Below are 110,757 nucleotides of genomic sequence, written 5' to 3'. Positions count from 1 at the left end.
TCTATGAACAACACATGACCTGTAAATGAAGGTGGTGCAGTGAGCCCTTTTTGCATCAGAAGTACCTCTGCCCCGCAGTCTTCCAGCATGTAGGCAATACGCTGCGCTGGATAGTCTGCATCAATTGGAACGAATGCCGCACCTGCCTTGAGAACGCCAAGAACAGCTGCCGTCATATCAAGGGACGGACGAGTGAGAATGCCGACGCGGTCGCCTGGTTTTGTGCCGTTTGTGATGAGTCTTGAAGCGACTACATTCGCCCGATGGTTCAGCTCATCATACGTCCAGCTCGTTCCGCAGAAGACCGCTGCTTTTTGGTGCGGTGCTTCAAGCGCCTTAGCCTTAATCAGGGCATGAACGGTTTGATCTGACGGGACGTCTAGAACAGGACCTGACCATTCGTTCAGCTGTTTTTGCTGCTGCTGTGGTGACAATAATTGCATTTGATCTAACGATTGATCTGGTGCTGACACCATTTGTTCCAGCAAATGAAGGAAATATTCTTTCCACTTTTCAATTGACGTCTTTTGAAAGATAGAACAATTAAAATCAAACACGAGCTCAATTTGATCTGCGGATTCGTTTCCAGTTAAGGTCAAATCAAATTTGGCGATCTTCTCTTCGAATGGCTGTGGAACAATGTGAAGCCCATCCATTGATAAATCACGAATATCCGCATTTTCCATTGAGAATACAACGTCAAAAATTGGATGGCGGCTTGTATCTCGAACCGTTTGCACCTGATCTACCAATTCTTCAAATGGGTACAGCTGATGCTCGTTTGCCTCTAACACAAGCTGATGAACATTTGACGCAAATTCAGCAGCTGTCTGATGTCCTGCTGGTCTTGTTCTAAGTGCCAGCGTGTTCACAAACATGCCGATCACAGATTGAATATCAGGATGGGTTCTGCCAATAACCGGAGAACCAATGATGATATCCTCTTGTCTTGAAAGCTTGCTTAAAAGAATACTGTAGCCAGCAAGCAGGACTGTATAAGTCGTACTGTTGAGCGCTCTAACGAGTTCGTCCAATTTCGCTTTAAGCGAACCTTCGATTGTAAATGAGACACGATCTCCTGCGAATGTTTGCACTTTTGGCCTTGGCAGGTCTTCCGGCAGTGCCAGTACAGGCAGTTCCCCTTCTAATTGATCCAGCCAGAATGCCTCTTCAGCTGCTTTTTGAGCAGCAGATGCCTCACTTTTTGACCAAACTGCATAATCCTTATATTGAACAGGTAATTCCTCTAGTTTGTCTCCCCGATACAAGGCTGATAGCTCCTCAATTAAAATGCCAACAGACGCACCATCTGAAATGATATGATGCATATCAATCAGTAAATAATGGACATTTACGGAAACGGAAACTAGCCCTATTCTGAGTAAAGGCGCTTTTTCTACATCAAATGGCCTGATAAAGTCATTCATTAATTCCTGTATGTCTCGGCCGTTCTGTTCAATTTTTTCAATGTCTATAGAGACATTTGTTTCAATCCGTTGAACAGGTTCATTCTCAACAAAATCAAAGCTCGTTCGGAAAGCTTCATGACGTTGGACTAGCTGATCAATTGCCTTTTCAAATCGTTTTTCATCAAAGACGCCTTCTAGCTTTAAGGCAGCCGGCATATGATAGCTTTGCTCCGCATCAGTCATTTTCTCCAAAACAAACAGTCTTTTCTGAGCAGATGTCACTGGATAATAGGCCGCCTCTTTGGCAACTTCTACTCGCTTGATCTCCGTTTGATCCGCTTGATCAACTGCAAGGGCGAACGCTTCTAATGTTGGGGATTCAAATAAAGACTTCAAAGAGAGCTCCACCTGCATCTCTTCATACAGCCTATTCAGCATTTTCATGCCGCGCAGCGAATGGCCCCCGCATTCAAAGAAATGATCGTGCCTGCCGATTCGCGGCACTTCAAGAACTTCCTCCCAAATGTTCGCCAGCAGACGCTCTGTTTCTGTTTGAGGAGAGGTGTATTCATTTGCCCCCTGCTCACTGAGATCAGGTGCCGGCAGCGCCCGCCTATCGACCTTGCCATTATTCGTCAAAGGAAGCTCGTCTAATTGCATGAAAAATGCCGGCATCATATATACAGGCAGTTCACGTCCTGCTTGCTCGCGCAAATCAGTTAATGAGACAGATCCTTCCGCTGTGAAATACGCACATAAGGTGTCATTCGAAGCAGCAATGACGACAGCTTCCTTCACCTGAGGATGCTGCAGCAGCTGGTGTTCAATTTCCCCAAGCTCGATACGCTGTCCGCGAATCTTCACTTGATGATCGATCCGTCCAATGAATTCAATATCTCCATTCGGCAGCCAGCGCGCAAGATCGCCCGTTTTATACATGGTCTCTCCAGGGCGGAAAGGATTGTTGACAAACTTTTCGCTTGTTAGTTCTGGCTGCTTATAATATCCTTTCACCAGTCCATCACCAGCGACACATAGCTCTCCCGCCACGCCCGGCGGCTGAACTTGTCCAAACTCATCTACAATATAAACAGCCGTTTGACTCACTGGCTTTCCGATTGGGATGGATAACGCCTGCTTCTCAATATGATTCACAGGATAATATGTGGTGAAAATTGTGCTCTCAGAAGGTCCGTACATATGAACAAGCTTGTCTTTCCCAACTGTCTCAAGTGCAGTCACTACATGAGGCACAGAAGCACGTTCTCCGCCAAACAGCACTTTTCTTACGTTTTTCAGGCTGTCTTTTTTCATATCGATGAGTAAGTGAAAAAGAGCTGTCGTGATCATTAAAATACTGACTTTTTCCTTCTCAATCGCTCCAGAAAGCTCATTCATGTTTAAAATATGATCCTTTGGCAGAACAATGAGTTTCGCTCCGTTTAATAGAGCACCAAACACATCAAACATAAAGGCGTCAAATACATAGTTTGAGAGGCTCATCACTGTGTCTTCAGGATGAATGGTGAGATAATTCGATTGCTTCACCGTTCTCAAAATGTTCCGGTGTGTCACCATATTTCCTTTAGGCTTACCGGTTGTACCAGATGTATAGGTCAAATTCGCTAAGTCCTCAGGTGAAATATGAACATCTATAGGGCTGTCTGACTGCTGAGCAATCGCTTGATCTTCTGTTTCTATGATGGTTCCCTCAAATGCAGTGAGCACCGAGCGATGGCGCAGCACTTGATGTGTCAGTAAGAATTGTGCACCGCTGTCTGTTAAAAAGTGCTTCACGCGCTCATCAGGGAAATCGGGGTCAATTGGTACATAGACACCGCCAGCCTTAAGCACAGCCAGAACAGAGAGCACCATTTCATTGGAACGTTCAAAGAATAAGGCCGCTTTCATTCCTTTTTCAAAACCATTTTCACGCAAATAATGAGCCAGCTGATTCACTCGGTCATTCAGCTCTTGATAAGAAAGAACCACATCTTCACATTGCAATGCAGGCTGATGACCATGCTGCTGCACCTGTTTTTCAAACTGCGTCACAATGGTTTCTTCTGCTGGATAAGGCGAAGGTAACGGATTCCACCTATTTAACTGAGCTTCTGCTTCTTGTTCAGACAGTAATCGATAGGATTGAATAGCTTCCTGCGGCGCTTGAACCATCTGCTCCAGCAGATAAATATAATGTTTCATCATCTGCTCTGCCGTACTTCGTTTAAATAGAGCCGTACTGTAATCAAGTACAAAGGATAAACCTTGATCGGACTCCATCGCTTGCAGTGTTAAATCAAATTTCGCAATATGGAAATTGGTTTCTTCAACCTCGACCAGCATGTCTCCAATATGCTGAGCTGCTCCATGATCCGGCGCGAGTGTAAAGACGGTGTCAAACAATGGATGACGGCTAAAATCTCTTGGCACATTCAGCTTTTCAAGCAGCCGTTCAAATGGATATTGCTGATGTTCAAATGCCTGCATTGTCTTTTCCTTTACTTGCTCAATCAGCTGAGACATGGTTCCATTCGGATCTACCTCCGACCGCAAAGCAAGTGTCTGGACAAACATACCGATCATGTCATTCAAATCTGTATGCACACGCCCTGCCGCCGGTGTTCCGACCACGAATTCCTTTTGACCTGTAAATTTGGCAAGCAATGTATAGTAAGCAGAAAGCAAGACCGTATACAGTGTCGTGTGATGGTTTGCTGCAAGCTCCTGTAATTGATTCTTTAACACTTCATCTATTTCTTTGATGACCCGATCCCCTGCGAAAGACTGGACAGCTGGACGCTGATAATCGGTCAGCAGCTGTAAAGCCGGAATATCGCCCGAAAATTCTTGCAGCCAAAATGCCTCTTCTTTTTGAAAGCCTTGGTGCTGCTGCCAAACAGCATAATCTTGATATTGAAGCTTCAATGGTGCTTTAACCAAGCCCTCGTAAGCATCTGACAACTCACGCAGCATTAAATCGATCGAAAGACCATCTGAAATCAAATGATGCATATCGAAAAAGAGCAAATGCTCCTGATCATGCAATGACTGCAAACCAATTCGAAGAAGCGGCGCACACTCAAGATCAAAAGGTCTGACAAATTGCTGCATGTTTTCTTCCATCGCACCGCCTGTCAGCTGTTCTATTTGAAAGGACACTGATGATGCTATCCGCTGACGAGGAACACCTTTTATCGTATGAAAAGAAGTACGCAGCATATCATGACGTGTGATCAGTCTGTTAAAAGCTTCAGTCAGCTTCTCAAGCTGCAGAGTTCCTTTTAACCTCACAACAGCAGGCATATGATATGCAGTGCTTTGCTCCAATTGACTCACCATGTAGACGCGCTGCTGTGGAGGCGACAATGGATAATGATCAGCAGCCGGCGCTTTTGGTATCACCGTTTCAGAAGACTTTTCTGCCTGCTCAATATAAGCAGCCAAAGCAGCAATCGTCTGCTGTTCAAATAAAACGGACAGCGGCACCTCCACTTGCAAGTCTCGCTGAACCTGTGTAAGTAAGGTCATCGCTTTGAGCGAATGCCCGCCTCGATCGAAGAAAGAATCATATACACCGATCTTCTCTTGATCAAGAATGTCTTCCCACAAATGAACAAGCTTCGTTTCTATATCGTTTCTAGGTGCCGTATAAACAGCATGAACCGCTCTATCACCTTTTAACGCAGCAAGTGCACGACGGTCGACTTTGCCGCTGACTGTGAGTGGAAAAGCATCGAGTTCTTTGAAATAAAGCGGCATCATGTAAGCTGGAAGCTGATGTTTGATAGCCGCTTGCAGCATGTCAACAGACACACCTTCATGACGAGCTTGATAGTAAGCACTTAACGCCTTTTCTCCATCCGCTTCGTCAACCACTAGCACGACAGCCTTATCAACTCCATCTACCTGCTCCATTACCGCTTCAATCTCGCCTGTTTCTATGCGGTAACCCCTTATTTTCACTTGATCGTCCATTCTGCCAAGATAATCAATCGTGCCATCTGGAAGCCATCTGACTAGATCCCCTGTTCGATACATCCGCTCATGCGGAGAAAACGGGTCTGCCGTGAATACCCTCTCCGTCAATTCAGGCTGATTCACATAGCCTCGCCCAACACCTATACCGGCAATGCACAGTTCTCCAGCAGCCCCATGCAGCTGTAATTGATCATGTTCATTTAAAATATAAACACGATGATGACCAAGCGGTTTTCCAATCGACACATAGCGCTGTTCAGTTGATTCGCTCAGCTCACTGAGATCTAGACGATGCACCGCCGCATCCACACACGTCTCAGTTGGACCATACACATTCCACAGAGTAAAATCAGGCTGACTCCTACGAACTGCTTCGATGAGTGAACATGCTGCTTTCGCAGGCAGCGCTTCTCCCCCAATCAACATGTGCGTCAATGACAGCCCGTCCAAATCCGCAGCAAGTAAAAGCTGCACATGCGCCGGTGTTCCATCTGCCGCTTCAATTTGATGTTTTCTGTAATAAGCCGCTAGCTGCATGCCATTTCTCGTCGTTTCTCGCGGGATGATATGAAGCGTATGTCCAAATAAAAGGGCAGCAAAGATTTGTTTGACCGATGCATCGAAATGGAATGGGGCTAGAAGCGCCATTTGTAGCTCATTCGTCCCTTGATACATCTCATGATGCAAAGCATGGACCAAATGATGTAGCTGAAGATGCTCAATCATGACGCCCTTCGGCTTTCCAGTCGTACCGGATGTATAAATCATGTAGGCTAAATCCTCCGGCGCCGTCTGTTCTACGAGCTCAGGCAGCTGTCCACCATCTAATAATATTTGCTGCTGCACGATTAATTTTTCCGAGAGGGCTGGGTACTCTTGAATGAAAGATTCATCTGTTAACACAATAGAAGCACCTGAATCCTCCACAATAAATTGAATGCGCTCCTCAGGTAATGCCGGATCAATTGGTACATATGCCCCGCCAGCCTTTAGTATGCCGAAGACTGCTACCATGGCATCTGTCTTCCGCTCCATCAAAACAGCAACAGGCACATCACGTGAGATACCTTTCATTTGTAAAAAACGAGCCAGCTTTTCTGCCTGTTGTTGCAGCTCTCCATAAGTAATTGTTCCATTTTCTGCTACAACGGCTGTCCGGTCTGCATATTTGTTGGCTGTCTCATCAAACAGGTGATGAACCGGTTTTGCTGCTGGCCTTTCAAACGATTCTCCTTCAGATAATTGCAGCAGCTCCTTTTGTTCTCCTGCTGAAAGTAAAGGCAGTGTCCCGATCAGCTGATCAGGCTGAGAGACGGCCGCTTCTAGTAATATCAAGAATCGATCAAACATCTTACTCATTTCTTCTTCTGTGAATACATCTGTACGGTAATCCAAATCAATGGTCAATGTATCAGTATCCCAGCGGTCTTTCACATGTATTGAAATATCATTCATTCCGCTCCCGCTAAAAATCGGTTCAGTAATGAACGACAGATTCTCTTTTTTCTGCCACTGCATCACCTGATACTCTAAAGAAATATCAAAAAGGCGTCCTGTAAACCCTTCTCTTTCCCGCAAATCATTCATGAGCAGATTGTAAGGGTACTTTTGGTGACGTAATATCTTCATTTGATCCGCCATGACCTGCTTTACGAAATCAAGAAACGATTGCGACCCTTGAACAGATGCACGCATTGGAATCGTGGATACAAACATCCCAATCATCTTTTTTTCTTTGGCATTCGTCCGGTTGCCCATAAAGGTTCCAAGAACGACATCTTCCATACCGCTAAAACGATGTAAGTAAATATAGACAGTGGACATAAACATTGAAAGCATGCTGACTTTCTGCTCTTCACAAAAGACACGAAGCTTCTCTTTTAAAGAATCTGGAACATCCCCTGAAAATCGCTCCGCATGTAAACTCATCTCGTATCCCTTATGCGGTTTTAACGATGCGAAGTCTGGAATATGAGCAAATTGCTCATTCCAAAAAGCTTGGTCTTTTTGAAAACGTTTAGAAGATTCATAGGTCTGCTCACTCATGATGTGATCAACGAAGGAAATCTCCTCAACTGGCGAGATGTCTACTCCTTGCAGCATGTCATGATATAAGTCAATAATGCGATTTCCCATTAAAATGATGGAAATACCATCCGCGACAATATGATGTGCTTTACAGAACAGCCAGCACTCTTGATCACTGATTTGAAACACCGTAAATTCAATCAAGGGGCTGTCAATCAATGGCATTGGCTCACGAATCTGCTCGTTTGCCCAAGCCCTTACCTCCTCTACACTCCAGCCCTTTTCCATGCGAATCGGCTGTTTTTCATAAGGTTTGATATATTGAACAGGCTCCTCTTCTTCATCTCGATACACGAGCCTCAGACGAAGAGAGTCAGTTTGTCGAATGTACGCTTGAAGCACATCGACGACCAAAGAAGGATCGAGACCAGATGCTGATCTCAACCTGGCGAATCCACCCAAATTAGAAATACTTGTACCTGGATAAAATCTTTCCGTGTAGAATACTCGCTTTTGCGCATGTGTTAAGGGGTAATAAACTGTATTCATTCTCATCCTCCGCCTCTTCTATGTTTTCTCCACCAATTTCACCCTGCACCCTCTATATCAAAAGAACCAAGTCTATTTCATTAAAATAGACGGTTTAACAGAAAAGGAGCCCACCCCGAATAAAACGGAGGGACTCCCATTTTCATTCGGTAGCCTGCCGACCTTAGCAAAAAAAGAATCATTTACCTTAGGACATGGCTTTGCGTCTCTATGTTTCCATAGATTTGCCTTTTTCTTCTTTTCTTTTAGATATTTTCTATTTACGTCCACTTTATATGAAAATATTGTTTTTTTCACCGAAAAATGGGTGTAAAGATTCATGCGTTATACCGAAGGGATCCTGTGAGAATTGACGATATTTACCGAAAATAACTAATAATAGTTGCGTTCAACCGAAAATAATCGACTAAATACCGCAAAAATTTCATATTTTCCCTTAAATTTTGAAAATATGACCGAAAATGTAGGATAGAGGTCTCCTTGCGTTCCCCGCAAATTCTTAAATCTTAAGAACTATATTCCCTAAAAAAATGAATTTTTTTTACTGTAAAAACAACAAAAAAAGAGCTGTCATTTCAAATGACAACTCCTTGTTTCTTCATTATATTTACATCACCTTAGACAGACCAATCGTTTTCTCAATAATGAGCAGCGCAATGATAGAAATGATAATAAATATGACAGATATCGCATTGACACTCGGATCAAAGGTCTGCTCAATGTAATTAAAGGTCCTGACGGGGATTGTAATGGTTTGAGGAGAGGAAACGAACAAACTGATCGATATTTCCCCAAATGACGTCACAGCTGAAAACACCCCGCCTGCAATGATTCCCGGCTTAATCAAAGGCAATGTGACTCGAAAAAACGTGCGAATGGGTCCTGCGCCAAGATTCATTGAAGCCAGCTCAAGCCGCGGATCTAAATTCGAAACACTCACGCCTACCGTTCGAACCACATAGGGAAAACCAATGATGACGTGACCAATGACGAGCGCCCACAAAGACCCTGTAAAGCCCATAGCCGTAAACAAGTAAAGCATCGCAATCCCTAACACCACCTGAGGAATCATGAGAGGTGACAGAATGAAAGCTTGGACAGCCTCCTTTCCCTTAAAGGAAAGCCTTGCTAAAGCATACGAAGCCATTGTCCCTAAAAGAACCGTGAGAGGCGTCACGATGAACAGCAGAATCACACTGATCCGAAGAGATTCCATCCATTCTGGATTTGACACGACCTCATGAAACCAGCGAACAGAGAACGAAGTCGGTGGAAATTCAGGAAAGGCATTTGGACTAAAAGCAGATAGGACGATCACAAGAACAGGTATGGTTAAAAAAAGATAAACCAATGACCCAGCAGTCCAAATCAGGATGGAAAGCAAGCGGTCACCTATTGACTTTTTACGCATGCATCCTCGCCTCCCAACGCTTCAATAAATAGCTTAATAGACTGACTACCACAAGCACACAAACCAATAATGTAAAGGACATAGCTGCAGCAAGAGGCAGATTATACACCTGCATGACCTGCTGATAAATTGACAGCGGCAGCAGCGGCTGCATCCGTCCGCCGACTAACAGCGGGGTGATATAACTTCCTGCTGCCAGTGAGAAGACGATGATTGCGCCAGTCACCATGCCTGGAATGGTCAGTGGTAAGGTGACATGAAAAAAGGTTCGAATCCGGCCAGCTCCAAGACTCATAGAAGCCGGTCTTAAGTGACGATCCATATCGGTTAAGCTTGTTGCGATCGGCAGTACTGCAAATGGCAGCATGACTTGGACATAGGCAATAATGACCGCATTCATATTCCACAGCATCGAGAGCGGCTTCTCAATTACATGTAAATCTAGTAACATGCCATTGATCAGACCATTTTGCGAAAGAAGAACAATCCATGCAAATGTCCGAATCACAACACTTGTCAAAAGCGGCGACACAAGTAGGATATAGAAAAATGCCCGCAGACGCGGATTAGGTGCTTTGACGAGCACGTATGCTGCGGGGTATGCCATCAATAAACAAATCACCGTTGTCTGCAAAGCCACCCACACAGTACTTCCAATCGCCTTTACATATGCATCTGTCGTGAACACATGAATATATTGAGAAAAGCTATACGTTTGTAATGTATTCATCATCGAATCGACATCGCGAAAACTGAGAACGAGCATCATCACCAGAGGAGCTAGTAAAAATACTATAAGAAACAAACAGGCTGGCAGCAGCATAAACCAATGAAATCGTTGATTCTTTTTCTTGATTCGCATCACGTATGCACCTTCGAATCTAAGAAAACGATATCTTCAGGCTGCCAATGGATATGGACGGTTTCTCCAACTTCAGGCAGCTCGGGAAATGCCGCATCAGAAGCATGGACAATAATTTCACCATGATCAAGCCCCACAACCAAACGTAATGAATGCCCAATATAACTCACATCTGACAGCATGCCTGATACATGGTTCGGCTTTACTTCCTCCCGCTCAGAAGAGATGCTGATTCTTTCAGGACGCAGCATAAGCAGTTGCTTTTCCCTCTTCTCTTGATGTGCCGCAGCCTGCAGCTGAAGGTGCTGACCGTTTGAATGGGTTACATGCGGAACTGTAAATGCCGCATCAGCTTCATTGTACACGGCCTCAAAGATGTTCACTTGTCCGATGAATTCAGCTACAAATCGATTGTTTGGCTGGCGGTACACCTCTAAAGGCGTCCCAATCTGCTGAATTCTTCCCTCTCCTAAAATTCCAACCCGATCAGAAAGGCTTAAGGCCTCCTCTTGATCATGTGTCACAAGAATGGTTGTTATCCCGACATTCCTTTGAATTTTTCGCAGCTCTGTCTGCATGTTTTTTCTTAGTTTGGCATCTAGGTTGCTGAGCGGTTCATCAAGAAGGAGAACAGACGGCTGAATCGCCAGCGCTCTTGCAATCGCTACCCGCTGCTGTTGACCACCGCTTAATTGGTGGGGCATCCGTTTCGCAAATGCCTCTAATTGAACAAGAGACAAGCTTTCCATTACCTTCTCTTTAATTTCCGCCTTCTTTTTCTTTTGAACCTTTAGCCCGTACGCCACATTATCAAATACAGTCAGATGTGGAAAAAGTGCATAGCTTTGAAAGACCATACCTGTTTTTCTTTGGTAAGGCGGCAAAGCTGTCACATCCTGATCGCCAATATAGACGACGCCTTTTGTTGGTTCTAAAAAACCGCCAATGATGTTTAATAATGTTGATTTTCCGCAGCCGCTAGGACCAAGAAGGGAGAAAAACTCTCCCTCATTCACCGTAAGACTGACATCGTTGAGAGCAATCTGCTCACCGAAGTGCTGACTGATGTGTTCTAAATGAATTCCACTCATGCGATCACCTATTTTCCTCCGCCTAATACTTCGTTCCATCGATTTGTCCAATTGCCAAGCTCAGAGGTCGCTGTTTCATAATCTACCCAAGTCAGCTTGCTGTAATAATTTTCTCCAACTTTCACTTTCCCCTTAATCTTGTCATCGTATTTCACATCAGAATTCGACATGCCATAATAAGATTTTTCCGAGAATGCCTCCTGAGCTTCTTTTCCGCTCAAGTAGTTTAATAGTTTGTACGCCGCTTCTTCGTGCTGATTTCCCTTCGTTAAAGCCCAGCTCGCAACAGCTGCAACAGCACCTTCTTTCGGATATGAGAAACCAATATCCATGCCTTCTTCTTCAAGTGCAAATACTCGCCCGTCCCAATATGGAACAGCCGCGACATCCCCACGTTCTAACAAAGTTTGAATCGATCCTGGGTTATCTGGAAAAGCAGCTACATGACCTTTTAACTGCGCGAGACTTTTAAATGCTTTATCAATATCCTTAGGATTTGATTCTGTCCCCCCTTGCGCATGAACAAGTGCAGAGAAAAATTGCAAACCGGCTGAATAAGTCGGAGATGAAATGGCTACCTTCCCTTTCAGCTGACTGCTCCATAGGTCAGTCCAGCTGTTTGGTTCCTGCTTGACGAGGTCTTTTCTATAAGCAATTCCAAGCTGTCCCATACTAAAACCTGCTGCATATTGTTTTCCATTCACAGTAAGCTTCTTTTGGACAGAACGGTAAAGTTTTTTGACGTTCGGCGCTTGATCTTCATCGATAGGCGCAAGAACGTTTGCTGCGATACCTCTTTGAATCGTATCGGGCTGTAAGATTAGTAAGTCATATGGTGGATTTTTCCCATTTGACGCTTTTAATTTTGTAAACCATTCAGAATCCGCCCCAGAGACGGTTTGCACTTTAATTCCTGTATCTTTTTCAAACTTTTCGAGGATTGGTTTGATATTCTTTTCCCAATCGCCTCCATATACGCCAACAATCACAGTCTGCTGCTGTTTGCCTTGATCCTTTCCATTTCCACCACAAGCGGCCAGCAGTACAACGATTGATAGGATGCCTGCAAAAATAGCAATTAATCTTCTATTCATGATTTATTTCCCCCTTTTTGTCCATTCAATTGACAAAGTGCTTGAGTAATATCTTCCTTTGTTAACGGCTCATTTCTATGACTGAAATGTTGATGAACTGCATGTTTAAAGTACGTACGTTCATTAGCCGGATAGGAACGAAGCTGAACGGCCAGCGCACTGCTGGCTTCGTCCGTCCATACTTTCTCATAAGCTGCTCTTTGTTCTCCGAAATCCCACACGTCAGTAGATGCAGAAACATCAACCTTTTCTCGCACCCTGCTCGTCTGCTCCTCATCAATCTTCCATTTATTTTGGTCTAAATACACTTTCACACCATATTGCTGCAGCGCTCTCTCTTCACTTAATAGACCTGCTTCCACTTCCTGAAGGACTTTTTCTTTCTTTCGGGCAAATGGATTCCCCCAGCCGCCTCCACTTGGTGAAATCAATTGAACGATATCGCCTTTTTCAAGTCGCAGAACATCTATTTTGGGCTGGTCTTGTTTCTCACCATTAGCCGTGGTCAGCTTGACCTCACCAACCGATCCTGCTCGGCCGCCCATTAATCCCCAAGGCTGAAACTTCATCCGTTCCATTCCTCGTGCTGTCACCATTGATTCAGGCTTCATCATTTCAAATTCCAAACCAATCGCATGTCCGCCTCGATTTTCACCAGCTCCACCTGTATTCGGCAGAAGTTCATATCGGTGAACATGAATATCAATATGCTGTTCCAAACTCTCAATTGGGGTATTCTTCAAAAAGCCTGACGAATGATCAATACCGTCCACTCCATCAGTACCATTTTGAGCACCGCCGCCTCCGCCTAATGGTTCGACAACGGACATTTTCCTGCCACCCGTTTGATCATCAGGTACTGAGAGAACCACAATGGCAGATTGACCTGCACCTGCTGCCGGCACCGCTTCAGGTAACAGCTTACCAATGGCGCCTAGCACGACATTGTACAGCCTCATCGTAATCGAATGACGAATCCCGACAGAAGCCGGGTATTCTGGATGCACCAGCGTTCCTTTAGGAGAGATCACGTCAATTGGATACGTTATTCCACCATTAATCGGTATAAAAGGATCCTTACTAATGATGTAATTAATCAATCCTTGATAAAGAAAGGAATGCTTCTGACCATTGGTAACGAGGTTAAAGGCTGTTTTTACTTGCGGATCACACTCAGAAAAATCGAGCGTCAGCCGTTTCCCTTTGATCGTTAGCTTGATTTTCAACCGAATAGGGACGCCTGAGATCATATCATCATCTAAATAATCAGCAAATTCACTCGTCCCATCCGGTATAGCTTCAATTACCTTTCCAGCACGATCCTCGGCTTGCTTCAGCAAGTCTATCATTCCTTGTTTCACTTCGTATTTTCCAAATTTCCCAATCATTTCTTTTAACCGAATATCTGCTGTATTAACTGCTGCAATCATCGCATTAATATCACCATCATTTAGATGACTAGCGCGGCTGTTCGCTCTTAAAAAGGTACGTACGACCTGATTCTCTTTCCCGCCTTCATAAATTTTCACTGGCGGAATTCTTAATCCTTCTTGATGAACATCCGTTGCTGTCGGTGAAATACTCGAAGGCACAAGCCCACCCACATCACTGACATGAACAAAAGACCAAGCATAGCTTACGATTTCACCATCTACAAAAATCGGCTTAATGATATGGACATCTGGAAGGTGAGTCGCCAAACCGTCTGTCGTATAAGGATCATTAGTGATGATAATGTCTCCTGGCTGCATCGGCCCGCTTTCTTCAATCGCTTTTTTTAGACTCAGCCCTAAAAAGATCGTCACACCCACTGTCTTCGGATAAACAAAGAAATCTCCAGAAGGCGTGGCTAATGCTGTCGCAAAGTCAGCAGATTCTTTGACGAAGGTCGTAAATGACGTCCGTTCAATGACATGCCCCATACCTGATGCAATCGCATTAAAATAACTGCGCATCATCTCAAGCTTTGCTGGGTCAGTTCTCATGTAAAGCCGCCTCCTTTGAAATCACTAAGTTACCTGATGGATCAATGCTGCCTGCCCAGTTTGGCAAAATTAATGTTGTTGTATCATCCTGCTCAATAACGGCTGGCCCATTTACAATAGAACCTACTGACAGAGTATCCCGGTTATAAACCGATGCTTCGTATTCTTTTTCTTCAATAAAAATCCGTCTATATTCATATGGTTTCAAAGACTGTCCGCTGCTTTCATGAACAGGTGAAAAAGGCAGCGGAGGCGTCTCGCCTATGACTCGAACGCGTAAATGAGTAAACTCGATTTTTGCCTGATCATCCCTATGACCATATTGACGCTGATGCAATTTGTGAAAGGCTTCAATGAGTTGGTGGATATTTTGTTCCTGCTTTAGCCAATCAATCGATAATGGCAGTTCAATCTCAAATGCCTGTCCCTGATAACGTGCGTCTGCTAATAATAGAATGGATGTCTGATTGATATGCTGAATGTTTTGCTGGCTGACCCAATCAGTCGCTTTTCGCGACAGCTTCTCATAATCTTGTTTTAGTTGGTTGATCGAATAGTCTTGTAAGCATATTTTCTTCGACAGCACCGCATCATGAATAAAGTCAGCAGTCAGAGCACCTAACGCACATAATGTACCCGGACTTGGAGGAACAACCACATTTTTCGCATGAATTTCTCTCGCAAGGAAATTCGCCACAACCGGCCCTGCTCCGCCAAACGCCAGCAAACTAAAATCTCTAGGGTCAAACCCTTGCTGCTCCATCACATTGCTTAATTCTGTGTACATATTGGCTACGGCTACTTGAATGAGCTGGTCAGCCGCTTCTTCAACCGTTTTGTTGAGCTGATCAGCAATTGGCTGAAAAGCCTTTTTCGCCGCAGACAACTGTAATTGCAAATGTCCTCCGGCAAAACGTTCTTGATTGAGGTAACCGCATATGAGAAACGCATCAGTTAAAGCTGCTTTTTCTCCCTTTCCATACGAAGCTGGTCCCGGGTTTGAGCCAACTGATTCTGGCCCCGCTTTTAGAAGTCCGCCCTGATCAATCCATGCTACCGAACCTCCTCCTGCTCCAATTGAATACATCGCAACAGATGGAAGAATAATTGGGAAGCCTGAAAGCTGATTCGATTGCGCCATTGTAGGTTGTCCATTTTGAATAATCGAGATATCTGCACTCGTCCCCCCAACATCAAAAGTGATCAGGTTGGGTTCACTAGATGATGCTGCAATTCTAGCCGCACCGATGACACCGGCTGCCGGACCAGAAAAGAGAGTCTTCACAGGCGAGGCTGCCGCACTTTCTGCATCCATTAAACCACCATTTGATTGTGTAATGTATGGAGAAATTGGTACACCTTCTTCCTTCAAACGACTTTTCAGTGTTTGCAAATACTGTTTCACCTTTGGTTGAATGTACAAATTAACAACAGACATCACTGTACGCTCGTATTCCCTCATTTGAGGCCATAATTCAGATGAGGTAAGGACTTCTAACTGTGGATAATGATGATTGATATAGGCTTTTGCCTGTAATTCATGAACTGGGTTTTGATAACTATGTAAAAAAGAAATGACAATACCTGCTAGCTTTTTAGATATAGCATGCTGGACTGCATCATCTAACTGCTGCAGATGGAGAGGTTTTTTGATCGTACCATCGTGTATCAACCTTTCAGAGATTGGATATACATGCTTCCGTGGTATCAATGGTTCTGGCAAACGAGAATTGAAGTCATAAGGAATGGGTAGTCGTAAACGTTGAAGTGACAATATATCTTGAAATCCTTCTGTCACAAAAAGGGCTAAATCTGCTCCTTTTCGCTGCAATAATGTATTAAGACCAATTGTCATTCCGTGAACGAGGTATTGAATGTTGGATAGATCAACACCTCTTTTTTTTAGAAGATTTAACCCATTGATAATTCCTTGGGCTGGGTCATCAGTCACTGTGGGTGTCTTGAGTTCAGTCAGCTCCCCTGTTGCTTCATTTATCAACGATAAATCAGTAAATGTTCCGCCTATGTCTATTCCGAGCCGGTATGAGACATCCGCCATTTGTACTTCCCTCCTACAATGTAATTAGAATCATATTTTGATAAATTACGACATTTTTTGATATTTGACTCCATATTATTAAAGCAGATCGGTCTAGTCAATTTTATTTTTTTGAAATTTCTGTGTGTTAAATTCTTGAAATTAGCTCAAAAAGCAGTGATAAAGCCATTTTGAATGAGCATATTCGTTTTATGATCTACAAAATTAAAATTTTTATGAATTTCTACAAAAATGAAAAGCATGAAATCTTGTAAAATCTGTTTTTTGAATTTTAAAAGGCGTTTTTTCAAAACCAGGGGAAATTGGTAAGTAATTCTGCTATACTTCTGTTTACAAAATACGCAAACAAGAAAGAGAGCCAGCATCTATGAAACTTCTTAAAATGATTCTCTTGCTCTTATTGATTGTTATTGGTGTAGCAACAGGCTATATCCAGCTGGAGCAAGGGAAACAAGAGACAGCGAATTCATCTTATGACAAAACGATTCATTTTCCATCAGACCGCTATCCCGAAACAGCCAAGCACATAGAAGAAGCCATTGATGAAGGTCATTCGTCCATTTGTACAATTGACCGTAAACATAGTGATGAGCAGAGGGATCGATCATTACATGGCGTTCCAACAAAGCGCGGGTATGATCGTGACGAATGGCCAATGGCGATGTGCAAAGAAGGAGGCACAGGAGCTTCTGTCAAATATGTACGCCCTTCTGATAATAGAGGCGCAGGCTCGTGGGTAAGTCATCAATTATCGGATGATCCAGACGGCACAAGAATCCAATTTATCATCGATTAGCAGCCTTTCCCTTTTCTATATTAAAAAAATTTTCACATGACTGCATGCAGGTATTTTAAACACTTTTTTCATGCCGATAATCCTTAAGGAGGGATACCCTACCTTATACCTAAAGGAGTTAAAAAGCATGAAGAAAAAGGGAAAACTGAGGCTCGGTGCCAAAATTTTGCTGATCTTTTTAAGTGTCCTCATCATCTTTTCCGCAGTTGTTGGTTATGTGGTGAATCGCGAGATGACAGAAAACATCAAGCAAATGGCAACTGAAAAAGCAAAAGGTGATTTAAAACTAGGCTACGCCTACCTGAATGAAAAAGTAGAAGGCTCGTGGCAGATTAAAGAGGATAAGCTATTCAAAGGAAATACGCAAATCAATGATCATGACACATTAGTTGACCAATTAGCCGAATATACCGGTGATACCATCACGATTTTTCAAGGAAATACCCGCGTTGCTACGAATGTCATGTTAAACGGGAAACGAGCTGTAGGTACAGAAGTCTCTCCTGAAGTGAAGACCACTGTTTTAGATAAAGGAGAAAACTATTACGGCACAGCAAATGTTGCCGGGAAAGACTATCAAACGGCTTATATGCCGATCAAAAATGAAGCAGGCGAAACAATTGGTATTTTTTATACTGGCGCCAATCAAAGCATGATTTCACAAATGCTTCAGTCATTCTATATACAATTTGTCATCGTCCTTTTGTTAAGTCTGATCGTTTCGGTCATCATTATTTCTATTTTCACTAAGCGGATTCAGGCACGTCTCAAGCATATGGCTTCTGCCATTAAGAGTGCAGGCGAAGGTGATTTAACCATCAATGTGACGGATACTGCTGGTGATGAATTGTCTGATCTGGCTGGCCATTTCAATAAGATGCGTGAAAAACTAAATCAAACCATTCTAAATGTCATGAACACGTCTGAATTAGTGGCCACATCCTCTGAGCAGCTGTCAGCTAGCGCAGAAGAAACGAGTGCAGCATCAGAAAAAATCACCTATACGATTCAAGAAGTGGCACAATCTTCAGAAGAACAGTCCGCTCAAATGACAGCTAGTGAGCACAAAATGATTCAAGTATCAAACGAGCTGGCAAACATCACTGAAAATGCAGGACAAATGGCTTCAAGAAGTCACTCCGCACAAGAAGTGGCCCAAAAAGGTGTACACAATATCGGTGAAGTTCATTCACAAATGACGTCTATTGCCAAATCAATTGAAGAAAATGGTACAGCGATTCAAGCATTGGAAACACGTTCAGCTGAAATCGATCATATTTCCAAAGTCATTACAGATATCGCCAGCCAGACAAACCTGCTAGCTCTTAATGCAGCAATTGAAGCAGCACGGGCAGGTGAGCACGGAAAAGGATTTGCTGTTGTCGCAGACGAAGTGAGAAAGCTCGCAGAAGAATCTCAAGCATCATCAAACATGATTTCCCATCTCATTTCTGAAATACAAAAAGAGATGACTCATTCGACGAATGCCATCAAACGAGTAAGAGAGGAAGCGGCTCAAGGGGCTGTACTTATCTCTCATACAGAGGAATCATTTCATGATATCCAGCAGTCGATGAGAGAAATGGCGAATGGCATTAAACATTTATCAAGTGCATCACAAAAAATCGCAGCTTATACAAACGATGCGAAACAGTCTTTTGCGTCTATTACAGAAGGCGTGAAACGAACGAGTGAACATTCACAGCAAGTAGCCGGTTTAACAGAAGAGCAATTTGCTGCAATGGAAGAAGTAACAGCTTCATCAGAAGCGCTTGCCCATTTAGCAGGAGATTTAAAAACAATGGTCTCGCAATTTCACATCTAGATCCCACAACAAATAGCGCAAGACGGCGACAATCGTCTTGCTGCCTAACATTCTCCTCAAGAATCACTCTTTCAACCATTCACGTTCCAACAAAAATTCTTAAATAAAGGAGTTTTTTATATGAATCACTTAAATCAAGCCTATTCCCTATCTATCTCCTACCACCAAATCACGGTATACACCGGAAGCGAAACACCACCTGTTATTGATTGGACAGATGAGGACATTCTTCAAGGATTTGCAACAGGAGATCAAGGAGTTTCCTTTGAAGGAATCAATAATGGAAAGGCGTCTATTATTGTGACATTAAATAGCGATGAGCCCCAAGTCTCGGTTGATAGAGCTATAACAGTTCCCTTTACGCTTACAAATGATCAAGTTTATATCACAAGCGTCATGGCCAGAGTGCTGTCTTTCTCCATTCCAAAAGGAGACTATCAGCTTACCTGCTACACCTCACAGCAGCCTGATCAAGACGTTTATTATGTAAATTTCCAAACAGTGTAGATTACGACTGATCGTATAGATCAAGCCACTTTTCCGCATAGTCTACCGATTCTCTCATGGGCAGTAAATATGAACTGGCAAGTCCAACTTGATTGTGCTGATGGATGCCTCCTGATTGCAGAAAATCACGGCCAATCTGTTCAAATAGTTCTTCTCTTGTGATGATATCTTGGTACTCTTTCCATACCCTCCATCCATTCTCTAAAATAGGGGCTCCTCTTGTCATGAGGTCCTGCTGAGGAATTCGGTATTCAGCTAGATGAAAAGCTGTCATGCTCTCAAATGATGCACCAAGCAGCAGCACTTGAGCATGAAGATCATACATGCGGCCAAGAGGCGAATGCTCTCCTAATCCAAAGGAAAGCGCATGGTGTTTCAGAATTTCATGTTTTCTTTTCCCCCAGGCTGTGAATGAAAAATTGGGATGATTGCTTCTCGCCACACCTGGGTATTTCCAAAATGTTTCTGCCACCTTTCCCATTGCTGATGGCGTCGTGTAAGCTGGGTCAAATGCAGGCATTGTTTCTTTGATCGATTTCCACCATGAGTAAGGAACAGGCGGATCGATCCAATCGGCGGGATCAGAAAGCTCTAACGTTTGTGCCGGCATAATCAGTGTCCCCTCTTCTGTTAAGGTTTCCATCAATGCTTGTATGACGGCTACAGCGCCTCCGTTTACCCAGCCGATTGATGATAAAGATGAGTGAACACATAAAATCATGCCCTTTTTCACACCAAGTTGAACCAAGTCTGCTTTGATTCTTTCCTTTGTCATCGGCTCAGCTTGATTTTCGATTAATTTTTGCATCGTTCCTTTTCCTCCTGCGTCTCTTCTATTACTGATGAATGAGACGTTTAACCGCAATAGACAGTTTGTAATTTGCGTAATTCGTCAGCTCCGTTAAAAACTGATCAAGTTCATCATGACTGGAGAAATGTCCTTCAGCCATATAACAGCCTTCACCACTTATTTTGTACAAATTCTTGATTTCTTCCCTTTTATAAAGAAACGACAGAAGTGGTTCATGATGATGATTACGGGTATACAGCTGCAAAAAGGTTTGAATCGTCTTTTGTGTCTGCCAATCAATTGAAATGGTATATGCTTCAATCACGCCTTCTTCTTCTAGCTTTAACACCCGATTTGCAACAGCTTGGCCGGTTAAATGAACTTTTTCACCTAGAGCTTTCATCGTTAATCGGCTGTTCTTTGATAGTTCTTTTAAAATATTCATATCTGTTTGGTCTAGCATTGGCTCACCTCTTTCAAAAATCAAGCCCTTCCGATGAAAGACTTTCATGATCCTCTGTCACATAGAACTCTTTTAATATACTGTAAACTTAATGAGAAAAAAAGGAGGCCTTTTTATGAAAATTACACTCATTCGCAATGCTACTTTATACCTTCACTATGGTCATTCAACTTTTTTAATCGATCCCTTTTTAGCAGCAAAAGGAACATATCCACCGTTCCCTCATACAGCCAATCAACATTTGAACAATCCTATTGTGGAGCTTCCTGTAAATATAGATTTAGACAGTCTGTTACACCCAGATGCTGTCTTACTCACTCATTTACATGTGGACCACTTTGACGACGAGGCCAAAAGAAAATTAGCTCAAGATGGGCCAATTTATACTCAATCGGAGAAGGATCGAAAAGAAGTTGAAGAAGCTGGATTTCAGCATGTCACATGCATTGAAGATGAAATGGACATTTGCGGCGTTCATATTAAACGTACAGGCGGACAGCATGGGACGGGAGAAACGGCGAAGCGGATGGGTCAGGTGAGCGGTTTTGTTTTCTCTCACCCTGATGAACCTACCCTTTATATTGCAGGTGATACCGTTTGGTGTGATGAACCGAAAGAGGTTGTGAATACATGCAAGCCAGACGTCATTGTGGTCAATAGCGGGGCTGCTCAATTTTTAGAAGGCGATCCGATTACAATGACCAAGGAAGAGATTCTAGACGTTCACCGTTCTCAGCCAAAAGCTCAAATTGTCGTCTGTCATCTTGAAGCTGTGAATCATTGCTTGTTGACAAGAGCTGCTTTAGAGGCTTACATTCAAGAGCATCATGCAGATCAAGCCATTTCTGTCCCTCAAGATGGGGAAAGTCTCACCTTCTGATCAACAATAAAAAACCGGCACTTCGCTGCCGGTTTCATCATTATCATGGGCGATGGTGCTGTGGTTTTTTCAGCAATGGAACAAATCCGTTCTTTTTCAAATGAGTGTAATGCTCATCCATTCGTTTCGTGATGTGCGTGCCTTGTTCCTTTGTTAACACGCCGTACTGTACATATTTCTCAATGACTTCTTTTCGCTTAGAAAGAATTTGCTGCTCAAGGATTTCAATTTGTTTTTGTTGTTCTGCTGTTAATTTCACTTGATGTGTCACCGGGCGCTTTTCCATTTGAGGTGTTTCTCCATGAGCCGTTTCTATATGAAAACCAAATAACAGCATCATCGACAAGATGATCAAACTACTTATTTTTTTCATCATTGTTGTTCCCTCCTTTATTCGCCTTTATTTTGCGCTCACTTTCCTTTTTTATACATTATATCAACACGCAAATTGCTTATAATATTCTTACTTTTTCACTTTTCTTCTGAAAACGTTGTCCTTACAGAAAAAGCGTGCTATGTTTTGTTTTGTATAAAAAATAGAGGAGGATTCTTAAATGAGTCGTTTTTATCATAAAAAACCTATATGGATCATGCTTGTTGTATCTGCTTTCATCCTTATCATGTCTGCTTGCAGTCAATCAGGCTCATCTCAATCCGGGGACACAAAGTGGGATGAGATTAAAAAGAAAGGGAAAATCGTGGTTGCAACTTCAGGCACCCTTTATCCAACTTCTTATCATGATACTTCTAATGGCAAGGATCAATTAACTGGCTATGAAGTAGAAGTCGTCAAAGAAGCGTTTAAACGTCTTGATGTGAAAGTGGAATTTAAAGAAATGGGCTATGATGGGATGCTGAGCGCCATTAATTCTGGTCAAGTGGATGCTGCTGCAAATGATATCGACATCACAGATGACAGAAAAGACAAGTTTGCCTTTTCTACCCCTTATAAATATTCCTACGGAACGGCTATCGTACGGAAAAATGATTTATCTGGCATTAAAACTTTAAAAGATTTAAAAGGAAAGAAAGCAGCAGGGGCTGCCACAACGATTTACATGGATGTCGCTCGTAAGTACGGTGCAAAGGAAGTCATTTATGATAATGCGACAAACGAGCAATACTTAAAGGATGTTGCAAACGGCCGTACTGATGTCATTCTAAATGATTATTACTTGCAGACACTGGCTCTTGCTGCATTTCCTAAATTAAATATTACGATTCACCCTGACTTGAAGTACATGCCGAATGAACAAGGTTTTGTTATGAAGAAGGACAACAAAGAGCTTCAAAAAGAATTGAATCGTGTATTAGGCGACATGAAAAAAGACGGAACAATGAAAAAGATTTCTGAGAAATTCTTTAATCATGCAGACGTCTCTAAGAAAATTGATGCTGATGTCGAAGATGTCGACATTTCCAAATAAGGAGCCGCAATCGTGGGAGATATTCATTTAGAATATATATTTAATCCTGCACTGGCAAAGGCGTCATTTCCATTTGTTATGAAAGGCATCTGGCTGACGCTGCTCATTTCCTTTGTGAGCATGTTTTTTGGTACCATTCTTGGCTTTTTTATCGCTCTTGCCAGAATGGCGAATTCTTGGATTCTTCGGCTGCCTGCACGGCTGTATATCTCATTCATGCGAGGCGTGCCCATTCTGGTGATTTTGTTTATTCTCTATTTTGGATTCCCCTATATCGGCATTGAGTTCACAGCGGTCACTGCCGCCATTATTGGGTTCAGCTTTAATAGTGCTGCCTATATTGCAGAAATTAACCGGGCAGCCCTCTCCTCTGTTCCAAGTGGACAGGTGGAAGCCGCTAAATCATTAGGTCTCAGCTATTGGCAAACGATGCGTGGTGTCATTTTGCCTCAATCCGTCCGCATCGCCCTGCCGCCATTGACCAATGTCATGCTCGATTTGATCAAAGCTTCCTCACTGGCAGCGATGATTACTGTACCAGAGCTCTTCCAGCAAGCAAAAATTGTAGGCGGACGAGAATTCGATTATATGACCATGTATATTTTGGTCGCACTCATTTACTGGGGCATTTGCAGTGTCGTCTCATTGCTTCAGGACTTTTTAGAAAAACGCTATGCGAAATATCTGTAGCAAAAAAAGAGCAGATCTCATGGATCTGCTCTTTTTTCTTTTTAATGAATGAGCCATAACCATACATATAACCCGAGTAAAGTGAGAATCAAGGTTGGGATGGTCAGGATGATTCCGGCTTTCATGTACGCCCCCCAAGAGATATGGACGCCTTTTTTCTTTAAGACATGAAGCCACAGCAATGTCGCCAATGAGCCGATTGGGGTCATTTTCGGTCCAAGGTTGGAGCCGATGACATTGGCATAAATCAGTCCGTCTCTCATGACACCTGCTGTATCTGTATGTCCAATGGCAATCGCATCAATTAAAACGGTCGGCAGATTGTTCATCACAGAGGACAGCACTGCGGCAAGCACGCCCATAAACATCGTTCCTGCAAGCAAGCCATGTGAAGCCCCTTGCTGGATCCATGCCGCCAATATTTCTGTAAGACCGACATTTTTCAGTCCATATACGACGACATACATGCCGATCGAGAAAAACACAATGGACCACGGCGCTTCTTTGATCACCCGCTTTGTCGCCACTTGCGGACTTCTTCTCGCCAGCCACAAGAAAGCAAGAGCAATTCCGCCTACGATGATGGACACTGGAATACCGATCAGCTCCCCCGCAAAATAACCCACAAGCAGACAGCCGAGCACATACCAAGACAAACGGAACATACGGATATCTCGAATAGCTGATGCCGGTTCCTTTGCCTGAGACAGATCGTAGGTTTTTGGAATAAGCTTTCGGTAAAACACATACAGAACCAGCATGCTCGCTCCAAGCGACACAAGGTTTGGCACGAACATATTCGCTGTATATTCTAGAAAACCAATATGAAAATAGTCGGCTGATACGATATTGACCAGGTTACTAATGACAAATGGCAAAGAAGTTGTATCTGCAATAAAGCCGCTTGCCATCACAAAAGGAAGCACCATGCGCTCATCCAGCTTCAACGCTCTCACCACAGATAAAACGATTGGGGTCAAAATCAGTGCCGCTCCATCGTTGGCAAAAAAAGCAGCCACAACAGCGCCTAACAATGTTAAATAAATAAACATGCGGACACCGTTGCCTCTTGCGGCTTTTGCCATATGCAGTGCAGCCCATTCAAAAAAGCCGATCTCATCTAAAATTAACGATATGATAATTATGCCAATAAAGGCAAATGTGGCGTTCCATACAATTTGCGTGACTTCCCACACATCGCCCAGATGAACGACGCCAAAGGCAAGTGCAAGAATGGCGCCTCCACACGCTGACCATCCTATGGTGACACGTCCTGGCTGCCAAATGACAAGGACGAGGGTCATGATGAAAATCAAAATGGCTAAGGTGACTGATCCCAAAGGTGGCCCCCCTTTCACTTTTCTCATAAAATCTTTATCTATCATACAACGAAATGCACCCGTTGTATGCCATTTTCGCATTTCACATGAAAATCCGCAGGTGATCCCGTGCACCTGCGGATTCCATCATCATTATTGATCTTTTTTCATCAGCATCAATTCAATAAATAACTCACACCGCTGGCTAAAATGACTTAAGTCGATCGAGGTCATGTCAAAAATTTGTTTCATTCGATAGTTTAATGTATTTTGATGAATAAACAACTGCTCCGCTGCTGGCTTTAGCTTGCAGTTATTCAATAAGTAGACTTCCAGCGTTTTTAAAAATGAAGTTTGACTCTCGCGGTCTTTTTCCTTCAAGCGTAACAAATCTGGATTGAAGTCGTTTTTCTTTTTTTGATGGCTGTAAATGGAATCTAAAAACCGGAAGACCCCTAAATTCTCGTAATCATATGGAATCAGTTCTTGTCCTCCGACAATTTTTACTGCCTTGACGACCTCTATCGCTTCAAATCGGCTTGTACTCATTTTCATGACATCACGATACTCTCTTCCCATCCCAATATACAAAGGGGAAGGATGTGCATGCGTTTTTGATTGCAGATGTGCGATGACATCAGCGGCAGTCGCTTTCGGTGAGTGCCGGTCTGACAGGCTGCCTAATATAACGACAATATCTGCTTGAACCGAATAGACGTGATTCACTTTATCCTCTAGCTGCAAATACGTTCGAATGACATCCTTCACATCTTCTGCCGTCTCACTTTTGTTATCGGCAGCGTGCACGACCATGACGGTAAATACGGCTGGCAGTGGAATGCTTAAGTTCTCAGCCTCCCATTTCAGCTCTTCTTCTGTATAAAAATGATCATCCATGACCTTTTTGAAAAACTCTTCAATCTTGCCTTCCTTTTTCTCAAGCTGTTTCTTATTCTTATAAATCACTTTTCCAACCTGAAAGGAAGCTTCGTGTAAAAATTGCAGCTCCTCCTGAGAGAGGGAGTCCTCAATGTCCTGCACCCAAATAAAGCCTACTACCTCTTGTTTATGCTTGGCGCTCACAGCCACCCGCCGATTAAATCCGAGCTCGTCATGGCCGCTCACATAAAAAGGCTTTGACTCCTTGTGAAGCCGCTCAATTACCCCTGTTTTCTTTAACCAATCGACCACAGACCCCGGACATTCCTTGGAGAAAATCGTTTGCTGATTGACTGGGTCAAACTGCTGAATGCTGTAAGAATTATAAGCAAGGAGCTGACACTCTGTGCTTTCTAAAATGACTGGTTTTTTTAAATATCCGCTAATAAATGCAATTAATTTATCGACATCAAAAAATGTATGAAGCTTTTCTAATATCTCTTCCATCCCGATTGCTCCCTGATTAAGTGATACATTTATCATACTTCTTTCCAGTCAGATTTGTATAGAAACAAGTCGCAAGCAGGCAAAAAAAGCATGAACCCGTCAGTGCAGGTTCATGCTTTTTCCATATTAAAACATTTCACTAATCGTTTTTGCCTGCATGTGCAGAGCTAGGTAATCTGGACCGCCTGCTTTTGAATCCGTTCCTGACATTTTGAAGCCGCCGAATGGGTGGTAACCAACGATGGCACCTGTGCAGTTACGGTTAAAGTAAAGGTTCCCTACATGGAACTCCTGCTTCGCACGGTTGATGTGATCACGATTATTCGTAATGACAGCACCTGTTAAACCGTATTCTGTGTTGTTGGCTACCTCAAGTGCCTCATCAAAGCTAGACACTTTCGAGAAAGCCAAGACTGGTCCAAAGATTTCTTCTTGCATTAAGCGGGAAGTTGGCTCAAGATCTGCAAAAATGGTCGGGTGGATGAAGTATCCTTCCGAATCATCACTCCTTCCGCCAGTGACTAAGCGGCCTTCCTGTTTGCCAACCTCGATATAATCCGTAATCTTGTCAAAGGACGCTTGATCAATGACAGGTCCCATGTAGACATCCGCAGAGAGTGGATTGGCTGTTGTTTTCGTTTCTGTGATTTCCTTCACTCGCTCAACCACTTGGTCATACAGCCTCTCGTGAACGACAGCCCGAGATCCAGCTGAACATTTCTGACCTGAAAACCCGAAGGCTGATGTGAAAATGGCATTAGCTGCTAATTCAACATCTGCATCCTCATCGACAACCACTGTATCCTTACCGCCCATTTCAGCAATGACACGTTTTAAATGCTGCTGGCCTGGCTGCACTTTTGCCGCGCGTTCAAAGATACGTGTCCCTACTTCTCTTGATCCAGTGAATGTAATCAGGCTTGTTTTCGGATGATCTACTAAGTAATCCCCGACCTCTGCTCCGCTTCCTGGTACAAAGTTGACAACACCCTTTGGAAGACCGGCTTGCTCAAGCTCCTCCACAAAACGGGCTGCAATGACAGGGGTCGCACTCGCTGGTTTTAAAACAACTGTATTCCCAGTGACGATTGGGGCTACTGTTGTTCCTGCCATGATCGCAAACAAGAAGTTCCACGGCGGAATCACGAGCGTCACGCCAGTTGGTGTGTATACATATTGATTGCGTTCGCCTTCGCGGCTGTTCACTGGTTTGCCTTTCGCCAGCTCCAGCATTTGACGGGCATAATATTCTAGGAAGTCAATCGCTTCTGCTGTATCTGCATCCGCTTCATTCCAAGGCTTACCTGCTTCTTTGACAAGAAGGGCTGAATACTCATGCTTTTTACGGCGAATGCTTGCCGCAGCTCTGAATAATACGCCAGCTCTTTCTTCTGGAGATGTGTAGCGCCATGTTTCGAATGCTTTCGCTGCTGCTTGAACCGCTTGTTCTGCCTCTTCCTTGCCAGCCTTTGATACGGTTCCAACCACTTCATCCTTTTTCGCTGGATTGATCGAAACAATCTTGTCTTTCGTTTCGATTCTTTCTCCATTAATCACGAGCGGATAGGTTTGACCAAGTGATTCTGTTACTTTAGCTAATGCTTGTTCAAACGCTTTGCGGTTTTCTTCCTGGCTAAAATCCGTGAATGGTTCATGTTTGTAAGGTGTTGTCATTTTTGTCACGCTCCCGTTTCAAATTATTTTCTCGTCATCCCTTTTAGAGCAAAGGCAATGTTTGCCGGCCGTTCTGCAAGACGTCTCATGTAGTAGCCATACCACTCTCGTCCATACGGAGTATAGACCCTCATTTGATAGCCTTCTTTCACAAGTGCCTGCTGCGTTTCTGTTCTCATGCCGTACAGCATTTGAAATTCGAACTGACTTGTCTGTATATTGTGTTTTTTCACAATATTTTTCGTGAACTCAATCATCTGATCGTCATGTGTCGCAATGGCTGTATAGTTCCCTGAGAGCAATTGCTTTTCGATCAGCTTTTGATAATTCTGATCGACGTCTTTTTTGTTTGGATACGCCACTTCGGCAGATTCCTTATAGGCACCCTTTACAAGTCTTAAAAATGGCTTCAGCTTATTTAGGTCATCAAGATCCTTTTCTGTTCTGTACAAATACGCCTGCAAGACCGTACTGACATACTCATATTGAGATTTCATCTCTTTAAAAATGTCCAGCGTTTTTTGACAGCGCTGTTCATCCTCCATATCGATTGTCACCATGATACGGTGCTTCTCTGCCGTATCTAAAATACGTTTCATATTGCGATACACAAGGTCGTCGTCAATATCCAGGCCAAGTGATGTCATTTTGAGTGACACGTGGGAATTGAGTCCCGCCTCTGCAATCCGCTGAATGGTTTGAATACACTCAGTCGTCCGTTCATTGGCAATCTCTGCCTTTGTGACAAACTCACCAAGGTGATCAACTGTCACAGCCATTCCTTGGTCATTTAATCGTTTGATAACAGGGATGGCACTCTCAAAATCCTTCCCTCCGATGATTTTCTTAGATGCAACAGCACTTCCCCAATTACGAGCAATATGGTTCAAGAGACTGCTCTTTGACAAAAACAAGAAGAAATTTCTTGTGACCGACTCCATAAAGGGCACCTCCCACTCTTTGTAAGCTATGTCTTTATTGTAAAGCTCATAAGCTGTCCGCTACAATATTTGAAGATGACAAAAATTCTGACTTTTTTTGTGGTTTTATCACAATAAGAGATAAAAAAGAGCCTGCCGCGATCCGGCTGGCTCTTCCCTGCTTACGCCCACACCTCATCAAGGGTAGACTGCAGCAGCTCATTTAATTCTTGCATCAGGTTGTCTTTCGGCTGATTGTAGCTTTTCACCAATTCATCAAATCGCGCGATCTCTTTGTCGATAAATGGATGGACATAAGCGAGGCGGTTCTCTACATCCATTTCTTCGCCGTCCATTTTACGTTTGAGCAGCTCATGGATTTCCGCTAAAAGCGGACCTTCCTCCACTAGTTCCTCGAGCAGTTCATGAAAGTCCATCGGCGGAACCGTCCGGTTGCGTTCAATCCACTGACAGGCAAGCAGCGGACGAAGCACATAAAAATACTTCTTGATTCGCACCTGCTCTCCTCGTAAATGCCGGCTTTCATTCCGCTTCGCCATATTGAGGTAATGATACATCAATGCGGCAGGATAAAACGCTCGATCCTTTAATTCTCTTAGCTGCTTTGCCAAAGAGAAGGATTCAGCATAGATGATGTCAGACGACAGCCATTCCATGATGGACGGATTCGATTTATTGAATAAGCGAAGTGCCTTTCTAAGCTCCCAGCCGCTGATATCAAGCATGTCATCAATCGGGCGTTCAATGACATCTCGGTGCTCTTCCATCGCCCAATACCATTCTTTTCGAGGAACATATAAAAAACGAACATCATAATCACTATCAGTCGAGGGGAATCCCCATGCTCTGCTGCCTGATTCGACCGCGAGGCAAATCTTTACATCATACGTTTCTTCAATGATTTTCAGCTCTTCCTTGATTCTCTCTCTCATCATCCATCAACTCTTTCTATAGAATCCTGCATGACTTCTTCACGTTTTGGGAAAATACGAATAAGACATATATGAAAAAGGAGTTGGATCTCATGTCTATATCTCGCATTATGAAATGGATCACCGGGATTTTTGAAGCCTGTCTTGCCATCCCTGTCATTGGAGGACTATTTGTGATCAGCAATGGCTATACACCGCTCATGGTCATGCTTATTCTGCATATTATCACACTCGTCTTATCGAAGCGAGACCAAGGACCAGTGATTGGAAGCATCATTGGGATTATCACATCGTGCCTTGCCTGGATTCCGATACTTGGATTCATCCTGCATATCATCACAGCTCTTGCCCTTATTATCACCGCGTTAGTACCTGATGAAAAAACGAGACAAAATACGAGTTATTAAAAAAGAGGCCCTCATAGAGCGGCCTCTTTGTTCTTTTATTTGAGCAAGTGCTTTTGTAAGAAGGAGAGCTTCTCTGTTTGAAAAGCCGGGATAAACTCGTGTCCAAAATAGCGGTATACCTTAAGGTCTTTATCTGTTTCTAAATGGTTGTATGCCGCAAACACAGTAGATGGCGGGGTAATTTTGTCAATCAGACCGATCGCCATCAATGTTGGCTGTTTGACCCATCCAGCTAAATTGATTAAGTCAAAATAGCTTAATGTCTCAAATGCCTTTTCTTCCACTTCCGGGTCACTATTTCTCCGAAAGTACGAATTGATTTCTAAATAAGGCTGCTCCAATGCCGCATCCACTGCACGCTCAAAGTTTGATAAATAAGGGTAATCTGCCGCGACGACCTTCGGAATATCTGAAAGGGCTGCAGCTGCTACCGCTAATGCGCCTCCCTGGCTCCCGCCAATTACGCCGATCCGGTGTTTATCCACTTCAGGGAAGGACTGAATGACTTCGAGTGCACGAACCCCATCTAAATAAACACCGCGATAATAGTAGGTCTCTTTTGATAAAATGCCTTTTGTCATCCACCCCAAAGCGTGACCGCCTGGTGTCACTGTCTGATCTTCACTGCCGCCTTGACCGCGGACGAGCATACCAAATGTGGCATAGCCGTGGAGCGCCCAGTTGACGATGTCGTGAATGCCGCCGTCATAGCTGGCATTATAGCCATGAAAACGAACGAGCGCTGGATGCGGGCCAGTTTGATCAGGTACAGCATAAAAGCCTTCAATTTTAGAATGTCCAAAGCTTTGATACGTCAGGCGGTACACCTTGACGCCTTTCACTGGATAGTCATAAGGTTCAAGTATTGGCTTTGCCTCCACTTGGCGCAGTTCTTCGAGTGATTTCTTCCAAAAATCTGAGAAATCAGGACGTGCTGTTTTCTTTGGTTTATATTTTTTTAGCTCTTCAAGTGGCAAATCGAACAATTGCATATCCGAGTATCCCCCTTTGTTTTATTCATTATATGTATCATAACACCGATTTCTTGAGTGAGAAAGCCATTTAACAAAACCTTCTGACATTTCTATTGGCAAAGATGATGGAAACCTTTATGATAAAGAAACTGGCCTTGAAGACTAAAATAAACCATTACATACATTCTTGATTTTCACATGACATATAGCAAATAAAGGAGGAACTCGTATGAAAATCGCCCTTGTCCAAATGGACGTACAAATTGGAGAACCAGAAGTGAATTTTAAAAAAGCAGCAGCGTTTTTAGAAGAAGCGGTCCGCGAGCAGCCTGATTTGATCATTTTACCCGAAATGTGGAATACCGGCTACGCCCTTGAACAAGCCGATCAGCTTGCGGATGTAAACGGTGAACGCACAAAACAGCTCTTTTCCTCCTTTGCTCGCAAGCATCAAGTGTATCTCATCGCAGGCAGTGTATTAAATAAACGGACAGAAGATGAACACATTACCAACACAATGTATGTTTTTAACCGCCAAGGTGAGCTTTTGTTAGATTATGATAAAATTCATTTATTCCGCTTAATGGATGAGCACAACTATTTAACCGCTGGTGATCAGCTTGGTTTATTTGACTATGGTGAAGATGTAACGATTGGTGCGATGATTTGCTATGATCTCCGCTTCCCGCAGCTTTCCAGAACACTTGTGAACAAAGGAGCGAAGGTGCTCGTCAATACGGCGCAATGGCCGTCAGCAAGAGTGGACCATTGGCGCAGCCTGCTCATCGCAAGAGCGATTGAAAACCAGTCATTTATGATTGCTGTTAACAGAACAGGCACAAGCAGAGACACGGAATTCCCTGGACACTCTATGGTGATTGATCCACTCGGCCGCATCCTGCTTGAAACAAACGATGACGAAGATATTTATTATGCGGAAATTGATCTTCAGCTAGTGGATGAAGTCAGACAGCAAATTCCGGTTATGACGGATCAGCGTCTGGACTTATATTAAAAAGCAGGGTGCTCCCCTGCTTTCAGCGTGTAGACAAACCCTCGCATTCGGTGTCAGGTCTGCGCTCCGGTGCTCACGAATGTCAAATTCGCTCCGCTCCGGTGCTCGCCCTTCCTAGACTTCAAAGGTTTTCTATCACGCTGAAAATAAGACAAAGGGCTAAAATCAAGATCATTTTAGCCCTTTGTCACCAATCTTAAAGCAGGGTGCTCCCCTGCTTTTTGCGTTTAATTAAACGTTTGTTTAAGCCTTCCCTTGATTCTGATAAAGGGCCATGAAGGCTTGAGCGGCTTTCGTTAAATACCTTTCTTCCACATATGCAAACACAAGTGTGCGGGTGGGGCATGAATCAATGTGTAAATAAATGACCCCGTTCCTATCCTCTTGTGCCACCATTTTCGGCACAACGGTCACCCCTAGTTCGTTTTTGACCAATGCCTGTGCTGTTTGAATATGACTTGTTTCAAAAGCCGCTTTTGGCTGGAAACCGTGATGACGGCACAGCTCCATGACCACTTGCCGAAAACCGTATCCCTCTTTCAGCATAATAAATGGGGTACCTTCAAGAAGGTGAAAGGGAACGATTTCGTGACCGGACTCTTTTTGCCCTGCTTGCTTGATAATCTCGTTCAATTCCTCTGATAACCATGACTGAGCAGCTTGCGGAACTGCAAGAAGGAGCGGCTCTGTCAGCATTTGTTTCGTTTTCAATGATTCATGCTCGACAGGCATAGATAAAATAGCCAAATCCAGTTTTCCAGCCAATAGACGTTTTTCGAGCTCACGAGGAGACTCTTCTATCAGTTGAACGTGAACATGAGGATACGTTTGACAAAAGGTTTTTAATAAACCGGGCAAGACATAGCCCCCAGTCACTGCTGGCGCTCCAATGTTCAGCTCTTTCCCGATTTCATAAGCTGCCTCTCCCATTTCACGCAGCAAATCATCTCTTTCCTTCAAAATATTCTCAGCCCTTTTAATGAATCGTCTCCCTTGAGGTGTGGGCGTTACTTGTCCATACTTTCGAATAAATAGCGGTGTGTCTAATTCCTCTTCCAGCTTCTTCATTTGCTGGCTTAAAGAAGGCTGTGCAATATGCAGTTGATCCGCTGCTTTTGTAAAGCTTTGCTGCCGGTACACTTCCATGACATATTCCATCATTCGTATATCCACTTTCATCACCTCATAGGTTTTAACTATCCATTTCATATCTTTTATGTCTTAGACAAATAACAGAAGGAATTCTACGATAAAGAGACCACAAAGGGGGAAAAGAAATGAATCCATATGCTAAAACCGAGAACCAATTTTCACAAAATGCCGAGAACTATCGAGATTCACCTATATTTGCGGCCGGAGAAGAGCTGGAATGGATGAAAACAACTGCAAATGCGAAGGGACATGAGCATTTACTTGATATTGGCTGCGCGGCAGGACATACCGTTTTTTCCTTTTCAGACGTTATCTCTAAAGGGGTCGGCATTGATGTCACGCAAAAAATGATCGAGATTGCAGCAGCACTTGCGGAAGAACGCCACCTGAACCACATTACTTTTGAGCAGGCAGCCGCAGAAGCATTGCCCTTCTCTGATGAATCATTTGAATTCGTGACGTGCCGATTTGCTGCTCACCACTTTCCAAACCTTCCGGCAGCCATGTCTGAAATCAGCCGAGTCTTAAAAAAAGGCGGCCAATTTCTGCTCGTCGATCATTATGCACCTGAAAACCCTGCACAGGATTCATTTATTAATCACTTAAATAGACTGAGAGACCCTTCTCATGTGCGGGAAAGCTCGTTATCAGAATGGAAAGAGCTTTTCGATGACAACCAATTGACTCAGAAAGAGATTCGTTACTGGGACCTGCATATTGATTATCAGGACTGGATTATACGTGGACGCACGCCAGAGAATATTCAAAAGGAGATCGTTTCCCACCTTCAAGCCGCAGACCCTGACACAAAGCAGCTGTTTCAGCTTCAATTCGATGCACAGCATCAGCCCATTTCTTTCTGTTTAAAAGCTTCACTGATTCAGGGAATCAAGAATTGACCTTATAGAAAAAGTCTACCATTGTCGGTAGACTTTTTTAATCTTCACTGTCTCACAGGTATTGCTTTTCATGTTCGTGACACGTCTCTCCTTACGACAAGGAGTGCTAGTCATGTTTGTATTATATGATAAATGAACGAAGATAGGTGAGGCATTTTAGATCCTCTGAATAAAAAAAGAACCTACCCTCTTTGGAATAAGTTCTTCACTGCACGCGTAACTTACGGCGCAATATCCTCTAATACTTTCTCGCGCGTTTCTATCATTTTAAAAGCAAGAATTGCTCCCACTACCGTCACACTTGCAAAAAGAATAAAAATAGTTGAAACACCGCTTACCTCTAAAATAAAACCTGTCATAATAGGAGCGATCGCTGAGGCCAGCCTAAGCCACGCTGTAGCAAATGCCGTTCCAATCACCCTCATACGTGTCGGATAAATTTCAGGTGTATATAGATAAAGAAGAACTGTAATTGTCCCCATCATTCCGTAAGCAGCAGACCCTAAATAGATGACGCTTTCTGGTGAAGTCGCTCCGCTGATCCATAAAGCCGTTAATAAAACACCTGTTAATACAAATGCAATGGTTGCCCAGCGCTTTCGTCCTACTTTATCAATTAAAAACGCACAAGCGAATACCCCTATGGTCTGTAAAATATTTGTGAGAGATGCTGCCCTTAATGAATCTCCGACTGGCAAATGGTAAACAGTATTATAAAGACTTGGTAACCAGTTATTTAAACCATTCGATACAAAGTAGGCAGAAAACCATAGTCCCCATACGACCAATGTTCTTTTACGGTAAAAAGTTGAAAATAGCTCTTTCCAGTCGCCTTTTTCAGTACTGCTGGATACTTGATTTGCGACAGGCATTCGTTTGTCAGTACTAGCTTCAATTTCTTCAATAATTCTTTCGGCTTCATCTAACCTGCCTTTCGAAATAAGCCACCTTGGCGATTCACGCAGCATGAAAAAGAATACAAAGACGATTAAACCTCCAATGCCTCCAATCAAGAACATCCATTTCCACCCAAAGCTAGGTACAACGAATGCGCCAATTTGTGCTGAAATCATTAATCCTAATGGAAAAATCATCTCATAAAGCATAAAAAATCGACCTCTTCCTTGGGCTCGGGACAACTCATTAATATATGAGGCTGCTACCGGCACCTCTCCTCCGACTCCAATCCCTTGTATAAAACGGAAAATAAAAAGGGCCATAAAATTACCTGAAAATACACATGCGATACTCATAATAGACATGAGGAACACCGTCCACTTTGCACTAAATACACGGCCGCGCCTTTCTGCTAACCACCCAAAGAAAATAGCACCAATCGCTTGTCCTATATAACCAGACCCAATAAGAAGGCCAATTTGAGCAGGTGATAAATTCCACATGCCGATGAGAACCGGGAGAACAAACGCTAAAGATAGCGCATCAAAAGCATCAAAAAAGGTAGCAGATCCCATAATGATCCGAGGTTTTAAATGCCACCTCGAAAAAGGTACACTTTCCATCCTGGTCAATAGCTGTGAAGCTCTATCAACAACTTGCCCACCTTGAGAATTTGAATTTCCGCTGAGTTCTAACGTCATGGTATCTCCTCCTTATTGGAGGAAATGATGCAAAAGTACATGCCGAAGAGCGCTGAAGAAATCGCTTACATTTTAAATCAAGCTGAAATTCTGTAGCGTTCATACGAGTTTTCAGCATCTATCAAATCTTTTTTGGCGTTCCCGTGGTGCCACGATCTATATAATACATAGGGAAGATATGCTCCATCGCCTCTAACTGTTCTCCTTCTAATAACTGTGTTAGTAAAGAAACAGCTTTTCTTCCCATTCCAACTAAATCAACATGAACAGAAGATAAAGAAGGGGTTAGGAAACTTGCAATGGGCACATCATCGGCACCAACGACAGACAAATCATGAGGTATTGACACATTTGCGTTTTCTGCCGCTTTCATGACCCCTATCGCCAAAAAATCTGAAGAGCAAACAACTCCAGTCATGTGCTGGTTTCCTTGGAGAAATTGAGAAACCACTTCTACTACTTTTCCCCCATCAAATTCATCTAACTCAAACACAAGCTCTTTGTTCATTGTTAATCCTAAACGTTTCAGTGTGCGTTCATACCCCTTGTAATACCTCACACTATGCATCGAACTCATTGGACCATTCACCAGCCCAATGGTTCGATGACCTTTATCAAATAAGGCCGTTACAGATTGACAAACACCTTCTTCATCATCTGGCCTGACACATGGAAATGGTGAATCCTCTAAGTAACTTCCGACAACGATAATGGGAATAGCCAAACTTTTTAGCCAATCCATGCTCAATTCTCCATTTCTTGGAGAAAATAAAATGGCACCATCTACAGCCTGCGTCTCAAGTAACCGCTGCTGCTGAACAGATGTAAATGACATCAGCATATTGAATTCGGTCTCATCTAATTCCTTCGCTATTCCATCTAAAATCGTTGAAAAAAATGGATTATTCAAAATATATGAACCGCGGGGAACCACTACAGCGATATTCCCAGTCTTTCTTTTCACGAGCCCTCTCGCTCCTAAATTAGGGCGGTAGCCTAACTCATCAATCACTTGTTTGATTCTTTCAGCCGTTTGAGCACCTACTCCTGGTTTACCACTTAATACTCGGGAAACAGAGGCTATAGACACTCCTGCTTTCAATGCTACATCTTTAATACTTACTGACACATTTCATACCTCCGGGAGTCTGTTGTTTTATACCCTATTATAACCTGACTCACCTTCATCATGAAATCAATGGTCTGTTATCTACTGACGTTTTCCTTAAGCAAACCAACACTTTGAAGGCCCTGGCGAATCTCTTCTTTTTCCTTTTGAGTTAAAGGTAATACCGGCTTTCTAGCAAGCGAACTGCTGATCAAGCCTCTCTGGAACATCGCTTCCTTCATTCGCAGATGAGAGGTAGAGGAAGGTTCATCCATTTTATATACAGCATGCTTTAATTCAAAGATTCTATCGTACACTTTATTAGCTGCTGCAAGGTCTTGTTCTTCCACACATTTCACAAGTTCAGCGATCAAATCTGGCACAAAACAGCCGAAACCGACAAGCGCCCCATCAATCCCTTGAACTAATGTTGGCAATAAATATTCATCGTGACATGTGAGCAGCGATACATCTGGTGCATGCTTTTTCAGTGCGCGCACATCGACTTCATATTGTGCCATGTCTCTTTGACCAATTTTGAATGAGACAACATTTTCAATTTCCGACATTTCTAGTATTTGATTCGTTGTATATGAGGTTTTTGTCCACGTTGGATATTGATGGACGATGATTGAAATGTCAATCGCTTCTGCAACATCTTTAAAGAATTGGACAGGTGATTCAGGCTGCATACCGAATCTCAGCCATGAATGCGGCGGCATGAGAAGGATACCTTCTCCGCCAGCTTCTTGAACTGCTTTTGCATGCTGGATTGCTTCAATTGTCCCTTCAGCTGAAACCCCTGAAATGACAGGTACTTCCCCTTTTAATTCGTCGGCTGCAATACGCACAGCTTCAGCTCGTTCATGTGGCAGCAGGGTCATAATCTCGCCCGTATGTCCATTGACAACGATCCCGTTAATCCCTTTGTGCTCCGCCACCCAGCGAACAAGCTTGCGAAATGCAGGTTCATCAATTGAATAGTCATCTTTAAAAGGAATTAAGACAGCCGGGAATACACCGCTCCATTTTTCTTTATTTTTCATCAACAAATTCCTCCCCATTCGATTATAGTAAACGTTTACCGTAAGCGTTTACGTAAACAATCATAGAATGTCCTCACGGAAGTTGTCAACATTATTTTTTAAAGATTATAATAATTCAAAAAACTCTTATTGAAATTTAGATACTATTTTATTTTTCCGAAAAAGAAAATGATCTATATCAAAAACCTCATCATCATGAACTGATTGAAGGAGGATCACCGCTTTTTCCAAACGGCTGCACACCAAAAAAAGGATAAATACATTTTGGTTGTCAAAACATCATCATATGTACGAAGGAAAAGAATTCAATAGAAAAAAAGTCTATCCTAAACGGTAGACTTTTTTTATTTCGAATATAAATCCCAGCCAAGCTTGAGTGTGTCCACAATATAATTGGCGACTTCCTCAGCCTCTAAATGATCTGTTTCCACTCTTGAATTATGAAGAGAATAAATCTCCCGGCGCTCCTCAAACAGCTCTTTCATCTCATCAAGCGTCCGGTTGTGAAGAACAGGGCGGTTTTCAATTAAAATATCAAGCCGCTGCTTCCAATTCTCCCAAGACAAGTCAAGGAAAAGAACGGTACAATGCTTCAAGCAGGCGCGTTTGATTTCTTCCTGTTTGAATGCCCCCCCTCCAAGGGAAACGATCTTGAGCTGTGTATGTTCACATAAATCGACGATATAATCCTTTTCAGCCTGCCTGAAGAATGCTTCTCCTTTTTGCTGAAACATCTCTGGAATCGTCATGTTGTACTTTTTCTCAATCTCCTGATCGACATCAATAAAATCTCTATATAGCTTTTTGGCAACCAGCTGCCCAATGGTTGTTTTCCCAACACCCATAAAGCCAATGAGGACAATATTCCGCTGTCTTACAGGAATTTCTCTATTGATTTTCATGGTCGTGACACGTCCTCCCTACGACAAGGAATGCTACATAATGTTTCTATTATATGATAAATGGAGCGCGAAAAGATAGGCAATCTTAAAAATTGTGTTTGACGACGTAGCCGAGCTGTTCAGAAAGCCTCTGTGCCTGTTCTTTCACTTTTTGCTGCAGCTTAGGAATGACTTCTTCAGTAAACCGATGGGTTGGACCAGATATGGATAAACAAGCCTTCACTTCTCCATGAATGTTAAAGACTGGTGCCGCTACTGCCGCAGATCCTACCTCTCGTTCATCGATACTGCAAGAAGTATACGTGTCAAGAATATGTTTACGTTCCTCTTGCCAGTCATCTCTCTTCACATGATCAGCCTCAGACGCTAATACTTTTTGTTGAAATTCTTCACTTTGAAATGCCAATAATACCTTTCCGCCTGCACCTGCGTACAATGGCAGCTTCTCACCAATCTTGACAAGATGGCGAATCGATTGCAGCCCTTCCGCTTGTTCGATACAAACCCTGCTTGTTGAATCCAGTACATACAGGTTGACGGTTTCCTTTGTTTCATCACGAAGTGAGTACATGAGTGGCTTAGCCAGTTCCCTCAATTTAATGGACTTTCCTGCAATGTATCCAAGGAGATAAAGCCTTTGACCCAATCGGTATTTCATTGTTTCTTGATTCTTCTCCACAAAATGATTCATTTCAAGCGCCTTGAGCAGTCTCGTTGTCGTAGACATTGCTAAATTCATCTCTTTTGAAATATCCGTTAGCGTCAGCTCTTGACGTTCTTCACTAAAACAATAAAGAATATCCAAAGCACGCTGAACTGTACGCAGTCCTGATTCTTCTTTTGACTTTTTATCAGCCATGTTCATTTTCTCCTTTTCCCCTTTGATTTCTTATCGACATCAACGATCGATTTTGCTATAATCCATTTTAAACGTTCCACTAAAAGAAAACAAATTCCACCAGTCAGAATAAAATCACTTGAAGATATTTGATGGAGGAGATATTTGAATGTACCTGCTCGTTTTTACACTTCTTATCAGTCTATATATTGTTCATCAACTATTTCCTGCTCCTATACTCTCCTATTTTGTTGGTCTGCTGGCCGCTGCCTCGCTCACCATTTCTTTTAAGAAAGCAAATGGGCTTTATTTGAAAACAGGTGCTGTATTTCTCATCATTGGGTTGTTCTTATTCTTCTTATCCGGCCAGCCATTGCACACGTTTTTTCTTCACTTTCATTCCATGCTGGGCTTGCTTTCTCTCTTTTTCATGCTGCCTTTTATTCATTCTCTCATACATGTTGGACATTTCGATACACAATTAAATAAACTGCTCACACTGCATACAACGAGCTCAAACCAGCTTTATCGCAAGAGTTCATTTGTCACGCATATTCTCGGCATGTTTTTAAATATCGCGACGATTCCTTTACTATATACATCGCTCAAACCGTCGCTCGAATCTCTAAAAGAACAAGTGAAACAACATCTTTATACACGCAACCTCTTGAGGTCATATGCATTATGTTTAAGCTGGAGTCCTGTTGAAGTGCTGGTAAGCGTCACCATTGATGCAACCAAACTAAAATATTATCAAATTGCACCTATTACTTTTGGTTTAATGGTCGTCGTGCTGGCGATAGATTGGATGCTTTTTTCTCGTCAAAGCAAACGATTACCAAACATCATTCAGTCTTCAGAAACAAACGCCAATCCTCATCGAATTAAGCGAAAAACCCTTCAGCTCGCTTTCATGCTGCTAGGTTTTATGACAGTCGTCTCACTTGTCGATGCATGGATTGGGAAAGGCTATTTATTCGCTGTAGTACTGACGATTATTCCATTTGCTCTATTATTCTCTTCTATTATCAAAAAAAGAAAACAATATATCGCTGCCTCTGTGCCTCATTGGAAAGAAAGAACCCGTCAGCTCTCCAACTATATGTGTCTATTTTTAAGTGCAGGCTTCTTTGTCGATATGCTCCTTGCGACAAACAGTATGCAGCCGATTCAAGCATTTATTGTCAGTATATCAGACCATGCCATTTGGGTTTATTGTGTCATTGGGTTGTATTTTCTGATCACCGCCCTTTGCGGTTTTCACCCGCTTGTCTCGCTTGCTTTGTTAGTCAGCATGATGGCACCAGTCATCCATGAACTGCCTGCTCTTCCGATCGCAATCATGCTGATCGTTGCTGGCACATCAACTGTTATGTTTAGCCCTTTTAATGTTTCTGTCTCCTTATTGGCTGATTTGATGAAGGTCAACCCTTACCGTATCACTCGCTGGAATATATGGTTTGCCAGCCTTTATATCAGCATGGGCATCGCATGTGCAGCGATCATCACCGTTATCTTTTATACATAAAAAAGAGAACTCACCCTTGAGTTCTCTTTTGCTTTCTCACTATGGTTTTAATTGAATACGTTCAATTTTACCTACGATAAAGATGTACGACAATGCCCCGCCTAAAGCGACTAAACTGACGAATAAAATTCCTCCATTGTAGGAGCCTGTCGCCGACACGATGAATCCGATAATCAGCGGAGTGATGATCCCAGCTAAATTAGCAAAAAAGTTAAATACGCCGCCAGCCAGCCCAACCATTTCCCGCGGTGCCACCTCAGACAGCATCGTCCAAGAGATATTAGACAGTCCTTGCGCAAATGAAGCGATGGATAAAATGGTCAGCACAAGCGGGATATTTGTTGTAAAGTTTGCTAAAACAATGGTACTCGTCATCAGCAAGCCCACCACTACTGGCAGCTTTCTGGCTACATTCACTGATACGCCCTTTTTGAGCAGCCAATCAGACACATAACCTCCAAACAAGACCCCAAAGAATGCAGCAATATAAGGAAGAGAAGCAGCAAAACCTACCTTGAGAAACGCCATATTTTTCGCCTCTGCCAAATAGGTCGGAAACCACGTTAAAAAGAAAAAAAGGGTAGACGCAACAGAGAATTGCCCAATATAAAGCCCGATCAATTTACGATATTTTAGAAGGGCGGCAAAGTCCGCCCATTTCAGCTTCTCCTGTGATGCGACTGTCAGCCCATCGCCTTGCCGGATTAATTCTAACTCATCTTCATTTATCTTCGGATGCTCTTTCGGTTCGTGATAATACTTGTACCAAAAGAAAGCAAATATGATACCGAGCGCACCTGCCGTAATAAAGACGGTTCTCCAATCGAAAGTCGTCATGATCCAAAATAGAAGAGGTGTCGCAAAGGCAAGACCCACATACTCTCCAGCAGTATAAACACCTGTTGCAAAAGCCCGTTCCCGCCTTGGAAACCATGTGGTGACAATACGGTTATTTGCAGGAAAAGCGGGAGATTCTGTAATCCCAATAAACAAACGGCAGCCGAATAAAAAGGCAAAGCTGTTCGCAAACGCCTGTAAGCCTGTGAAAATAGACCAAGTAACGAGTGATATCCCATACGTTACCTTTGAGCCAAATTTATCGAGAATAAAACCGCCTGGTATTTGCATCGCTGTATATGTCCAGCTAAATGCCGAAAAAATCAAGCCTAATAAGGCAGGATTTAATTGCAATGAAGATTGAATCGCAGGAGCAACAATGGATACACTGGCTCGATCAATATAATTAATAGCGGTAATAAAAAACAACAGAATCAATATGCCAAAACGGGCTTTCGTTGGTTTCACATATGCGGGCTGCAATTCATTCCCCTTCAGTTCTGAATGCACTTTCATAACCATCCTCCTTTGTTTCCGCAGCGTGCGGTTCGGTTGAGCGTATTAAATTACCCCTTTTTCTTCTAACTGCTTACACTCTTCTTCTGTTAAGCCAAGCATATTTGTTAAAATCTCATAATTATGTTCGCCTAAATCAGGTGCAATGTGACGGATACTTCCAGGTGTTTTTTCAAACTTCGGAATGATCCCAGGCACCTTCACTTTTCCAAGACGAGGGTGATGCACCTCGACGATATTCTCTCGTGCTTTAAATTGTGGATGCTCAAAAATATCTCGAATACTTAAGATTGGGCTCACAGGTACGCCATGTGTATCTAAAATTTCTAATACGTCATCCCTTGTTTTCGACGCGATCCATTGCGAAACGATCGCATCCATTTCTTTGTTATGCTTCAGCCTGGATGCATTGACCGCGAATTTTTCATTCTCTAGTAAATCTAATCGATTCATCGCCTCTGCCAATCGATTGAAGGTCGAATCTGTACTCGTCACAAGAACCAAATAATGACCATCCTTTGTCTCATAGGTACCGGCAGGGCTTGAATGTCCGCTCAGCCCCGGTGAACGCTCACGCACCTTCCCAAGCTTGTCATATTCTGCAACCAAAAACTCTAACATACGAAACACAGATTCATAGAGGGCCAAATCCACCATTTGCCCAGTTCCTTCTGGATGTGTATCCCTGTAATACATCGCTGTCACAGTAGCAAACGCCACATAGATGCCAGCAATATAATCAGTGAGAGAAAAGGAAGGGCTGACTGGATGCCGGTCTGGAAACCCTTGAATATATGTAAAGCCGCTAAACGCCGTCGCTGGTGTTCCAAATCCGGCTTTGTCCTTAAACGGGCCCGTTTGACCATAACCCGATACACGAATCATAATTAAACGAGGGTTGATTTCTTTTAACACATCGTACCCAACGCCCCATTTTTCCAGTGTTCCAGGGCGGAAATTTTCAATCAGCACATCGACCTGACCAGCAAGTTTTTTAAAAATGTCCTTTGCTTCGTCTTTGTGCAGATCCAGTGTAAGGGATTTCTTATTCCGCGAGAGACCTGACCATCTAAGTGGTTCTCCATCTGCAAAAGGGCCGACATGCCGCAGCGTATCGCCTTTGCCAGGAATTTCGACTTTGATGACCTCTGCACCAAAATCCCCTAGAAGCACCGCGCCATAGGGTGCAGCAATCATCGTAGAGACGTCTAATATTTTTATTCCTTCGAGCGGTGTATTCATATTCATTGCTTGACTCCCTTTCATTCAAGTGATGAAGGGCTAAAATCATTCCTAATTTTAGCCCTTTTCATCTTTCTGATTGACCCGGAAAGCCCTGATGATCCAAAAGGAGGACTTACCGGTGCAGGTTTTTAATCCTTTGGAAGCTGCCCTTGCGGTGTGTAGAGCCAAATGAGCCATAAAGGTTCATCTCCTGTATTGACATGCTGGTGCGGGACACCGTCTGGAATGAACATGAAATCATTTTGTTTAAAGGACTGCCTTTCTCCATCACAAATGACTTCGCCAGATCCTTTAATCACAAAATCAAATTCCTCTGAACCCGGGTGATTGTGCACTGAACTTGCTTCCCCTGGTTCAAAAATGGTGAGACCCGCCATCATATGCTCTGATCCAACAGTATCTGGTGTAATGGTTTGAAATACCTTTCGAATCATTTGCTCCTCTGGACGATCTAAGCCTAACCATAATGGGTTCCCATCTTGAAACGGATTCAATACTTTAATTTTCATTGTTAATTCCTCCCTCGTTCTGTTTAATTCACGCTGACATGTGAGCGCTTTGAATTTGGTGAATAAATGTCATTAATATTCCAATGTCCATCCGTAGGAACAGGATCATTTTTCATCGCTACATCAATAACGCAAGGCTCCTGAGAAGCAATGGCTTCAGCTAAAGCTTCTTTGAATTCAGAAGCAGAGGTGATTTTAATCCCCTTCATCCCATAACCTCTCGCAACGGCAGCAAAATCCGGTGAATAGCTTTCTCCACCTTTTCTGAAAACAGTGCCGTACGTCGTTTCATAGTGCGCCATTTGCAAACCGGCTATTGTTCCAAATGCACTGTTATTCATCACAATCCACACAACAGGAATGTTCTCTTCAACTGCTGTTGCAAGAACGGATGGATTTTGACCGAAGCCGCCGTCTCCAACGAGTGACACAACAACACGGTCAGGCTGGGCAATCTTTGCCCCAAGTGCGGCAGGTGCTCCAAATCCCATCGTTGCAAAGCCGCCTGGCGTTAAAATGGTACCTGGCGTGAGCACAGGAAATTGCTGTCCGACCCCATTTTTGTTCCAGCCAACATCCGTTGTAATAAAGGCATCTGGCGGCAATACTTCCCGTACTTCCTGCAAAATACGCTGCGGCTTCATTGGGAAGGATTCATCTTGAACATTCGTCAGATTGCTAGCCTGAAAATCCTTACGATATAACGCAATTTCCTTTTTCAATTCAGGACGATCCAGCCCTTTTGGCAGTCTCTCTCTCGCCACTCGATTGAGTACAGTCAAGGCTTGCTTAAGATCGGCTACTGCTCCAATTTCAACAGGATAGTTACGTCCAATTTCATTCGGGTCAATGTCAATATGAATGAGCTTGGTTGATGGGAAACGGAATGTATAATCTGATTCCCACGAGCTCGCATCAGCTTCAGCAAAACGGGTGCCTAAAGCCAATATATAATCTGCTTCTTTGCACTGATCATTGATAAATTTTGTCCCCCAAAACCCTGTCATTCCAAGAGTCATTGGATGATCATCCGGCATGGCTCCTTTCCCCATCAAAGAATGGGCGACAGGGATACTCAGATGATCAGAAAATGCCTTTAATTCTTCAGCTGCATCAGCTAAAATAATGCCTCCCCCTACATATAAGAGCGGTCTTTCTGCCTGCAGCAATCGATCCAATATCCGATTGGCCGTTTGATCATCAATAGAAGGTTTTTCAATGGTGTGTGTATGATGGTTGATTTGTTCAAACAAGGACACATCTAGGTCCTTTGAGAACACATCCATTGGAACAGAAATAAGCACCGGGCCAGGACGGCCGCTTTCAGCTAACTGAAATGCTTTTGATAAAATCTCTGGAAATAATTCTGGAATATCGACTCGCCATGCTCTTTTCACAAACGGCCGGTAAATTTCGTATTGAGAGGCATCGGAATGAAGATTGATCTCTTGATGTGGGTGCTTTCCGTAATAATGACTTGGGACATCTCCTGCAATGACAACCATTGGAATGGAATCAAGTGCTGCATTCGCTACCCCTGTTGCCGCATTGGTGAGTCCGGGTCCTAGATGACTGAGAACAACAGCCGTCTGTTTCTTTGCCCGCGCATAACCATCAGCTGCATGTGCCGCTATCTGTTCATGCCTGACATTGACAAATTGAATCGAGCTTTTTTCAAGCGCTGATAAAAAAGCAATATTCGTATGACCGCAGAGACCGAAAATATGCTCGACTCCCCGATTTTCTAAGTACTGAATAACCTGTGTAGAAATATTCTTCTTCATGTTTCTCTCCTCTCACGGTGCAGCTATGAATCTGCTACTCACTTATTCTTTGAAAACACAATAGATAGAACATTGTTCAAATCCTGTATCGCCACTTGCCCGGGAGCTGAGCTTTCTTTCCCTACAGCAAAGGTCATGACAGATCCAAAAAGTCCGCCAATCATTCTTGTAAAAGCCCCGTATTCCCCCATTGCCATTGAAATAACGGGAATTGACAGCTGCTTTTTCGCATGGCTGGTCGCCGAGAGCAGTGTTAATGCATCGTCATAGGAATACGGCATCACTGCGATCTTTGCAATGTCGGCGCCGACTGATTCTGCATTGACGAATAGCTGCACGAGACGATCTACCTCAGGGGTACGCTGGAAATCGTGATACGACACAATCAAGGTGATCCCATTTCTTTTAGCCGCCTGACTGACTTGCTGTATATGTGTCACATCATGCATCAATTCATAATCAACGGCGTCCACAAGCTGAGTGGAACAAAGCTCGGCAAGCAGAGAAACCTTCTCAGATTCTGAGAGTGATATACTTTCGCCGCCCTCCTTTTCAGAGCGAATCGTGAATAAAAATGGGATACCCTTTGCCTTTTCTACCATTCCCTTAAGGGTTTCTATCACTTGTTCCTTGTCATGAAGGTGATGAAAAAAATCCGCCCGCCACTCTATCACATCAGGATTTTTCTCAGTTAACACCTCGACCTCATGAAATAATTCTTCCTTTGTTTGTCCGATGAGCGGCGTACAAATCATTGGCTGACCGCCTGCCTGCACACTTTTTACCTTTTGCTGAAATGCATTCACATCCAAACGCCCCTTTCACAGACCCTGTGGAAGCACGACCATTTTGGTTTCGGTCATCTCCTCAATGGCGAAACGCGGACCTTCTCTTCCAAGGCCACTTCGCTTAATCCCGCCATAAGGCCAATGATCCAGTCTAAAATTCGATGTCCCATTGATGACAACCCCGCCAGTTTCAAGCTCTTTTGCTGCGTGTAATGCCACATCCAGCTGATTCGTAAAGATCCCTGCCTGCAAACCATATCGGCTATCATTTGCTTCTTTAATTGCCTCCTCCAGCTCCTCATAAGGGAGAATGCTGACAACTGGGCCGAACACTTCCTCACAGACGACCTTGGCCTGTTTCGGAGGGTTTAGCAAAATAGCCGGTGTGATGCTCGCTCCATTTCTTTTCCCCCCGCATAAAAGGTGGGCACCCATGCTCTCTGCCTCTTGTATCCATGCCTCAACACGCTGCGCGGCCTGTACATCGACCATACAGCCGATATCACTCTCGCTGGACAGCGGATCTCCAACGACAAGCTGCTCTACTTTTTGTTTTAATACCTCAGTAAACGACGGCATCATTTCCTGATGGACATAAATTCTTTGAACAGAAATACAGCTTTGACCGGAATTACTAAAGCCTGTTTTGGCACACATGGATGCGGCTTGTTCAATATCTGCATCGTGATGAACAATCGTCGCGCCATTCCCTCCGAGTTCGAGCAGGACCTTTTTCAATCCCGCAGAGGTTGTAATGTGTTCGCCTCCGGCAGCCCCGCCGGTAAAAGAGATGAGATTCGTTCTTTCATCAGTGACTAACTGTTTCCCGGCCTCGACCCCGCCAATCACAAGCTGCAAACCAGCCTCAGGAAATCCTGCTTCGAGAAGGAGTTTGGCAAACGCTGTGGCAACAGCTGATGTTTGCGGTGCGGGCTTCAAAATGATGACATTCCCTCCCGCAAAGGCCGGACCGACTTTGTGGCAAATTAAGTTGAGCGGTGCATTAAAAGGGGTAATCGCCAGCACAACTCCGACTGGCACTTTAAATGTCATGGCCATTGCTCCCTGTCCGCGTGATGATACATTGCCAGGAATGGTCTCACCTATTAATCGATTCGCTTCTTCCGCCGATTGCGCCAGCGTCTCGATTGATCGCGAGACTTCATCTCTTGTATTTTTAAGCGGTTTGCCTAATTCTAGCGAAATCAGTTTTGCAAAATGGTCTTTTTGTTCTTCAAGCAAGGTGGCTGCTTTTGTTAGAAGCTTTGAGCGTTCGATTGCCGATATTTCCGCTATTTGTTTTTTAGCCTGCTGCGCACTAGAAAGTGCCTGTTCTATGTCTTCTGATGAGGCGAGATAGGATGTTCCGATCCTTTCTCCTGAGTAAGGATTGATGATATCTGTTTTGACACGACTTGTATCCAGCCACTCGCCGTTTATATATGACAACGCTTTTAAACCACTCAAATTTTTTCTCCCTCCTTCAAGTGCCGCGTTCCATGTCCTGCATAACGAACCAATCTTTCTTCATTCGGACAAGGTCCTTTCACGAGGGCTCCCTTTGTGAGCTCCTCATATGCATGCGCCACGATGCCCATTCCTCTGGATAAGGAAAAAATGCCTTTTGCTGCTTCTGCTGGAATGTTTAATTCACATTGGATGGCAGCAGATACACCATCTATATTCATCGTGATTTTCTTCCCTTTCAGTTGTTCAAGCTCATGTCTAATCGCTTCGGCCAACCGTAAATATGTGCCGCTGATAAGACCTTGCTGGACATATGTGTGACTCAGCTCATATAGACGTCTCACCCTCGGATCATCATCATGAAGCTGATGGCCGATTCCCGGGATTTTTTCCTTGCGATTTAACCATGTTTGACACACTTGCTTTGCCGCAGCCTGTATATCCTTTTGATCATCGTAGACCGCTTTGGCCTCGTATAACATACGCATGGCCTTCTCTCCGGCTCCGCCATGAATGTCACCTAATAGATTCACCCCTGTTGCAACAGAGGAATTAAACGAAATGCCGCAAGTCACCGCCATTCTAGCTGCTGCAATAGATGGCGCTCTTGGTCCATGGTCCGCACCTGCGACAAGAACACTTTCAAAAAGAGCTGCTTTTGAATCATCCAATAATTCACCAACAAGCAGTAAATAGAGCATTTGTGGATACGACAATTCACCAATCAGTTCTTCAATCGGATACCCTCGTAGTTCAATTGAATTTTTTTGAATATGACTAATCTCAGTCTCCCACCATGCGCCTCCCTCTTTGTAAATTTCCAGTGCACTTCGATTTTTCATTGTGTGAATCATTCCTTTAGCTTCTTATTTGGAGGTGAATCACCCCTTTATTCCATTCAGTGGAATCTAATTTCACTTTTCGGAATGTGGTTTCATTGTAAGCGCATTCTTTTTGTTCGTCAATTATTTTTTCTGAAAATACTGTCAATAGAAGTGAAATTAAGTGAATCGAACTAATTATGTCTGCTTTTTTTGATCAAAAAAATCGATATTTAGTTAAATGGACTTAAGTATATCGTTCTACTAATTTAATGAATTTTTGGTTATTTTGTCAAATCCACTTGAAATTCGACATAAAAAAAACCTCTCCATCATCGGAGAGGTTTCTTTTTATTTCCACCAGTCATCAAACATGGAAGCGGGTACTTGGCGTTTATGCTCTGATTGAACATAACGCTTTTCAATCGCTTCTGCTGCTTGATCTGAGACTGGTTTTCCTTCTAAGTAATCATCAATTTCATTGTACGTAATGCCGAGTTCTGTTTCATCCGTTTGCTGAGGTTTATCATCCAGCAGATCGGCTGTTGGTTTCTTTAAATACAGGCGTTCCGGTGCTTCTAGCGCTTCTAAAAGCGCCCGTCCTTGGCGTTTTGTCAAACCTGTGAGCGGGAGAACATCTGCACCGCCATCACCATACTTCGTGAAGAAGCCGGTTACTGCTTCAGCTGCATGATCTGTACCGATGACAAGCAATCCTTCCTCACCACCGACAGCATATTGCGCGATCATTCTCATGCGAGCTTTGACATTTCCTTTATTAAAGTCAGACAATGGGCCGTTCGTTTCCTTTTGATATTGATCACTGAATGCTGACACGGCAGGTGCAATATCATATTTCCACGACTTGTCTGGCTGAATAAATGATAGGGCGAGCTGTGCATCATCTTCATCCTGCTGCACACCATGCGGAAGGCGTACCGCAATAAAGACCGCATCCTCTTTTCCTTCTTGACGAAGCTCACTGACAGCAAGCTGTGCAAGACGTCCGGCAAGCGTTGAATCCTGCCCGCCGCTAATACCGAGAACAAATCCTTTTGCCCCAGTTTTTTTCAAGTACTCTTTTAGAAATCCAACCCGTTTTTCGATCTCCTGCTTTGGGTCAATTGAGGGCTGCACATGCAACTCTTGGCTGATCTTTTTCTGCAAACTCATACACTTTTCCTCCTAAGCATCCTCTACATGAAGAGAACAGGTTTTACTCACAATTCATTGATTTAATAACGTTTTTTGAATCTTCATTATACCATGTTTTCATCAAGAACATTTTGTTAGACGTTCCCCTATTTCTTAGATAATCAAACATTCACAAGTGAAAAAGACCATGTCTTTTTTGACTGGTCCTTTTCTTTTTTAATCGATTTCTACCCGTATGGATGTACAGCTTGATCCATTACACTTCCCAATATCAGCAGGACATGCAGACACGGCCACAATGAGGTCCATTTCAGCCCGCAGGCGAATGTAGTCACCGGGCAGTGATTTTGGCAGCTCGACAGACAGCTTTCCTTTTTCATCAATGACTGTATTCATAAAGGCATTAAAAGGATAGTACATATCCTCCTTTGGAATCCCAAAGGGCTCAAAGGCAGTCCGCAAATTGTCGTAGCATGTATGCATGACCTCTAAGTGCGTCCGGCCGTATAAAAGCTGATACATCTCTTGCCGGCAGGCGGGCATGTATAAATCATGGCATTCTACTGTATCTTCAATGATCGTAAACATCGGTTTATATAAATTAGAATAAAGCTTATCGCCTTTTTTCACTTTAGACGAGAACAAACTGTCCATCGTCGCACCTTGGTCAAATTTTTCATAAAAATCTTTTTCATGATAGGCCATCACATCTGCTACTTGCTGGCCTTCGACATCAACCACTCGCATACATTGGCCTTTTCCTAAACGAAAGCCGAGTCTACCCTTTGGTAAAATGACGTGTTCTCCGTTCATCACATGCACTCCTTTCCATGACAGTATGCCCAAAATGTCCCCTTGATCATGTATAAAAAAAAGAGGCGGTCACAAGCTAATGTCATTGAAATAGAAAGGTGTTGCACTTGCATTGAAAGAAGAACAATCTTTATCTTGGTGGCAGCTTTCTCTCATCGGAGTCGGCTGTACAATTGGCACTGGGTTCTTCCTTGGTTCCAGCATCGCCATTACAAAATCCGGTTATTCCGTCTGCATCTCTTTTTTGCTTGCTGCAGTCGGAACATATCTCGTCTTTAAACATTTAGCTGCGATGACAGCTGATAATCCTGATAAAGGGTCATTTTGTTCCTATGCTCGTAAAGCATACGGACGCTGGGCAGGGTTTAGCAATGGCTGGGTGTATTGGTTTGCAGAAATGCTGATTACAGGAAGTCAGTTAACCGCCATTTCTCTGTTTACCCGCCACTGGTTTCCTTCTGTTCCGCTTTGGGTGTTTTCTGCGATTTATTCCGCTCTTGCCCTGCTCGTGATTATCATTGGGCTTTCTTCTTTTCAAAAGACAGAAAATGTTCTTGCGGTACTGAAAACAGCGGCGATTTTTCTATTTATGATTCTTGCGGTGCTTGTATTATTCGGCATTTTGACAGAACATAAACCGACCCTTCATCTGCCTAACAAGGATCACGAATGGATGCCTCTTGGTCCACTTGGTCTTTGGAATGGATTGATTTACGCATTTTATGCATTTGGGGGAATTGAAGTCATGGGGCTGATGGCGGTTCATTTAAAGGACCCGAAGGATGCGGCAAAAGCTGGACGTGTCATGCTGATCATTCTAGCAGTCATCTATATCGTCTCAATCGGACTTGCTCTCTTGCTTGTCCCAGTGACAGCCTTTAATGAGAACAGCAGTCCATTTATTACTTCATTAGAGCCGTTTCATTTATCGATCTTTCTTCATATCTTTAATGGCATTTTCATTATTGCTGGTTTTTCGACATTGGTTGCCTCTCTCTATGCGGTCACAACGCTGCTCGGCACAATGTCAGAGCATCAGGATGCACCTGCTTGTTTTAAACAAAAAGATCCATCGCATGTGAGATGGTCTTCGATTATCTTAACTGCTGCTGGCTTAATTGTCTCAATTTTGCTTGCACTCTTTTTGTCCAAACACATCTACGAGCATCTCACAACAGCAGCCGGTCTTACCCTGCTGTACACATGGATTTTTATTCTGTTCTCAAGTAAAAAGCTATCCAAGCCATCCACCCGCCAAACGTGCGAAATGATTCTTGCGCTGCTCTTAATTGGAGCCGCTGTATCAGGCACATTAACGGAGGCAAGCGGACGACCTGGCTTTTTTATCAGCCTTGGGATCATTGCAGTGATTGCCATCATGGTGCTATTTATGAGGAAAAAGTGGAAGCAGGATCAGACCGCATCATAATTTCATCATGTTTTTTAATGCAGTAAATGGACATTTGGCGGAGGCTGGTTTCTCCGCCTCTTCATCTGGGAGAAAGTATTGCTTCCATTCATGATTGGTCGGATCCCCGTACCATTTTAATGATGGATGAACACTGACCTCATCATATGCTTTGAGCCGCTTGCGAACGAGCTGGCTCATTTTTTGTCCAAACTTGGTCGATCCATTCATTTTCTCAAACACCCACCTAGGCTGAAATGCCATCAAGAGATAAGGGAAGTGGCGGCTTTTTCTGAGCTTATGAGCAGGTGTGGAACACAAAATAAAATACGCCTCACCATGGAAGCAATACTCCCACTCATGATGATGAGTATCTAATGGGATCTCCTCAGGCCACGGTTCTTCATCTTTATGATGCAGCCGCTGAAGCAGCGACCAAAACTGCTGCTCAAACTCTTCAAGCGAACTTTCCTGTAAGTCCTGCGGTGTTTCAAAAAAACAGATAAATGAAGCATATTGACCGGTTTCTTTCGCACAGCCTTGATATTCTCTCAGCAGCTGGGCTAATTCATCAACCGCTTCCTCTTTCCTAGGGTCGCCGACAAACCCATAGCGTAAATGATCGAGAAAAAATCCCTGTCTTCCGGGTACACATGGGAATGTATCGGCTTCATCTCCTACCATCTTGCCAAATCGTGTGAAAGCATCCTGCTTCCATTCTTCTAGTGATCGTAGATTTTGATCAAGGCAACTTTTTGCATACAGCTGGGCCATTTCTTTACACCTCGTTTTAGCGTCTTCTCCATAGCCTATGAGGTGCAAATGGCTGTGGTGACTGTCCTTCCACGACTTTCCTAGCGCATGACAAAATGGGGTTTCTATTCAAATTGAGCAGGTATTTGTTTCTTTAATTCTATTATGTATGATCAGACTAGTGTAAGTTAATAGAGAGCCTTTCGCCATACCTACGATCGATTATTCATCAAAAAAACGGAATCCAGCACCCAATAAATAAGGGCTGCGCAGAAGCTAAACAGATAGACTTTATAGCTCATGAACACAACAAGCCCATAATCAATCCATAAAGCCAAAGCCGAACAAACCAGCCATGCCGCAATAAAATAAATCAGTAAGTCACGGCTTCGAAACCTCTTAGGATGCCGGTGTAAAACAAACTGAATCGGTGCAGCAAAAATGACATAAGCTGACAAAATGAACAGGCTGGTCATCTCCACATAACTAAAGCCCACTTCAGGCGGCATGAATAAAAACGTATAAACGAATGTTGCTGTGATGACTGATAAAATCAGCATACACACATAGTTGAATACTGGCAAAAACATACGCATAGCAGAAGCTCCTTCAAACCATTTAATATTCCACCATTATTCAAGAATGTGTTATGTCTGTCAATCCTTACAAAAAAACAGACTGAATGTGTCAGTCTGCTTCAGATTATTGACAAAGGACTAAAATGATCTTTATTTTAGCCCTTTGTCTTCTATTCAGCGTGATAGAAAACCTTTGCAGTCTAGGAAGAGCGAGCATCGGAGCAGAGCGAATTTGACATTCGTGAGCACCGGAGCGCAGACCTGACAAAGAATGCGAGGGTTTGTCTACACGCTGAAACAGACTGAATGTGTCAGTCTGTTTTCTACCCAATCAACGCCATGATCCCCTGATACCCAAAATAGGCGCCGAAACCAAGTAAAGATAGACCTGCAAGAACGGATAAGCCATGTAAAACACGTTCACTTAAATAACGCCTAAACGAACTAGCAAGCAGCGCCATACTGAAATCCCAGATCAGCATGCCGATAAAAATAGCCATACTGTACATGAGCATTTGGGAAGCTCCATACTTTTCGATCGTATTGGCTAAGATGCTGCCATAGATGCCAAGCCAAAACAAAATACTGAGCGGATTAGAAAGAGAAATGAAAAATCCGGTCATAAACGATTTGCCAATTGATGTGTTTTCGCTGTCTTTTTTCGGACTCTCCTGCAAATTGATTTTACGCAGACTTTCAATGCCGGTATAGGTCAAAACGAAAAAGCCGAACAGCCACAAAAAGGTTTTTACAAGAGGTGCAGTCAAAAGCTGGGCGACACCAAAATAGATGAGAAGCATATAGACAATATCCGCAGCCATAGCCCCTACACCAAAAATCCACGCATGCCAAAATCCACTTTTAATCCCTCTGTCGATTTGGGCTGCATTGACTGGCCCAACAGGCGCTGAAAGTGACAACCCTAAAAATATATAACCAAAAAACACCGCCACATAGACGTCCTCCTTTTGATGCTGACTTGTACATGTTATTCAAACTTTCTGCGTTTTAGTACAAGTCCTTTGTCATCATTTCAGGCGGATGCTTAGCGGTCTGCTTTCAGTGCCGACTGCTGCGCGTGTATTGTTTCTTTTTTCTTAGAACGATTCATTTGAATCGCAGCTGCAAACAGAAGAACAGCTAAGAAGGCAAATACAAAGACGGCACTTGCCGCTCCTGCCCATTCCAGACTAAATCCAATCAAAAAGGACAAGCAGGCTCCGCCTAAGCTTGCGGCTGCAATAAAATAACTCGTCGCCTCATCGATGGCATTTTCAATCATTAAGGCAGATGCTGTCAGTGCGATTGGGAACATGCCCGCTGCGCAAAGGCCGATGAAAAAGATGAGAATCAGCTGCGCGGTGATGTGGGTTGTCAGAGCGAATATCACAAGCAGCAGAATCATCAGAGATGCGCTTAGCTTTAAAAAACGCAGCGGATGCAGCTGATCGGCTTTTCTCGCAATTACGGTTCTGCCAATGACGATCGCTGTCCAGAAAGTAGAGACCGCAAAGAGGCCCCAATTTTCTCCCCCTTTTTCCAGCATGATCGACGGCAAAAAATTCGCAAAGTTCGTTTCAATCCCTGCGTAGAAAAAGGCAAAGCAAATCATGATCACCACAATCATTCGATTATTTCGATCAACAAGCAAGGACGGTTTCCTCGTCCCTTCTGTGGAAGGAGCATCCATCTGTCCGTGAGGCAGTTTGTTCATAAAAACAAGCCAAAGCATAAGGAAAAATGTCAGCGCACCCACCTGAAATAAAAACACATACTGCCATGTCTGTTCTGTGACAGTCAGCAGAATCACTAGCGGGAATAACAGCGCACCTAATCCAAAAAAGACCTCCATGATACTGATTCGCTTTGCACTATTTGCCATCGAAATGACATATGCACCAGCTGTTGTCTCAAGACTGCCTGCGCCGCTCCCAAGAAAAAAACCTGCCAGCACAAGCGTTGTCCAGCCCGGCACCAATAGCCCCAGCAGAAGTGAGCCGATCATCAGCAAAAGACCCATGGTCAGCACAGCGCCATAGCCTTTTTTTCTCACTAGAATGGGGGATAACAGAACGCCTGTCAAAAAACCAATAAACTGAAAAAAAATTAAAGATGATAATTCCCCGGGGCCTTTATCGTAACTCGACAGCAAATAAGGCGTTAAGCTGCCAAAAAACACATGAATGGTCCCAATAAAAAAATAAAAGACACAGCCAAAATAAAATACCTTTTTCATCTTTTCACTTCCTCTAAAAAGGAGCGGAGTCATCACATCCTCCGCTCCACCTCTTTAATATGCCTGGGCAGAGACGACTGCCTCTTCCCTCTCAAAGCATGTATTGAGCGCAGCCTGCGCGCGATAACCATCTTCAAAATCAGCGACCTTCATATGAGATGGGTATGGATCAGTATTCACCCAATGCATCAGCTGATCGCGGAATGTATCGGACCATCCGTAAAATTCATTTGGCGGATCTGTCAGCAAAGTTTGCGGCATTTGATGACGCTCCACACACAATCCATCACTGATCTCATATTCGTTTTTCATGTTCGTATGGTATTTGAATACCTTGTCATGTCCAACGACTTCTACACTAAATCCACATTCCTCAGGCTGCGTGCTTTTGGATGTCACCAAATGAAAGAACACTTGATTCTCCATCTGCCCGAAAATTTCGGTATGATCATCCACCTGAACCTTTTTCTCTTCTTTTTCCTTTACATGTGTCAGCATCTTGGTGTTAAGTGATTCTTTCTTCATTTCACTGCCAAATAAGTACCACAGCATATCAATCAAATGAATGCCAAGATCCCCTAGTGCACCGCTCGTACGCAGACTTTCGCCGCTGTCTCTCCATGAAAATGTCTTTCTTCTAAGGGCACTGTTTTTCTTAAAATGAGTTCTAACAGTTAAAATGCGGCCTAATTCACCGTTAGCAATCAAGTTTTTCAATATATTCACAAAGGATAAATAACGATAGTTAAAGCCCATACTGGCTTGAACTTGGAACTGTTTGGCTGTCTCCACCATTTCCTTCGCTTCCTTCAGCGACACAGCCATCGGTTTTTCACATAAAATCGGCTGTCCTGCTCTTAGCGACTGAAGGGCATGGTCCTTGTGACAAAAATTAGGAGAAGCAATGATCAACCCATCAGATGCATCTGCCAGTGTCTCGATACTTGAATACACACGTCCGCCGTACTGTTTAATGAATCCCTGTGCGACCGACTCATGCAAATCATAGACACCGGATAATTCTGCACCTTTGATCGTTGATAATGCTCTTGCATGTGCTTTTGCAATATTCCCTGCTCCAACAATTCCAATTTTCTTCATGAATGTGCCTCCTCATGTTTATACATCACTGTTTTCAGTGTTTCATAGATTCCTTTTGCATACCCATGATGACAAATTTGGTGATGGTGCCGTTTGGCTTCGGCTGTCGCATTTTGGACAAGGAAACCGTGTGTGACGGATTGAAGCATCCGCAAATCGTTCCCACTATCACCAAAGGCAAATCCTTGATCTTTCGATAAATCATATTGGTTCAGCATAAAACGTACAATTTCATCCTTCCCTGTTCCGACTGGTAAAAAATCGACATCATAGCAATCCTCAGGATCTCCTGCAAGCGGGTTGCATTTGTTGATGTTGACCGCCACGCCTCGCTCTTTAGCCAGTGTTTGGATAAATGATAGATGATGAAGATCCGTCCGCTCATCCTGCTCCTGATAATAGAAATTCTTCTTATACCCTGAGCTGCCCAGCTGCGTTTGCGGCCTAAGGGAAATTCCCTTTTCTCGGATAGTTTTCAGGATGTCTTCGATTTTTTCATCTGAAAAGCCCTGCGCATCCAGCCGCTTCATCCACTCTTCATCCGGCTGTCCAAAATGAGCATCCGACGTATATACAATCTCAGTCCCTAAGTTCGACGCAATGAAATGCGGGAATTGATGAAAACCGCCTTTTTCCATTTTGCTCGTGACAGAATCGAGACTGCTTCCCGTCACCCAGCCCAGCAAGAGCTGTCCCGTTTCACTCTTTTCTGCTACAAAGGCTTCCAGCCGCTTGATATCCTCTCTCTGCTCCTCTGTCATTCCGTGAGAATAATACGTTTCATCAAAGTCACAGAAGACGATCCACTGCGGATTCTTCGGCTGATTCAGCAGTTTTTTATTGAATGGAAGACTTGATAACATGTTGAACCCCCTCGATGACCTTCTCCTGATCTTGCAGCGGCATTCCTGGATAAAGCGGCAAATGAAGTAATTGCTGTGCTGCTTTTTCCGTGTGTGGAAGTGTCGTTTGTCTATATTTTTGAGAAACAAGATTTGTTTGATGCTGATGCGATAGAACCGGGTAATAGACATCTGTCTCTATGCCCATTTCCAGCAATTTCGCTGCCAGTTCATCACGGTCTCCCTTCAGCACTCTGATCGGGAATAGATGCCAGACATGATCATCCGTCAGCTTCGGAAGCTTCATGTATCCTTCATCCTCAAGCGGTTGCAGCTGGTCAATGTAGCGCTTGGCTAAATAAAAACGTTTAAAGTTTTGCAATCCTAAATACTTCATTCGTTCAAGTCCGATCGCTGCCTGCAAATTATCAATTTTGGAATTAAAGCCGTAGTCACTGCGTTTGACATTTTTCTTTCCAGCTTCAAAGCCGTGATAGCTGATCTCCATGCATTTTTCCGCTAGGGCCTCATCATTTGTAGCGATGGCTCCTGCCTTTCCGCAGACCCCAAGGTTTTTGTATGGATTAAAGCTGAGAACAAGTCCATCTCCATAAGCGCCAAGGCCGCTGCTGCCAATCGCTTGACAGCCGTCTTCAATGATTTTCAGCCCATGCTGTTTCGCAATCGCCGAAATCTCCTTCATATCCGCTTGCTTTCCATATAAATGAACCGGTAGAATGCATACCGTTTTATCTGTGATATGCTTCTCTATTTCACTCGGTGAGAGGCAGTAGGTTTCAGGATCAATATCGGCATAAACCGGAACAGCCCCAATGGCGAGCACTGCATTTTCTGTTGCAGCAAAGCTGTTGGCCGGCAAAATCACCTCGTCTCCTGGATGGACGCCTGCTGATATGAGACTGATCATCAATGCATCTGTTCCACTTGACGTGGCAATGACATATTTTTTCCCTAAGTACTCAGCAATCGCCTTTTCAAACGTCGGAATATATGGCCCTGAAGTAAAACGGCCAGAGCTCAATACTTCCTTCAGCACCAGCATAATATCATCGATTTCATCTTCTGAAATCAGTTTGTCAACTGGCAGAAACGGTATCTTTTTTTCCTTATTTTGTTTATAATGGAAGAGAATTTTTTCCAAACCTGTGCGCTCTATATCTTGCTCAAGGAACGTCACCAGCTTTTCATTTGCTAGATGCTTTTCAACTGAATCGGCCTTTACTTGAACACCTTGATTGATCATATCCAGCAAAGGAAGATAATCCTTGCTTTTACCTGATATCTTCGTCAATATTTGCATTCCATTCCCTCCAATTAATCAATTCCTTTTGTTAATATTTAACTTGTTTCACATTGTAAATGATGTTATCGATTTCAGAACAATAACTTTGTGTAAAGGATTTGTTAATATGTGTACAATTTATGAAATTGCCAAACGCTGCGGGGTTTCAACCACCACCGTTTCCAGAGTGCTAAACCATCACCCATATGTGTCAGAAGAAAAGCGGCAGCTCATTTTACAGGTGATGAAAGAAATGGAATATACACCGAGTTCAGCAGCCCGCACACTAAGGTCACATCAGACAAAAACCATTGCTGTGTCTGTTCCAGCTGTGGATCATCCTTTTTTTGCACAATTGATTAAAGGCATTTCAAAAGAAGCCCTTGATCAAGGATATAAAGCCATTGTGCTTCAGACGTTTTATCAAGAAGCATTGGAGCTTGAAGGGCTTCAATTATTAAAAAGAAAAGAAGTAGATGGGGTCATATTAGGGGCATTAGAAAATCAGTGGGAAAAGATCGAGCCATTTTTAACAAACGGCCCCATTGTCATGGCAAATGAATATCATCAAACAGCAAACATCCCGATTATTGGATACGATGAACGGGAAGCCGCCTATAAAGCGGTGGACTATTTGATTCGGTCGGGGCGAAAATCGATTGGGTTTTGTTTTGATACAGAAAGCAGTGAAGCGCAGAAGCAAAGGAAACAGGGCTATCTTGATGCACTCTCTGCTCACGGTTTGCCGCTGCAAGACGATTGGCTGTTTGGAGAGGCTTTTACCATTGAAGACGGCTTTCGCTTAATGGAGGTCATCCATCACATGAAGGAAGCGCCTGATGCCATTTTCACCGGCAATGATCAAGTCGCAGCAGGACTCATTAAACAGGCCATTTCATATGGCTATCAAATCCCCAAGGATCTAGCGGTCATCGGCTATGACAACCAAGACATATGTGAGGTGACAGCTCCAACGATCACCACGATTGACATACCGATCGTAGAGCTTGGCCAGCGGTCTGTACAGCAAATGATCGCACTCCTGCAAGACCAAAAACCATTGCAGCGTGAACATATCCAGCTGCCTACCCGGCTCGTGACAAGAGAATCTACATAAAGAAAAAGACTGAGATTTCTCTCAGTCTTTTTTAGTCTATCAACCTATACAAATTGAGCAAGAATGAATGTCCATATACATACAATACCTAGCAGAATGAAACTGTACTTCACGGTCTTTTTGAAGAGCTCAGATTCTTTCCCTGTTTCTCCAACAGCTGCTGTAGCGATAGCGATAGATTGTGGAGAAATTAATTTCGCCATCACACCACCGGTCGTATTCGCCCCAATTAACAAACCTGCTTGTGAGCCGATTTGAGAAGCAGTGACCGCTTGAAGGTTACCGAATAAGGCGTTGTTACTCACGACAGATCCCGTAATAAACACGCCGATCCAGCCAAGCACCGGGCTGACAAGCGGGAACAAATCGCCTGTTTTGGCAAGAGCAAGTCCAATGGCTGAACTGAGTCCAGCAAAGTTTGCCAGGTTGGCAAAGCCCATGACAAAACAAATAGTAAGAACAGGAACCCAAAGCTCTTTCACCGCTGCTTTTAAGCAGACAGCGCCTTCTGTTAATGTAATATGTCTGCTAAACAGTCCTGTCAGCATGACCGCAATCAGAATGGCAGTACCCGTTGCACTGATGACATCAATTTTAAAGATCGCATCAATTGGTGTTTCCGTTTGGGCAATTGGTGGTAATTTCACAATTTGCTGATGTAAAAATGGCATTTTCACTAAAATGGTCGTCCAGTTAAGCGGTCCTCCTACAGCAAACAATGCTTTAAATGCCGGCAGACTCCATACTGTAATAACAGCAGTTAAAATATAGAACGGAGACCATGCTTTCAGTATTTCAACGCCGCGATACGTTTGTTTCTGTTCAATATCTGGCGCTCCTTCTTCACGATAAATGTGTTTTGGCTGCCATTTCCGAAGAAATAAAGCTAAAACTCCCATACTTGCCAAGGCAGAAATAATATTGGCAAGCTCAGGTCCCATCGTCACCATTGTGACAGCTTGCAAAATGGCATAGCTTCCACTCACAACAAGCAAAGCTGGCAGAGTTTCTTTGATTCCTTTGAATCCATCTACAATCAGAATGAGGAGGAACGGAATACAGAATGAAATAAACGGGATCGTATATACAAGGGTTTGAGATAACGCAAGCGGCGTCATATTGCCCATTTGCGCCCCTGTAATCACTGGAATGCCTACAGCACCAAATGCACCAGACGCAGCATTGGCAATTAAGCAGAGCATCGCAGCTTTCAGCGGTTTAAACCCAAGCTCTGTTAAGAGAGCAGCACTGATCGCAATCGGTACACCAAACCCAGCAGCTCCTTCTAAAAATGCATTAAAGCTAAAACCAATTAATAAGAGCTGAAGACGTTGATCTTGAGAGATTCCTGCAATACTAGAACGAATGACATCGAACTTACCAGATTTCACGGCAATTTTATAGAGCCATACCGCCATGATGACGATATATCCAATCGGCCACAGCCCATTAGATATACCGAGCAGCACAGCAGATAATGCTTTTTCAACTGGCATATGAAAGAAGAAAACAGCTGTTACAAAACTGACGATTAAGGTAAAACAAGCGGCTAAAACACCTTTTAGCTTAAAAACGGTTAATGCAAGAAGGAAAAACAAGATTGGGAGCATTGCCACCAATGCACTGACGAATTCATTACCAAACGGATCATATATTTGCTGCCACATAGTGATTCATCCTTTTCTGCTCAGATAGGTTGCTTTTGATTGATTAAAAATGAGGAGCCAAAATCTCTTTCAACACATTCACACTGTGTGCAAATTTTTCTTTCTCCGTGTCGTTCAATGCAAGCTCCATTACTTCTGTTGCGCCATTTCGATTCACAAGGGCAGGTACACCAATGTAGACATCTTCTGCTCCGTACTCTCCATCTAAGTAAGTGCTGACAGTTAAGATGCTGTTTTCATTGTGCAGGATCGCTCTTGTAATGCGGGCTAAACTCATTGCTACACCGTAATAAGTGGCGCCTTTTTTCTCAATGATTTGGTAAGCGGCATGACGAACATTTTCCATGATTTCATCTAAGTCTTCTTGTTTGTATTGATCATTTCTCTTCATTAATTCTGTAATCGGTACACTTCCAATATTTGCATGACTCCAAACAGCAAGCTCTGTATCTCCATGCTCGCCAATGATGTACGCATGCACGTTGTGTGCCGCTGCGTCAAAGTACTCACTGAGCATGTATCTAAATCTTGCCGTATCAAGCGTCGTACCACTGCCAATCACTCGTTCTTTTGGAAGACCACTGAATTTCCAAGTCGCATATGTCAAAATATCGACTGGGTTTGTGGCCACTAAGAAAATACCGTCGAATCCACTTTTCATCACGTTTTCTACAATGCCTTTAAATATATTTAAATTTTTCTCAACAAGGTCAAGTCTTGTTTCACCTGGCTTTTGGTTTGCACCAGCACAGATACAGACGATATCTGCATCCTTACAATCCTCATAATCTCCATACCATGTATTCACAGGATGCGGCGCAAATGCTTTTCCGTGGTTTAAATCCATCACGTCACCCATTGCTTTGTCTTGATTCAAATCGATGACAACCAATTCATCTGTGATTGCTTGATTTATTAATGTAAAGGCATAACTGCTGCCGACGAAACCTGCTCCAATAAGGGCTACTTTGTTTACTTTTTCGTTTGTCATTTATCTCATCCTCCTGAGTAAAACTAGGCTGTTTTTCTTATGTGAAGTATTTCACATTCTTATTGTGCAACATTTCACAAACTTTTGCAAGGGGCTGCTCAAAAAAAATATGTAGCGAATTTGTGAACACATTTATTGTGCTTTCAAAGCGCCCGCTCCATACATATTTCCATAAGAAAAAAGCTGCCAAACGCTCGTCGGCAGCTTCCTACATATTTAATAAGGTCCCCAGTTGATCATGACCCCGATACAAATAAACACAAGACCGATGACAAACCAAATGAGGGCAAGCGGCACCATAAAACGCAGCCACTTTACATAAGGAATACCACTTGCAGCAAGTACAGCCATCAACACACCGGAAGTCGGATTGATACAGTTGACCACCCCTTCACCAAGCATTACCGCTTCTACAGCGACCTGTCTTGTGATGCCCATTAAATCAGCGAGCGGCGCAAGAATCGGGATAAAGACAACGGCTTCTCCTGAACCTGATGAAATCAAAAAGTGAAGAAGCGCACTCGCAATATACATCCCGATCGCACCAGCGATGGGACTAAAGCCTGTCAGCATACTCGCCAAGCCATTGACCACTGTATCAAGCAGCTTCCCGTTTTCTAAAATGACCGAAATACAGCGTGCCATCCCAACAATAAGTGCGCCGTATACAAGGCTTTGGCACCCGATAATAAACGTTTTCGCAATATCATTGGCAGCTAATCCGCCGAGCAGTCCAGCGACGATAGCCATAAAAATGAACACACCCGCCATTTCCTTATCGGTCCAGCCAAGCTGAAGTGCGCCATATAAGAAACCTCCAAGTGACAATCCGCACACCGCTAAAATCAGCTTATGTCTGCCAGTAAATGCAGGCTTGTCCACAGATTCCGCATCGGCTCCGCCAAGCCCCTTAGCAGGAAACCATTGATCGCCAAGAATGCTTCCCTTTTCTTTATTCTTCAGACGTCTTGTATATAAATAGATGTACACAATACTAGAAATAAGAAAACAAAGATAAATAATGACACGCAGGCCGATGCCGGAAAAGATCGGCAGCTCTGCAATTGTTTGTGATAAACCTAATGGAGATGGAGATAAAATCGTTGCGTTAAACCCTGCATAACAGCCGATGTATATGACAGCGGCTCCTGCTACAGCATCCCATTTCAAGGATCGTGCCACAATGATGCCGATTGGAATAAACCCAATGACAGAATTCACGACAATTCCGGTCGTTCCAAGGACTGAAAATAATCCCCCAACAATACAAATAAACAATAATTGCTTCGTTTGAAACCGGCTGATGACATGGTGAATCATCCCGTTAATAGCACCTGTCTTCTCCAAAATGGCAATGGTTCCGCCCGTAAATAGAATCAGAAAAATAATAGAAGAGGACCCTACCATTCCTTCTTGTATCGCTGTGAAAAAGCCAACTGGACTCACTGGTGATTGATCAATACGGTGATAGCTGCCAGGAACGGCTGTTGTGATCTCCCCAGATGTCTTTCGGTCAAACTCACCCGCTGGTACAAAATACGTTGCTATTGTACAAATCAGTGCAATCATAAATAAGAGAACATACGCATCCGGCATTTGAAGTTTTCGTTTTTGTTTCTCTGGTGCTGATACTGTCGCTGTTTTCATGTGTCAAAACCCCTTTGTCCCGATCGGAATTTCACTTAATTTTCAGAATAATCAAATGATGTGTTATATTATAAACACTGTTGATATTTAAGATCAATATTATTTCACTAAAATAATGTTTTGACAGATTATCTGTCAGCAAGGAGGCTTCTCATGACAACTTTGACAAACGAAATGAAACAAACCGTGACAGACATCTTTGAACACTTGCATGCCCATCCAGAAATCAGCTGGGAAGAAACAGAAACGACTGCTTATATTGAAGATATATTGAAAAAATTGGGCTGCAAAACTCAAACATTTGACGACTGTACAGGGGTGATCGGTGAAATTGGAGAAGGCGCACCAGTGGTCGCTGTGAGAGCCGATATTGATGCACTTTGGCAGGAAGTAGATGGTGAGTTTCAAGCCAATCATTCATGCGGCCACGATGCACACATGACAATGGCTCTCGGCACCTTCATGGCATTAAAGGAAAAAGAACGCCCGAACGGCACGATCCGTTTCATCTTTCAGCCTGCCGAGGAAAGAGGCGGCGGTGCGCTGAAAATGATTGAAAAAGGTGTGCTCGCAGATGTCGATTACTTATATGGCGTACATGTGCGCCCAATCCAAGAAACATTAAACGGACGCTGCGCTCCTGCTATATTGCACGGATCAAGTAATCATTACGTCGGCACCATTATTGGCGAGGAAGCGCACGGTGCACGTCCACACCTTGGCGTCAACGTCATAGAAGTGGCTTCAACCCTCGTGCAGAGACTCGCGCATATCCATGTCGATCCAAGAGTCGCGCATTCTGTCAAAATGACCAATTTACATGCTGGCGGGGGCAGCTCAAACATCATCCCAGGCAAAGCCTCTTTTACATTAGATGTACGGGCACAAACAAACGACGTGATGGATGAACTAGAAAAAGAAATTGAAAGAGCGGTTCATTCTGTAGCGGATGCCTTTGGCGCTTCCATTACACTTTCAACAGACCATCGTCTGCCTGCCGCCACCTTAAATGAAGAAGCTGTCCAGATCATGTCTCATGCAATTGAACAGGTTTTAGGCAAAGAGCAGCTTGATCCCCCGATCGTCACAACAGGTGGAGAGGACTTTCACTTTTATGCAGCAAAGCTTCCGCATATCAAATCCACGATGCTCGGTTTAGGCTGTGATTTAAAGCCCGGTCTTCATCATCCGTATATGACTTTCGACCGCTCTGCTATCTTTACTGGCATTGAGATTTTGACCGAGGCTGTCTATCAAACACTCCAGCAGCATTCATCATAAATGAAAAAGCCACCCGCCTTCTCTTCAGGGCGGGTGGTCTGCTTTATATTACGCATTCAGATCTGCCATGGCTGGAACGTTGATTTCTTTCACGCAAGATACCCTTGATAAATGAATCACACATCTCGCAAGCTCCACAATATCCTGAACAGGGATTCTCGTTTCATCATAAAGAGTGATGGCCTTTTCGGCTCCATCTTCATACGGAACCTCCGCCGCCAGTTCTCCTGGATTGATACAGGTGACGGATATTTTATCTTTCCTCACATGCTCTCTCAGTGCATTCACAATTCCGCGCAGGCCAAATTTAGATGCAACAAACGAGACCTGCGGCAGGTTCGTATGATCGAGACCCGCCGTTGAGCCAATGACGATGATTTTTCCATTCTCCGATTTCCTTACGTGAGGAAGCAGTGCCTGGATGTACGTAATGGTTGAGGTGACATTCACATTGATTAAATGTGCAATATCCTCTGGCTGATCGTGATCAAAGGAATAATCGTCTTCAAAGCCTCGTTTTTCCCATAAACCGACGTTATAGATGAGTACATCAATCGTCTTGTTCTCAAGTGCTTCGAGCATATAAGGGATATGTGTTTGGCTTGATAAGTCGATTTTCAACCAAATTCTATGTACACCGTCATCTATATTCAAACTGCTTGGTTCACTTCGCGACACAATCCAAACTGTATCTCCACTTGATGGAAGACCTTTTACAAAAGCATCTCCTAACCCTTGACTTGCACCGAATATGATATAGTTTTTACTCATAGCTCCTCCTTCTAGGACACACAAACTGTAAGCGTTTTATACCTATATCATACAGATTCTAAGAGACCGGCGCCCCTTTTATGCTCGTCTTCACTTATTGATTGGCGCAGCTACTGGATTTCCTTTAATTCGACTGGTAATGCACGTGCCTCTATAAAGTTTATGACCATTTCTGTAAAAAGTTCTTTCTTTTCAAAAGTAAATGTATGCCCAATACCGGGAACAACGACGCCTGTTGCCTTCGGATGTGAATTCGTTATTTTTTTTGCTGACCGTTTCATGATGCCTTTTTCTTTTTCTCCCACTGTGACAAGAATGCGTGCCTTCGCTTGCTGAAACGTGTCTGGGAGCTTGTAATGGAGGTTTTCCTGAAACATCGTAAGAAGGGTTTTCTTTTGCAGATGTTTCGATTCCGCCGCATAATGATGCAGTACATGTTGCGGGAGCCCCATCTTTTCGGCTTGGAGCTGAATAAACCAATCTTTCTTTAATAATGGATACGTCAGTGGCAAAAGGGGCCTCACCATGAAGTGGAGCCATGGCAAAGGCATCACAAGAGCGCTATTGATAACGGCTATGTCTACGATATCCGGCTCTCTTGATAACACATCAACGGCAATCTGCGCACCTAAAGAAAATCCAATCAGAATCACTTGACGGCCATTCGCGTTTTCCTTGATCCATGAGATGACTTCACGGGTGCTTTCATTCATTGAAAATATCTGTTCTTTTGCTCTTGTCCCGTGTCCAATGAGATCAGGGGCAAAGCATTCATACGTGTTTTTCAATATTTCAACCTGCTCCTGCCACATCCAGCTGCTTACTCCTCCACCATGCAGAAAAATCATGATTGACTTATCCATCGCCCGACAACTCCATCCTTCTATATAAGAAAAAAGCAGCCGCTTTTTGAGCAGACTGCTTTTTCAACATGCTCCCTTCTATTATAAGGGAACCACTACATCATTGACTATTTTTTCAAATCCTCAATGGAGTTTACGTTCTTCATATATGTCGGGACAACTAGCCCCATTCGAAGACCTTTCATACTTGTACCAAGGTCATCATATTTTCCTTTAAACTTCGCTGCATACGTTTTATGCGTATTTGGCAGCCAAGCGGATAATGATGCATCCGCACTTCCGGTTGCAATTGCTGTCCACATCGGACCTGCTTCAACCTGAGTCAAAGTTACTTTAAACCCGAGTTCACGCAATACTTCTGCTGCAACATTGGTACTTGCAATCTCACTATCCCATGCAACGTAGGCAAGATTCACTTTTCCACCATTCGACTTTTTCACGCCTTTTGTCCATTTCGCTACTTGGTCTTTATGTTTTTTCACATATTTTAAGGCGGCATCCTTTGGTTTCACACCATCTTGGATATCAATCATGACTTCGCCCATGTCATCTTGAGACCATTTAAACTGACTAAGCATTTTAGCTGCTTCCGGCTGATCCTTCGCAAAGCCTTTACGTGAAATCGTATGAATTTCTTCCGCTTCACCGTAAGATTTTTTTGGATCATCTAAATATTTTAAATCATAGCGGGAAAACATCCAGTGTGGATTCCAGCCAGTGATAATGATTGGTTTTTTACGGTCGTATGATTTTTTGAGCGTTGCCGTCATGGCTGCACTTGATGCAGACACAACCGTCCAATCCTCTAAGCCATAATCCTTTTTGGCCTGATCGGTTAGGGCCATAATACCTGAACCCGGATCAATCCCAATAATCGTTTTATTGACCTGCTGTGCTGCACTTGCATTTGAATCCGATTGTGCACCGCAAGCGGCTAGTAAAAAGACGAGCAGGGCGGTCATCCCAATGTAGAGAGACTTTTTCCACATTAAGCATTCCCCCTGGTTTTTTTCGTTTTAATATTTTGTGTAATACGGTCGAGTGTAATCGCCACAATAACAATGGCAATACCTGCTTCAAAACCAATACCTGTTTTCAGCTGCGTTACCGCACTATATACTTCTGAACCAAGTCCTGGTGCACCTACCATTGCCGCAATAACGACCATGGATAGAGCCAGCATGATACTTTGGTTAATACCAGCTAAGATGGTTTTTGTTGCAAGTGGAAGCTGAACTTTGAATAAACGCTGGAATGTCGTTGAACCAAAAGCTTCAGTTGCTTCAATTAAATCCGCTGGTACTTGTTTAATACCGAGAATGGTCATACGAATCGTTGGCGGCATGGAGAAAATAACCGATGCCACAACCCCAGGAACAACCCCAATGTTAAAGAAAAAGATCGCTGGTAATAGATAAACGAATGCAGGCATTGTCTGCATTAAATCTAAAATAGGTGTCACAATTTTACGCACAGTTTCCTTCTGTGATGCCCAAATACCGATCGGAACCCCGATCACGATAGAAATGACCACAGCGGTCAGAACGAGCGCAAGTGTTTGAAGCATTGGATGCCAGTAGCCTAAATAGTCGATCAGTAAAAATCCAATAAGTGTGAAAAGAGCAACTCCTCTTGTACTGATCCACCAAGCAATGCCGGCAAAGATAAGGGTTAAAATAATGGATGGAATGACGCCAAGTGCAGCTACAATTCCATTTACTGTTCCAGCTAATCCATTTGTGATGCCATCAAAGAAACCACCAAACGTTAATGTTAACCAGTCAACAAATCGATCGATATAATCCGCGAACGGAATTCTAGGTAAATCACTCATACTAAACATCTTATTCTACCTCCTGTGCAGAAGGCTCTTGTGTCTTAATTTCCTCTAGCTTGTTAGAAGACATGTTGATATATTCATCATTACCTGATAATGCACCAATCAATGCACCTCTGACCACAATGCCCTTCATTCTGTTTTTCTCATCTACAACTGCAATTGGAATGTTTGCCGCATCAGACACTGCATCAAAGATTTCTGTTAAATACGTTGATTCCAATACTGTGGTAAATTCTTTATCAAGAACAGTTTCAAGCGACGCTCCCGTTTCTGCTGCTTTTTTCGCTGCTTGTGCAGAAATAACACCTAATAAATGCTTTTTCTTATCTACTGCATAGATAGACGAAATCCCAAGGTTTTTCATGAGCGTAAGCGCAACACGTGCCCCTTTATCGATCTGAACTGTTTCTGCACGTTTCATAATATGACCAGCGGTTAATACTTTAGAAAGGTCAACATCTTCAACGAAGCGTTCAACATATTCATTCGATGGGTTCATCAGAATTTCTTCTGGTGTTCCGATTTGAACGATATTTCCGTCCTTCATGAGTACAATGCGGTCACCAATACGAAGCGCTTCATCTAAATCATGGGTAATGAAAATGATCGTTTTTCCTACAGATGTATGAAGCTCAAGCAATTCATCCTGCATATCTTTACGAATTAATGGATCTAGTGCGCTGAATGCTTCATCCATTAATAAAATGTCAGGGTCATTTGCTAACGCACGTGCCAATCCAACACGCTGCTGCATACCACCACTTAATTGATTTGGGTATTGCTCTTCAAAGCCTTCAAGTCCAACAAGCTTTAAAGATTCAAGCGCTTTTGATCTGCGCTCTTCTTTATCTACACCTTGCAATTCAAGACCATACTCTGTGTTCTCAAGAATTGTACGGTGCGGGAACAATGCGAAGTTTTGGAAAACCATGCTGATCTTTTTCCGTCTGACTTCACGCAATTGATCCTTTGACATATTTGTTATCATATCCCCATCAATATATATTTCACCGGAGGTTGGTTCGATTAACCTGTTTAGCATCCGCACAAGTGTGGACTTTCCGCTCCCTGATAGCCCCATGATGACAAATATCTCGCCGTCATAAACATCAAAATTTGCTCGATTGACACCAACAGTTGCGCCGGTCTCTTTTAGGATTTCTCTTTTTGTTTTCCCTTTTTCAAGCATTTGAGATGCTTTTTTAGCATTTTTACCGAAAATTTTAGATACATTATTTATCTTGATTTTGATATTTCTCTCTTCAGAATTCATATTTTCCCTCCAAATTAGCATCTTTATAACCGTAACATAAGCGTTATGATGCGAACAATCTTTAGAATTCGCTTATTTCCCCACAATATGTATGAATTCCATATAGAGGTCTGGTCATTAGAGTTTATACGCCGTATTACTCGTAAATCCTATAGAATGCTTCATAAACTACATATTTTACGGGGTATTTCCTCTCATCAGACAATATTTTACTGGAAATTCCTAATTGTGCTAAAAAATAAGTCGAATCCTCGTTATAGCGGTTTTTTGAATCATGGGCGAACCATTCCCCTGAACAGGATTTACCCGAAAATGGTCACATAAAAACCTTTTTTCTCAAATTTTATTTAAATTCATAAAAAAACTGCCTGCAACTTTAGTTACAGACAGCTTGTTTTTTTAGGACTCCAGGGCAGCCCGCTTAATATTATCTTGAAGCTCAAGCATACGTTTTGTTCCATCTTCGCGTAATCGCTTGTTCTCTTCTTCGATCTGTTTCGTCTCTTTCATCCCTTGTACAATTGTATTAAAGGAAGATTCGATCGTTTCAATGTCGATGCTTGGACGGCCAGATAATTTGGCAATCTCCACACTTTGACTTGAAATGTTTTCAGCATTTCGTTTCAGCATTTCATTTGTTCTTCTATCCAGCTCACTCATAGAATCAGCCACAAGCTTTTGTCTCTTCGCTGTAACAGCTTGAATGATCCCATTTTTGAAAATTGGAATCGTGATGATGAAGGCAGAGTTGATCTTCCCGATTAATTTCGTATTCCCGCGCTGAAGCAAACGGATTTGCGGTGCTGTTTGAAGCGCCACCATTCTTGCCATATCAAGGTCATACACACGCTCTTCAAGCGCTTGAATGCCATTACGAAGCGTATCAAGCTCCATCTGCGCAAGCTGGTTTCCACTAGCTGCTTTTTCTTCATATGAAGGAACCAATTGCTTTAATTCTTCGATTTTCATTTGACCGGCCACGACATACTTTTCAAGCTCCATATAGTATTGAATGTTATGCTCATACATTTCTTCAAGCGTCACAGTCGATTTGGTCATTTCATCTTTATATTTACTAATTTCTACATTAATTTTTTCAATCTCTGCACCGAGGGTTTGATATTTACTAAAAATCTTTTCGATCATGCTGCCGCCGCGCTTAAAGATTTTTGACAACAAACCACCCTTCGGTTCGTCAAAATCATTTTTATCAAAGCGATCCATAATCTTGCCAAGCTGCGTCAGCATTGTTCCTGAGTCAGTGACACTTGTTGAACGCATCATTGAAAGGATACGATCAGAGAACTTAGAGATTTCAACGGCCGGCTGTTTTCCGTATTCAAGAAGTTCAAGCTGATTTTTCGCATCGATCTGTCTCGCAATATTTTGCACTTCTGGTTCGTTTCGAAGCTGAACGCGAATATCGTCTGCCTTCTCAATCGTGATTTCCTCTTTATCAATTGAAATGATGTCATTTCCGTTTGTATTTGTCATAAGCTTTGATCTCCTTATCGGTTTTTAATGGATTGAAATAACTTTCTAACGATGGACGGCTCTTTAAACTCCTGGTTCATGACCATCTCATCAAGCCAATGGGTATCAAATAATTGGTCATCGATATACCGTTCGATACACTGATATCCCGCCGGATGATATACGAAGAGATCCACACCCATTTCATTTAGGAAAATCAGGGCGGCCGCATCAGAGCGAGTCAGCTCACCATTATATTCTGTATGGTATAAAATCACTTTCGGTACGGTTTGTGCGTAATCAAAGGTTTGAATCAGTTCAATGAGATCCTGGCTTAAATGCAGAACCTGCTTGAATAAATAAATACGGACATCTAATTCGGTTTCATTGCCTTCTTTTAATAGCTTCGGATGCTGACAGATTCGAGATATCGCCTCTGCAATCGCACGCTGCGTACCCTCATATAGATGAGAAAACTGCCACACATTGCTTTTCATTAATAAGTCAGGATCAATCTCTCCAGCAGAAGAAAGTGCATGCTGATAATGAAATTGATAATTCGATGTCACTTCTTTCGTAAAAGGAAAATGGCGAATGGTCTTCGTCTCTTTCCCTTCCATTAACGTGTGAATGCGATCCCAGTATTCACGCTTGTCTCGTGTGACACCCATTATTTTCGCAAAGAGATTTGGAATCTGTATCGTGTCCCGGTCTGCTTTGAAATTGGGGCGGATAAAGGATCGTTCCTTTGCAATTAAAAACAGCTCATCATACGTTGTCTTGAGTGTAATGGAATGAGGAGTATGATCTCTGAATTGCCACGGCTTATAGAGCATTGAATCTTCCGTGTGAAGCACCTCTTCAAGCTCTCTTGTCGAGCGGTACGCCACCGTTGATTTCCTCTCAGGCTTTTCAGCAGGGAACGGCTCAAGCTTTGAAGTTCCCGGGTACTGATCAATAAAAGTCAGCTTTTCTTCTGGATCTAATTCGCGGAACGAATCCTTGCCTTCTGGATGAAATAGGACAACATCACAGCCAATCAGCATGACATAGTAAAGAAAATAAAGCTGACTTTTATTCGCCTCTCCATACCAAATAACAGCCGGCATTTTTTCTTCGATATTGACTTCCTTCAGCCATGGACCTAGATGATTATTTGAAAACTTCACGACATCCAGCAGGACCCGGCGGAAATCAGGATGCTGAAATCCACCCTCGTGCAGCTGCTTGAAATGCTCAAACACCTTGATCAATGAAAGACGGATATGCCGGTTCATCACAGGGTTTGGATGGCGTACAATCAGCTGTTCACCATCTAAAAAAGCCACAAAGCGATTTACGGACAATCCCTTTTCTTCTTGGTTAATCAAATGAATACGCTGCAGTGCTTGAAAATGCTCCGGCTCAATATGGCGATTGAGTGTTTCACTTAAAATATGCATGCCGTCTGTTTCGTATAATTCATGTAAATAAATAAAATAATCGGTTTCATCATGCGGAGTTCCAAGGACCCGGGCGGCGAGACGCGGCAAGGACAACGTATGCTCGTCCTTTACATAACCGTCTCTTTCAGGGAGCGGCTTTTTCAGCACGTTTTTCCAGGCTTCCTGCTCCGCCCGTGTATGGGTGACATTGATTTCTTTATAACTCACGCCGCTCCTTCCTTTCTCCTATATTTTCTCGAAAGCTACTACTATCATATCATTCAGCCTTCTACTTCTGCTATCGAATCGAAGGCTTTTTTACGTTCATCATATGCTTGATGACACAAGCGGTGATTTCATCTGCTGCGGCCATGCCAGATGCTGCTGTCGGCTCAAGTTCTGGATCAAAGCCGAGAACTTCTCCATGCCTTGGGGCAAAGCCCATATCTGACTGACGAATGAGCCCCGCATCTAACAGGGAATCACCCGCACCATAGACGTATTCTAGCTGCAGCCTGTCCTTTAGAAAAGCAACAGCATCCCACTTATTAAGCGGCTGGGGAATAAAATAAAGCTTCCGTCCCTGAAGAGAAACCTGCCATCCTCTCTCCTCACCCCACAGCTTCAATTCAGCAAGCGGAATGTGAGATAGATACTCCTCTTTCATAATCAAATAAAGGAATCTTCCCTCTGCTGTACGGGTACGCTTCACCCATGCCGCAACTGGAAGCTCGGAGATCGCCCTCAGCATCTCTCTGACTGGCATACACTCCCTAAGTCTCTCATCAACAATGGCCTGCCAATCCTCAAGCGGCTTGCCATGATGAAGAATACAGCCCCCGTTTGTTGTGACAGCATACTCCGGTTTAAGCTCTTGCTCAAAGAAGGTGATTCGTTCATACTGTGCAGTTGTTCTTGTCGTCACTGGAATGAACCAGCCTGATTGATGAATCGTATGCAAAGATTTTTTCGTTTCAACAGACATATAGGAAAGCGGCCTTTCGTCCAGCACCTCAACTAAATCGTACTCTCCTTCATACGCATACTGCTCAAGCACTCGATGTGAGTAAATCAGCGTCCGGTCTAAATCACTGGCAAATGCATATGTCTTCATGACGTTTGCTCCAGTGGACGAATTAATCCACAGCACGTGTAGGACATATTGGCATATTCAATGACAGGAACACCTCTGTCCTCAGCCAAAAGCAAAATATGCTTCAGCTTCTCCTGAGATCCAGGCTGAATTAAGATTTTCCACGGGATTCTTCTAAGCAGCACGCGGGTCGTCTCACCAACACCCGGCTTAATCAAATGGGTATTTTCAATTTGAAACTCCTGACCGATTGCTTCAATGGATGCCATTCCCCGCCAATCTGCCGGCGTCCCCTGCGTAAGGATGGTTTCTGCTTTCTCTTGTACATTTGGTTCAAGGCTGGAAAATGCTTCTTCAATCGTATCCACATACAGATTGGACACATCCTCATCGAGCAGCTCTTTATAATACTTTGCCCCATGGAAATCATCGGCATTGATCCAGCGGTTGTTTAGTACCGTACGACTGACAAGTCCAGACACCGTCGAATTCAGGCAGGCACTTGGAATGAGAAAGTCCTCTCTCGTTCCGTATACATGTGTACAATAGCCGGGGTCTGCCAGCACAGCCAGCTCACTCGAGAGACGTACACCATACTTTTTTTCAAAATCAAAAACAGCTTTTTGGAGCTCTTTCGAAATCGCACCTTTTCCAGTCCATCCATCGATAAAAGCAATTTCAAAACCTGGATGTTCTTTCAGCATATAATGCAGTGCATTCTCGTCTATTCCGCGGTCGCGAATAATAGAAATGCTGTAATGAGGCAGCTCGAAACCATACGTCTTTCGAATATATCGTTTGATCAGCACCCCGATCGGTGTCCCCGCACGCGCCAAACTGCAAAGCACGGTTTGGAAGCCTCGCTTCTTCACAATCTGTTCTGCTACAACAGCTACTGCTTCTGCTACCTTTTCCTTACTTTCTTCAAGAGATTGATAGAATAAAGTCATATAAGATGCCGTTGGTTTGTACTCAATTGGCAGCATTTCTGAATAATGCGCACCGCTCTGAATCGAACGCTCCCGCTCTTCTGTACTTTTCTCCATCTCAATAGAGGATAAATCTTTGAGTAAGAAGGTTACATCCTGCTCTGGATAGCTCCCCATCTTTGTATACACATTAGCCATTCACCTTCACCTCGTCTGATAATGTCACAATATGCACGTGCTTCACATGCCGCTCAGCAAATAAGTGAACAAGCGGAAGCAATGCCTCCTGAGATACCTTTTTCTCAAAAAAGAGAAATACATCATCATATTCACCTTTTGGAATGTTGTACACGTAGTGCTGAATTCGGGCATCCTCTGGATTCATAAAGGTAAACCCATTTTGGACAGCGTATCCATCCTTTTCGACTGGGTGAATAGGGCTTCTCGTTGTTGAATGAAAGAGAACGCCTTGCCCCATGTGTGCAGACAGTCTCATCGGCACATACATCAGCTCACCTGTCCCTAAGCAGAGTGTTTGTTTTCCTTTGCGTTCCTGCCGCAGCCTCAATCCCGCTTCAGCAGCTGCTTGGTCGAGCGCTTCCGTATCTGCTGCCTTTAAACCAAAACGGCCCGTTTCATGTATATATGGCGAATGACCCGCTGAATTCGCTGCATGAGAAAATGAATACGGCACTTGCTTAAAGAAAGATTGAAGAGAGTGAAAAGAGAGACTTGGCTGATTCTCTTGCTCCGCAATCTCATACGAATAAGCTGGCTCATCGAGCGTTTTGCCTCGAAAAATCATCTGCCCTTTTAATAAAGACAATGATGTGATGTGAATTCCAAGCTCCTCTTCAAGCTGGCACATGGCTTTCTCATGCTCCTCCGTCCGCCAGTCCAAAATGGAAAGAATGGTATAAGAATGCCTTGGATACTTTGCATGAAGGTCACGAATGATGTTGATATTGGTACGGCCTGTCGTGACTTCATCATCTACTAACACGATGGGGCGGTCTGTGCGAAGGAATGCTTCGTCTGCATAACAAAGCTGATCTGTTGCATGCGAATGTTCTTCTTCAAATACCAATGACGGGTCAAGACCCAGCAGCTGTTCACGTGTCGTATGAATGTATGATGCGCCTTCTATCACATCATACACACCATGTCCAAGGGCTGTTGCCGTTTCCGCAAAGCCGATGACGACAGGCTCATTGCCAGCTGAAAGCTTTTCTTTTTTGAGTGTTTCATAGGCTGCCGTTAACACCTTGTGATCATCCGTCTTGAGTGCCTCGACGATAAGATCTTGGTGCGGGGGCGTCTTTCCCGTTTGCTCTTTGGCATATGCCATCGCTAAAAGACCCGAGACAAGGAGCGGTTTTACTGGATGAACAGGAATATGCTTTCCAAGCACCTTACTAACGAATAAAAAGGCTCTTTTTTTGTTCACCCTTGCCGCCATCTCAAAAAGATGCTCTTTTTCCAGCTGGAGCGCACCTTCTTTGAGGTCAAGCTCAACCTCCATATGTTCCAAGATGTTCAGCGTATGCCGCTTCTGATTCTGTGAGTATGTCGATATAGCTTCTATTTTCATGAAACACCCCGTAAATGTCTGACTTAATTAATATGTGCTCTGCCCACCTGTAATGGGGCTTCGTTTCATTCATCTTATTAGAAAAGGCACTCTTCATCACGCCAACTGTACCGTCAGCATGTTCCAGAATGCTTAATGCATCCAAGTACTCTTCCTTTGTCACAACGTACATGCTTTGCACTGGCTTGAGATGTGTTGGATGGATCACTGTCTTTCCATGTATGCCGTTGGCTACATCGAGTCTTGTCTCTTTGAGTAAACCTTGTACGTCATCGAATTCAGATAAGGACAGCTCACCGCCCTTAGAAAGCGCACGGATGAATGGTTTTTGTTCCTTTCGCGCAGAGCCAAAATGCTCCCATACAGCACCTGATACAACAAAGGAACGGCCAAAATAATTGATAATATCTGTGATCAAATCAGCAATCAATCTGATTTCATAAATGGTGGTGTCGCGATCACGGCGAATGCCATATAGGCCGCAAAGATCCGTTGCCCCAATACGAATATTCAAAATATATTCTTCATCATTCAGCATGATCTGCTTTAACTCAGACAGCACCGTATATCTTGTTTCTTTTTCTAATAAATCGGGTGTTTCCAAAATGGGCATACCGTACAGCGTTGTCTTCGTTTGTGCGGACGCCTGTTTCAAGCTGTCCAAATAATCCTTCGCATTATGAATAGAACACTTTGGAAATACAAAACCCGTCAATAAACGAAGAGATGAACCAAGCAAAGCTGCCATTTTGAGCAGCTGCTTCGGCGAACGAACCCGAATAAATAAAAGCGGCATTTGTTCAGCCATTTCAGGTGTATGCGTTAATTTGTCCGACAGTTTGGCGAGTTGTACCACTAGATTCTGTTCAGCCATTTCCACTTCTTGATCACCGATGGCATCCTCTAAACAAAATACAACAGAGCAAAGCGCTTCATATTTCTGCGACAGCAGCATGTCTGCTATATCCTGTCTTGTCGCAGGCATATACAAAGTAGCACCTAATGCATGCGCAAGTACGTGCCTTGGCGTCATCAAATGCATCGCCCCCGGCCGTTTGAAAAAAATATCGCGCTGCCTCGCCTCTGATAAAAACTCAAAATACCGCATGCTGTGCCACCTCCTGTTGTTGAGAGAAAATCGAACAAATGACTTGATGATTCAAAAAAGGATGGAGCCGCTAATCAACTCCATTCCTTTTTGATCGTCCTATTCTTCTTTTGAAGCCGCAGCTTCGTTTGTCACTTCTTGATGTTTCTTCTTATTGATTTTATGAACAATAAACGTTCCGATAAATGCTAGGATAATAATCGCAAAGAATACAAGATGCGGGATTTCAATGTGAGCAGCACTCAAGCCCATTTTGATCGCAATGATCCCGATGAGAATAAACGCTGTATTCTCGAGCTCTGGAATACGGTCAATGAGAACAAGGAATAACTGCGCGACTGTACGCATCATGAGAATTCCAAGCATTCCGCCTAATAGTAGAATCCATACTTCCTCAGATACAGCGAATGCTGCAAGAATACTATCAACCGAGAAGGCAAGGTCCATAATTTCAACAGAAATAACGGTTGCCCAGAACACACCAAAGACACGAACCATCCAGCCTTCTTTTTTCAGTTCCTTCGCTTCATCATCGCCGTCACCTAACCAGAAGTGCTTAATAACAAGCCATGCTAAGTAAGCAGCTCCGAGGACCTTAATCCACCAGAACTTAATAAGCAGCATCCCTACGCCAATGAATAGAAAACGGAAGAAATAAGCGCCAATTAATCCGTAGGTTAATGCCTTTTTACGCTGCTTTTCTGGTAAATGTTTCACCATTACAGCTAATACAAGTGCGTTATCTGCAGATAACAATCCTTCAAGCACGACAAGCGTCCCAATAAGCCCCCAAGAGACAGGGTCTGTTAATACCTCTGCCCACATATGCCAATCAAAAAACGAGGCATATGTATCCAACATATGTTTCAAAATGTCCAACTGGTTTTCCTCCTATAAGTGTAGAAGCATCAGCAGGCTTTCGCCTGCTGCTATTCTTGATCGCTGTTTCTTTCTCACTTAGGAAAGGCCCTCATATGAGCTTTTGACAGCAACTCTTGAATTGATTTGTTTCTCTTATTTACACTTCTAACCCATAATTTTGACAAAGAGCTGCAAGTCCGCCAGAGAATCCGCTTCCGATCGCGTTAAACTTCCAATCACTTCCGTGTCGGTACAATTCACATACCACAACAGCTGTTTCAATTGAGAAGTCTTCGCCTAAATCGAAGCGAATCAATTCTTCCCCGCCCTCTTCATTTACAACACGAACAAATGCATTAGAGACTTGTCCAAAATTTTGGCTGCGCGCCTCTGCATCATGGATCGTAACTGTAATTCCGATACGATCAATGTTAGCAGGAATTTTCGAGAAATCAACGAGAATTTGCTCGTCGTCTCCATCTCCCTCACCTGTACGGTTATCACCTGTATGAGTGACACTGCCGCTCGGATGCTGAAGGTTATTATAGAACACAAAATCTGTATCTTGCTGACAACGATTATTTGCATCCACCAAGAAAGCCGAAGCGTCCAAATCAAATTCGGCTCCGCCAGAATATTTATTCGTATCCCAGCCAAGACCGATCATCACTTTCGTCAGCCCTGGGTTGGTTTTGGTTAAATCGACACGTTGTCCTTTTGAAAGCTGAATCGCCATATTCGTATCTCTCCTGTCTTTGAAAATAGGAAGTTATCGTTATCCGATATCTAAGCCAAAGTCCGTTGCAATGCGGGCAAGACCGCCTTGATAGCCTGATCCGACAGCTGAGAATTTCCATTCCCCGCCATGACGGTATAATTCACCTACAATAATGGCTGTCTCAATTGAGAAATCCTCTGCCAAATCGTAGCGAATGAGTTCTTCATTCGATGCTGCATTTAAAATACGTACATATGCGTTAGACACTTGTCCGAAATTTTGACTGCGTACTTCTGCATCATGAATCGTAATGACAAATGAAATCTTCTCAATACTTGCTGGTACAGCTGCAAGGTCAACATTGACCTGCTCGTCATCTCCGTCCCCTTCGCCAGTGCGGTTATCGCCTGTATGTACGACACTTCCGCCTCCGCCAGTTGTTTGGTTGTAAAAGACAAAGTCAGATGGAGAGCTTGCTTTACCTGCCGCATCTAAAAGGAATACACTTGCGTCTAGATCAAAATCATGTCCGCCGTCATACTTATTGACGTCCCAGCCAAGACCGACGACTACTTTTGTTAAGCCCGGATTCGTTTTTGTTAAATCAATTTTTTGACCTTTCGCTAAAGAAATTCCCACTAGGAACCTCTCCCTTCTGTTTAAATATAGTTTCTCGTAATATCGGCAAGCTTCGCATCATTTGTACCATTTCCAAGCGCCGCAAATTTCCACTCATTCTCGTGGCGATAAAGTTCTCCGACGATTAACGAAGTTTTTCCTGCATAGTCATCTTTTAAATTATATTTCACTAATTCTTGATTGTTTGAACGATCAACGATGCGAATGTAAGCATTTTGAATCATACCAAAGTGTTGGTTTCTTCTAAGGGCATCATAAATGTTGACGACAAACACCAATTTATTCACATTACCCGGCACCTTGCTCAAGTTGACGAGGACTTGTTCATCATCTCCGTCTCCTTCACCAGTCAGGTTGTCACCTGTATGCTCCACACTGCCGCATTTGCTTTTTAGGTTGCCAAAATAAATCAAATCTTTATTTTCCGTAAACTTATCATTTTTCAGCATGAGCACTGAAGCATCACAGTCAACATCAGCGCCGCCTCCGCCGCCAAACAGCTTCCCTAAAAATCCGCCGCCTTTTGATACAGGGTCCCAGCCAAGTCCAACAAGAATATTCGTTAGCCCTGTTTTCCCTTTTGTTAAATCAATACGTTGACCTTTTTCTAATGTAATCGCCAAATCAATCACTCCTCCAGCATAATAAAAATCTATTTATTAAGCGATGGACCCTATTAAAATCATCATACATGAAAATTCGACAAAATTCATGAAATGACATTGGAGCCTCTTACTCTTTTTTCTATTTACTAGTATATACGATCTATGTTCAATATAGGTTTCAAACACTTTATATTTTTTTAACGAAAGATGCACATTGGAAATCGTTCATATCGTTAATGAAGTGTTTCATGTGAAACATTGTCGAAAGTTCCCGATGAACAGCTCTTGCTGATAAGGAGTGTATTGATGTGGTTTCATATGTTGATATAGAAAAGATAAAAGCAAAGGATAAACCCTTTCGTTTCCTTCCACCTATGGATTTCTTTATACTTATATTCAGCATGTTGATGAAAGGATGTTGATGATGCCATCACTTCATATATTAGATCAAGTCGCCATTCCTAAAGGTCAGACAGCGCAGGAGACATTGATTCACACAACGCAGCTGGCTCAGCTGGCTGAAACGCTTGGATATGAGCGCTATTGGTTTGCTGAACACCACAGCACAAGAGGGCTCGCTAGTACAGCGCCTGAAATATTAATGGCTCATATTGCGGCTCATACATCAACCTTGCGTACCGGATCTGGCGGCATTTTACTTCCTCAGTACAGTCCTTTTAAAGTAGCAGAGGTCACGCGGCAGCTTGAAGCCCTTTATCCTGGACGGATTGAGATCGGAGTCGGCAAATCTCCGGGCGGGATTGAAAGGACGAGACTCGCTTTGACGGACGGCGTGCATAAAGACCTGTCTCAGTTTGACCGCCAGCTGAAGGACCTTCTTTTTTACTTATCAGACAGCCTGCCTTCTGGCCATCCGCATGCAGGCGTGAAAGCTGCTCCGCTTGTTGATGCTCATCCGCCGGTTTGGCTGCTTGGGCTGGGAGAAAATAGTGCCATGCAGGCGGCGGAGCTTGGAATCAACTATATTTTTGGCCACTTTATCCATCCTGCACGCGGCACACAAGCATTTGAGACGTATCGATCACACTTTTCTCCATCTGTCTTTTCCAGCCAGCCACAATCTATGTTTGCCATCTTTGTCATCTGCGGTGAAACAGATGAAGAAGCAGACAGGATCGCCAGCAGTACAGATTTATGGCTGCTGCGTGTTGAAAAAGGACTGGACAGCCGCGTTCCTTCTATAGAAGAAGCAAATGCCTATCACTACACCACACAGGAAAAGGAAAAAGTGCTGCAAAACCGCCAGCGGATGATTGTCGGCTCAAAGGAAACGGTGAAAGAGCAATTACAGATCTTGATGGACCGCTATCAAACGGATGACATCATGATTCTGAACAATTCCTTTGATCCGATTGAAAAACAACGTTCCTTCAAGAGAATAGCAGAATTATTTTGAAGCCAGCTTTCTAGGCTTCTTTTTTACATTGTCATAAAAAATGGGAAATGTAACATCAAGATGTCAAAATCCTTCCGTCTGTCATCTGATCGCAAATGTGTCTTCTAATCGTTAGCGAACTGTAAACGCATAAGAGGTGTACCTTTTATATAGTAGAGGTACATATTCAATGACCGGTTTACGCCGCTGAGAAAGAAGGAGATGACAGACATGAAAAAGAGACTCGATTGGGTAGATGCAGCTAAAGGAATTGGCATTCTGCTCGTGGTCATGGCGCATGTGCCCATTCCAGATTCGCTCAAGCAATTCATTTACTCTTTTCATATGCCGCTTTTCTTTTTACTATCAGGCATGATGTTTCGATCATCCTCATCCCCTGCTCTGTCATTTATTCAGAAAAAAGCCAAAAGCTTACTCTTGCCCTATCTCTATTTCTCCATCATTACGTATGTATTTTGGTTCTCCGTTACCCGCTTCTTCGCATTCAAGGGACAAACGGATATTGATCCCTTCGTTCCGTTTACAGGTATTTTCATATCCAATGCAGATGAAGCAAGACTCACACATAACCCTGCGATTTGGTTTTTAACGACGCTCTTTTTAGTGGAAATTTTATTTTTCTTTATGCATCGTCTGACAAAAGGAAAACCCGCTGCCGTGATCTTGCTGACTGTTCTTTGCGGCGGTGCTGGATATGCCTCTACCTTGCTTTTAGATCAAAGTCTTCCTTGGAACGCCAATGTCGCCTTGACGGCTGTTGTGTTTTATTCAATTGGATTTTTAGCAAAGCAATGGTTTGTGGAATTAAAAACAGATCCAACCCTTCTTTTATGTACAGGTCTGCTTGTGCTGACGGCTTACATGCAGAGCTTTAATTCACGGATCGATATGCGCGTCAACGACTACGGTGATCTCTTTATTTTCTATGCATGTGCTCTACTCGGTTCAGCTGCCGTGATTTATTTAAGCTTTAAATTGAAAACTTCCCCTATTTTGACGTATCTAGGGCGAAATTCTATTGTCATTCTTGTCTTGCAGTTTGCCGGCATCGATATCATGAAAGCATTTGTTTTTTATGGACTTGGTATCAATATTGCTGATACAGCACAGCTCTCTTGGACACTTTTTTATACGATCGGCACATTGCTGCTCATGGTGCCATGTATCTCCTTCCTGAGCAAGTATCCGATGCTTCTCGGCAAAACAGCCAAAGCGGCACAACGCTATGAACAAAAAACATCCGCCGGATGAACAGGCGGATGTTTTTTGGATTAATCATTAATTTGAGAAGGATAAAGTGTCATTCCGCCATCCACAAATAAGGTGGTGCCTGTGATATATGCCGCTTCCTTAGAAACGAGGAATGCAGCAGCGGACCCAATCTCCTTCGGTTCACCAAAGGTTCTCATCGGAATTTTCTCAAGCTGCTTTTGTTTTTTCAATTCATCCTGTAAATCATCGTTCGATTCGGTTGCCATGGTGCCCGGCGCAATCGCGTTGATTCGAATACCTGCTTCGGCATAATCAAGAGCGAGCGTCTTCGTCATCATATTCATTCCGCCCTTTGAAGTGGAATAATGAACATTGAACGGGCGCGGAATTTCCTGATGGACACTGGAAATGTTTAAAATGGACCCTTTGATGTCATGCTCCATCATATAGGCGAGCGCAGCCTTTGCGCCTAAAAATGCACCTGTGATATTCACATCGATGACGTTTTGCCATTGCTCCAGCGTCATCTCATGCGGCAGCGCTTCTTCGCCGTTGAAGCCTGAATTATTGACGAATACATCTACTGTACCGAAATGCTCCAGTGCTGTATCCATGATGGCTTGGATGCCTTCCTCTTTGGAGACATCTGCGTGTACTTTCACCGCCCCACCTCCGTGCTTCTGAATGGCTTGTACGGTCTCTTCAGCTCCATCTTCATCGCCTTTATAGTTCACAACCACATTCATTTCCTCTTGTCCAAACCGCAATGCGATCGCTTGTCCAATTCCTTTTGAAGAGCCTGTGACAATGGCTGTTTTCCCTTTTAAATCTTGATACATCTTTATTTCCTCCATTCACGTGCTTCATCTTGTTGATACACAATGGTTACCCATTTTGGAAAAAACAAAAACACAACCCTCTGTATTCGTACTCTAAGAGGATTGTGCGTTTCATCAAGCTAAAAGGTGTTATAGACATTTTCACACGTTTCGGCGGTTGGCTGATAAAAGCAATGCGACTTATACCTTGCCACAAACGGCTGATTGTACCAAGTCGCCGGACAATCGCCAGGTGGTTTAAAATACCAAAGGCTGAATTTTGCCGGCCAAAAACGTTCTCCGTTAATATTTCTCCGCGCAAGTGTTTTTTCCGTTTCTCGTGCTCGTTGATAAAAGTAACCATGCGTGACCGCTTCGAATGCATGCTCCTGATAAATCATTTGTGGAATCGTACGCAGCCCTTTAAAGTCAGAGCAGTTGGCACGCAAACGATTGATGCCCACGTTTCCTACGAGCAGCATCCCTCGCCTCCCTTCACCTTCTGCCTCTGCTCTCAGCAGTCTGGCCATTAAATCAATATCAGAGCTTGTCGCTCTTACCACTGCCATATATCCACCTCCAGTTCGTTTCTCTTTTATTTTATGTAGTGTTTCTGTGTAGATGACTGCCATTTTTACATGAAAAAGCATGTTCAGTGTCGGCAGCCTGTCTAAATTTGCTGGACATGTGTCTCGCTGCCAACAACACTCAAACCAAGTGACCATATACATAACAGGAAGAAATATTCATTACTATATACTCATTTACAAGTCATAAAAATCCTTCTAATTGCGACATCATCTTCAAAAACAGTCATTTGAACCTATTCAATAATCCGACTCAAAACCTTAAAATATAAAATGTTGAGTTTCTACAGGAGATATCAAATAATAAATTACAAGTTTCTCCTCTCAACTTAGTGTCATTTTTACTACTTGAAGCCAATCAACCTCAGAAACGCACTGAGGTATTGACAGTACTTTCGCTTCATTCTACAGTAAAAAACATACAGTATTTTTCTTTTTGTGCAAAAAGAATGATATGAACTACAGCTTTTCAATGAAATTCACCATAAACCCGAGGAGGAAAACACGCCATGTTTAAAAAGAAATTATCCCTGTTTCTTCTGATCTTGTGTGTAACTGTTGTCGCTGCTGCTTGTAGTGGTGGAAAAGACAAAACAGCTGCGAAAGAAAACGATACCAAAAAATCTCTTGATGCAGCAGAGGTAAAGGTAGAAAGTGCTGAGTACACATTACCACCTCAATACGATACATCTGTACAGGATGATCAGTATGTACTAAAAGTGAATGTATCTGTAAAAAATATCAGCAAAGAGCCTCTCAATGTTGATAAAAGCAACTTCACGCTTTACCAAGATGACGCACAGGTATCTACGATCTCTCCAGATGACTACAACGAAGTATTATCTTCAAGCTCTTTAAATGCAGACAAAGTCACAAAAGGCGGTCTTTTCTTTGTTGTTGATAAAGAAAAAGACTATCAACTTGTGTACACAGAGCCAGGCAGTGGTTCTAAAAAAGATGACAAAACACTAGAGTTCGATATTAAAGGTAAAGACTTAATGAAAAAAGCAGATACACTTCAAGCGTCTGCAAAAGCTCTTTCTTCTTATATTGATGTGATGATTTTTGGTAAGAAAAACGACGATTTCGAAAAACTAACAGGTGATAACAAATCAACTGTTGTGAACGAATTTGATAAATCATTCAAGCAAGGCTATATCACTTCTTCTGGTATTTCTTCTAGCTCAGCGAAGGACGAAAACCTTGATAAGCTTTTAAAAGCAGTGAAAGAAACATTAGCTGAAAAATCAAAAGTATCAACAAAAACAAAAGCGATCAGTGGTGATAAAGCTGTCGTGACTGTCACTCTTACACCAATCGATGCAAGTCCGCTTGTCGATCGTTTGAAAGAGAAAGCAACTGAGTTCTACAGCAAAAACCGTTCAGCTTCTTATGATGAAGCGCAAAAATACTTACTATCGATTTACCCAGATGAGTTTAAAAAATTAGGACCATCATCTTCTGAAGAAACAGTAGAAGTCAACATGAAGAAAAATGATATCGACCAATGGAAACTTGATTTGAACGATTACAAAACAAGCTCATTAGTTGAGAAATTCATCAAGAACTAAAGGAAAACCCCCGATCCCGGGGGTTTTTTTGTTATGATTTATCATCTGGTTTGGCGAACGTGAACCCCCTCTATCATAAAAAGCCAGAATATAGTCAAGTTATCTTATCCTTGACAACATTTCTTTCTATAATCAGTGTTCCTTTCTTTAGCTTGATCACTATGAGATATTCAATCCTGATTATTCTTTTTTGTACTTAAGATTTTTTTCTGCTTATTTGTGTTAAAGATGAAGTGTAAACTCGAAGTAAAAAAAGGTACCCCTCATTCTTTAGTTCATACTGGTGCGGTGATTGTTGTTGCAGGAGCTGGTTATGTAATTGCTACAGAAGCCAACAAACACAGGAATAAAAAATATAACCATTAATGAAGCTGTTATCCGGGGCGGAGTATATATTGGAAAAGGAATAAGTAAGTCACAGGCAATTGCTAGAATGAAATCAAGAAAGGATACTTGGTCTACTTCTAGAAGTCAGTCAAGAGGTGTTGCAGTTGTAGCTGCAGCTAATCCAAAAGGTGATCCAATAAATGAAGTAGATAAATATAAATCTAAGCCCAAGAAATTGGTATTATTATCACTGGCATCCCTATAAAAGAACTCCAAAAGCTCATGCTTTCTACGGAGGTCCTGTTAAATAGTTAATAGAGGTGAATAATGTATAATTACGAAAAGCTATATAAACAATATTTATATAAAAAAGATCAATTGATTTTTACTAAAGAACAAGTCGTTGAAATGATAACGTCTAAATTTAAAGCTAGAGAATTTTCAAAAACAAAGATTTTAGATTTAGTAAATGATGATCACTTTGAATATACTAAGATATATAAATGTTTTGTCATTGATGATCCGAGTATATTGATTCAATTGTTTTCGAATGAGGAAAAAAAGGATCATCGTGAACAAATACTTCATAATCGTCTTCATCCGTTAAACCCTAAAAGAGTAAAAGAATGGGAGTATAATCACTTATTGCTTGATGAACAAGAAGGTAGAAGAATTGATATCATTTTAGAAAGTAAAGATGGATTATATGTTTCAGAATTTACCGTAAGAGATAGTTGCGAAAAGCTTGATAGGTATATAAATGCTTTAATTGTAGGTGCACTTATCGAAAATGGGTTAGAAGAATATCCAGTTGATATTCATGACGAGTATTTTCAATTTTATTTAGAGAACTTGGATCAATTCGGTTTCTTAGACTGAAAAATACAGTGATCGGCATTCACCTGAAAACGCCCTCTATCAAAGAGGGCGTTTCTTTATTTTGCAAGCATCCATTTCTCTTTCATAAACAAGCTTCTGACGATGACAAACAGGATAACGACTGCCAGTGCCGAGGAACCGAGTGTCAGGGCGATTGACATTGGATCAATGATCCCAAACATCAGTTGCTTACACAGTGCATGAATATTAAGGAATGGGACCGCAAAGTAATACGTATCTAGCTGCGTTGCACCTGCTCTCATGGTAAAGAACATTGGGAGCACACCTAGTGTAATGATCATGGACATGTACGACTGCGCTTCTTTGACTGAGCCCGATATCACGCTGAGCAGCAGTTCAATCATCGATACCATGAAGGAGAAAATGATTAACGCCGCAAACATGACGGTGATAATGCTCCACATTTGATCACCAAAGTTCAGAGCTTGCTTCAGCTTTTCTGTAAAGAGCAAAGTGGATAGAAGCAGCATGCCGATCGCCACAATCCCACTTAAAATACCGAACATAGAGACAGCGAGCCATTTTCCGATGAGAATCTGGAGTCTGCTGGCCGGCGTCAGGAATAAGGCTTCAATTGATTTTCTGTCTTTTTCACCTGCTACAATATCAAGCGCAGCCGGCAAAGCTCCTGAGATGACGGAGGTTACCAAAATCATCGGAAGGAGAATCGACAACAGCATAGCGGTCACTCCATTTTCCCCTTCATCCCCTTCTTCTACATCAACGGATTGCACTTCAAATGGATGAATAACGGACGTGTCGATTTGATCGACTGCTAAACGCTTCTCGACCACTTGGTTTTGATACTGCTCCAGCAATGATTGCAGCATTTGAACCGTGATCACCGAATCATCATCTGTCGTATATCCATGAATTTTAATGGCGAATGGCTTTTGATGCTTGAGCATATCACCTGCTTCTTTCGGCATTTCCAGGTAAGCATTTGCCTCCCCATCCTTGACGGCTTGCTGCGGATCTTCAAATGTTTCAAGGTTTAGGTTTTTGACCTCTTTGATCATTTGGTTCATTTCCGCTGGAAGCTGTTCATTGATGGCGACTGTATAGGCTTTATCCCCTGGATCTGCAATCATGCTTTCATAAAAGAACACCAGTCCAAGCATCGTCAAAAGAGGAATCAGCACGGTTAAGAGTAACGTTTTTCTGTCCCTCAGCGCATCTGTCATTTCTTTCAAAAAGACGGTTTTCCACATTATGAAATCCCCCTAGCGAGCTTCGACATAAAGATATAGTTCAAGTCTTCACTTTGTTCCTGTGCATATAATTCTGGAAGTGTCCCTTTGTACACAAGCTCTCCTTGATGAATCATCATCACACTGTCGCAAAGCTGGCTGACTTCTTCCATGATGTGGCTTGAAAAGAGGATCGTTTTATTTTGCTGCTTGAGCTGATGGATAAAATCTCTGAAAATATTACTCGACGTGATATCTAAGCCTGTTGTCGGCTCATCAAATAAAATAATGTCAGGATCATGAATTAACGTTCTGGCAATCGCCACCTTTTGTTTCATTCCTCTTGAGAATCCTTTCACCTTGCGATCCATATATTGTCTCATTCCAAAACGCTTTGCCAAATCCTCTATTCTTGCTTTGATTTCATGCTGATCTAAGCCATACAATTTGCCAAAGTATTCAAGGTTTTCTCTTGCCGTCAAACGGTCGTAAAGCCCCGTCTCTCCGCCAAACAAGACACCAATTCGTTTTTTCACTTCTGTTGCTTCTTTCACTGTATCAAAGCCTGCGACAGTGACTGTTCCGTGTGTAGGCTCTAATAATGTGGCTACGGCGCGCAATAATGTCGTTTTTCCTGCACCATTTTCTCCTAAGATGCCAACGACTTCCCCTTCCTTCACGGAGAACGTCATATGTTTCATCGCTTTCACGACTTTTTTCTTATCTTTAAACCAGCAGCTGCAATCGCTGAGAGTAATCATTTGGTTCGCCCCTTTCAACTTTACTTTCTAAGTCTATGATAGAAAAAATAATGCCTGCCTGATATAAAAATGTCGCGAAACGTCCTTTTTCTGTCTTGAAATGATCTATTTCAAAAAAACAAATGGTAAAATAGACAAATAATAAGAATAGTCATAGGTGATTTTTATGATAAAAGTAGGTCTCGTCGACGATTACCGAGTAGATTTAGAAAAGCTGCACGCCATTGTAGGCAGGATGGAGGCTGTGGACATTGTCTTTGTCACGCAGTCAGCAGAGGATGCATATGAGAAGGTCAAAAAAGGAGACATTGATCTGTTGTTTGCTGACATTGAAATGCCTGGAATGTCCGGCTATGAATTAGCGGACCTCATTCACTCTCACGCACTGAATGTCGATGTGGTCTTTGTGACAGGAAATAGTGGATATGCAGTCCATGCGTTTGATTTGAATGTACATGATTATATTATGAAGCCCTACCAAGCTGATCGAATTGCGAAATGCTTAGAGCGTTATATGTCCACCAAGCAGGAGAAAAGCATTCATGGACGGCTTCTCATTAAACAGCAGTCAGATATTCATGTGCTGCAGAAAAAAGATGTCATTTTTGTTGAACGAACGGGCCGCTCAACAACTATCGTGACAACGACAGGAGATATTCAGACCTATCAGACATTAAACGAGTTAAAGGGCGATCTGGCTGAAAAGGATTTTATCCGCTCCCACCGATCGTTTATCATCAATATTCATTACATTAAGAATTTCTCGGCGTATGCTAAAAATTCGTATATCGTGTCTTTTGAAGGTACAGATAAAAAAGCCATGATGACCAAGCAGCAATTAGAATTCTTTAAGAAATACTATTTTTAAGGAGAACGAACGTGAACGCTTTCTATCTTGGATTTCGCATTTATGCCCTCATATGGTTAGGTCTTGCGTTTCATGCAGCTGCTGAAGCCTTTCTGCCGTTACCATCCATTATGTTGTGGCTTCTTACCTTTTGCGCGATGTGTGTTTATACATTTTTCATGTACAAAAGATTTTTGCCTCATACGAGTGGTGATGTGATATTAGGCGCTTTTCTACTCATCACCTGCGCAGGTCTTTTGCTGTTTGTAACGCAACCGAATGGGCTGACCTATCTTTTGGCGCTCATCATGATGGTGACAGTTGATATCCTCTCATTGAAGGTGATGCAGACAGAAAAACAGTTAAATGGACGGCTTCAAGAGCTCATAAAAGCAGAATCAAGAACCAACGAATTACTTCTTGAGATGCGCAGTAAACATCATGAAACAGCCAGACATTTAAATGCCTTTTCCTCGTCGAACGACGAGCGTGAGATCAAAGATTTGATTCAGCAATACGTCAAACATTTCCCATGGATGAAAGGCGAAAATGCTTATTTGGCCTCTACCCTACACTCCTTTTTGGAGCGGGCTGAGAAAGAGGACATTGCACTTTCACTAGACCTTCAAGCACCCTTTTCATCGCTTCCCTTTTCAAAGGCGGATCAGGTTAGTTTTACTGGCAACCTGCTTGATAATGCCCTAGATGCAGCGATTGAAGCGAAGCAAGCCGGAAAAGAGGGCAGCATCTCGGTCACGACCTCTATTCGGAGCGGATTATTTTTAATCCATTGTGAAAACAGCACAAAAGGTATGGAAAAACACGTGCTAGATCATTTATTCAAAACTTTTGGCCGTTCGACAAAAGGCGGCGATCATCAAGGCATGGGGACGTATATCATTCAACAGCTTGTTGAAAAGGCAGACGGTACACTTGATTTCACTTACCGTTCTCCAAATTTGCGGCTCGTCATCAAAATCCCTCTCACCATGTCATAAAAAAAAGGTGCATAGCTGCACCTTTTTTTAGTGTTAAGAGAAGATTTTATCAATTTGATTGATTTCCTCTTCTGTTAATTGAACATCGTTTGTTTTTAGGTTTTGCAGCACTTGGTCTGCTCGTTTTGCCCCTGGAATAATAGCATCAATGCCATCCTGCGCTAAGAGCCAAGCGAGTGCGACGTGTGCTGTTTCTGCATTCTTTGATTGGGCAATGGCTTTCAGCTTGTCTACTTTTTCGAGATTTGAAAGGAATGCATCGCCTTGGAAAAGCGGGTCCTTTGCTCGAATATCATCAAATGTCGCATCCTTTGTAAATTTCCCGGTCAACAAGCCTGATGCCAATGGGAAATAAGGAATAAAGGAGATCCCATGCTCAACGCAGTATGGAAGAAGATCCTGCTCTGCCTGACGTTTCAGCAGAGAATACTCCGATTGAAGCACGTCTAAGTAGCCATCTCGGTTAAAGGCTTGAAGCTGTTCAAAATCAAGGTTTGATGCACCGATTGCCCTGATTTTCCCTTCATCCTTCAATTCCTTTAATGTGCCTGCTACTTCTTCGAGCGGCGTGCGTCCGTCCGGGAAATGCATATAGTACAAGTCAATATAATCAGTTTGCAGCCGTTTCAGGCTATTTTCGACCTGCCCTCTTAAGAAATCACGGCTGTTATCAAGTTCAATTTGGCCGTTTACTTCCTTATGAGCCCCTTTTGTCGCAAGGACAAGCTTTTCTCTGCCGCCTCTTTTGGCAATGATCTCACCGATTAATTCCTCTGAACGGCCCAGCCCATAAATAAAAGCAGAATCTAGGAAATTGACACCTTGATCAAGAGCCGTCTCCACAAGCTCCCGTCCAGCATCCTCACTTAGATTCGGGAATAAATTATGCCCGCCTACTGCATTCGTACCAAGCCCTATCGGATTTACCTGCAAATCAGTTCGTCCAAGCGTTACCTTTTTCAAAAGCTCATCTCCCTTATCTACATAATCATCCTTATTTTCCCACGAATCATTTCCAACATTCAAGTATACCGCTCTCTAAAAATCAACCTGCAGGTGGACGCTGCGAAAATAGAAGATGCGTATGATGAAGATAGACTAAAACGAAAAGGAGATCTTCTCATGACCATTCAAATTGTCATCATTATGATTATTCTGCTTTTAAGAACGGGCAAGGAAAAAGAAATCCGCCCCATCAGGCTTCTCATAGGACCGCTCATTTTATTAGGCACACTCTCTTATTCCTTTACCCAGCATATTGAAATTACGGCGATGAGCCTGCTTGCAATGATGGTCTTTGCACTCACAGGTTTTGCAATCGGGCTATGGAGAGGTAAACTATACAAAGTAACATATGATCAACAGTCGGGGCGTATCACCGCCGCCAGCTCACTCTATGGAACACTTTTTTTCATCGGAATCATCCTTATCCGGATGACAGTAGGTTCAATTGTACAGGATGGCGGTCATTCCCTGATTATTTTCGCAAATGGCCTGACCTTCCTTCCAATCGGCAGTATGATCGGATTACGTTTTATTCTTTTAAAAAAATATATGAACATCAAGGCATCTGCTGCTATTAACTGACAGACAGGAGTTTTTGATATGAACCTTCAGCAGCCACTCAAGCTTTTAGGTCAAATAAGGCGGAAATTCGTATTAGGCCTTGTATTGATCTATATGTATATTCAAATGTATGAGCCCCTTTCAATAGGCGAATTGGTGTTTCGAACCTTCGTCTATTTGGTGTTTCTCCTTTGTCTTTTTCCAAAAAGCAAGCTGTCACCTAAAAAGCAATTTTCTATGCTCTTCTTAATGTGGATTCTGACACATCTCTTGTGGCTGGTGACAGGTCAGATTCAAGACAGTATTGGGCTGACCTTTTTTATGATTGGCTTTATCGCTTTTCGTTTTTCAGAGGCGCATCACCCCTATCTATTTGCTATCATCTTTTTCACTAGTGGGATCAGCTATTATGTAAACGATTTTTCTTGGAACATGGTGATCACTCTCCCGCTATTCCAGCTGCTTGTGTATACACTTGTTTTGATTTCTAGAATGCGGCGGCGTGAACAGGAATTAAAGGAAGAACACTTCGGAGAATTGCAATTGGTTCACAAGGAATTATCAGAAGCCCATGAACAATTGAAAAAGGCGCATATGGAGCTTGAAGAAGCGACCGTTCAATCTCTCCAATTTGCAGTGCTGGAGGAGCGAAGCAGAATTGCACGTGACCTGCATGACAGCATCGGACACCAATTAACCTCGATGATTGTCCAGCTGCAGTCTTTGCCCTACCGTTTAAAGCAGGAAGAACCAGAGCAGATGGAGCAGACGTTTCAGGAGCTGATCAATATTTCCAAAAATTGTCTCGCCGAGGTTCGTTCTGTGGTTCATCATATGGCGTCAGATGATGCAGGTCTCGGACTTGCCGGACTTCGCAGCCTCATCAAGCAAGGAGAGATATCGGGTGAGCTTGACATTCACTTTCATACAGAGCAGCTTACGTATAAAAAATGGCCGCTCTCCGTTTCTGAACTGCTTTACCGCATTTTACAAGAAGCCATCACCAATACAATTCGCCATGCCAAGGCGACCGCGATGACCATTACACTATATAACCACCAGCATGAGCTGATGATGAACATTGAAGACGATGGATATTTGACCAGCGAAAAAGATCTTTCATTTGGCTTTGGGCTGTCAGGCATGAAGGCACGGTGTGACGCAGCAGGCGGTTCCCTCAAGACGTCCATACGCGAGCCGCACGGCTTCTGTATTCATATTCAAATTCCTATCAAGGAGGACTCCAAGGCATGACAAACCCTATTAAGATTGGCATTATTGATGATCAGCCGCTGATCCGCCAAGGATTTCGTTATATTGCAAGCGCTCAAGAGGATATTAACGTCATATGGGAGGCGTCAGACGGTCAGGAGGCGGTTACGCTTTGCTCGACCAACACTCCAGACGTACTGCTGATGGATGTACAAATGCCTGGAATGGATGGCATCACAGCAACAGAGCACATTTTAAAAAAGCTTCCAGATGTAAAAGTTGTGATTCTCACGACCTTTGATACGGAAGAATACGTCTTTGACGGAATTCGTGCAGGGGCAGTCGGTTATTTGCTGAAGGATACAATGCCTGAGGAATTAATTGAGGCCATCCGCACCGCCTTTGCTGGTGAATCTGTCTTTCGAACGGCAGCCTCTGAGCACATGATGGCACGAGCTCTTCAGCAGGCAAATGATACACATCACACTCATCTGCTTCACGAATCATTCACAGAACGTGAACGCGATGTATTACAGCAAATGGCCTATGGCTTAAAGAATGAAGACATTGCTGATCAATTATTTATCAGCAAAAGTACGGTAAAAACGCATGTGCACCGTATTTTACAAAAGCTCAATGCACAAGACCGTACACAGGCTGTCGTCTTCGCCATCCGGCACCGCCTCGTGAAATAAAAACTACCTTCACTTCAAGATTTTTATACAAAAAACATTTAAAACCTAAAATAAATCTATAAATCAATACTTATTAACTAGTATATTGTGCTTATTTAATTCCTTATTTTATAGATGATTGTGTTAAAAATGATCAAAAATAGGGACTAAAACCTATTCCTCATCATGAATGAATTTCGATAGAATGAATAGTGCAAATCGTCATTAGGATATTTTCCCCTTTAACACCCGAATATACCATTCTATCTGTTTCTTTTTTCTTAGTCAGATAGCGGGAATGAAATGACGAAAGAAAAGCAAAGGAGCATCAACTGTGAATCTTAAAAAAATAAGTGCACTCCTCATGATTTCATTCGTGATGATCATCTCTGCAGCCTGCCAGAGCTCAGCCAAATCAACCGACGCTGATCAAAAGTCAACGAAAACAGCAGAGGTAAAAGTTAATAGCTACGAATATACGTTACCAGAAGACTCAACAACTACCCTGAGAGACAATGAATTGGTACTAAAAGTCAATCTGACGATCACAAATAAAGGTGACAAAGCCCTTTCATTATATAACTCTGACTTCTCCCTTTATCAGGACGATGCCAAAGTATCTGATTTAAAATTCTACGGCAGCAAAGACCGTCTTGACCTTGGTTCATTGAACAAAGGCAAGTCACTTTCAGGAGCACTTTATTTCCTAGTAGACAAAGGGAAAAAATATCAGTTTGTTTATCAGGACAGCATCAAGAAAAACAGTGATTCCATCCAAATCGACCTAGATGGAAACAAAATACTCGATTCAGCAAAAAAGCTGGATAACCCAGCAAAAGCGTTATCCGCTTATACCGATATTATTGTTTTTGATAAAAAGAACGATGAATTCGCAGATTTAACGGGTGACAACCAATCGGATGTCGTCAATAAATACCATGAGATGTTTGTAAAAGACTTCAAAAGAAGTGCAGGAATATACGGAAATGAAGTGAGTGACCGAGATATTCTGTCGATGTACAAACGCATTCAAAACACCATGAAGGATAAAGCGAAAGTAGAAACAAGTGTGAAAACCATCTCTGATGACGAAGCAAAGGTTGTCGCTCAAGTAACAGGCATTGATGCTTCTAACTTAAAAGACAAGCTAGACAAGCAAAGAGACGAGTTTTACAACGGGAAAATCCGTTCTAAAGAAGAATTGTATAAAAAAAGCTTAAACATGTACGCATCTGAATTCGAAAAACTTCCTCCCGTTTCCAGCCCAGCTGAATATGAAGTGAAAATGAAACGTAATGGGGAGGGTCAATGGAAAATTGACCTCAATGATTATAATACAGAGCAGTACATGAGTGGTTTTATTAAAACGAGATAATCTAAAAAAGACGCTGGCCTCTGAAGGTGCCGCGTCTTTTTTAGATTATACTGTCGCCTCTTGCTCTTCTTTCACCGCTTTTTCGATATCTTTAAAACGGCTCGATACAGTCGACGCACTAATACCATACTTTTTCGCTACTTGTGCTTGAGATAGCGGGGCATCGCTTGCAAGTGAATGAATGTAGTATTCGATTCCGGCAGCAAATGACGCTGCTTTACGGATCACAGGTGATTTCTGATCACAGTAGGCTTTCCAAACCGTTAAAGCACCATCTGTCAGGCTTTGGTCACCGTGCTCCTTCATTCCGTCTTCAATCAGCTTAGCAGTTTCCAGCTGGACGTCACTTGCCCAGTCCATACGATCTGCTGATAGACCTGCATCGCCTTCTGTTTGAGCAGGTGTCTCTGATTCTTCTACTTCTTGCTTCGCAAACATACACTTCAGCACATCAGGAAATGATTCTCTCATAAATGTGCTGCGCGCTCCTCCATTTGCTTCATATGCGTCAACAAGCTGGCGGACCTGAAGAAGAAGAGTATCTGTAAACTCTTTCGCAAACATCGTATATTGAATGAAAAACTCTGCCTTTTCTTCAAATTGAACAGGAAAACCGAGCACGAGACTTCCCTTTTCAGGCAGTACCGTTTGATCAGGTTTTACATCTACTTCAACCTTCTCCGCTGTTATCATATTCTCAAAGTAAAGAGACTCGTCCGTTTTTTCATTTAATAAAAGCAATGATGGCTCCATGTCTGTCCAAGACTGGACCACTTGTCTTGTTTTCGGACGGGTAATATCCTCTGCCTTCTTCGTCAGGAATTCTTGGAAAATGGTCTCTTTCTGATCAGTTAATGGACGGAAGAAGATGCCCCATACACTCAAATGGAAAACTGAGATTTGTTGCGTTTCTTTATCCATATCTGCAAGGAAAGAAAACTCATTAATGAATTGATTGATCGCTCTTTGATGCTTAGAAAAAGCATAATTCATTAAATCCTTTTGGACTTGTACAGCTTCCTTAAACACAAGCTCAGACGTTTGTTCTCCGCCTGATTTTTGACCACAGCAATGTTTATATTTTTTTCCGCTTCCGCAAGGGCAGAGCGCATTTCGTTTAATTTTTCCCAAAATAAAACCTCCGACATTCTAGTCTAACCTCACTATTTTAACAAACGATTGCACAGGAGGGTTTCATTTTCAAGAAAAAAGAAAAATCAGAATGATCAGTTAAATTATAAAAACACCTGAAGATCACGATAGATCATAGGAAAGACAGACTTCCTCTGTTTATTTTCTCCAATCATACCAACAGATTTTCCTCAGCTCATTCCTTCGAATAACTGCTTTGCCTCAAAATAAAAGATTTGTACGAATTTCTTTGTATTGACTCTGCCCGTCGATCCTGCGGGAGAAGATGTCTTCTGCATTTCTTTCATTCTTTGGCTGACATCGGTAAAATCGAAAAACTTCGACGCGTAGTGCTCAAACTTAGGATTTGAGAAATCTGTTAATCCTAGTGAGGCAAAATGATTCAAGGAATGATGAATAGCTCGTCTAATCCGCTGCTCCGCCGCTTTCACTTCCCGCATCACCTCTACATCGGTTGCATCATGAGCCAGTTTTCTTTCTGCTGTTTTGATAAACAGCTGCTTTAGCGGCGGGAAATTGACCTCATGAGAATTGGCTGACTGTGTTTCATGTAAGTAGATGAGTATCTCCAGTAAATCTTTAGAGCCGCTCTCGCCGACAATTCCCAGCTCAGATAAGAGGAACTCCCCAGCTTCTTTCATCGTCCTTCTCTTCGCCTCAGCGCCCGCACCTTGAGAAATCACAGGCTCTAATGGCAGCACGTGGCGAAGAGAGGCTTGTATATCGTAAATCGATTTTTCCAGCTTGATCCGCTCCATGACTTTTCGAATCACACTGACGATTTCAATGCGATTGACAGGCTTATGGATATAATATTCAATCCCTAGTTCATAGGCTTCTGCCATCATCTCTTTCGCCTCTACTTGGGAAATCATAATGACCTTGCCTTTGAATTCAGGGTGGATATGGCGGATGGTTTGAATGCCATCTCTAGCAGGCATTAAAAGATCAATCAAAAGGATGTCTACTTTCTTGAGGTTCAGTGAATGTGCCTCTAATCCAACTCCGTCACCCGCTTCATCTACGACCTCTCCCAAATCCTCATCCTCTATGATTTGACCTAAAATCGAGCGTATTGCACGATCATCATCTGCAATGAAGAATCGCATACACTCACCCTCTCTGTATTAAATTTTGTATAGGAAGGACAAGCAGAAATGCTGTACCTTTTGTTTCTTTTGGTTCGATTTGAATATGACCGCCAAGCTCTTGTACCAGCTCTCTCACATAGGATAAGCCAATCCCAGTAGACGGTGTTCCAAATGCATCAAATTTGGAGGTATACCCTGGATCAAACACAATCTCTCTCATTTTTTTAGGAATCCCTGGTCCATCATCTTCAATCCGAATCTCTATTTTATCATGACTTCCTTTCAATTCGAGTGAGATCATCCCGGTATCTTTTATTGCTTCGACTGCATTGGCCATTAAATTATTAATCAGCGATAAGAAAATAAACACATGATAATCATGCAGATGAATGCCCTTTATATCAGATGTAAAGGAGATGTTTTTCCCAAGAGATAGAGCATATTTCTCTTGAATGCGGATCACAATTTGAACGAGCTCTTCCGCCTTCATATAGTCTTGCATATTTTCCTTCGAAATCAGCTTTGAAAGCCCAGCATAAATACGCTGATTATCCTTTTTCACTTCATGAATTTCTCCTGCAAGCTTTAACAGCTCCTGACTCAATTTTTTCCCTGCTTCGTGTTCATGCAGCAGACGGTAAAGCCGGTATGATTCCTGTGTAATATGCTCTGTATGTTTTAACGTTTTCTTTAAATGCACCGTTTCTTCGTATAAATTCGAAATGACCATCATCATATGCTCATTTTGTTTCATGATCTGCTTTTCTCTTGATTGCGCCTCATACAGCTTCATCATATTAAAAAAACTGATCACCACAAAGCTGTGAGCAAACGCAATGAGGAACATATCGCTCAGCTTTGATAAGGTCATCGTTGTATCAAACACTAAAAATTGTACAAACAGCTCGACAAAATCAGCAACTAATTCGATCATCAAACCGATGATCCCAATGAAAATAGAGCGCTGTTTAAAGCGTCCTGTACGGACAGCAAAAAACAGGAAAGCATAAGTGAAATAGAAAAAGAAGCTTGGGAATTGCTGATAAAATGAAGAAGCTAGATCAGCATTCTGCTGAATCAAATCTAAGCCTACCCGAAAAAGTACAATAGCTGCGCCTGTTAAAAATCCCGGCAATAGCGGTCTAGATTTTCTTAAGAGTAATAAGCAAAAGAAAAACGCAGGTGCGCCAAAGCTGATGCGAAACGTCTCATTCACAGGATAAAACTTCAGCTCTCCTGCAAGCGGCACAATGACCATCATAAAAATTAAAATGAATGCGTCCTTTTTGACAAGCTGATTTAAACTCAAATGACTGACATCCCTTCCCCTGTTTACATAGCCACAGTATACAAGGAGTCTCTTTTCTCCACAATGTACAAAAAAATAATTTTCACTGCTCCTTTTATCCTCAAAACCCTTTTTTATGACTATTCTCCGGGGCAGCAAGGTGACCTTTCAGCTATTCAGTGTTTTGAGCATTGACGACAATAATCGACAGACTGATTTTTATTTGTAAGTTTTTCTGTAGATTTACGTCAGATTGTGTAGTTTCCAAGATAAATTGAATGAACAATTTTAGTGAAACTATATGTAAGCGTTTTCTGAATTTTCACTAAAAACCCTTTTTGTTTTTCCGCCGACAATGCCTTCATTTGTACATATATTTAGGTGTAAAGGAGTGGTGCAAGCAGCGCATGACAAGTTCTTTGAAGATGTGTAACATGTTTTCGTGCCTATTTGATCGCATTTTTTGTCATCCGCCAATTCAATAGGGTACTTTTTGATTTTTGATTGGAGGAATCGTATGAAAACAGCAATTTCTAAAAATACACAACACGCATGCCAGTCTTCTGTTGATCAATGGGCAGAAGAAATACGTCCGTATTACACAAACGGGCAGAATGCTGGCTACATTCCAGCACTTGGAAAAGTGAATTCCTCTCAACTTGGTATCAGCGTGATAGGCCCAGATGGATCATCTGTACGATATGGTGATTGGGACGTTCCCTTTACCCTGCAAAGTATCTCAAAAGTCATCAGCTTTATAGCTGCCTGTTTAGGAAGAGGCGTACCTTACGTCTTGGATCGGGTAGATGTAGAGCCAACTGGTGATGCATTTAATTCCATCTACCGTCTTGAGATGCACAAACCAGGGAAGCCCTTTAATCCAATGATTAATGCTGGAGCTATTACCGTATCCTCCATCCTTCCCGGAAAGACTTCTACAGAAAAGCTAGCATATATTTTCGATTTAATCGAAAACTTAATAGGTAAGCGTCCTTCTGTTAATGAAGAGGTTTATCAATCAGAATGGGCAACTGCACACCGAAATCGGGCACTTGCTTATTATTTAAAAGAAACCAATTATTTAGAATCGGATGTCGAGGACACGTTAGAAGTGTATTTAAAGCAATGTTCCATCGAGGTCACAACAGAGGACATCGCCTTGATTGGACTGATTATATCAAGTGATGGCTACCATCCCTTTAAACAAGTCCAAGTCATCCCAAAGGATATCGCCAGACTAACAAAGGCATTGATGCTGACATGCGGCATGTATAATGCGTCTGGGAATTTTGCTGCTTTCGTAGGCGTTCCAGCCAAAAGTGGCGTGTCTGGAGGCATTATGGCTTGCGTTCCGCCAAGCGCAAGAAGAGAGTTCCCGTTTCAGACAGGCTGTGGAATTGGCATTTACGGTCCCGCCATTGACGATTGCGGAAATAGTATTACCGGTGTCATGATGCTGAAAAAGCTCGCCAAAGAGTGGGATCTCAGTATTTTTTAAAAAGAACAGTGATGAATTCGAAGAGGTGATGTTATGAACGAAAAAGCTTTGCTATCTTATTTAACACATACAAATGATTTTATTTGGACTTATATTGTGATTGCTCTGTTACTTGGTGTTGGGGTGTACTTCACATATAGAACACGCTTCCTGCAAGTAAGAATGCTCAAAGAAATGTTGCGTGTCCTGAAGGAAGGAAGAAAAGAAAAAGAGGGAATATCACCGTTCCAAGCATTTGCCATCAGTATGGCAGCACGTGTAGGGACAGGGAATATCACAGGGATTGCTATCGCTATTGCCATTGGCGGCCCTGGCGCAATTTTTTGGATGTGGATCGTAGCCATTATTGGATCTGCCTCAAGTTTCGTTGAAAGTACACTAGCTCAAGTATATAAAGTAAAAGACAAAACAGGCTTCCGCGGTGGACCTGCTTATTACATGGAAAAAGGGTTAAACAAGCGCTGGATGGGGATTTTATTTGCGATCCTGATTACGATTTCTTTTGGAATCGTCTTTAATGCGGTTCAATCAAATACGATCACTGTCGCTTTTAAAAACTCCTTTGGTTTAGACCGTTTAACCGTCGGTATTGTGATGGCTGTCATTTTTGCAGCGATCATTTTCAAAGGAATCCAAGCGATCGCAAAGGCTTCTGAATACATTGTCGTTGTGCTTGCGGTTGCTTATATCGGAATTGCGTTCTTTGTCATTGTCACAAATATCACGGAACTTCCTGGTGTCATCAGCACGATTGTGAAACACGCCTTCGGTTTTGAACAGTTCGCTGGCGGTACGCTAGGCGGTGCCTTATTACAAGGAATTAAACGCGGTCTTTTCTCGAATGAAGCCGGTATGGGTAGTGCACCTAACGCAGCAGCAACAGCTGTCACCAGCCACCCTGTTAAACAAGGATTAATCCAAGCATTCGGCGTGTTAACAGATACGTTAATTATTTGTACAAGCACTGCCTTCCTTGTTCTGTTTTCTGATGCGTATAAAACAACAAACCTGCAAGGAATTGAATTAACGCAGGCTTCTCTTAGTCAGCATATTGGACCATGGGCCTCTGGCTTCCTTGCCATCATGATTTTCCTATTCGCGTTCAGTACATTGATCGGTAACTATTACTATGGGGAAACGAACATTGAATTCCTTGGAGCGAATAAAATTTGGCTGAACATCTATCGAATTGCCGTTATTGGAATGGTTCTGTTCGGTGCGGTTGCCACTGTTCCTCTCGTTTGGGGTCTAGCCGATCTCTTCATGGGACTCATGGTCATCGTCAACCTCATCGCCATTACCATGCTGTCTAAGGTCGCCTTCGCAGCACTGAAGGACTACACGAGACAGAAAAAAGAAGGCAAAGATCCTGTTTTCTATAAAAATGCCGTTCCAAACAATGAGAAAATTGAATGCTGGGACGACGAACCTGCTACATTGAAAAAGAATCAAATCGGATAAATCAAAAAAGCTCTGGTCAACTGATCAGAGCTTTTTTCTTTATGTCAAAAATTCAAGTATAAGTTTGTTGACGACCTCTGGTTTCTCATGATTGATCCAATGAGAAGCATCATCGACAAAGATCAGCTGGCCATTTGGACAGATCTTGATCGTTTCCTTCGCCAGCTTTCTGCTTAAAAATTTGTCCTCCATCCCCCAGATCATGCGAACAGGGACGAGAATTCGTTTGGAAATCGGCTTTTCAAAGCCGCCTTTTTTGATGGCTCGATACCAATTCAGCATTGAGGTCAAGGCGCCTGGCTGCGTCCAAGCGAGCTTGTAGCTTGAGACATCTTCCTTCGTGAACAAATGCGGTCTTGCCGTCAGCCCAATGGCTTCATCCAGCTTTTGAAAGTGATTTTCTTGAAGTGCTGCCTCTGGAACATTCGGAAGCTGAAAAAAAGCGATATAGGAGCTTTTCTTCCACTGCGGCGGATAAAAAGGAAGAACCTTCATCATCACCCGCGGATGCGGCATATTGACAATGATTAATTTCTCGACATATTGAGAACGGGTTGAAGCCAAATGCCAAGCAACAGCTCCGCCCCAGTCATGTCCGCCGACAATCGCCTTTTGGTTCGGGCTCAGCGTCTTGATCAAACCCACAATATCATCTCTCAGTTTATCTAATACGTAGGATTCGACTCCTTCTGGCTTGTCACTTAGATGGTAGCCTCTTTGATCAGGAACAACAACACGATAGCCTGCCTCAGCCAAGGGGATGATTTGATTTTTCCAGCCGTACCAAAACTCAGGAAACCCGTGGAGCAGCACAAGCAGCGGGCCATTTTCCGGTCCAGCCATTGCTGTATGAAGTGTTACACCATTTGTTTGGATTGATTGAAACTCAATTTGTTCCATTCCTTTGCCACCCTTCTCCTTGTCCTTATTCTTCCAACATAGCATATTTTCCATTTTTCAGAAAATAAAAACACTCACAAAAAAACCTTCACACTCGTGAAGGTACAGATTGTTGACAAAGGGCTAAAATGATCTTGAATTTAGCCCTTTGTCTTCTTTTCAGCGTGATAGAAAACCTTTGCAGTCTAGGAAGGGCGAGTACCGGAGCGAATTGGACATTCGTGAGCATCGGAGCGCAGACCTGACACCGAATGCGAGGGTTTGTCTACACGCTGAAACTTCACACTCGTGAAGGTCTTCGTCTATTTCATATAATTCAGCACCCAGATCAACCCATTTTTCCGGTCCTGTACTTGTCCGTGAAGTGCGCCAAAGAAGGTATCCTGTAATTCGACCAGTACATCTCCATCAGCTTCCAGCGCTTCATAGACAGCCTTTAGTTCTTCTTCATTGTCAAACTGCATGATCAATCTGAGATTCTCTGGCTTTGGCGTGCGTCCAAATGTATCTGAAAAATGAAGCAGTGATTCCCCAAGATGCAATTCAGCATGCAGGACACGGTCCTGGTGTTCATTTAAGATCTGAATATCCCCACCAAAAATCCCTTGATAATATTGAAGAGATTCTTTCACATCTTCTACAACAATATAAGGACTAACACTAATCATATCCCTCATCCTCCTCTTGTTCCGTCCATTATCTCTTTTATAGCTTATCCCAAATCGTATGAAAAAAGGCACAAATCGTCAACGGATTTGCACCTTTTTCTCATGAAGATTTCGCTAATTCACTGTGTTTGTTTGAATACGCTGCATACATGACGACACCGATTAACAGCCAAACCCCAAAGTAAAGCCATGTCCGGCCTGGTAAGTTGAGCATAAGGAACAAGCAGCAGCCCATTGATATAATCGGCAAAACCGGCACAAAAGGAACCCTGAAGCCCCTCTCAAGCTGCTGATGTGTCTTTCTCAAAATAAGCACAGATAAACTGACCATGGCAAACGTTAATAACGCACCGATATTCGCTAAGTTGGACAGATCCTTCAAATCAATAAAGCCTGAAATAACAGCTGTCATTCCGCCAATCATCCATATGCTAGCAACAGGCGTATCACTTTTGTTTGTTTTTGAAAACACTTTAGGCAAAAGTCCGTCTCGGCCCATCGCATAGGCAATTCGAGTTGCCGCATAATTATTGGCGAAAATCACAGCCATCAATCCAATGACCGCACCAACAGAAATAATACCAGCCACGCTATTTTGATGTACACTTTGCAGAACATATGACATAGCCTCTGTGACATTCAGCTGTGTATAGTGCACCATGCCTGTCATGACCAAACAAACGACAATGTAAATGATCGTACAAATAAGTAATGAACCTATGATCCCAATTGGCAGGTTCCGCTGCGGATTTTTCACCTCTTCTGCTGAAGCAGAAATTGCATCGAACCCTAAAAAGGCAAAAAACACAGCAGCAGCACCGGCAATGACGCCTTCTGCGCCAAACGGCATAAACGGCTGCCAATTGGATGGCTGTACATAAAAGCCGCCTACTACAATGAAAAGAACAATAATACCGAGTTTCACAAACACCATGATATTATTAAATTTTTTACTTTCCTTCGTTCCTCTAGATAAGATCCACGCAATCAGTAAAGCAATGATAATCGCCGGCAGATTCATATATCCGCCTTGCTCCGGCCCCGCTAAAAATTGATGCGGAATCGAAATTCCAAATCCCTCGAGCAGGCTGTTGAAATAACTCGACCAGCCGCTGGCAACAGCTGAAGCAGTCAGCATATAGACAGACAATAAGGTCCAGCCCATCAAATGGCCTACAAGCTCGCCCATGGTCGTATATGAATAAATGTACGCACTGCCGAATACAGGAAGCGCTGAAGCCATTTCTGCATAACAAAGTGCTGCCAAACTGCACACAATGGCTGCAATCGCAAAGGAGAAAATGACAGCCGGTCCTGCATCTTTAGCCGCTGTAATACCAGTTAACACCATAACCCCTGTACCAATCACTGCCCCTATACCAAGAAGCGTGAGATCGAGCCCGCCCAGCGTTTTCTTTACCTTTTGCTGTCTGCTCTGTTCCAACAAATCGTGAATGTGTTTCTTACGAAGAATATGTCGCAAACCCTTTCCCTCCAAAACGTTAGAAAAACAAAAAATCATTCAAATTTCATTATAGCAGAATAGGTACTAAGCATTCACAACCAATTCACGTAAATCTTTCTTCATGATTTTACCAAGCTTGTTTTTTGGCAGCTCACTGATGAAATGAATGGATGGCACTTTGTAATCTGCCAAACGTTCCTGACAATAGTTCACCACATCTTCTTCGCAGAAATCGGCGGATTCGTCTTTTACGATATATGCACTTGGCACTTCACCATACAATTCGTCCGGCACCCCGATGACAGCTGATTCAATCACACCTGGAATTTGTTCAATGACTTCTTCTACTTGATCAGGATAGATATTATCTCCACCGTATAAAATCACATCTTTGTATCTGCCTGTGATAAATAGAAACCCGTCTTTATCTAGATAGCCTGCATCTCCCATATGGAACCAGCCATCTTTGAGCACCTTCGCAGTAGCATCAGGCTGATGATAATAGCCTAAGAAGTAAAATGGGCTTCTCATGACGACTTCGCCAATTTCTCTAGCTGGCAGTGTTTCCTCAGTCTCAGGATGAACGATTTTCACTTCTACATCTGGATCCACTTTACCAGCAGAGCCCATTTTATCCTCGCCCATCGCAGGGTGCCACGCACTGACAACCCATGCTTCCGTGCTTCCGTAGCCATGCATCATCTGAATGCCTGCTTCTTTGTAGTCCTTAATCAAACGGACCGGCACCTTCGTACCGCCAGAAATCGCAATTTCAAACGATGAAAGGTCATACGAACCGCGTTTCATTTCTTCCAGCATGTACGTATAAGCTGATGGGAAAGCCATCATGAACGTTATTCTTTCTTTTTCGATCGTTTCTAAAATGCGCTTCGGTGTTGCATCATGTAAGAAAACTAGCGTATACCCCTCAATGGCAGCGGCGATCAGATGATTAATTGAACTCATATGATAGAGAGGGTGACTCGCCAAGTACCGTTTCCCTTTCAAGTCAAATCCTCGATTCCCGCGTCTTGTTAAAAATTGATAGATTCGTCCATGTCCGACCATACAGCCTTTTGGATTCCCCGTTGTCCCAGAGGTAAATAAGATCATCGCTAGATCCTCTTCTGTTACCTCTTCCGCAAGATCACTGCCATCATTTGAAGCCAATATGTCTTCAAACAGCTGCGTTGTTTTCGCATTTACACCAGATTCCACCATGAGACAGTTGTCTAAAGACACATTCACCGCAGCAATCATGTCACGGAATTCTCGGTCAAAAAATAAAGCCTTTGGCTCTGCTTTTTTCAAAATACCTTCCAGCTCAAACGAAGTAAGCTGCCAGCTAAGCGGAACTGCGACTGCACCTGCTTTAATGGCTGCCAGCATAATCGTTGAAAAGTGATGATGGTTTTGACAAATAAAGCAAACGCGGTCACCTTTTCGAATTCCTTTTTGATGTAAGTAATGAGCAAGCTGGTCGATGCGTTTTGCATATTCTTCAAATGTATAAGACACCCCTCCGCCAGTTACCGCCTCAATTTGTGAAGAGCGTTCCATTCTGTCGTTGAGTAATGCCTGTAAAGTATTCAATATCTTCATCTCCAAACGTTTGATTTCCAATAGCCAATTTCCAGCGAATTGGGTTGGCAGATTTTATCTCATTCACATTCTAAAATAAAAACAGCTGAAAGTAAAATCATTTCATTTTGGAATTGTTCTTTATATTAATTGATAATATAGGTAATTTTATAGCCGTCTTCCATTTTGGTTTAAATCATGTTGATTATTATGATAAGATAGACCTAGTAATTGATCGGAAAATGCGAATGCAATAGGAAAAGAGGTATGGAGAATGCAACATTTCGAGCTAGAGGCAAGTTTGTTAGACCATGCACTGACAAAGTATTTAAAAGCGACGAAACAAATAGATGAAGAAAATATTCCGAAAAACGTCACGAATGTTAAAGGGTTTATTTTACGTATCATCTACCGCCATCAATCATGTACTGTGAAAAATATTCTGCAGGAAGTTTCATTATCTCCCTCTGCAACAACAACCGCTCTCAATCACTTAGAAGACGAAGGGCTGATCATCCGCTCTCGAAATAATAATGACCGCCGTACTGTGTGGATTGAACTCTCTGAATCGGGTGAACAAATTGCTAAACAAATGATCGACAATCGCCAGCTACTTGTGAATCAATTGTTCAACCACCTTTCAGAGGAAGATAAAAAAACATTTTTTGAATTAATCGAAAAAATGATGGACGAGCACACATTAAAGGCTTAGGAATATTCCTAAGCCTTCTTTTTTTATGGCTTTAAAACGACCTTTATACAATCATCCTGTTTGTCATTGAAGATGTGGTACGCATGAGCAGCTTCATCTAATGGCAATTTGTGAGTAATAATCGCTCTAGGATCAATTTCACCGCTTGTCACTTTTTGATAGAGCTTTGACATGTATCCTCTCGCCGGGGCTTGGCCCATTTTCAGGGTGACGTTTCTTGCGAAAAAAGCGCCTAATGGAAACATGTTGTACAGGCCGCCGTACACACCCGTCATCTGCACTGTTCCACATTTGCGAACGGCTTTTGTGGCAATTTGAATGGGTCCGATCGTTCCGCCTTGCAGCTTGAGTTTTTGCTCAATTTTTTCAAGCGGCGACTTCTTTCCGTCCATTCCCACACAATCAATCACAACATCGGCTCCGCCCTTGGTGAGCTCCTTTAACGTTTCTCCCATGTCGGGATCTTCTGTAAAATCAAAGACCTCCACGCCGCTCATTCGTTTTGCATGCCGCAGGCGGTAATCAATGTAATCGACAGCAATCACACGTTCTGCCCCTTTTTGCCAAGCAAATTGCTGCGCCATTAACCCAACAGGACCACAGCCTAGCACGATGACCGTATCGCCTTTTTTCACACCTGCGTGCTCTACGCTCCAATAGGCGGTTGGCAGGACATCTGATAAGAAGAGCAATTGTTCATCCTCCAGCTCACAATCCTCTGGAATCTTAAACGGGGAGTAGTTGCCAAAAGGTACACGTAAATACTCTGCCTGTCCTCCGGGATAGTTCCCATATTTCTCACTATAGCCAAAAAGCCCACCCGAATCGTAGTGCGGGTTTGAGTTGTCACATTGGCTTTCTAAGTGATGATCGCAATATTGGCATTTACCACATGCAACTGTAAATGGAATGACGACACGGTCTCCCTTTTTTACGGCTGTGACATCCGGGCCAACTTCCTCCACAATCCCCATTGGTTCATGCCCAATTACATAGCCGATTGGAAGCGGGAAATTCCCCTGATACAAATGTAAATCTGATCCACAAATTGCTGTTGATGTAATACGTATGATCACATCTTCCCGATCTTGAATCGACGGTGCATTTACTTTCTTCACTGCAATGCTATTTTTCCCTTGATAAGTAACAGCTCTCACATGCACTTCCTCCTTTAGCTCAAATCATCTTTACATAGCTTCACCTTGAATGAATGGTTCATTCATCAAATGAGCAATTTATGTGGAGGTGGCAAAAAACAAAAAAAGCCTGTCGATTGTTTCGACAGACTCATGATGTTGTGTAACGCGTTACACAGTTAATCTTTTTCGACAAAAAACAAATCATATTGAGTTGAAGTCTCCCGATCGAACATGAAGTTCCCTTCTTGAATAAAATAAGGACATATACTTGGGCTTGGAGATTCTTCAAACTGTTCATACACCTGCTCAATTTCTCCTGGAAGCAGCAAAACCAACATTTTATTTGAATGAGACACAAATTCATAAGAGTGAATCGTATCCGGCGGGATATAGGCAAAGTCACCCGGCATCAAGCAAATATCCTCTCCGTTCAAATGAAGGTTCATCTTCCCTTCAACACAATAGATTGCTTCTGTATGAACTTGATGATAATGCGGCGGGAAATATTTCTCCTTCGCTCCTTCAACCACAAAATGACTGAATCCGCCTCCTGTTGTTTCTACTGTTGCAATCAGCTCATGAATCTGGCCATCAATGATGTATTGCTTCCCTTCACCAGCCTCTAATACATAAGGCTGTACCTCGTGAGGAAGCTGACTATGAAATAAAACGGAGGGCCTCGTTGTATTAGACAGTTCTCTGATTCCATGCATCAGGATGATATCGCTTTCTTT

General features: G+C 42.9%; 97 protein-coding genes and 1 riboswitch (1 of these 98 only partly in view). Of the genes, 27 read left to right on the top strand and 70 right to left on the bottom strand.

Features of this window, described 5'->3' with window-relative positions:
• The 7 genes from BA81_RS14970 to BA81_RS14935 form a co-directional block, all read right to left on the bottom strand.
• The coding region (locus BA81_RS14970) for a non-ribosomal peptide synthetase (RefSeq protein WP_051627363.1) at positions 1-7,973 on the bottom strand (7,973 nt) is incomplete at its 3' end.
• A gap of 139 nt (positions 7,974-8,112) precedes the next feature.
• Positions 8,113-8,206: riboswitch (cyclic di-GMP riboswitch) on the bottom strand.
• A 368-nt stretch (positions 8,207-8,574) separates the two neighbouring features.
• Positions 8,575-9,378 carry an ABC transporter permease gene (locus BA81_RS14960; protein WP_024424298.1) on the bottom strand — a complete coding sequence of 268 codons (804 nt, stop codon included), beginning with the start codon at positions 9,376-9,378 and terminating at the stop codon, positions 8,575-8,577.
• Positions 9,371-10,240: an ABC transporter permease gene (locus tag BA81_RS14955; protein ID WP_034283317.1), complete on the bottom strand. Its 870-nt coding sequence runs from the start codon at positions 10,238-10,240 to the stop codon at positions 9,371-9,373. Before BA81_RS14955 ends, BA81_RS14960 begins: the two co-directional genes overlap by 8 nt.
• Positions 10,240-11,331 carry an ABC transporter ATP-binding protein gene (locus tag BA81_RS14950; RefSeq protein ID WP_034283314.1) on the bottom strand — a complete coding sequence of 364 codons (1,092 nt, stop codon included), beginning with the start codon at positions 11,329-11,331 and terminating at the stop codon, positions 10,240-10,242. Before BA81_RS14950 ends, BA81_RS14955 begins: the two co-directional genes overlap by 1 nt.
• A gap of 8 nt (positions 11,332-11,339) precedes the next feature.
• The gene (locus tag BA81_RS14945) at positions 11,340-12,425 is read right to left on the bottom strand and encodes an ABC transporter substrate-binding protein (RefSeq protein WP_034283311.1); all 1,086 of its coding nucleotides are present in this window, start codon (positions 12,423-12,425) and stop codon (positions 11,340-11,342) included.
• On the bottom strand, positions 12,422-14,410 hold the full coding sequence (locus BA81_RS14940) for a hydantoinase B/oxoprolinase family protein (RefSeq protein ID WP_034283309.1): 1,989 nt from the start codon (positions 14,408-14,410) through the stop codon (positions 12,422-12,424). The genes BA81_RS14945 and BA81_RS14940 overlap by 4 nt, the downstream gene beginning before the upstream one ends.
• Positions 14,400-16,469: a hydantoinase/oxoprolinase family protein gene (locus BA81_RS14935; RefSeq protein WP_034283307.1), complete on the bottom strand. Its 2,070-nt coding sequence runs from the start codon at positions 16,467-16,469 to the stop codon at positions 14,400-14,402. The genes BA81_RS14940 and BA81_RS14935 overlap by 11 nt, the downstream gene beginning before the upstream one ends.
• A gap of 367 nt (positions 16,470-16,836) precedes the next feature.
• On the opposite strand from BA81_RS14935, the gene BA81_RS14930 reads away from it, so the two are divergent.
• The 3 genes from BA81_RS14930 (at position 16,837) to BA81_RS14920 (ending at position 19,597) form a co-directional block, all read left to right on the top strand.
• Positions 16,837-17,265, top strand: coding sequence for a NucA/NucB deoxyribonuclease domain-containing protein (locus BA81_RS14930; RefSeq protein WP_024424305.1), 429 nt, complete (start codon positions 16,837-16,839; stop codon positions 17,263-17,265).
• Positions 17,266-17,392: 127 nt separating this feature from the next.
• Complete coding sequence (locus tag BA81_RS14925) at positions 17,393-19,090, top strand: methyl-accepting chemotaxis protein (RefSeq protein ID WP_034283304.1); 1,698 nt, start codon at positions 17,393-17,395, stop codon at positions 19,088-19,090.
• Between the two features lie 120 nt (positions 19,091-19,210).
• A complete protein-coding gene (locus BA81_RS14920; protein ID WP_034283302.1) occupies positions 19,211-19,597 on the top strand; it encodes a competence protein ComJ in 387 nt (128 codons plus the stop codon).
• Position 19,598: 1 nt separating this feature from the next.
• Here BA81_RS14920 and BA81_RS14915 read toward each other — a convergent pair whose 3' ends face one another.
• Both BA81_RS14915 and BA81_RS14910 read right to left on the bottom strand, forming a co-directional pair.
• On the bottom strand, positions 19,599-20,405 hold the full coding sequence (locus tag BA81_RS14915; RefSeq protein WP_034283301.1) for an AAC(3) family N-acetyltransferase: 807 nt from the start codon (positions 20,403-20,405) through the stop codon (positions 19,599-19,601).
• A 28-nt stretch (positions 20,406-20,433) separates the two neighbouring features.
• Positions 20,434-20,850 carry an Lrp/AsnC family transcriptional regulator gene (locus BA81_RS14910; RefSeq protein ID WP_180951418.1) on the bottom strand — a complete coding sequence of 139 codons (417 nt, stop codon included), beginning with the start codon at positions 20,848-20,850 and terminating at the stop codon, positions 20,434-20,436.
• A 115-nt stretch (positions 20,851-20,965) separates the two neighbouring features.
• Here BA81_RS14910 and BA81_RS14905 point away from each other — a divergent pair, with 115 nt between their 5' ends.
• Positions 20,966-21,730, top strand: coding sequence for an MBL fold metallo-hydrolase (locus BA81_RS14905; RefSeq protein WP_034283296.1), 765 nt, complete (start codon positions 20,966-20,968; stop codon positions 21,728-21,730).
• A gap of 43 nt (positions 21,731-21,773) precedes the next feature.
• Here BA81_RS14905 and BA81_RS14900 read toward each other — a convergent pair whose 3' ends face one another.
• Entirely contained in the window at positions 21,774-22,103 is a 330-nt protein-coding gene (locus BA81_RS14900; RefSeq protein WP_024424311.1) for a YckD family protein, read from the bottom strand.
• A 181-nt stretch (positions 22,104-22,284) separates the two neighbouring features.
• On the opposite strand from BA81_RS14900, the gene BA81_RS14895 reads away from it, so the two are divergent.
• Complete coding sequence (locus tag BA81_RS14895; protein ID WP_034283294.1) at positions 22,285-23,157, top strand: transporter substrate-binding domain-containing protein; 873 nt, start codon at positions 22,285-22,287, stop codon at positions 23,155-23,157.
• Positions 23,158-23,169: 12 nt separating this feature from the next.
• Positions 23,170-23,847 carry an amino acid ABC transporter permease gene (locus tag BA81_RS14890; protein WP_034283291.1) on the top strand — a complete coding sequence of 226 codons (678 nt, stop codon included), beginning with the start codon at positions 23,170-23,172 and terminating at the stop codon, positions 23,845-23,847.
• A gap of 41 nt (positions 23,848-23,888) precedes the next feature.
• Here the strand turns inward: BA81_RS14890 and BA81_RS14885 are convergent, their stop codons facing one another.
• The 5 genes from BA81_RS14885 to BA81_RS14865 all read right to left on the bottom strand — a co-directional run bounded on the left by BA81_RS14885 (position 23,889) and on the right by BA81_RS14865 (position 30,099).
• Positions 23,889-25,187: an arsenic transporter gene (locus BA81_RS14885; protein WP_034283290.1), complete on the bottom strand. Its 1,299-nt coding sequence runs from the start codon at positions 25,185-25,187 to the stop codon at positions 23,889-23,891.
• Between the two features lie 132 nt (positions 25,188-25,319).
• A complete protein-coding gene (locus BA81_RS14880) occupies positions 25,320-26,552 on the bottom strand; it encodes a PucR family transcriptional regulator (protein ID WP_034283288.1) in 1,233 nt (410 codons plus the stop codon).
• Between the two features lie 126 nt (positions 26,553-26,678).
• The gene (pruA, locus tag BA81_RS14875) at positions 26,679-28,226 is read right to left on the bottom strand and encodes an L-glutamate gamma-semialdehyde dehydrogenase (protein WP_034283285.1); all 1,548 of its coding nucleotides are present in this window, start codon (positions 28,224-28,226) and stop codon (positions 26,679-26,681) included.
• A 23-nt stretch (positions 28,227-28,249) separates the two neighbouring features.
• The gene (locus BA81_RS14870; RefSeq protein ID WP_034283284.1) at positions 28,250-29,167 is read right to left on the bottom strand and encodes a proline dehydrogenase family protein; all 918 of its coding nucleotides are present in this window, start codon (positions 29,165-29,167) and stop codon (positions 28,250-28,252) included.
• 161 nt (positions 29,168-29,328) lie between these two features.
• Complete coding sequence (locus BA81_RS14865) at positions 29,329-30,099, bottom strand: nucleotidyltransferase domain-containing protein (protein ID WP_034283350.1); 771 nt, start codon at positions 30,097-30,099, stop codon at positions 29,329-29,331.
• Between the two features lie 92 nt (positions 30,100-30,191).
• Between BA81_RS14865 and BA81_RS14860 the strand changes: the two genes are divergently transcribed.
• Complete coding sequence (locus tag BA81_RS14860; protein ID WP_034283282.1) at positions 30,192-30,506, top strand: hypothetical protein; 315 nt, start codon at positions 30,192-30,194, stop codon at positions 30,504-30,506.
• Positions 30,507-30,541: 35 nt separating this feature from the next.
• Here the strand turns inward: BA81_RS14860 and BA81_RS14855 are convergent, their stop codons facing one another.
• A complete protein-coding gene (locus BA81_RS14855) occupies positions 30,542-31,498 on the bottom strand; it encodes an acetylxylan esterase (protein WP_034283279.1) in 957 nt (318 codons plus the stop codon).
• 211 nt (positions 31,499-31,709) lie between these two features.
• Here BA81_RS14855 and BA81_RS14850 point away from each other — a divergent pair, with 211 nt between their 5' ends.
• On the top strand, positions 31,710-32,495 hold the full coding sequence (locus BA81_RS14850; RefSeq protein WP_034283277.1) for a carbon-nitrogen family hydrolase: 786 nt from the start codon (positions 31,710-31,712) through the stop codon (positions 32,493-32,495).
• Positions 32,496-32,738: 243 nt separating this feature from the next.
• Here BA81_RS14850 and BA81_RS14845 read toward each other — a convergent pair whose 3' ends face one another.
• Positions 32,739-33,656 carry a LysR substrate-binding domain-containing protein gene (locus BA81_RS14845; protein ID WP_034283275.1) on the bottom strand — a complete coding sequence of 306 codons (918 nt, stop codon included), beginning with the start codon at positions 33,654-33,656 and terminating at the stop codon, positions 32,739-32,741.
• 116 nt (positions 33,657-33,772) lie between these two features.
• On the opposite strand from BA81_RS14845, the gene BA81_RS14840 reads away from it, so the two are divergent.
• Positions 33,773-34,546, top strand: coding sequence for a class I SAM-dependent methyltransferase (locus BA81_RS14840; protein ID WP_034283272.1), 774 nt, complete (start codon positions 33,773-33,775; stop codon positions 34,544-34,546).
• 221 nt (positions 34,547-34,767) lie between these two features.
• Here BA81_RS14840 and BA81_RS14835 read toward each other — a convergent pair whose 3' ends face one another.
• The 5 genes from BA81_RS14835 to BA81_RS14815 all read right to left on the bottom strand — a co-directional run bounded on the left by BA81_RS14835 (position 34,768) and on the right by BA81_RS14815 (position 40,059).
• The gene (locus BA81_RS14835; RefSeq protein ID WP_034283271.1) at positions 34,768-36,144 is read right to left on the bottom strand and encodes an MFS transporter; all 1,377 of its coding nucleotides are present in this window, start codon (positions 36,142-36,144) and stop codon (positions 34,768-34,770) included.
• A 121-nt stretch (positions 36,145-36,265) separates the two neighbouring features.
• Complete coding sequence (locus tag BA81_RS14830; RefSeq protein WP_034283269.1) at positions 36,266-37,273, bottom strand: LacI family DNA-binding transcriptional regulator; 1,008 nt, start codon at positions 37,271-37,273, stop codon at positions 36,266-36,268.
• Between the two features lie 77 nt (positions 37,274-37,350).
• Positions 37,351-38,298: a dihydrodipicolinate synthase family protein gene (locus BA81_RS14825; protein WP_034283267.1), complete on the bottom strand. Its 948-nt coding sequence runs from the start codon at positions 38,296-38,298 to the stop codon at positions 37,351-37,353.
• Positions 38,299-38,642: 344 nt separating this feature from the next.
• Entirely contained in the window at positions 38,643-39,200 is a 558-nt protein-coding gene (locus BA81_RS14820; protein WP_003214270.1) for a shikimate kinase, read from the bottom strand.
• Positions 39,201-39,285: 85 nt separating this feature from the next.
• Positions 39,286-40,059 (bottom strand): IclR family transcriptional regulator, encoded by a 774-nt coding sequence (locus BA81_RS14815; protein WP_034283265.1) that lies wholly within the window; start codon positions 40,057-40,059, stop codon positions 39,286-39,288.
• Between the two features lie 148 nt (positions 40,060-40,207).
• On the opposite strand from BA81_RS14815, the gene BA81_RS14810 reads away from it, so the two are divergent.
• On the top strand, positions 40,208-41,566 hold the full coding sequence (locus tag BA81_RS14810) for a hypothetical protein (RefSeq protein ID WP_034283261.1): 1,359 nt from the start codon (positions 40,208-40,210) through the stop codon (positions 41,564-41,566).
• Positions 41,567-41,605: 39 nt separating this feature from the next.
• Here BA81_RS14810 and BA81_RS14805 read toward each other — a convergent pair whose 3' ends face one another.
• From BA81_RS14805 to BA81_RS14765, 9 genes are all read right to left on the bottom strand, one after another.
• A complete protein-coding gene (locus tag BA81_RS14805) occupies positions 41,606-42,919 on the bottom strand; it encodes an MFS transporter (RefSeq protein ID WP_025092799.1) in 1,314 nt (437 codons plus the stop codon).
• A gap of 45 nt (positions 42,920-42,964) precedes the next feature.
• Positions 42,965-44,167: a CaiB/BaiF CoA transferase family protein gene (locus BA81_RS14800; protein ID WP_080701232.1), complete on the bottom strand. Its 1,203-nt coding sequence runs from the start codon at positions 44,165-44,167 to the stop codon at positions 42,965-42,967.
• Positions 44,168-44,292: 125 nt separating this feature from the next.
• Complete coding sequence (locus tag BA81_RS14795) at positions 44,293-44,673, bottom strand: cupin domain-containing protein (protein ID WP_034283259.1); 381 nt, start codon at positions 44,671-44,673, stop codon at positions 44,293-44,295.
• Positions 44,674-44,696: 23 nt separating this feature from the next.
• Positions 44,697-46,457, bottom strand: a complete 1,761-nt coding sequence (locus BA81_RS14790) for a thiamine pyrophosphate-binding protein (protein ID WP_034283256.1) — start codon at positions 46,455-46,457, stop codon at positions 44,697-44,699.
• 38 nt (positions 46,458-46,495) lie between these two features.
• A complete protein-coding gene (gene aroD / locus BA81_RS14785) occupies positions 46,496-47,269 on the bottom strand; it encodes a type I 3-dehydroquinate dehydratase (RefSeq protein WP_034283254.1) in 774 nt (257 codons plus the stop codon).
• A gap of 9 nt (positions 47,270-47,278) precedes the next feature.
• Positions 47,279-48,712, bottom strand: a complete 1,434-nt coding sequence (locus BA81_RS14780) for an aldehyde dehydrogenase family protein (protein WP_034283252.1) — start codon at positions 48,710-48,712, stop codon at positions 47,279-47,281.
• Positions 48,709-49,566 carry a citryl-CoA lyase gene (locus tag BA81_RS14775; protein ID WP_080701231.1) on the bottom strand — a complete coding sequence of 286 codons (858 nt, stop codon included), beginning with the start codon at positions 49,564-49,566 and terminating at the stop codon, positions 48,709-48,711. Before BA81_RS14775 ends, BA81_RS14780 begins: the two co-directional genes overlap by 4 nt.
• A 318-nt stretch (positions 49,567-49,884) precedes the next feature.
• Positions 49,885-50,706 carry an ammonia-dependent NAD(+) synthetase gene (gene nadE / locus BA81_RS14770; RefSeq protein ID WP_034283250.1) on the bottom strand — a complete coding sequence of 274 codons (822 nt, stop codon included), beginning with the start codon at positions 50,704-50,706 and terminating at the stop codon, positions 49,885-49,887.
• Between the two features lie 198 nt (positions 50,707-50,904).
• The gene (locus tag BA81_RS14765) at positions 50,905-51,501 is read right to left on the bottom strand and encodes a DUF1989 domain-containing protein (RefSeq protein ID WP_034283248.1); all 597 of its coding nucleotides are present in this window, start codon (positions 51,499-51,501) and stop codon (positions 50,905-50,907) included.
• Between the two features lie 112 nt (positions 51,502-51,613).
• Between BA81_RS14765 and BA81_RS14760 the strand changes: the two genes are divergently transcribed.
• The gene (locus tag BA81_RS14760; RefSeq protein WP_034283246.1) at positions 51,614-52,930 is read left to right on the top strand and encodes an amino acid permease; all 1,317 of its coding nucleotides are present in this window, start codon (positions 51,614-51,616) and stop codon (positions 52,928-52,930) included.
• Here the strand turns inward: BA81_RS14760 and BA81_RS14755 are convergent.
• The 7 genes from BA81_RS14755 to BA81_RS14725 form a co-directional block, all read right to left on the bottom strand.
• Entirely contained in the window at positions 52,925-53,683 is a 759-nt protein-coding gene (locus BA81_RS14755; protein ID WP_034283243.1) for a YqcI/YcgG family protein, read from the bottom strand. The genes BA81_RS14760 and BA81_RS14755 overlap by 6 nt on opposite strands.
• Before the next feature lie 191 nt (positions 53,684-53,874).
• A complete protein-coding gene (locus BA81_RS14750; protein ID WP_034283242.1) occupies positions 53,875-54,258 on the bottom strand; it encodes a UPF0715 family protein in 384 nt (127 codons plus the stop codon).
• Positions 54,259-54,563: 305 nt separating this feature from the next.
• Positions 54,564-55,193, bottom strand: coding sequence for a LysE family translocator (locus tag BA81_RS14745; protein WP_024424337.1), 630 nt, complete (start codon positions 55,191-55,193; stop codon positions 54,564-54,566).
• Positions 55,194-55,285: 92 nt separating this feature from the next.
• Positions 55,286-56,476, bottom strand: a complete 1,191-nt coding sequence (locus BA81_RS14740; protein ID WP_034283239.1) for an MFS transporter — start codon at positions 56,474-56,476, stop codon at positions 55,286-55,288.
• Between the two features lie 54 nt (positions 56,477-56,530).
• Positions 56,531-57,577 carry a Gfo/Idh/MocA family protein gene (locus BA81_RS14735; protein ID WP_024424339.1) on the bottom strand — a complete coding sequence of 349 codons (1,047 nt, stop codon included), beginning with the start codon at positions 57,575-57,577 and terminating at the stop codon, positions 56,531-56,533.
• A complete protein-coding gene (locus BA81_RS14730; RefSeq protein WP_034283238.1) occupies positions 57,574-58,440 on the bottom strand; it encodes an HAD-IIB family hydrolase in 867 nt (288 codons plus the stop codon). Before BA81_RS14730 ends, BA81_RS14735 begins: the two co-directional genes overlap by 4 nt.
• Positions 58,415-59,740: a DegT/DnrJ/EryC1/StrS family aminotransferase gene (locus tag BA81_RS14725; protein WP_034283237.1), complete on the bottom strand. Its 1,326-nt coding sequence runs from the start codon at positions 59,738-59,740 to the stop codon at positions 58,415-58,417. The genes BA81_RS14730 and BA81_RS14725 overlap by 26 nt, the downstream gene beginning before the upstream one ends.
• Positions 59,741-59,849: 109 nt before the next feature.
• On the opposite strand from BA81_RS14725, the gene BA81_RS14720 reads away from it, so the two are divergent.
• The gene (locus BA81_RS14720) at positions 59,850-60,839 is read left to right on the top strand and encodes a LacI family DNA-binding transcriptional regulator (RefSeq protein ID WP_034283236.1); all 990 of its coding nucleotides are present in this window, start codon (positions 59,850-59,852) and stop codon (positions 60,837-60,839) included.
• 44 nt (positions 60,840-60,883) lie between these two features.
• On the opposite strand, the gene BA81_RS14715 is transcribed toward BA81_RS14720, so the two are convergent.
• The 3 genes from BA81_RS14715 to BA81_RS14705 form a co-directional block, all read right to left on the bottom strand.
• Entirely contained in the window at positions 60,884-62,506 is a 1,623-nt protein-coding gene (locus tag BA81_RS14715) for an L-lactate permease (protein ID WP_034283235.1), read from the bottom strand.
• A gap of 43 nt (positions 62,507-62,549) precedes the next feature.
• Positions 62,550-63,497, bottom strand: a complete 948-nt coding sequence (locus tag BA81_RS14710; RefSeq protein ID WP_034283234.1) for an L-lactate dehydrogenase — start codon at positions 63,495-63,497, stop codon at positions 62,550-62,552.
• A 216-nt stretch (positions 63,498-63,713) separates the two neighbouring features.
• Complete coding sequence (locus tag BA81_RS14705; RefSeq protein WP_034283233.1) at positions 63,714-65,144, bottom strand: YfcC family protein; 1,431 nt, start codon at positions 65,142-65,144, stop codon at positions 63,714-63,716.
• A 153-nt stretch (positions 65,145-65,297) separates the two neighbouring features.
• Between BA81_RS14705 and BA81_RS14700 the strand changes: the two genes are divergently transcribed.
• Positions 65,298-66,425, top strand: coding sequence for a M20 peptidase aminoacylase family protein (locus BA81_RS14700; protein ID WP_034283232.1), 1,128 nt, complete (start codon positions 65,298-65,300; stop codon positions 66,423-66,425).
• Between the two features lie 48 nt (positions 66,426-66,473).
• On the opposite strand, the gene BA81_RS14695 is transcribed toward BA81_RS14700, so the two are convergent.
• The 15 genes from BA81_RS14695 to BA81_RS14625 all read right to left on the bottom strand — a co-directional run bounded on the left by BA81_RS14695 (position 66,474) and on the right by BA81_RS14625 (position 81,631).
• On the bottom strand, positions 66,474-67,196 hold the full coding sequence (locus tag BA81_RS14695; RefSeq protein ID WP_034283231.1) for an SDR family NAD(P)-dependent oxidoreductase: 723 nt from the start codon (positions 67,194-67,196) through the stop codon (positions 66,474-66,476).
• A gap of 110 nt (positions 67,197-67,306) precedes the next feature.
• Positions 67,307-68,059: an alpha/beta fold hydrolase gene (locus BA81_RS14690; protein WP_065215364.1), complete on the bottom strand. Its 753-nt coding sequence runs from the start codon at positions 68,057-68,059 to the stop codon at positions 67,307-67,309.
• Between the two features lie 107 nt (positions 68,060-68,166).
• Entirely contained in the window at positions 68,167-69,048 is an 882-nt protein-coding gene (locus tag BA81_RS14685; RefSeq protein ID WP_034283229.1) for a glycine betaine ABC transporter substrate-binding protein, read from the bottom strand.
• Positions 69,048-69,893 carry a glycine/proline betaine ABC transporter permease subunit OpuAB gene (gene opuAB, locus BA81_RS14680; RefSeq protein WP_034283343.1) on the bottom strand — a complete coding sequence of 282 codons (846 nt, stop codon included), beginning with the start codon at positions 69,891-69,893 and terminating at the stop codon, positions 69,048-69,050. Before opuAB ends, BA81_RS14685 begins: the two co-directional genes overlap by 1 nt.
• A gap of 10 nt (positions 69,894-69,903) precedes the next feature.
• Positions 69,904-71,172 carry a glycine/proline betaine ABC transporter ATP-binding protein OpuAA gene (gene opuAA / locus BA81_RS14675; protein WP_034283228.1) on the bottom strand — a complete coding sequence of 423 codons (1,269 nt, stop codon included), beginning with the start codon at positions 71,170-71,172 and terminating at the stop codon, positions 69,904-69,906.
• 399 nt (positions 71,173-71,571) lie between these two features.
• A complete protein-coding gene (locus tag BA81_RS14670; protein WP_034283225.1) occupies positions 71,572-72,666 on the bottom strand; it encodes a toxic anion resistance protein in 1,095 nt (364 codons plus the stop codon).
• A gap of 14 nt (positions 72,667-72,680) precedes the next feature.
• The gene (locus BA81_RS14665; RefSeq protein WP_034283223.1) at positions 72,681-74,297 is read right to left on the bottom strand and encodes a YceG family protein; all 1,617 of its coding nucleotides are present in this window, start codon (positions 74,295-74,297) and stop codon (positions 72,681-72,683) included.
• Between the two features lie 70 nt (positions 74,298-74,367).
• On the bottom strand, positions 74,368-75,183 hold the full coding sequence (locus tag BA81_RS14660) for an HAD family hydrolase (RefSeq protein WP_034283222.1): 816 nt from the start codon (positions 75,181-75,183) through the stop codon (positions 74,368-74,370).
• Positions 75,180-76,289, bottom strand: coding sequence for a cysteine protease StiP family protein (locus BA81_RS14655; protein ID WP_034283220.1), 1,110 nt, complete (start codon positions 76,287-76,289; stop codon positions 75,180-75,182). Before BA81_RS14655 ends, BA81_RS14660 begins: the two co-directional genes overlap by 4 nt.
• Positions 76,282-77,613, bottom strand: a complete 1,332-nt coding sequence (locus BA81_RS14650) for a phosphoribosyltransferase family protein (protein WP_034283219.1) — start codon at positions 77,611-77,613, stop codon at positions 76,282-76,284. The genes BA81_RS14655 and BA81_RS14650 overlap by 8 nt, the downstream gene beginning before the upstream one ends.
• Positions 77,603-78,790: an HpcH/HpaI aldolase/citrate lyase family protein gene (locus BA81_RS14645; RefSeq protein WP_034283217.1), complete on the bottom strand. Its 1,188-nt coding sequence runs from the start codon at positions 78,788-78,790 to the stop codon at positions 77,603-77,605. Before BA81_RS14645 ends, BA81_RS14650 begins: the two co-directional genes overlap by 11 nt.
• A 99-nt stretch (positions 78,791-78,889) precedes the next feature.
• On the bottom strand, positions 78,890-79,669 hold the full coding sequence (locus BA81_RS14640) for a TerC family protein (RefSeq protein WP_034283214.1): 780 nt from the start codon (positions 79,667-79,669) through the stop codon (positions 78,890-78,892).
• A gap of 139 nt (positions 79,670-79,808) precedes the next feature.
• Positions 79,809-80,387, bottom strand: a complete 579-nt coding sequence (locus BA81_RS14635; protein WP_007498343.1) for a TerD family protein — start codon at positions 80,385-80,387, stop codon at positions 79,809-79,811.
• A gap of 39 nt (positions 80,388-80,426) precedes the next feature.
• Positions 80,427-81,008: a TerD family protein gene (locus BA81_RS14630; RefSeq protein WP_034283212.1), complete on the bottom strand. Its 582-nt coding sequence runs from the start codon at positions 81,006-81,008 to the stop codon at positions 80,427-80,429.
• Between the two features lie 20 nt (positions 81,009-81,028).
• Positions 81,029-81,631, bottom strand: a complete 603-nt coding sequence (locus tag BA81_RS14625; protein ID WP_034283211.1) for a TerD family protein — start codon at positions 81,629-81,631, stop codon at positions 81,029-81,031.
• 406 nt (positions 81,632-82,037) lie between these two features.
• Here BA81_RS14625 and BA81_RS14620 point away from each other — a divergent pair, with 406 nt between their 5' ends.
• The gene (locus BA81_RS14620) at positions 82,038-83,030 is read left to right on the top strand and encodes an LLM class flavin-dependent oxidoreductase (RefSeq protein WP_034283209.1); all 993 of its coding nucleotides are present in this window, start codon (positions 82,038-82,040) and stop codon (positions 83,028-83,030) included.
• Between the two features lie 210 nt (positions 83,031-83,240).
• Positions 83,241-84,281, top strand: coding sequence for an acyltransferase family protein (locus tag BA81_RS14615; RefSeq protein WP_034283208.1), 1,041 nt, complete (start codon positions 83,241-83,243; stop codon positions 84,279-84,281).
• Between the two features lie 20 nt (positions 84,282-84,301).
• Here BA81_RS14615 and BA81_RS14610 read toward each other — a convergent pair whose 3' ends face one another.
• Complete coding sequence (locus BA81_RS14610; RefSeq protein WP_034283207.1) at positions 84,302-85,081, bottom strand: glucose 1-dehydrogenase; 780 nt, start codon at positions 85,079-85,081, stop codon at positions 84,302-84,304.
• 119 nt (positions 85,082-85,200) lie between these two features.
• Positions 85,201-85,629: a cell wall hydrolase gene (locus BA81_RS14605; protein WP_024424361.1), complete on the bottom strand. Its 429-nt coding sequence runs from the start codon at positions 85,627-85,629 to the stop codon at positions 85,201-85,203.
• 527 nt (positions 85,630-86,156) lie between these two features.
• Between BA81_RS14605 and BA81_RS14600 the strand changes: the two genes are divergently transcribed.
• The 3 genes from BA81_RS14600 to BA81_RS14590 all read left to right on the top strand — a co-directional run bounded on the left by BA81_RS14600 (position 86,157) and on the right by BA81_RS14590 (position 88,424).
• Complete coding sequence (locus BA81_RS14600; RefSeq protein WP_034283205.1) at positions 86,157-87,218, top strand: DUF4352 domain-containing protein; 1,062 nt, start codon at positions 86,157-86,159, stop codon at positions 87,216-87,218.
• Positions 87,219-87,537: 319 nt separating this feature from the next.
• Positions 87,538-87,810, top strand: a complete 273-nt coding sequence (locus BA81_RS14595; RefSeq protein ID WP_034283203.1) for a hypothetical protein — start codon at positions 87,538-87,540, stop codon at positions 87,808-87,810.
• A gap of 62 nt (positions 87,811-87,872) precedes the next feature.
• The gene (locus BA81_RS14590; RefSeq protein ID WP_034283202.1) at positions 87,873-88,424 is read left to right on the top strand and encodes a hypothetical protein; all 552 of its coding nucleotides are present in this window, start codon (positions 87,873-87,875) and stop codon (positions 88,422-88,424) included.
• Positions 88,425-88,480: 56 nt separating this feature from the next.
• Here the strand turns inward: BA81_RS14590 and BA81_RS14585 are convergent, their stop codons facing one another.
• Positions 88,481-89,656 (bottom strand): ABC transporter permease, encoded by a 1,176-nt coding sequence (locus BA81_RS14585; protein ID WP_034283200.1) that lies wholly within the window; start codon positions 89,654-89,656, stop codon positions 88,481-88,483.
• Positions 89,656-90,396, bottom strand: a complete 741-nt coding sequence (locus tag BA81_RS14580) for an ATP-binding cassette domain-containing protein (RefSeq protein WP_025092774.1) — start codon at positions 90,394-90,396, stop codon at positions 89,656-89,658. Before BA81_RS14580 ends, BA81_RS14585 begins: the two co-directional genes overlap by 1 nt.
• Positions 90,397-90,562: 166 nt before the next feature.
• On the opposite strand from BA81_RS14580, the gene BA81_RS14575 reads away from it, so the two are divergent.
• Both BA81_RS14575 and BA81_RS14570 read left to right on the top strand, forming a co-directional pair.
• Complete coding sequence (locus BA81_RS14575) at positions 90,563-91,264, top strand: LytR/AlgR family response regulator transcription factor (protein ID WP_025092773.1); 702 nt, start codon at positions 90,563-90,565, stop codon at positions 91,262-91,264.
• A gap of 11 nt (positions 91,265-91,275) precedes the next feature.
• A complete protein-coding gene (locus BA81_RS14570; RefSeq protein ID WP_034283199.1) occupies positions 91,276-92,241 on the top strand; it encodes a sensor histidine kinase in 966 nt (321 codons plus the stop codon).
• Positions 92,242-92,274: 33 nt separating this feature from the next.
• Here BA81_RS14570 and BA81_RS14565 read toward each other — a convergent pair whose 3' ends face one another.
• Positions 92,275-93,204 (bottom strand): aldo/keto reductase, encoded by a 930-nt coding sequence (locus BA81_RS14565; RefSeq protein ID WP_034283198.1) that lies wholly within the window; start codon positions 93,202-93,204, stop codon positions 92,275-92,277.
• Positions 93,205-93,363: 159 nt separating this feature from the next.
• Here BA81_RS14565 and BA81_RS14560 point away from each other — a divergent pair, with 159 nt between their 5' ends.
• The 4 genes from BA81_RS14560 to BA81_RS14545 all read left to right on the top strand — a co-directional run bounded on the left by BA81_RS14560 (position 93,364) and on the right by BA81_RS14545 (position 97,068).
• Positions 93,364-93,828: a DUF1453 domain-containing protein gene (locus tag BA81_RS14560; RefSeq protein ID WP_227001696.1), complete on the top strand. Its 465-nt coding sequence runs from the start codon at positions 93,364-93,366 to the stop codon at positions 93,826-93,828.
• Between the two features lie 18 nt (positions 93,829-93,846).
• Positions 93,847-95,061, top strand: a complete 1,215-nt coding sequence (locus tag BA81_RS14555) for a sensor histidine kinase (RefSeq protein ID WP_034283196.1) — start codon at positions 93,847-93,849, stop codon at positions 95,059-95,061.
• Positions 95,058-95,714 carry a response regulator gene (locus BA81_RS14550; RefSeq protein WP_034283194.1) on the top strand — a complete coding sequence of 219 codons (657 nt, stop codon included), beginning with the start codon at positions 95,058-95,060 and terminating at the stop codon, positions 95,712-95,714. Before BA81_RS14555 ends, BA81_RS14550 begins: the two co-directional genes overlap by 4 nt.
• Positions 95,715-96,027: 313 nt before the next feature.
• Positions 96,028-97,068 (top strand): DUF4352 domain-containing protein, encoded by a 1,041-nt coding sequence (locus tag BA81_RS14545; protein ID WP_034283192.1) that lies wholly within the window; start codon positions 96,028-96,030, stop codon positions 97,066-97,068.
• A gap of 45 nt (positions 97,069-97,113) precedes the next feature.
• Here the strand turns inward: BA81_RS14545 and BA81_RS14540 are convergent, their stop codons facing one another.
• The 3 genes from BA81_RS14540 to BA81_RS14530 form a co-directional block, all read right to left on the bottom strand.
• Positions 97,114-98,199: an SEC-C metal-binding domain-containing protein gene (locus BA81_RS14540; RefSeq protein ID WP_034283189.1), complete on the bottom strand. Its 1,086-nt coding sequence runs from the start codon at positions 98,197-98,199 to the stop codon at positions 97,114-97,116.
• A gap of 191 nt (positions 98,200-98,390) precedes the next feature.
• A complete protein-coding gene (locus BA81_RS14535; RefSeq protein ID WP_034283187.1) occupies positions 98,391-99,329 on the bottom strand; it encodes a response regulator in 939 nt (312 codons plus the stop codon).
• A 4-nt stretch (positions 99,330-99,333) separates the two neighbouring features.
• Positions 99,334-100,620 carry an ATP-binding protein gene (locus BA81_RS14530; protein ID WP_034283184.1) on the bottom strand — a complete coding sequence of 429 codons (1,287 nt, stop codon included), beginning with the start codon at positions 100,618-100,620 and terminating at the stop codon, positions 99,334-99,336.
• 496 nt (positions 100,621-101,116) lie between these two features.
• Here BA81_RS14530 and BA81_RS14525 point away from each other — a divergent pair, with 496 nt between their 5' ends.
• Both BA81_RS14525 and BA81_RS14520 read left to right on the top strand, forming a co-directional pair.
• Positions 101,117-102,097 carry a glutaminase gene (locus tag BA81_RS14525; RefSeq protein WP_024427212.1) on the top strand — a complete coding sequence of 327 codons (981 nt, stop codon included), beginning with the start codon at positions 101,117-101,119 and terminating at the stop codon, positions 102,095-102,097.
• Between the two features lie 33 nt (positions 102,098-102,130).
• The gene (locus tag BA81_RS14520; RefSeq protein WP_034283182.1) at positions 102,131-103,558 is read left to right on the top strand and encodes an alanine/glycine:cation symporter family protein; all 1,428 of its coding nucleotides are present in this window, start codon (positions 102,131-102,133) and stop codon (positions 103,556-103,558) included.
• 39 nt (positions 103,559-103,597) lie between these two features.
• Here BA81_RS14520 and BA81_RS14515 read toward each other — a convergent pair whose 3' ends face one another.
• The 4 genes from BA81_RS14515 to BA81_RS14500 form a co-directional block, all read right to left on the bottom strand.
• Positions 103,598-104,458, bottom strand: coding sequence for an alpha/beta fold hydrolase (locus tag BA81_RS14515; protein WP_034283180.1), 861 nt, complete (start codon positions 104,456-104,458; stop codon positions 103,598-103,600).
• Between the two features lie 302 nt (positions 104,459-104,760).
• Entirely contained in the window at positions 104,761-105,126 is a 366-nt protein-coding gene (locus BA81_RS14510) for a VOC family protein (protein WP_025092526.1), read from the bottom strand.
• 100 nt (positions 105,127-105,226) lie between these two features.
• Positions 105,227-106,609, bottom strand: a complete 1,383-nt coding sequence (locus BA81_RS14505; protein WP_034283178.1) for an amino acid permease — start codon at positions 106,607-106,609, stop codon at positions 105,227-105,229.
• 66 nt (positions 106,610-106,675) lie between these two features.
• Positions 106,676-108,184, bottom strand: a complete 1,509-nt coding sequence (locus BA81_RS14500; RefSeq protein WP_034283175.1) for a class I adenylate-forming enzyme family protein — start codon at positions 108,182-108,184, stop codon at positions 106,676-106,678.
• 262 nt (positions 108,185-108,446) lie between these two features.
• Here BA81_RS14500 and BA81_RS14495 point away from each other — a divergent pair, with 262 nt between their 5' ends.
• The gene (locus BA81_RS14495) at positions 108,447-108,884 is read left to right on the top strand and encodes a MarR family winged helix-turn-helix transcriptional regulator (RefSeq protein WP_012008812.1); all 438 of its coding nucleotides are present in this window, start codon (positions 108,447-108,449) and stop codon (positions 108,882-108,884) included.
• A gap of 23 nt (positions 108,885-108,907) precedes the next feature.
• Here the strand turns inward: BA81_RS14495 and BA81_RS14490 are convergent, their stop codons facing one another.
• Both BA81_RS14490 and BA81_RS14485 read right to left on the bottom strand, forming a co-directional pair.
• Positions 108,908-110,041 carry a zinc-dependent alcohol dehydrogenase gene (locus tag BA81_RS14490; protein ID WP_034283171.1) on the bottom strand — a complete coding sequence of 378 codons (1,134 nt, stop codon included), beginning with the start codon at positions 110,039-110,041 and terminating at the stop codon, positions 108,908-108,910.
• A 158-nt stretch (positions 110,042-110,199) separates the two neighbouring features.
• Positions 110,200-110,757, bottom strand: the 3' portion of a protein-coding gene (locus tag BA81_RS14485; RefSeq protein ID WP_034283168.1) for a quercetin 2,3-dioxygenase. It continues 465 nt past the right edge of the window; only the last 558 of its 1,023 coding nucleotides appear in the window; the start codon falls outside the window, past its right edge; its stop codon occupies positions 110,200-110,202.

The organism is Bacillus safensis FO-36b (assembly GCF_000691165.1).
In the GTDB taxonomy this organism is placed as follows: Bacteria; Bacillota; Bacilli; order Bacillales; family Bacillaceae; genus Bacillus; species Bacillus safensis.
The sequence above is the reverse complement of the archived record's forward strand: the minus strand, read 5'-3'. Positions and strand labels throughout refer to the sequence as shown.

What these genes read in the sequence shown, in the direction of transcription:
- BA81_RS14960 (WP_024424298.1), bottom strand. Translation starts at nt 9,378, where the DNA reads ATGCGTAAAAAGTCAATAGGTGACCGCTTGCTTTCCATCCTGATTTGG.
- BA81_RS14955 (WP_034283317.1), bottom strand. Translation starts at nt 10,240, where the DNA reads ATGCGAATCAAGAAAAAGAATCAACGATTTCATTGGTTTATGCTGCTG.
- BA81_RS14950 (WP_034283314.1), bottom strand. Translation starts at nt 11,331, where the DNA reads ATGAGTGGAATTCATTTAGAACACATCAGTCAGCACTTCGGTGAGCAG.
- BA81_RS14945 (WP_034283311.1), bottom strand. Translation starts at nt 12,425, where the DNA reads ATGAATAGAAGATTAATTGCTATTTTTGCAGGCATCCTATCAATCGTT.
- BA81_RS14940 (WP_034283309.1), bottom strand. Translation starts at nt 14,410, where the DNA reads ATGAGAACTGACCCAGCAAAGCTTGAGATGATGCGCAGTTATTTTAAT.
- BA81_RS14935 (WP_034283307.1), bottom strand. Translation starts at nt 16,469, where the DNA reads ATGGCGGATGTCTCATACCGGCTCGGAATAGACATAGGCGGAACATTT.
- BA81_RS14930 (WP_024424305.1), top strand. Translation starts at nt 16,837, where the DNA reads ATGAAACTTCTTAAAATGATTCTCTTGCTCTTATTGATTGTTATTGGT.
- BA81_RS14925 (WP_034283304.1), top strand. Translation starts at nt 17,393, where the DNA reads ATGAAGAAAAAGGGAAAACTGAGGCTCGGTGCCAAAATTTTGCTGATC.
- BA81_RS14920 (WP_034283302.1), top strand. Translation starts at nt 19,211, where the DNA reads ATGAATCACTTAAATCAAGCCTATTCCCTATCTATCTCCTACCACCAA.
- BA81_RS14915 (WP_034283301.1), bottom strand. Translation starts at nt 20,405, where the DNA reads ATGCAAAAATTAATCGAAAATCAAGCTGAGCCGATGACAAAGGAAAGA.
- BA81_RS14910 (WP_180951418.1), bottom strand. Translation starts at nt 20,850, where the DNA reads ATGCTAGACCAAACAGATATGAATATTTTAAAAGAACTATCAAAGAAC.
- BA81_RS14905 (WP_034283296.1), top strand. Translation starts at nt 20,966, where the DNA reads ATGAAAATTACACTCATTCGCAATGCTACTTTATACCTTCACTATGGT.
- BA81_RS14900 (WP_024424311.1), bottom strand. Translation starts at nt 22,103, where the DNA reads ATGAAAAAAATAAGTAGTTTGATCATCTTGTCGATGATGCTGTTATTT.
- BA81_RS14895 (WP_034283294.1), top strand. Translation starts at nt 22,285, where the DNA reads ATGAGTCGTTTTTATCATAAAAAACCTATATGGATCATGCTTGTTGTA.
- BA81_RS14880 (WP_034283288.1), bottom strand. Translation starts at nt 26,552, where the DNA reads ATGGAAGAGATATTAGAAAAGCTTCATACATTTTTTGATGTCGATAAA.
- pruA (WP_034283285.1), bottom strand. Translation starts at nt 28,226, where the DNA reads ATGACAACACCTTACAAACATGAACCATTCACGGATTTTAGCCAGGAA.
- BA81_RS14870 (WP_034283284.1), bottom strand. Translation starts at nt 29,167, where the DNA reads ATGGAGTCGGTCACAAGAAATTTCTTCTTGTTTTTGTCAAAGAGCAGT.
- BA81_RS14865 (WP_034283350.1), bottom strand. Translation starts at nt 30,099, where the DNA reads ATGAGAGAGAGAATCAAGGAAGAGCTGAAAATCATTGAAGAAACGTAT.
- BA81_RS14860 (WP_034283282.1), top strand. Translation starts at nt 30,192, where the DNA reads ATGTCTATATCTCGCATTATGAAATGGATCACCGGGATTTTTGAAGCC.
- BA81_RS14855 (WP_034283279.1), bottom strand. Translation starts at nt 31,498, where the DNA reads ATGCAATTGTTCGATTTGCCACTTGAAGAGCTAAAAAAATATAAACCA.
- BA81_RS14850 (WP_034283277.1), top strand. Translation starts at nt 31,710, where the DNA reads ATGAAAATCGCCCTTGTCCAAATGGACGTACAAATTGGAGAACCAGAA.
- BA81_RS14845 (WP_034283275.1), bottom strand. Translation starts at nt 33,656, where the DNA reads ATGATGGAATATGTCATGGAAGTGTACCGGCAGCAAAGCTTTACAAAA.
- BA81_RS14840 (WP_034283272.1), top strand. Translation starts at nt 33,773, where the DNA reads ATGAATCCATATGCTAAAACCGAGAACCAATTTTCACAAAATGCCGAG.
- BA81_RS14835 (WP_034283271.1), bottom strand. Translation starts at nt 36,144, where the DNA reads ATGACGTTAGAACTCAGCGGAAATTCAAATTCTCAAGGTGGGCAAGTT.
- BA81_RS14825 (WP_034283267.1), bottom strand. Translation starts at nt 38,298, where the DNA reads ATGAAAAATAAAGAAAAATGGAGCGGTGTATTCCCGGCTGTCTTAATT.
- BA81_RS14820 (WP_003214270.1), bottom strand. Translation starts at nt 39,200, where the DNA reads ATGAAAATCAATAGAGAAATTCCTGTAAGACAGCGGAATATTGTCCTC.
- BA81_RS14815 (WP_034283265.1), bottom strand. Translation starts at nt 40,059, where the DNA reads ATGGCTGATAAAAAGTCAAAAGAAGAATCAGGACTGCGTACAGTTCAG.
- BA81_RS14810 (WP_034283261.1), top strand. Translation starts at nt 40,208, where the DNA reads ATGTACCTGCTCGTTTTTACACTTCTTATCAGTCTATATATTGTTCAT.
- BA81_RS14805 (WP_025092799.1), bottom strand. Translation starts at nt 42,919, where the DNA reads ATGAAAGTGCATTCAGAACTGAAGGGGAATGAATTGCAGCCCGCATAT.
- BA81_RS14800 (WP_080701232.1), bottom strand. Translation starts at nt 44,167, where the DNA reads ATGAATATGAATACACCGCTCGAAGGAATAAAAATATTAGACGTCTCT.
- BA81_RS14795 (WP_034283259.1), bottom strand. Translation starts at nt 44,673, where the DNA reads ATGAAAATTAAAGTATTGAATCCGTTTCAAGATGGGAACCCATTATGG.
- BA81_RS14790 (WP_034283256.1), bottom strand. Translation starts at nt 46,457, where the DNA reads ATGAAGAAGAATATTTCTACACAGGTTATTCAGTACTTAGAAAATCGG.
- BA81_RS14775 (WP_080701231.1), bottom strand. Translation starts at nt 49,566, where the DNA reads ATGATTCACACAATGAAAAATCGAAGTGCACTGGAAATTTACAAAGAG.
- nadE (WP_034283250.1), bottom strand. Translation starts at nt 50,706, where the DNA reads ATGAGTTTGCAGAAAAAGATCAGCCAAGAGTTGCATGTGCAGCCCTCA.
- BA81_RS14765 (WP_034283248.1), bottom strand. Translation starts at nt 51,501, where the DNA reads ATGAACGGAGAACACGTCATTTTACCAAAGGGTAGACTCGGCTTTCGT.
- BA81_RS14755 (WP_034283243.1), bottom strand. Translation starts at nt 53,683, where the DNA reads ATGGCCCAGCTGTATGCAAAAAGTTGCCTTGATCAAAATCTACGATCA.
- BA81_RS14750 (WP_034283242.1), bottom strand. Translation starts at nt 54,258, where the DNA reads ATGCGTATGTTTTTGCCAGTATTCAACTATGTGTGTATGCTGATTTTA.
- BA81_RS14740 (WP_034283239.1), bottom strand. Translation starts at nt 56,476, where the DNA reads ATGAAAAAGGTATTTTATTTTGGCTGTGTCTTTTATTTTTTTATTGGG.
- BA81_RS14735 (WP_024424339.1), bottom strand. Translation starts at nt 57,577, where the DNA reads ATGAAGAAAATTGGAATTGTTGGAGCAGGGAATATTGCAAAAGCACAT.
- BA81_RS14730 (WP_034283238.1), bottom strand. Translation starts at nt 58,440, where the DNA reads ATGTTATCAAGTCTTCCATTCAATAAAAAACTGCTGAATCAGCCGAAG.
- BA81_RS14725 (WP_034283237.1), bottom strand. Translation starts at nt 59,740, where the DNA reads ATGCAAATATTGACGAAGATATCAGGTAAAAGCAAGGATTATCTTCCT.
- BA81_RS14720 (WP_034283236.1), top strand. Translation starts at nt 59,850, where the DNA reads ATGTGTACAATTTATGAAATTGCCAAACGCTGCGGGGTTTCAACCACC.
- BA81_RS14715 (WP_034283235.1), bottom strand. Translation starts at nt 62,506, where the DNA reads ATGTGGCAGCAAATATATGATCCGTTTGGTAATGAATTCGTCAGTGCA.
- BA81_RS14710 (WP_034283234.1), bottom strand. Translation starts at nt 63,497, where the DNA reads ATGACAAACGAAAAAGTAAACAAAGTAGCCCTTATTGGAGCAGGTTTC.
- BA81_RS14705 (WP_034283233.1), bottom strand. Translation starts at nt 65,144, where the DNA reads ATGAAAACAGCGACAGTATCAGCACCAGAGAAACAAAAACGAAAACTT.
- BA81_RS14700 (WP_034283232.1), top strand. Translation starts at nt 65,298, where the DNA reads ATGACAACTTTGACAAACGAAATGAAACAAACCGTGACAGACATCTTT.
- BA81_RS14695 (WP_034283231.1), bottom strand. Translation starts at nt 67,196, where the DNA reads ATGAGTAAAAACTATATCATATTCGGTGCAAGTCAAGGGTTAGGAGAT.
- BA81_RS14690 (WP_065215364.1), bottom strand. Translation starts at nt 68,059, where the DNA reads ATGGATAAGTCAATCATGATTTTTCTGCATGGTGGAGGAGTAAGCAGC.
- BA81_RS14685 (WP_034283229.1), bottom strand. Translation starts at nt 69,048, where the DNA reads ATGTGGAAAAAGTCTCTCTACATTGGGATGACCGCCCTGCTCGTCTTT.
- opuAB (WP_034283343.1), bottom strand. Translation starts at nt 69,893, where the DNA reads ATGAGTGATTTACCTAGAATTCCGTTCGCGGATTATATCGATCGATTT.
- opuAA (WP_034283228.1), bottom strand. Translation starts at nt 71,172, where the DNA reads ATGAATTCTGAAGAGAGAAATATCAAAATCAAGATAAATAATGTATCT.
- BA81_RS14670 (WP_034283225.1), bottom strand. Translation starts at nt 72,666, where the DNA reads ATGACAAATACAAACGGAAATGACATCATTTCAATTGATAAAGAGGAA.
- BA81_RS14660 (WP_034283222.1), bottom strand. Translation starts at nt 75,183, where the DNA reads ATGAAGACATATGCATTTGCCAGTGATTTAGACCGGACGCTGATTTAC.
- BA81_RS14655 (WP_034283220.1), bottom strand. Translation starts at nt 76,289, where the DNA reads ATGGCTAATGTGTATACAAAGATGGGGAGCTATCCAGAGCAGGATGTA.
- BA81_RS14650 (WP_034283219.1), bottom strand. Translation starts at nt 77,613, where the DNA reads ATGGAGGTTGAGCTTGACCTCAAAGAAGGTGCGCTCCAGCTGGAAAAA.
- BA81_RS14645 (WP_034283217.1), bottom strand. Translation starts at nt 78,790, where the DNA reads ATGCGGTATTTTGAGTTTTTATCAGAGGCGAGGCAGCGCGATATTTTT.
- BA81_RS14635 (WP_007498343.1), bottom strand. Translation starts at nt 80,387, where the DNA reads ATGGCGATTCAGCTTTCAAAAGGACAACGTGTCGATTTAACCAAAACC.
- BA81_RS14620 (WP_034283209.1), top strand. Translation starts at nt 82,038, where the DNA reads ATGCCATCACTTCATATATTAGATCAAGTCGCCATTCCTAAAGGTCAG.
- BA81_RS14615 (WP_034283208.1), top strand. Translation starts at nt 83,241, where the DNA reads ATGAAAAAGAGACTCGATTGGGTAGATGCAGCTAAAGGAATTGGCATT.
- BA81_RS14610 (WP_034283207.1), bottom strand. Translation starts at nt 85,081, where the DNA reads ATGTATCAAGATTTAAAAGGGAAAACAGCCATTGTCACAGGCTCTTCA.
- BA81_RS14605 (WP_024424361.1), bottom strand. Translation starts at nt 85,629, where the DNA reads ATGGCAGTGGTAAGAGCGACAAGCTCTGATATTGATTTAATGGCCAGA.
- BA81_RS14600 (WP_034283205.1), top strand. Translation starts at nt 86,157, where the DNA reads ATGTTTAAAAAGAAATTATCCCTGTTTCTTCTGATCTTGTGTGTAACT.
- BA81_RS14590 (WP_034283202.1), top strand. Translation starts at nt 87,873, where the DNA reads ATGTATAATTACGAAAAGCTATATAAACAATATTTATATAAAAAAGAT.
- BA81_RS14585 (WP_034283200.1), bottom strand. Translation starts at nt 89,656, where the DNA reads ATGTGGAAAACCGTCTTTTTGAAAGAAATGACAGATGCGCTGAGGGAC.
- BA81_RS14580 (WP_025092774.1), bottom strand. Translation starts at nt 90,396, where the DNA reads ATGATTACTCTCAGCGATTGCAGCTGCTGGTTTAAAGATAAGAAAAAA.
- BA81_RS14575 (WP_025092773.1), top strand. Translation starts at nt 90,563, where the DNA reads ATGATAAAAGTAGGTCTCGTCGACGATTACCGAGTAGATTTAGAAAAG.
- BA81_RS14560 (WP_227001696.1), top strand. Translation starts at nt 93,364, where the DNA reads ATGACCATTCAAATTGTCATCATTATGATTATTCTGCTTTTAAGAACG.
- BA81_RS14555 (WP_034283196.1), top strand. Translation starts at nt 93,847, where the DNA reads ATGAACCTTCAGCAGCCACTCAAGCTTTTAGGTCAAATAAGGCGGAAA.
- BA81_RS14550 (WP_034283194.1), top strand. Translation starts at nt 95,058, where the DNA reads ATGACAAACCCTATTAAGATTGGCATTATTGATGATCAGCCGCTGATC.
- BA81_RS14535 (WP_034283187.1), bottom strand. Translation starts at nt 99,329, where the DNA reads ATGCGATTCTTCATTGCAGATGATGATCGTGCAATACGCTCGATTTTA.
- BA81_RS14525 (WP_024427212.1), top strand. Translation starts at nt 101,117, where the DNA reads ATGAAAACAGCAATTTCTAAAAATACACAACACGCATGCCAGTCTTCT.
- BA81_RS14520 (WP_034283182.1), top strand. Translation starts at nt 102,131, where the DNA reads ATGAACGAAAAAGCTTTGCTATCTTATTTAACACATACAAATGATTTT.
- BA81_RS14515 (WP_034283180.1), bottom strand. Translation starts at nt 104,458, where the DNA reads ATGGAACAAATTGAGTTTCAATCAATCCAAACAAATGGTGTAACACTT.
- BA81_RS14510 (WP_025092526.1), bottom strand. Translation starts at nt 105,126, where the DNA reads ATGATTAGTGTTAGTCCTTATATTGTTGTAGAAGATGTGAAAGAATCT.
- BA81_RS14495 (WP_012008812.1), top strand. Translation starts at nt 108,447, where the DNA reads ATGCAACATTTCGAGCTAGAGGCAAGTTTGTTAGACCATGCACTGACA.